This is a genomic window from Ochrobactrum sp. RH2CCR150 (assembly GCA_014138095.1).
In the GTDB taxonomy this organism is placed as follows: domain Bacteria; phylum Pseudomonadota; class Alphaproteobacteria; order Rhizobiales; family Rhizobiaceae; genus Brucella; species Brucella gambitense.
Window position 1 is genome coordinate 56,792 of record JACGXE010000008.1, and the last position, 113,396, is coordinate 170,187.

The following is a 113,396-nucleotide window of genomic DNA, read 5'->3' on the forward strand; positions in this document are numbered from 1 at the left end:
CGCGGTAAACTGCCTCCAGCGGGCATGAAAAAGGCGCGGGACCAAAATCCCGCGCCTTAATCTAATCGGTGATTCTTTTAAAGCTGGTACTACTCAAGCAGCGGCGACCAGGCCGGATCGGATGCGAAATTCGGCGTCTGGATCTGGCGTTCGTTGCGACCCGTCAGGTCGATGGTGAACAGCTTCGGACCGCCCGCGCCTGCCGCCTTGCGGAAGAACATCAGCACGCGACCGTTCGGAGCCCAGGTCGGGCCTTCATTGTGGAAGCCCGACGTCAGAAGGCGTTCGCCCGAACCGTCGGTCTTCATCACGCCAATCGAGAACTGGCCCTGCGACTGCTTGGTGAAGGCGATGAGATCGCCACGCGGAGACCAGACCGGCGTCGAGTAGCTGCCATCGCCCATCGACAGGCGGCGAGGATTGGAACCGTCGGCACCAGCGATATAGAGCTGCGGGCGACCGCCGCGGTCAGACGAGAACACAATCTGCGAACCGTCCGGCGAATAGGATGCACTGGTGTCGATAGCCTGGCTGTTGGTCAGGCGGGTCGTGGTGCGCGAACGCAGATCCATCGCATAGACATTGGCGCTGCCGTCGTCCTGAAGCAGGCTCATGACAACCTTCTGGCCGTCCGGGGAGAAGCGTGGAGCGATGGACATGCCGGGGAAGTTGCCGACCAGTTCACGCTGGCCCGTTTCGAGCTGCAGCAGGTAAACCTTTGGCTGGCCGCCAGCAAACGACATGTAAGTCACTTCCTGGCGGTTCGGCGAGAAACGTGGGGTCAGAGCAATATCGCGACCATCGGAGAGATAACGAATATTCGCGCCGTCCTGATCCATGATGGCGAGGCGCTTGATGCGCTTCTGGGCCGGGCCGGATTCATCGACGAAAACGATGCGCGTATCGAAGTAACCCTTTTCACCGGTCAGGCGCTCATAGATGGCGTCTGCGATGATATGGGCGACACGACGCCAGTTATCCGGCGAGGTGAAGAACTGCTGGCCGATCATCTGCTGACCACCAAACGTATCCCAAAGGCGGAATTCCGCCTTCAGTCTGCCGTCCGGCTGTTTGGTAATGCGACCGGTGACCAGAGCCTGTGCATTGATGACCTTCCAGTCCTCGAAACGCGGTGCGGCATCGGGGTTGGAGATTTTTTCAATGAAGGCGCCCTTGTCGATGGGCGCAAACAGACCAGACCGCTCAAGATCGGCAGCGATGACCGACGTGATGTTGGGCCCAAGCTGGTCTGCGGACAGGAAATCCGTGATGGCGATCGGCAGAGGCTCGACCACGCCCTTGTTGATGTTGATTTCCACCACAGCGCGTGCAGGCATGGTGCAGACAAGACTTGCGGCAATCATGCAGGCGAAAGCCGAGAGGACTGTCCGGATCTTAGTTGTCATGATGCCGGTTTTCATATCTTCAGGGACCTCTTTTGTCCTTTGCCCATAATGGGCTTCATTTAGTCTGGTGACCGGGAAACCCCGATCAGAACATTTCGCTCGGGTCGAAGTTGACGATCACTTCCGACCATGAATCATATTTGTCGACTGGCAGATTGTACGGGGCGCAACGTGCGACCGCGCGCTTGGCGCTTTCAGCCGCTGCACGACCAACACCATCGCCGCCGCCGCCCGATGTTACTTCCGGAACACCCTGAATCGAGCCGTCCTGGTTCAGTTTCATCTTCACGGTCACAACAAGTCCCGGCGCATCGGCCACACCGGCAGGCACGTTCCAGCACTTGGAAATCGCACCGCGCAGCGCATCCATTTCACTCTGACTCAGCTTGGAGCCGCCGGTATTCTTCTTGCCGCCGAGCGATGCCTGATCGGTCGAACGCTTTGCGCCGCCACCGGAAGCCTTCTGCTTGTTGAGCAGCGCTGACACTTCATCGGCAATCGCATCGTTTTTCGACTGCGATGTCTGCGATGCGGACTGCGTAGGCTTCTTTTCTTCCGTCGGCTTGCGGTCCGGCGTCTTGGCGGTCTGCGCCTGCGGCGGCTTCGGCTTGGTCTGCGGAGCGGGAACATTGTCCGGCAGCTTCGGCGTGTTCGCATCCGGCGTTTCGGCCTGCTTTTCGATGGCTTCCGCCACCGGATCAGGCTTCACTTCCTGCTTCGGCTCAGGCTTGGCCTGCATTTCGGTCGCGGGAACCGGCGTCGGCTTTTCTTCCGGCTTCGGTTCTGGCTTCGGGTCAGGCTTCGGTTCCGGTTTTTTCACCGGCTCCGGCTGTGCCTTGGGCTCTTCCGCCGCCTCGATTGGTTTTGCCTTCGTGTCGGGTTTCGGCGGGGTCGTGGTATCGACCTCCTGATCGCCGACATTCTGGGCATTGGGAACGGTTTGCGGCTTGGTGGTCGGAATCGGCGCAGACTTCTCCTTCATCGGAGCCGTCTTTTCGCCTTGCTGAATTTGCGTGATGGATTCAATCGGCACGATGTCGACTGGGAACGATTCCGAATCCTGCACGTCGAAAGCCTTCGGCGAGGAAAAGGAAAAGAGCCCCAGCGCAATGACGATGGTATGGAGCGCTACAGAAGATGTCAGGCCAGCCTTCATGATGGCGTCAGCTATCCTGCTCCTGGAGGGTCACAAGGCCGATATTCTTGAAACCGGCGGCGGAAATGCGGGCCATGACCTTCATGACGGTGCCGTAATCGGCAGCCTTGTCACCGCGCACGAAAATGCGCTCCTCATAGCCCGTCTTGGAAATAGCCTGAAGCTTCGGCACGACCTCTTCGATCGGAATTTCGGTTTCTTGCAGATAGATCTTGCCTTCATTGCTGACCGAAACCGTGATCGGCTGTGTATCGGCGTTCATCGCCTTGGCCTGCGTATCCGGCAGGTCAATCGGCACGCCGACCGTCAGCAGCGGCGCAGAGACCATGAAGATGATGAGCAGCACCAGCATCACGTCGACGAACGGCGTAACGTTGATTTCACTCATCAATGCCTTCTTGCGACCACGCCTGCGGCGTCCGCCCGACTGCATTCCATTTCCTACCGACATGCCCATTGCAAGATTCCCGAAAGCTCGATTTGCCGTATTCGCTGGAAGGCGCTCAACTGCGCGGCGTCAGCTTCTCATCAATTTGGCGCGACAGTATGGCGGAAAACTCGTCCGCAAAGCCCTCGAGCCGTCCACCAATCTTGCCCGCATCGGACGAGAGTTTGTTGTAGGCAATAACGGCCGGAATAGCGGCCAGAAGACCGATGGCCGTCGCCAGAAGGGCTTCGGCGATACCCGGCGCCACAACCGCGAGGCTGGTATTCTTGGACGCAGCGATGGCCTGGAACGAGGTCATGATACCGACAACCGTACCGAACAGACCGATAAACGGTGCAGCTGAACCGATGGTGGCAAGGAAGCCGAGGCGCGATTCCATCTTTTCGCCTTCACGCGCCAGCGCGACATCCATCGCCTTGTCGATACGCATCTGAAGACCGATGGGGGAGCGTGCACCCTTCTCGAAGGATTTTTTCCATTCGCGCATGGCGGCCATGAAGATTGACGCCATGCCGGTGGTGCGGCGCTCGCCGAGATTGCGATAGAGTTCTTCCAGAGACTGGCCCGACCAGAAAGCCTGTTCGAAGCGGTCGATGGCGCGGCGCGCGCGGCTATAGGCGATCACCTTGTCCACGACGATAGCCCAGGTCCAGACCGAAGCGCCAAGCAAACCCAGCATGACCAGCTTGACCACCCAGTTTGCCTGCATGAACAGGCCCCAGAGGGTAACATCGGCGGCGGGGGCCGCTAACGCAACATTTTCCATCGATCCACCGTTTCGAGGCTCTTGCCGGTCCGACACCCGGACCGCAGACCCCAACCTTCTCTGTCTTTAGGCATTTCCATCCGCAGAGCCGTTTCGTACTTCTGCTGGAAATATCCTGTTTTTGAATCCAAACGCCCGGCACGGGACCGGGCGGTATCGCAAATCGTCACGGATCGTCCCTAATTACGGGTGACCCAAATCTGCGCAGCTTTACGTCTTGTTCGATGCAGTTCGGCCAGGAAAAACGCTTGGCACTTTTCCCGAAACTGCTTCGCGCGCTGTTTGCATATCCAGGCAGGACATACACACACTCGCATCACAACCGCCCCAAAGCGCACATGCCGGATTTGCAACTTTAAATCCCTACGGCGCTTGTTACGGTTAATTTTGGTGAAAGGAAGGCGCTGCGCTTGCAGCCAGCCCTTCAACCGATTCCGTCAGGATGATTAATCGAAGATTATGGTTAAAGATGCGTTAGCATTTGCATCTATATCGGCCCAAGATGTCAAAATCGGCCATCTAATGAGCCTGCGCTTAAAAATAAACGCGAAAGGCACGCCCTCAATTCTTGGGAGCGAGCAAATCAGCTTTCCTTTGTGAAAGCCTCGCGCCACTCATCCGGTATCCGGCGTGGGTGGCCTTCCTTGGTGATCATCACCGCTTCCACTTTCGCTTCTGAAAGCAAGCGGCCGTCGCAAGTGATCTTCTGCGCCATGATGACCCGTGCGCCGCGAATTTCGCTGACGCGCGTTTCAATCAGGATAAGATCGTCCATGCGGGCCGGGGATTTGTAATCAATCTCCATGCGCCGTACGACCCAGACCATTTCTTCGCCAAGCGAACCTTCGGCAAGCTCGATATGATGCACATCCTGCAAGCGCAGGAAATCGGTGCGTCCGCGCTCGTAAAATTCCAGATAGCGCCCGTGATAGACAAAGCCGGAAAAATCCGTGTCGGCATAATAGATGCGCGCATAAAGGTGATGCGCCCCGTCTTTCAGCGCACCGGATACGGCTTCAAGCGCTGCATGCTCGTTTCGATCAGTCCCGATACTCTTAGTCATTGTCTTCCATGAAGAGGCCGAATTGCGCCTGCTGGATGATTTCCGCTGGCGCAGGCAATCCCAGATGCTGCCATGCAATCGCCGTCAGAACGCGACCGCGCGGCGTGCGCTGCAGAAAGCCCTGTTGGATGAGATAGGGTTCGATAATGTCTTCAATCGCATCACGCGGCTCGGAAAGCCCCGCCGCTATGGTTTCGATCCCGACCGGACCACCACCGAAATTGCGCGCGATAATATTGAGGTAACGCCGGTCGAGCTGGTCGAGGCCGCGATTGTCCACTTCAAGCCGTGACAACGCCTCATCAGCAATCTTGCGGTCGATGACGTCGCTACCGGCGACCAGCGCGAAATCGCGCACGCGGCGCAACAGGCGTCCGGCGATACGTGGCGTGCCCCGCGAACGCCGCGCGACTTCCAGCGCACCCTCCGGCGAAATGCCCATCTGCATGATGCGCGCGCCACGGCGCACGATATATTCCAGTTCCTCGACCGTATAGAAATTGAGCCGCACAGGAATGCCGAAGCGGTCACGCAATGGCGTGGTCAGGAGACCAAGGCGCGTCGTCGCCGCAACCAGCGTGAATTTTGCAAGATCGATCTTCACCGAACGCGCCGCCGGGCCTTCACCAATGATCAGATCGAGCTGGAAATCTTCCATCGCCGGATAGAGAATTTCTTCCACTGCCGGGCTGAGGCGATGAATTTCATCAATGAAGAGCACGTCGCGCTCTTCGAGATTGGTGAGCAATGCCGCCAGATCGCCAGCCTTGGCGATAACCGGACCGGAGGTAGAGCGGAAGTTGACGCCCAGTTCCTTGGCCATGATCTGCGCCAGCGTCGTCTTGCCGAGACCGGGAGGGCCGACGAACAGCACATGATCCAGCGCCTCGCCACGCACCTTGGCTGCTTCAATGAAGACCTTGAGATTGGCGCGCGCCGCCGCCTGCCCCACGAAATCGTCGAGCATCTGCGGGCGCAGCGTATTGTCTTCGTCTACGCGTCTGTCGGCATCGATGAGAGGGTTGCGGTCGCTCATGCTTTCCTCCTTGCATGAACACACCGCTGAGACAAGGTAATCACCGCGACAATTCCTTCAAACCCAGCCGGATCAGCTTGGCCGAATCGGCATCCTCGCCCGCCTCTTTCAGCGCAGCCGCAACGGCATTCGCCGCCTGATCGCGCGAGTAACCGAGATTGGAAAGCGCCGACACGGCATCCGCGACGGGAGCCGGGGCCGCACCGGCTCCAAGCTCCTGCTTGAGCCCGATGGTGCCGCTCGCCTCACCGGCAAAGGCCGGAGCCTTGTTCTTCAATTCGGTAACGATGCGCTCCGCCACTTTCTTGCCGACGCCCGGCGCACGCGACACCATGGCGATGTCTCGCAGCGCAATCGCATTGGCCAGTTCCGATGGAGACAATGTGCCGAGTACAGCCAGAGCCACCTTGGCGCCGACGCCCTGCACATTTTGCAACAGGCGGAACCATTCGCGCTCAAGCTGATTGGCAAAACCGTAAAGACGGATCATGTCCTCGCGGACATAGGTTTCGATGAACAGAATGGCCGCCTCGCCCGCGCCGCCGAGATTGCCCAGCGTGCGCGGCGAACAGAACGCCACATAGCCAACGCCATGCACGTCGATGACGGCATGATCATCGGCAATTTCATCGATCACGCCCTTAAGCTTGCCGATCATTCTGGTCCTACCCCGCTAACAACGCCTGCATACGGCGGGCGCTTACAATGCTCTGACGATGATGGGCATGGCAAATGGCAATAGCCAACGCATCGGCGGCATCGCTCGTATCGAACGACGCACGCGGCATCAGCACTTTGACCATCATGTGTATCTGTTGCTTTTCACCGTGACCGACACCGATCACCGCTTTCTTGACAGCATTCGGCGCATATTCCGCAACAGGCAGCCCCGCCTGTGCAGGAGCCAGCAAGGCAATGCCGCGCGCCTGGCCGAGCTTGAGTGTTGCCGTCGCATCCTTGTTGACGAAGGTATGCTCGACCGCCGCCTCATGCGGCATGAATTCATGCAGAACTTTGGAAAGCCCCTCATGCAGCTGGCAAAGACGTGAAGCGAGATCCATCTCGGCGTTCGACGTCACCGTGCCCGAGCCGATGAAGTGCAGTGAATTGCCCAGCGATTCGACAATGCCCCACCCCGTGCGGCGCAGGCCCGGATCGATGCCAATAATGCGAATCGTTTCTTTCATAAGCGAACCCTATCCTCAGACGGATTCACTTGACAGCAGAAAAGTGAACAAAAGAGAAACATGCGCGTCCATAGGCGCACATGAAGAGATATTAAGAGGCGCCGAAAGCCGTCTTCAGCAACACAATTTGCTCGGAAACCGGGTTGCCGTGCGGATTGGCCTGCAGGGAAACCACATCGCCATAGACTTCGCGGTCCATGCGGCGCACACGCGCCTGCAGACGCATTGAGCGCTCCACCAATTCGGCAAAGGCCGCAGGCAGCTCGCTCCAGCCTGGAACGCCTTCGCCAGCCGATGGCGTGTCGAGGCGCACCTTGGCCTTTTCAGCAGACACCTGCTGGCGGTTCATCTCGCCGTTGCGGGCAGCGCGCTGCAGCAGAAGCCAGGAAGCGATCTGCATCAGACGGGTGGTAAGGCGCATCGATTCGGCGGCATAAAGCGTCGCAGCAATCCGTGACAGATTGCGCGCTTCTTCACGGCCTTCGCCGTCGAGATAGCTCGCCGCTTCCTCGACCATATCCATGCCCTGGCTGTAGATCGGCTTGAACGAATCCGAGAAGACCATGCGCTCTGCGAGGCTGATCATATTGCTCGGCACCTGTCTCTGTTCGCTAATCACTGCTCTGTCACCCTGCATGACCGCCTGCATCGGCGGCCCATTCCGTTGATCGCATCCACTGGAGGATGAACGCGACTGAAAAATACTGAACCGCCGTTCGACCACGCGGGACGTCCGGACGGAACAGTCACATCAAACAAGTCCACGATAAACTGCACCTTCATGCACGGTCGCGCAAGATTATGTTTAACGTTCGGTTAACATTTTCAAGGGGTGGTTAACTGCCCCTGCAAGCAGAACGGGTCGAACCGGTTTCCGGTTCCCCTCATGCGTTCAAAACGCCAGTGACAGACGCATTTCCAGCAAAAGTGCGAAGCGGTTTTGCGCGGGATAATGCGCAAAAGCAAACGGTCAAAGCCTTGCAGGCACAAAAAAAGAGCCGCGATGGCGGCTCTCAGGAGTTTAACAGGGAGGCGTCAAACAGAGTGGCTAAACCACTCGGTAAGAATCCAGCCGAACTGGATGTAAATGATTAAACCCTCTTAAGATTAATGAATGGTTAATTTCGAACCTGCCCTGTGGAAAATACCAGAACGCCGAGGCCGTACAGAAAGAAAAAGCCGCCCGAAGGCGGCTTCTTATCAATAGCGCTGCATTGCAGGCTGAGGCTTCGGTGCGGCTTGAACCTTGACCGGCTCGGCGGCAGGGATGGCAGGCTTGACTGCGCCCTGCTTGCCCCAGCCGATGGTGGGCAGCCACTCCAGATAATAGGCCAGCGCAAACTGCATCACGATACCGGTTGCAATCAAAAGCGTATCGTAAGGCAGACCGCCGGGGTTCACGAGCTTCATAACCTGCGCCACCATGGCAAGCAGCGTGCCTGCGATGAACACCGGCAACGAATGCTTGCCGAGAATGGCCAGCGGGTTGTCCGGCGCGGTGCGAGCAATATTGTTCAGCGTCGGCACCACGGCAATGAGATAGGCCATCGCCAGAATGTGCAGGAGACGCGGACCCGACAGAAAGGTCTTGTCGAAGCCGGTGATGATCATCGGCATGCCCATCGAGGCGTCAATGCCCCAGAGCGGAATGCGGACCCAGGCCAGCGCCAGCACCAGATAGCCGACGGCAAGGCCGATCAGGGCCGGATGCGTCGGTAGCTGGCCGCCACGGCGCACATGCATCACACCTGCAATACCGATGGCAAACAGGAACTGCCAGGAAAGCGGGTTCAGGAACCACACGCCCTCGGTCGGATAATTGATCGGTGCAACCTGATAAAGACCGGACAGGAACCAGACCACACCCGAAACGCCCAGCATCAGCGGCAGGCTGATGCGCGCCAGCAAAAGCAGGAGCGGCGTCAGAACCAGCATGACGGCATACATCGACAGGATGTTGTTGTAGCCCAGCTGATGACCAAGCGTGACGAGACCGAACAGGGCTTCCACCGGCTGCTTGAGCAGCGGCTCGATATTGATTTCCTTGAGCAGTTCAGAACGCTTCAGGAAGATCGCGGCGGAAGCGAAGATGGCGATTGTCGCCATGGTCGTCATGATATGGGTGGTATAAAGCACGCCTGCGCGACGCCACATCTTCAATGTCAGAAGAAGGCGGTTGCCCGGGCCGAACTTGCTGCCATAAGCCAATGCCACAGCCATGCCGGAAATCAGCACGAAGGCTTCTGCCGAATCGGAGAAGCCGAGGTTCTTGTGGGTTAAGTGCTCGTAGATGGTGCCCGGCACGTGGTTGATGAAAATGGTCAACAGCGCAAGCGCACGGAACACGTCAATGCGCGTGTCGCGCACTTTCATGGTCGGCGCGGGCATCGCTTCTCTTGCGGTCGCAATCGTCATTTACCAGCCTGTCTGTCTCTGCTGGAAAGCACCGGCGCTTGGGACCGCGACACTCTCCAATCTCTCAGTTGCAGCTCTCCGAATGGGAGATCGGATAGAAGCCACATGCTTCATCGGGACGTTCATTGCCCGACGTTTGATGGGACCTATATACGCAATAATCCCGGCAGAACGGGGTTGGTTCCGATCAACTTTCGTTCCAGTGGATAACATAATGCCATACCGGGCGATGAACCGGAGGCTCGAACAGCCCGCAAGCAATACAAGACTTGCCGTCTGTCCGTCGGATCGCATAAATGCGCCGGAACAATTAGCCCGACGCATATTTGCGTCAAAACAATTAGATAGAGCGCGGCTTCCGTTTCGGATAAACAGAACTTCACTCTTGCCCGAATTCCATCATGTTTTTCTCGTTAGGCTTCGCCCCATGAACAAGTCCGCCCCCAAAACCGAACCCGAACGCTGCCGCATCGTGCTGGTCGCCCCGCCGATTGCCGATAGCGCGGTTTTGGCCAGGCTTTTGACGGAAGCGCTTTCCGGTGGTGATGTCGCTAGCGTGATTCTCGATACCGGCGATCTGGATGAAGCAACCTTTCAGGCCGCCGCTGCAAAGGCTGTGCCGATCATTCAGGAAAAGGGTGCAGCAGCCCTCATCTTGAACGACACGCGCATTGCTGGCCGTGTCGGCGCCGATGGCGTGCATATCGAAGGCAAGGCGGCTGAACTCGCCGACGCCATTGAAAAGCACACCCCGAAGATGATCGTCGGCACCGGCAATCTGCGTGACCGCCATGGCGCGATGGAAATCGGCGAATTGCAGCCTGATTACATTTTCTTCGGCAAGGTCGGTGCGGACAACAAGCCGGATGCGCATCCGCGCAATCTTGCGCTGGCCGAATGGTGGGCGCAGATGGTCGAAATTCCATCCATCGCGCAGGCTGGAAACACGCTGGAAAGCGTCATTCCCGCAGCCGAGACCGGCGCGGATTTCGTGGCGCTCGGTCGTGCCGTATTCGAGGCGGAAGATCCGGCGAAAGCTGTCGCGGAAGCCAACCGGCTTCTCGACGAACACGCGCCGCGTTTTGAAAACTAATCCTTCAGATTCGGTTCCCAAGGTCTTGTTGATGCCCATGAAGAGCAAACTTCTTCTCGCTGCCGCTTTGACATTCGCGCTGCCTGCCTTACCGGCAGCCGCCGCAGGCGAGCCTGCAAAGAGCCAGAGCGACAGCGCCAAGGGCACCCACAAGGACAAGAAGAGCGACAAGCCAGCCAAGCAGCCCGTTATGTTGCCGCAGCCTGCGACGACCGCTCCAATGCCGTCCATCGATCTGAGCCGGTTCGGCGACAGGCCCGCCGACGAGGCCTTCGGCGCTTTTCAGCGCGGGCTTTATCTGACCGCATTCAATCTCGCAAAACCGCAAGCGGAAAAGGGCGATCCGGCATCGCAGGCGCTGATCGCTGAACTCTATGCACGCGGCATGGGCATTCCCGCCGATCAGAAACTTGCAGCCGAATGGTATGGCAAGGCCGCAGATAACGGCATTACCGAAGCGCAGTTTCGTTATGCGGCCCTGTTGCTTCAGGGCACCTACGTCAAGAAAGATCAGGCCAAGGCCGAAGCCCTGATGGAAAAGGCGGCTGAAGGCGGCAACGCCATGGCCCAGTTCAACTGGGGCCAGATGCTGATGGTGAAGCATCCAGGTCGAGCCGGCCTCGACCTCGCCTTTCCGTGGTTTGAAAAAGCGGCTGATGAAAAGCTTGCCGACGCCCAATATGCGCTGAGCCAGATCTATGCAAATGGCACCGAAAAGATCGCCCGCGACGACAAGAAGGCCCGTTTTTATCTGATCCTTGCAGCACGCAAGGGCTATGACACCGCCCAGTTCGATCTCGGACGCTGGCTGGTGGAAGGCCGTGGCGGCGACAAGGATTATGAACAGGGCTTCCGCTGGATGCAGCTTGCCGCCGGACGCGGCATGGTGATGGCGCAGGTCTGGCTCGCCCGTCTCTATCGCGACGGGATCGGCACCGATGGCGATACTGTGAAGGCTGCGGCATGGTATATCATTGCGCAGCGCGCTGGTTTTCGCTCGCCGGACCTCAACGATCTGATGGACGGACTGGGCGACGACCAGATCAAACAAGCTATCGAGACGGCTAACGATCTGCGCGTGCGCTAGCAATTCTGACGATTCTACGTCTCCAAAAGATTCTCTTTTCGTGCTCAGGCTTGCACAAAGCGCCGTTTTGTGGTCTTGGAGACGCCGATTATCGTGGTTCGAGTATAAGACGCTTACGCAATCCCCGTGACAAAGCGGGCGGTTGCCTTTCTGTCGTCATGCGCCGGACCGCAATTGGTTTCAATTCATTCCGGATCAAGCTCATGAAGATCAATGGTAACGAAATCCGTCCCGGCAACGTCATCGAACATGACGGCGGGCTCTGGGTTGCCGTCAAGACCAACGCCGTCAAGCCCGGCAAGGGCGGCGCCTACAATCAGGTTGAACTGAAGAACCTCATCACCGGCACCAAGCTCAACGAGCGTTTCCGCGCTGCTGAAACCGTCGAGCGCGTGCGCCTTGAGCAGAAGGACTTCTCGTTCCTCTATGAACAGGGCGAAGCGCTGATTTTCATGGACACGGAATCCTACGAACAGCTCGAACTCCAGAAGGATTTCGTCGGCGACCGTGCTGCCTTCCTTCAGGACGGCATGATGGTCACCGTCGAGCTTTACGAAGAAAAGCCGATCGGCATTCGCCTGCCGGATCAGGTCACGCTGGCGATCACCGAAGCCGATCCGGTCGTCAAGGGCCAGACCGCAGCTTCGTCCTACAAGCCTGCCGTGCTTGAAAACGGCATCCGTATCCTGGTTCCGCCATTCATCGCTTCCGGTGAACGCGTGATCGTCGACACCAACGAACTGACCTACGTCAGCCGCGCTTAATCCAGCGCCGATCTTTTGCGATGCCCAAACGGGCATCGCAGCCTGTCGCGATTGAACCGCGACTGTTCTTTCTCAGATTGCTCAATTCCTCGAAAGTCTGTGCGCTTGCATGTGTTTGGCACATGGGCCGGATTTTCAAGGATCTGTTTAACTGCATGGTCCACGCTCATATCCACGCCTTATTCAATGGCCGTGGGATCATGCCAAAAAGGATAAAGAAATGGCCCGCTCAGCCCTTCTTAACGTTATGGTACAGGCCGCTATGAAAGCTGGCCGTAACCTTGCCCGCGACTTCGGCGAAGTCCAGAATCTACAGGTATCCCTCAAGGGCCCCGGCGACTATGTCAGCCAGGCCGACCGCAAAGCGGAACAGATCATCTACACGGAATTGAGCCGCGCCCGCCCGGATTTCGGCTTCCTGATGGAAGAATCCGGCGAGGTAGCAGCCAAGGACGGACAGCATCGCTGGCTGATCGATCCGCTTGATGGCACAACCAATTTCCTGCACGGCATCCCGGTTTTCGCAGTCTCCATCGCTCTTGAGCGTCAGGGACAGATCGTTGCTGGCGTCATCTACAATCCGGCCATGGACGAGCTTTACACCGCTGAACGCGGCGGCGGCGCTTTCCTCAATGATCGCCGTCTGCGCGTCGCAGCCCGCAACAAGCTGGTCGACACCGTGATTGGCACCGGCATCCCGCATCTCGGCCGCGGTCATCACGGCCATTATCTGGTTGAACTGCGCAATGTCATGGCCGAAACGGCCGGTGTGCGCCGCATGGGTGCAGCCGCGCTCGACCTCGCTTTTGTCGCCGCCGGTCGCCTTGACGGCTTCTGGGAAGATGGCGTCAACCCATGGGACATCGGCGCAGGCATGCTGATGATCCGTGAAGCTGGCGGTTTTGTCTCCGACAAGGACGGCGGACAGGACATGTTCGACAAGAAGAGCATCGTTGCTGGCAACGAAGCCATTCAGGGCGCGCTTCTCAAGACGCTGAAGAAGCCGATCTGATCCGGATCATCCCTCTTTGCGATAAACTGCATTCAGCGCGCCCATTGGCGCGCTGAAGTTTTTTACAGCTCATTTTTTCATGCTCAGACGATTCCGCTTCACATAATTATGAAGTAGGCTCCCCATCAAACAGCCGACGATGGAGCGGAACGCATGAGTGACTTTAGGGAAACGAGAACACGTCTGGATGAGGGACGCGATTATGACCCCTATCGCCTGAGCAGCCCGCGTATTGTTATATTATCCATGGTGATTTTCCTCATCATCGTTGCCTTTCTGGCAGCGGTTCTGATGCGGCAGATCCATACATTCTTCGTCACCAATCCCGGCCTCAACGGCCTCATTTTCGGCGTCCTGCTGGTCGGCATATTGCTGGCGTTCGGGCAGGTTCTGCGCCTTTTGCCGGAAATCCGCTGGGTCAACTCCTTCCGCGATGGCGACCGCGACGGCACCACCCGACCGCCAGTTCTGCTTGCGCCGATGCGTGCGCTGATCGGGCGTCGCCAGTCCATGGCGCTAACGACCTCATCAATGCGATCGATCCTCGATTCCATCGCCACCCGCCTCGATGAAAGCCGCGACATCTCGCGCTATCTCATCGGGCTTCTTGTTTTTCTCGGCCTGCTTGGCACGTTCTGGGGCCTGCTGGAAACGGTTGGCTCCATCGGGCGCACCATCCAGACACTGGACCCAAGCTCCGGCAGCACGGGTGATGTTCTGGATGCGCTGAAGGCCGGTTTGCAGGCGCCGCTGTCGGGCATGGGCACCGCCTTCTCGTCCTCGCTGTTCGGTCTGTCGGGTTCGCTCATTCTGGGCTTCCTCGACCTGCAGGCAGGTCGTGCGCAGAACCGCTTCTACACAGAGCTGGAAAACTGGCTTTCCTCCGTTACCGATCTTGGCTCCGATCCGAACGCTGAAAATGGCCAGACAGGCGAACTGCATGCTTTGGCCGACCGGCTGAAGACGCAAGGGAGCGACGCCTCTACCCAGCGCACATCCGCAGCCCTTGCCAATCTGGCCGAGGGGATTCAGGGGCTGGTGAAAAGCATGCGCAGCGAACAACAGATCATGCGCGACTGGGTGGAAAAGCAGGCCGATGAGCAAAAGGCCATTCGCCAGACGCTCGACCGGCTTTCCAAGGCGATTGGCACGCCATCCCATGACCGCAAATCTGACCGTACTGATTCTCATCCAAGCGACAAGGCGGAGTAAGCCCCATGGCTCTTGCCCGCAACCGCCGCCAGCAACGGCATGTCGACTACTGGCCCGGCTTCGTCGATGCGCTGACCACGCTGCTTCTCGCGATCATGTTTCTGCTCACGGTCTTCGTGCTTGCGCAGTTTCTGCTCAGTCGTGAGGTGAACAACAAGGACAGCGTGCTGGCCCGCCTCAACAGCCAGATTCAGGAGCTGACGCAGCTTCTGTCGCTGGAGAAGAGCAATTCGCAGGACATGCAGGACACCATCGCCAATCTGCAAGCCTCGCTGTCCAACGTGGAGAGCGAACGCTCCCGCCTGCAAACGCTGCTGAGCGAAGGCAGTGGTGCTGGGGCAGCCGCTGAAAAGCGCGCCGGCGAACTGTCTGATAGTCTTGATGCGGAAAAGCAGGTCAGCGCCCGGGCGCTTAGTCAGGTGGAGCTGCTGAACCAGCAGATTTCCGCCCTGCGTCGACAGATTGCAGCACTGGAAGACGCGCTCAACGCATCGGAAAGCCGTGACCGCGAATCGAACGCCAAAATTGCCGATCTCGGCAAGCGCCTCAATGTGGCGCTGGCCCAGCGTGTGCAAGAACTGAACCGCTATCGCTCCGACTTCTTCGGAAGACTGCGTGAAATTCTCTCCGACAAGGATAATATCCGCATTGTCGGCGACCGTTTCGTCTTTCAGTCGGAAGTGCTGTTCCCGACCGGATCGTCGGATATCAATCCGGCTGGCGAAGTGGAGATGAAGAAGCTCGCCGACGCCGTTATCGAGCTGAACAAGGAAATCCCGGACGATATCAACTGGGTACTGCGTGTGGACGGCCATACCGACAATGTGCCGCTCGCCGGTACCGGACGCTTCCGCGACAACTGGGAGCTTTCCTCGGCCCGCGCAACGTCAGTCGTCAAATTCCTGATCGCCAATGGCGTTCCAGCAAACCGCCTCGTTGCGGCAGGCTTCGGCGAGTACCAGCCGCTGGAAGCTTCGGATGCTCCAGACGCACGCGCCCGAAACCGTCGTATCGAGCTGAAACTAACCGAGAGATAAAGAAAGGGCGCAGAAGCGCCCTTTTTCTCTAATTCGTTGGATTGCTTAATACACCCCTGCCCCGGCCTCGAATTGCAGCTTGGCCAGACGCGCATAGATGCCGCCACGCTCCACAAGGCTTTGATGGGTGCCTTCTTCGACGATCCGGCCCTTATCGAGCACGAGAATGCGGTCTGCTTTCAGAACCGTTGCAAGACGGTGCGCAACCACCAGCGTGGTGCGGCCCTGCATGAGACCATCAAGCGCCTTCTGCACCAGCATTTCGCTTTCCGCATCGAGCGCCGAGGTGGCCTCGTCCAGCAGCAGGATCGGCGCAGCACGCAGGATGGCGCGGGCAATGGCAATGCGCTGGCGCTGGCCGCCAGACAATGTCACGCCGCGTTCACCGACTTCGGTGTCATAGCCATGGGCGAGCGCCATGATAAAATCATGCGCCAGTGCTGCCTTGGCCGCAGCCTCGATTTCCGCGTCGATTGCACCCGGTCTGCCGAAGCCGATATTGTCCCGGATCGAGGTGGCAAAGATCGCCACGTCCTGCGGGACCATCGCCACGCGCCCGCGCACGGCCGCCGGATCGGCTTCCGGCAAAGCAACGCCGTCCATCAGCACCTTGCCGGACTGCGGATCGTAATAACGCATCACCAGCGAGAACACTGTGCTCTTTCCCGCACCTGACGGACCGACAATGGCAACCGTTTCGCCGGGCTTGACGGCAAAGCTCACGCCATTCAGCGATGGCGCATCGGGGCGCGTCGGATAGGAGAAATAAACGTCATCGAAGACGATCTCGCCACGCGCCGGCTCCGGCAACGCCACCGGATAGCGGGGAGCGGAAATGTCGGGATCTTCGTCAAGAATTTCGGCAAGGCGCTCTGTGGCTCCGGCAGCCTGCGCCAGTTCGCCGCCGACCTCCGACAGGGCTCCAAAAGCGCTGGCCGCGAAGACGGCATAGAGCACGAACTGACCGAGCGTGCCGGGCGATATGGTGCCGGACAGCACATCGCGCGAGCCGAACCACAGCACCGCAACAACGCTGGAGAAGATCAGGAAGATGGCGAAGGCTGTCAGCACCGCGCGCGCCTTGATGGACGAGCGCGCCGCCAGATAGGCATTTTCCACCGCACGGGCAAAACGCCCAACCACCATATTTTCATTGGTGAAGGCCTGCAAGGTGCGCATCGCGCCAATCTGCTCGCTGGCATAGGCATTGGCATTGGCGAGCATGTCCTGCGTCAAACGCGAACGACGACGCACAGAGCGCCCAAAAGCAATCAGCGGCACGACAATCACGGGAATCGCTGCAATCACCAGCACGGACAGTTTCGGGCTGGTGACAACCATCATGGCCAGCGCGCCGACGCCAAGAATGACATTGCGCAGCGCCACCGATGCGGTCGCGCCCACCACCGATTTGATCTGGGTTGTATCAGCGGAAAGCCGCGACACGATTTCACCGGACTGCGAGCGGTCGAAGAATTCCGGCGAGAGCGCCGTCACATGCGCGAAGACCGCATTGCGCAGATCGGCCACGACCCGCTCACCCAGCGAGATCACGAAGAAATAGCGCAGCCCCGACGCAACCGCGAGAACCAGCGCCAGCAGCACCAGCATTCCGAAATAATTGTTCACGAAAACGGCGTTGGCACCGGTGAAGCCGTGGTCGATCATGCGGCGCAGTGCGACAGGCACCGCAAGCGTCGTAACGGCAGCCAGAACCAGCGAAAAAAGAGCGCCAATCACCAGCCGCTTGTAGCGGGCGACGAACGGAACCATTCGCCGGAGAGGCTTGAGGGAACGGCGCTTGCGCGCCTCATCTGCATTCAATTCCGGATTCACACCAGTTGGATTATTATGATCGGCCATTCTTGAGATTGTGCCCTTGTTATTGCCGTGCGCCTGATGTATAGGCTCGGCAACCCTTTTGGAAGCCATCACCTGCGTGTGATGGGTCTTCATAAATGCCATTGGGCGAAAGTGCCGCAGTTTGGACATTCAGGCTGCGCTTTTCTTCCAGACTTTCAGGCCAGACTATCAGGATTGAGAAGATGAAAGCCAATATCCATCCCGACTACCACACCATCAAGGTCGTGATGACCGATGGCACCGAATACCAGACCCGTTCGACCTGGGGCAAAGAAGGCGATACGATGAACCTCGATATCGACCCGACCACCCATCCGGCCTGGACTGGCGGTTCGCAGACCCTGCTCGATCGCGGCGGTCGCGTTACGAAGTTCAAGAACCGTTTCGGCAACCTCGGCATCTAATACCGGGTTACCTATTCAAAAAACCCCGCTTCGGCGGGGTTTTTTATTGCCTGCACTTTGCCGGACGCAGGCATAAAAAAACTCCCGGACAAACTTGGGTTTTGGCCGGGAGTTTCGAAAATCCGTGAGCGTTGAAAATCAGGCGCTCAGCTTTTCCATCACTTCGTCGCTGACTTCGAAGTTGGTGTAGACGTTCTGAACGTCGTCGTCGTCTTCAAGCGTGTTGAGAAGCTTGAGAACCGAGCGGGCCTTTTCTTCGTCCAGCTCCGTATTGGTCTGCGGCTTCCAGATCGTCTTGATCGATTCGGCTTCGCCAAGGGCTGCTTCAAGAGCCTTCGACACTTCGCCTATATCTTCGAAAGCGCAGATGATGACGTGCTCTTCTTCGCCCGACTGGACGTCATCGGCGCCAGCTTCAATAGCCGCTTCCATGACCTTGTCGGCATCGCCGACCGAAGACTTGTAAACGATTTCGCCAACGCGATCGAACATGAAAGCTGCAGAGCCGGTTTCGCCCAGAGCGCCGCCCGACTTGGTGAAAGCTGCACGCACATTGGATGCGGTACGGTTGCGGTTGTCGGTCAGCGCTTCAACGATGACCATCACACCACCCGGGCCGCGGCCCTCGTAACGCACTTCATCATAGTTTTCGCCGTCGTTGCCCGCAGCCTTCTTGATGGCGCGCTCGATGTTGTCCTTGGGCATCGACTGCGCCTTGGCGTTCTGGATCGCCAGACGCAGGCGCGGGTTCATCAATGGGTCAGGCAGACCCTGCTTGGCGGCGACGGTAATTTCGCGTCCGAGCTTGGAAAACATTTTCGACCGCACGGCGTCCTGACGGCCCTTGCGATGCATGATGTTCTTAAACTGTGAATGGCCAGCCATGGCACCCCTGTTCTGTTCTAATCGACGCGCACGGAAGAGCGTTACGCATGAACAGACAATCTCACGCAGAGAGTATCACGCAGGCGGGGCCGCAAGTCCGGCCACAATGCTTTCCGTGCAGAATGGCGGCGTTATAAGGAATTGAGCCCCATTCGTCCAGCAAAAGCGCGGATCGACGCCCGTACCTGTCAAAAAATTCAATAGTGCTCGACCGGGGGGACAAAGCAGCTTATCGATAAAATCATGAATCAACGCCCGCAAGACCCGTCCCCGAAGGCCCCCAACGAGACCATCGCTGCCCGCATCAGCCGTGTTCTGGCCGACCGTATCATCGAAGGGGAAATCGAGCCGGGCACCAAATTGCGGCAGGATCACATCGCCGAAGAGTTCCAGACCAGCCATGTGCCGGTGCGTGAGGCTTTTCGGCGGCTGGAAGCGCAAGGGCTTGCCGTTTCGGAGCCGCGCCGGGGCGTGCGGGTCGCGTCGTTCGATATCAGCGAGATTCGCGAAGTGGCAGAAATGCGCGCAGCGCTTGAAGTGCTGGCCTTGCGGCACGCGGCCCCGCACATCACCCGCGCCACACTCGACGCTGCGGAACGCGCCACGCTCGACGGCGACAAGTCACGGGATGTGCGTAGCTGGGAAGACGCCAACCGGCGCTTTCACCGGCTCATTCTGGAACCGTGCCGGATGCCGCGCCTGCTCGCCGCCATTGACGACCTGCACGCGGCCAGCGCGCGGTTTCTGTTTGCGACCTGGCGGTCGGAATGGGAAGCGCGCACAGATCACGATCACCGGGCGATTCTCGATGCCCTGCGCAAGAACGACATTGATCACGCCGCAGCCATTCTCGCCCGCCACGTGCAATGGATCGGGCACCGCCCTGTCAGAACGGCTTCCGGCAAGGTGCGCGATTCTTTTGCAATCGTAGGTTAGCGCCAGAATTCGGGAATGGTTTCTTCCAGACGTGCGCCTATGCGCAAAGGGGCCGCCTTTTCGGCAAGGCCGGTGCGGTCGGATATCTCGATACCCACGCCGCAGACAGTTGCTGGACCATTGGCCGCCTCGAAACGTCCCTTCGGCACCTTGGACAGAAAACGGTTCAGCGGCTCTTCCTTGTCCATGCCGAGCGAAGAATCGTAATCGCCGCACATGCCAGCATCTGACATGTAGGCTGTGCCGTTGCGCAGGATCTGGCAATCGGCGGTCGGCACGTGCGTATGCGTTCCGACGACCGCACTTGCGCGGCCATCGACGAAATGGCCGAAGCACTGCTTCTCGCTGGTTGCTTCCGCATGGAAATCGAAGAATACGGCATCCGCCTGCTCGCCCAACGGACAGGCTTCGAGGATCTTCTCCGCCGCGATGAACGGATCATCCAGATCGGGATGCATGAAGACGCGCCCCATGACATTGGACACGAGCACGCGAGCGCCGTTCTTGGCGATGTAGAGCCCCTCGCCCTTGCCTGCCGTTCCTTTCGGAAAATTGGCTGGACGCAGGAAGCGATCCTCGCGCCTGGAGAAATCAAGCGCCTCGCGCTGGTCCCAGACGTGATTGCCCGTGGTCACGACATCCGCGCCAGCGCGGATCGTTTCATGGAAAATCTCTTCGGTAATGCCAAAACCGCCCGCGGCGTTCTCACCGTTGACGATCACGAAGTCCAGCTTCAGATCGGAAATCAGCCCCGGCAGCTTTTCATAAACTGCCGTGCGCCCCGACCGGCCCACCATGTCACCAAGAAAAAGCAATCTCATGAGATGAGCCTTATAAGCCTGCGCCCAGCGAACGCAAGCCGCTCTCCGTCAGTATCTGATTGAGCGCGATATCGTGCGGCTCATCGGGCACACGCTCCACTTCCTGACAGTCATAGGCCATACCGATAAGCAGCGGCTGCAAGTCGCGCTCGGCAAATCGCGCCAGCGCGCGATCATAATGTCCAGCACCATAACCAAGGCGATGCCCGCGCCGGTCAAAACCGGCAAGCGGCATCAGCATGATGACCGGATCGACCAGCGGCGCCCGTGCATCGGGGCCCATGGTGCCAAAACCTGTCTGCACAAGCTGCGCATCGGGCAGAAACTCGCGAAAGGCAATCGTTTCCTTGTCCAGCACCACCGGCAGGCATAGCCTTGCACCCTTGCCGCGCAAGACAGACAGAAGCGGGCGTGGATCGATTTCAGAACGGATCGGCCAATAGCCCGCCACCAGCGTTCCCTTGGGAATGACCAGCGCCTCTTCACCGTGTTTCGCGGCAGAAAGCGACGCTTCATACTGGAAGCGCGGATCCAGCGCATCGCGACGGGCCAGCACAGCACGCCGCAGCGCCTGCTTTTCCTGACTGCCTTCCGGTTTCGTTGCTGCCATCCCCAAAACCTCTCCGCTTGCATAATCCGACTATAACAGTGGAACCGCAATGAGACGATCCGTCAAGTGATGGATCAGACAGCCTCCGCAATCCGCTCCGACCGGTCGCGAATGACCTTCAGCACCACGCCATGAAAATCGTTGAGGAACACCTTGCCCCAGAGGTCGCAATAGAAGTCGATCGGCGTGGCAATGCGATAATGCGTGGTCAGTGTCAGGCGAGTGCGACCATCCGGCAGAGGTTCCAGCCGATAATCACCATTGGCCAGTTGCAGATAGCTGCTATTCACCTTGATATGCGCTTCGACGGCAGAGGGAATGGAGCCTGGCGCGAAACGGAAATCCCACGCCAGCAGGCGATTTTCTTCCCACTGCGTCACGATCTCCTGAAAGTTCACCCCGCGCGTCCACTGCAACTGACGCACAGCGCCAACGCCAACGCCAACGCCTTCAATACGCGCATCGACCGGCTGCGGGACCCCCAGAACACCGTGACTAAACGTCCATGACAGTTCATCGGCGCGCACATTACGAATTTCGACGGTCTGCTTCCACACCACTTCCGGCGGTGCGGCAATGTCGATCACGGTCGTGACCGACCCGTCATGCGGGGCATAGGAAAACTGAAGCTCTGCCGGAAAGACGGCCAGCGGCAGGGCGATCACCAGCATCGTTGAGCGGCGCGAGCGCAGCTTGCGGATGATCCACAAGGTCAATGTCGAGCCGAGTGTCGAGAACACCACAAAGAAGGGGGCCGCCATGGCGACGCAGATGCCCGCTTCATGGAACAGCACCATGCTGACAACAACCAGCCCGCCGATGATGGCCCAGCCCATGCGGACATGCCGCCACAGGTCTTTCTCGGCGCGCGGGTCCGCCAGACTGGACGCAAGGCTCGCCACCGCCATCGGCAACAGCATGAGACCGGCAAAGAACGGCATCGCGTCGTCGGCCACGCCGGACCAGATCAGCATGTACAAAATCAGCCCATAGATGAAAGCCACCGGCACGGCGACCGACAGTCTTTCAAAGGGGCGTGGTGTATGGGGAGGTGTAGCTTGGGGAGATTCCATCAGCACATGCGAATAATTTAACGTTATCGCATGTTTACGGGTAATGCCCAGAGCAGATCAAGCCTTGGGGACTTAATTTGCATTAGCATTGCAAGATGAAAGGAAAGCGGCGACCACGACAACCGATGGTAGTGATTGATCCCGGGAACCTACAAAGTAGGTGGGCACCATATGCGAAAGCCCGCAAGCCTTCACAGGGACAGTTCCCTTAGAGATCAATAAGGCCCCGGGGATGCTGTTACACCTGTCGGGAAGCGCAGTACGCCGCTGATCAATATAGTCGCTCACAATGGGCTGCGCCAGTGGTCGGCAAGCTTTCGCCACGAATTCTTTTCAGAAAATTCAGAAGGGTCTTACGAACCGGCGCGCGGCGCGATGCGCGAGGCCACCTGTTCCAGGCGCGATGCGACATCCGACAGCATGCCGGTCAGCGCAGCATCATTGCTGTCGGCACGGCTAAGGGCTTCATCGCGCGCACGGCGCAGCGTTTCGACTTCGCTCTCCAGACCGTTGATGCGCTTCTGCATTTCGGCCATCTCGTCCATCACCATGATCCCGGCCATGACGGTCAGGCGCAGATCGCCGATCTCGCCGAAAGAAGACTTGAGATGCGTGACATATTGATCGAAACGGTCGGCAAGTCCGCTGAGGTGCTCTTCCTGCCCCTCATCGCACGCCATGCGATAAGCCTTGCCATCGATGGTTACGGTAACGGTCGCTATGATAGCCTCCTATCGATCCAGAACGGCGCGGATGGTTTCCATCGCCGTGACAAGGCGCCGCGAAACTTCGCGGTTGGCAGCTTCAAGCCGTTCAGCACGGGCTTCGGACTGGTCGAGTTCCTGAGCGAGACGGCTGCGGTCAGCATTCATGCGCTGCACCTCTTCCTCGGCTTCGGCGAAATCGCCTTCCTTGTCCAGCCGCAGATCAACAGCGCCTTCGAGCGTGTTGAGTGCTTTTTCCAGCCGTTCCAAAACGTGCCTGAGGGTCGCTTCGGGTGCCATCCATGTCCTTTCTGACGCCTTTTACCGGCATCGAATCGCGTCTGCCGGACAGGCCTCTTTGAAAAGATTGTAATAATCGACCGCCGGATAAGCAACAAATGAGGTGTCCATATGAGCTTTCATGCACCGTTAATCGGTGCAAAAATGGCTTTTAAGGGATTGCCATACCGCTTTCCACAGAACTCAAACGATTAGTCGCAGACAGTTTATTGCCCAAAAGCCACGCATTTATTGACTCCTCATGCGCAGGTGCTATGTGTCCCGGTGCCTTCTGGAGTACGGACCCGAAAAACGGAGGACGGTTTTCGGCGCCATTCGTGCTCAGCCAAAAGGCATCGCCGCAACCCCGTTAAACCCTCCCATGGAAAGACGGCTGAGACCATGAGCAATTCCGACAAACAGAACCAGTTGGCCAACGCGATCCGCTTCCTCTCGATGGATGCAGTTGAGAAAGCCAATTCCGGCCACCCCGGCCTGCCGATGGGCGCAGCTGACATAGCGACGACGCTTTACACCCGCTTCCTTTCGCACGACCCGCAGAACCCGCATTGGCCGGATCGCGACCGTTTCGTGCTTTCTGCCGGTCACGGCTCGATGCTGCTTTATTCGCTGCTCTATCTTTCGGGCTACGAAGACATCACTATCGATGAAATCAAGAATTTCCGCCAGCTCGGCGCACGTACCGCCGGTCACCCGGAATACGGTCATGCAGCCGGAATCGAAACGACGACCGGCCCGCTCGGCCAGGGCATTGCCAATGCCGTCGGCATGGCGCTCTCCGAACGCATCCTGAACGCACAGTTCGGCGACAGCCTCGTCAACCACTACACCTATACGCTTGTTGGCGACGGCTGCCTCATGGAAGGCATCAGCCAGGAAGCCATTGCGCTTGCCGGTCACCTGAAGCTCAGCAAGCTGATCGTCTTCTGGGACGACAACAACATTTCCATCGACGGCCCGATCTCGATGGCTGACAACACCAACCAGCCTGCCCGTTTCGCCGCTTCCGGCTGGAACACGCTGGCTGTTGACGGTCACGATCAGGACGCCATCGCCAAGGCAATCGAACTGGCCAAGGTTTCCGACAAGCCGACCCTGATCGCCTGCAAGACGACCATCGGCTTCGGCGCACCGAACAAGGCAGGCACCAACAAGGTGCATGGTTCGCCGCTGGGCGCTGAAGAAATTGCAGCCACCCGCAAGTCGCTTGGCTGGTCCGCAGAACCTTTCGTCGTTCCGGCTGAAGTTCTGGACGGATGGCGCGTGGCTGGCCTCAACGCCGCCAAGAAGCGTCAGGAATGGGAAAAGCGCTTTGCCGCTGCCGATCCGGAAACCCGTGCGGAATTCGAACGCCGCATGCGTGGCGATCTGCCTGCCGGTTTCGATGCAGCCATCGTCGAATACAAGAAGAAGCTTTCCGCTGAAAAGCCGAAGGTCGCCACCCGCAAGTCTTCGGAAATGGCGCTGGAAGTCATCAACGGCATCGTACCGGAAACCATCGGCGGCTCTGCCGATCTGACCGGTTCGAACAATACGAAGACCAGCCAGACCAAGGCTGTCACGCCGGAAAACTACGGCGCCCGTTATGTTCATTACGGCATCCGCGAACTCGGCATGTCGGCTGCCATGAACGGTATCACGCTGCATGGCGGCCTGATCCCTTATTCCGGCACCTTCCTGACCTTCTCGGATTATGCACGTCCGGCAATGCGTCTGTCCTCGCTGATGGGCATCCGCGTCATCTATGTCATGACGCATGATTCCATCGGTCTGGGTGAAGATGGCCCGACCCACCAGCCGGTTGAACATCTGGCGGCACTGCGCGCCATTCCGAACCACAATGTCTTCCGTCCGGCAGACGCTGTGGAAACGGCGGAATGCTGGCAGATTGCCCTGCATTCGACCAAGACCCCATCCACGCTGGCTCTGACCCGTCAAAACCTGCCGGTCGTTCGCACCGAGCATCGCGAAGAAAACCTCTCCGCTTATGGCGCTTACGAACTGGCGACCGCCAGCGACGACGCCAAGGTGACGATCTTCGCCACCGGCTCGGAAGTGGAAATCGCACTCAAGGCCCGCGACCTTCTCGAAGGCAAGGGCATTGCCACGCGCGTTGTCTCGGTACCGTGCTTCGAACTGTTCGAAGGCCAGAGCGACGCCTACAAGCAGGCAACCATCGGCAATGCGCCGGTCAAGCTTGCTATTGAAGCGGCAATCTCGCTCGGCTGGGAACGCTTCATCGGTGAAAACGGCGTATTTATCGGCATGAAGGGCTTCGGCGCTTCGGGCGAGATCAACGATCTCTACAAGCATTTCGGCATCACGGCGGAACACGCCGCTGAAGCCGCGGAAAAGAAGCTTAACGCCGCAGCATGATTTTTAAACGCCGGCGTCTAAAAAACGCCGGCGTTTAAGTTTCCAGTCTCTAGTTTTCGGGCCGGGAGTCCCTCACCGGCTGAATTATGAAGCACTGCAAGTGCAGTATCCTATCGGGAGATTTACAGAAAATGGCAGTCCGCGTCGCAATCAACGGTTTTGGCCGCATTGGCCGCAATGTTCTCCGCGCTATCGTGGAATCGGGCCGCACCGACATTCAGGTCGTCGCGATCAACGATCTCGGCCCGGTGGAAACCAATGCGCATCTTCTGCGCTATGACAGCGTCCACGGCCGTTTCCCCAAGGAAGTAAAGGTCGCAGGCGACACCATCGACGTCGGCTATGGTCCGATCAAGGTGCACGCCGTTCGCAACCCGACCGAACTGCCGTGGAAGGAAGAAGGCGTCGACATCGCGCTCGAATGCACCGGCATTTTCACCGCGCGTGACAAGGCGGCAATGCATCTCGAAGCTGGCGCAAAGCGTGTTATCGTTTCGGCCCCTGCCGACGGCGCCGACCTGACGGTCGTTTTTGGCGTCAACCACGACAAGCTCACCAAGGACCATCTGGTCATCTCCAACGCCTCCTGCACCACCAACTGCCTTGCGCCGGTGGCACAGGTTCTCAACGATGCCATCGGCATCGAAAAAGGCTTCATGACCACGATCCACTCCTACACGGGCGACCAGCCGACGCTGGACACCATGCACAAGGATCTCTACCGCGCTCGCGCGGCTGCCCTGTCCATGATCCCGACCTCGACCGGTGCAGCCAAGGCTGTTGGTCTCGTTCTGCCGGAACTGAAGGGCAAGCTGGACGGCGTCGCCATCCGCGTACCGACCCCGAATGTCTCGGTCGTTGACCTGACCTTCATCGCCAAGCGTTCGACCACCGTGCAGGAAATCAACGACGCGATCCGCGCCGCTGCCAATGGCCGCCTCAAGGGCATCCTCGGCTACACGGACGAGCCGCTGGTTTCGCACGACTTCAACCACGATCCGCATTCCTCGGTCTTCCATATGGACCAGACCAAGGTCATGGACGGCACCATGGTTCGTATCCTGTCGTGGTACGACAATGAATGGGGTTTCTCCAACCGTATGGGCGACACCGCCGTCGCTCTCGGCAAGCTGATCTAAGCCTCGTGGCCTGACTATGTTTCGCGCCCTTCTCCCCACTGTCGCCCGCTGGCGCCCGCTGGAAGGAGAAGGGCTCGAACATTTGAATCTTGCGCCCTCGGGTCGCAATATTCATGCCGAAAGCGTGGTGATCGGCAATCGCGGCGGCGATGCTTACGGCGTCCGATACAGCATTGACTGCGACAGCACCTGGCGCGTTCTTCATTTCCTTATCGAGACCACATCCGGCCAAAGGCTGGAACTCTCCTCCAATGGCGAAGGCCATTGGCAGGCGATGAACGGCGATTCTCTGCCGGAATTCGACGGTTGTATCGATATCGATCTGGCAGGTACGCCCTTCACCAACTCACTGCCAATACGCAGGCTTGGCCTGACACCGGAAAGCGGCATCGTTCAGCTCGACATGCTTTATGTGCCGTTCGACAGTTTTCAGCCGCTGCGCGACAGGCAGCGTTATAGCTGTCTGGAAGAAGGCAGACTCTATCGTTACGCGGCGGCGGACCGCACTTTCACCGCCGATCTTCCCGTCGATGAAGACGGGCTTGTCACCGATTATCCAACCCTTTTCCAGCGATTGCCCGTTTAAGCCACGCTATCCGACCGATAGAAGCTTTGCGAAGCGCCGGAACAAGCCAGGGAGAAAACTTATGGGTTTCCGCACTCTCGACGATGCCGACGTCAAATCCAAACGTGTTCTGGTCCGCGTTGACCTCAATGTGCCGATGGCCAACGGACAGGTGACCGATCTCACCCGCATCGAGCGCATCGTTCCAACGATTGCCGAACTGTCGAAGAAGGGCGCAAAGGTCATTCTGCTCGCCCATTTCGGTCGTCCGAAAGGCGTTGCTTCCGACGAAAATTCGCTGAAGCATGTTGTGAAGCCGCTCGCCAAGGTTCTTGGTCATGGCGTCCATTTTGCGGAAGACAGCATCGGCGAAAAGGCCAAGGCCGCTGTCGATGCGCTGAAGGACGGTGACGTTCTGCTGTTGGAAAACACCCGTTTCCACAAGGGCGAAGAAAAGAACGATCCCGAATTCGTCAAGGCGCTGGCCGCCAATGGCGATCTCTACGTCAACGACGCTTTCTCGGCAGCCCACCGCGCCCATGCGTCGACCGAAGGTCTGGCCCATGTGTTGCCCGCTTTTGCCGGTCGCGCCATGCAGGCTGAACTGGAAGCACTGGAAAAGGGCCTCGGCAATCCGGCCCGTCCGGTTGTCGCCATTGTCGGCGGCGCGAAGGTTTCGACCAAGCTCGACCTCCTGTCGAACCTCGTCGAGAAAGTCGATGCGCTGGTGATCGGCGGCGGCATGGCCAACACCTTCCTCGCCGCACAGGGCCACGATGTCGGCAAATCGCTCTGCGAACATGATCTCGCCCATACGGCGCGTGAAATCATGGCCAAGGCCGAAACAACAAAATGCGCCATCATCCTGCCGGTCGATGCGGTTGTGGGTTGGCACTTTGCCGCCGACACGCCAAACAAGACCTATGGCGTCGATGCTGTGCCAAGCGATGGCATGATCCTCGATGCAGGCGCATTGTCGACCGATCTGATCGCATCGGCCATCGACGATGCGGCAACGCTGGTCTGGAACGGCCCGCTCGGCGCATTTGAACTGCGTCCGTTCGACACGGCAACGGTCAAGACCGCAAAGCATGTCGCGGCCCGCACCAAGGCAGGCAAGCTTGTTTCGGTCGGCGGCGGCGGCGATACGGTTGCAGCGCTGAACCATGCCGGTGTGGCCGACGACTTCACCTATATCTCGACAGCAGGCGGCGCTTTCCTCGAATGGATGGAAGGCAAGCCGCTTCCCGGCGTCGATGTACTGAAGAAATAGAGTATTTCCAGCAAAAGTCCGTAGCAGTTTTGCGTAGGGCAATGCGCAAGAACAAATGAAAAGGCCCCGGAAACGGGGCCTTTTTTATCTCACGATTTCGGCGTCAGTTTCAAAAGGCGTCCCGGGTCATCATCTTCGATCAGCCAGATCGCGCCATCTGGGCCAATGGTCACGTCGCGGATGCGATTGCCCATATCGAAGCGCTGCGCCTCATCAGGCTGGCCTTTGCTGTCGAATGTAACCCGCAGAAGCGCCATGGAAGAAAGACCCGCGATCAGGGCCGAACCGTCCCAGGACTTGAACATGTCGCCCTTGTAGAAAACCAGACCGCCCGGCGAAATCACCGGCGTCCAGTAGAGCAATGGCGCTTCGAATTCCGGACGGGTACTGTGACGCGGGATCGGCCTGCCGCTGTAGTTGTCGCCGTTGGAAACCAGCGGCCAGCCATAATTGAGACCGGGTTTGATCAGATTGAACTCGTCGCCGCCTCTCGGACCCATCTCGTTTTCCCAGAGCTTGCCATCCGGCGCGAAGGCCAGCCCATAAGGATTGCGGTGGCCGGTGGTCCAGGTCAGGCCACGAATGCCGCCCTCATCCGCATGCGGATTGTCTTGCGGCACGGACCCGTCCAGATTCATGCGCAGGATCTTGCCCATTGGGGCTTTGTCATCCTGTGCGGTGGCAGGCTGCATACGTTCACCGACCGAAAGGAACAAGTGCTTGCCATCGGGCGCAAAGGCGATCTTTCCGCCCGGTTGCCCGCCCTTGGCAACCAAATCCTGCTTCCACAGCGTCGTCACATCTTCAAGCGCGGCCTTGCCGTCGCTCTCGGCCAGTTTGGCCTGTGCCAGCACGACACTGCTCCCGCCGTCAGCGGGCTCGTTATAGGTAAAATAAAGCGCCTTGCTCTTCGCGAAATCAGGCGCTGGCTCCACATCGAGCAAACCGTTCTGTCCGCCAAAGGCGACCTCGGGCACGCCGGATATTTCCGTCTTTTTCCCCGCCTCAGTGGCGATGAACATCTTGCCGGGCTTTTCGGTCACAACCAGACGGCCATCGGGCAGGAAGGCGATCGCCCAAGGCGTGCTGAACTCCGCAACGCTTGTCACGGTAAAGGGCAACTCGGCCTCAGCCTTGCGGTCGCCCGCATTGATACTGGCGGACCAGGCGGAATGGATCGGAACAGATGCCACCGATGCGGCGAGTGCAAATAGCAGGCTGAGGTGAGCAGGGCGCATGTCTTCTCCTCGGAGGCTTTGACGATGAGAATGGCAGGTCATTGTTACATGGGGTCTTGTCGCCCAGATGAAACCCCTCATCGAAAAAACCTTGAGCAGGCATCATCCGACAGACGGAAAGAAAACTTGTCCGATCTAAATCGTTTGAAAAAATTTCAATCGTTTCAAGCAGTTGCGCCGCCATATTTTTTGCCGAACACTTCTGCTATCGCCGATGAGCCATCAATTTCCAATGCCGACGGACGCTCTATCCGGTCGGCTTGGCCTGAAGAGGAGCTGTATGAATGACCGAACGTCTCGAAGATATTGCGATTGCCTTGGTCGCTTCCGGAAAAGGGCTTCTGGCCGCTGATGAAAGCTCTGGAACCATCAAGAAGCGCTTCGATTCTATCAATCTGGCATCCTCAGAAGACACACGCCGCGACTATCGCGAGATGCTCTTTCGCGCCGACGATGCGATGAAGAACTACATTTCGGGCGTCATCCTTTACGATGAAACCATCCGCCAGAAAGCCAAGGACGGCACGCCGCTCACCGATATCATTCGCAATGCGGGTTCGATTCCGGGCATCAAGGTCGATGCCGGTGCTAAACCGCTTGCCGGTTTTCCGGGTGAAACGATCACCGAAGGTCTGGACGGCCTGCGCGAACGTTTGAATGAATATTACGGCTTCGGCGCGCGCTTTGCCAAATGGCGCGGCGTTATCTCAATCTCCGACACTCTGCCGACATGGGGTGCGGTCAGGCAGAATGCACAGGCGCTGGCGCGCTATGCAGCGCTTTGTCAGGAAGCTGGCATCGTGCCGATCGTCGAGCCGGAAGTTCTGATGGACGGCCAACCGGGTGATCACAACATCGACCGCTGCTATGAAGTGACAGAACTGGTTTTGAAAACCGTCTTCGCCGAGCTTTATGACGCCCGCGTCAAGCTCGAAGGCATGATCCTCAAGCCGAACATGATCATAGACGGCAAGAATGCGCGGAAGGCTTCGGTTGAAGAGGTTGCGGAAAAGACTGTGCGCTGTTTCCTGAACACCGTCCCTGCCGCAGTTCCGGGCATCGCCTTCCTGTCGGGCGGACAGACGGGCGAAGAAGCCACCGCGCATCTCTCAGCCATGAATGCCGCTTATGAGATGCCGTGGAAAATGACCTTCTCTTACGGACGCGCCTTGCAGGCGGCAGCCCTTGAAGCATGGGGCGGCAAGCCGGAAAATGTCGCTGCCGGTCAGCGCGCCTTCACCCACCGTGCCCGTATGAACAGCCTTGCCGCAACCGGCGGCTGGAAAAAAGAACTCGAAAAGGCTGCCTGATCCATTTCAGAGCCAGAGACATGAAGAAAGCCCGGTTTCAACCGGGCTTTTCTATGATTCGCGGAAATGAAAACCGACCGCCAGCGACATGACGAACAAGGCGATGACGGCAATTTTCCAAAAATCGCCACGGCGCTTCAATCCCGGCAAGCCGAGCGGTTTGATGATGTGCAGTCCCATCAGCAGGACAAGCAGCACAGGCAGTACTTTGGTCACGGGCGACACCTCTCCCCTCCTTGTGACGCAGGTGCTTGCAAGCTGCAAGCACTCTTGCTGATGCTCGTCTCGAAAAACGCGAACCGGCGATCCAGTTAAGATGCGCGTAAAAACAAACAATTAGAGCGCCCTCAAAATGCCGCCGCTTTATGTTTCGATCTTCATCTTAAGTCCCATGGACGAAACTTTATGGCTCGGCGTAAATTGAGGATGGAGGAGATGAAAGCGCACTGAGAAATCCGGGAGGATATCGGTCTGAGGAGGCCGCTCGCGCGCTGACATCTGATGAAAAATCGTATCATGAAACGCCCGTTATGCGGGCGCTGCGTGGTACGTGTTTCTGGGAGGAACAGCATGACTTCGAAATATGCCGAAACCTATGCCGCCTGGCAGGCCAGTCCTGAGCGTTTCTGGGCGGAAGCCGCAGAGGTGATCGACTGGTTCAAGCCATGGGATCAGGTTTTTGCAGGTGACGAAGGCGTCTATGGCCGATGGTTCACCGGCGCGGAATGCAACACCTGTTACAATGCGCTTGACCGTCATGTCGCCAATGGGCGCGGTGATCAACTGGCACTGATCTATGAAAGCCCCGTCACGGGCAAGGTGCGCAAGTTCAGCTATAGCGAATTGCTCGAGGAAGTGGAGGCGCTCTCCGCCGTCATGCTCGACCATGGCGTCAAGAAGGGTGACCGCATCCTGATCTATATGCCGATGGTGCCCGAAGCCGCCGTCGCCATGCTCGCATCGGCACGAATTGGCGCGGTGCATTCCGTCGTCTTTGGCGGTTTTGCTGCCAATGAACTTGCAACGCGCATTGACGATGCCAAGCCGGTGATGATTATCGCCGGTTCCTGCGGCATCGAGCCGACGCGTGTCGTGCCCTATCAGGACATGCTCGACAAAGCCATCGCAACCGCCCATCACAAGGTCGGCCATTGCATCATCTTGCAGCGCGAACAATATCCTCATGCCCCCGTGGACGGGCGCGACATTGATTATAAAACCGCCGTCGACGCAGCACGCGGCCGACATGTGCCTTGCACGCCCGTCGCCGCGACCGATCCTCTCTACGTGCTCTATACATCCGGCACCACTGGCGAGCCGAAGGGCGTGGTGCGCGACAATGGCGGACACATGGTGGCGCTGGCCTGGTCGCTCAAGCACGTCTTCGGCGTGGAACCGGGACAGGTTTTCTGGGCAGCCTCGGATGTCGGCTGGGTGGTCGGTCACTCCTATATCGTCTATGCGCCGCTGCTGGCCGGAGCCACGACGATCCTGTTTGAAGGCAAGCCCATCGGAACACCCGATGCTGGCACCTATTGGCGCATCATTGCAGAGCATGGTGTGGAGGTGATGTTCACCGCGCCAACAGCCCTGCGCGCCATCAAGAAGGAAGATGCTGACGGGAATTTCGTCCGCAAATATGACCTGTCGAAATTCCGTGCGCTGTTTCTGGCCGGTGAACGCGCCGATCCGGACACCATCCATTGGGCGGAAAACCTGATCGGACGCCCGGTGATCGATCATTGGTGGCAGACCGAAAGCGGCTGGCCGATGGTCGCCAATCCGCTCGGTCTCGGCCTTCTGGAAACGAAATATGGATCGCCGGCGGTCTGCCTTCCGGGCTACGATATCCGCGTGCTGGACGATGAAGGCCATGAGGTCGAACGCGGCCAGCTCGGCAATATCCTGATCAAGCTGCCGCTGCCGCCCGGCTGCCTGCCGACGCTGTGGAATGCCGATGAGCGCTTTAGGAAAGCCTATCTCGCAGAGTTCCCCGGCTATTACAAAACCGCCGATGCCGGATATATGGATAGTGACGGCTATCTTTACATCATGAGCAGGACCGACGATATCATCAATGTCGCGGGCCATCGCCTGTCCACTGGCGCGATGGAAGAGGTTCTTTCCAGCCATCCCGATGTGGCGGAATGCGCGGTGCTCGGCATTTCCGATCCGGTCAAGGGTCAGGCGCCTTGCGGCTTTCTGGTGTTGAAATCCAATATCGACCGCGATACGCGCGAGGTCGAAAAGGAATGCGTTGCCATGGTTCGCGATGCCATCGGGCCGGTCGCGGCCTTCCGGCTGGCCTTGACCGTCAAGCGCCTGCCCAAGACCCGCTCCGGCAAGATCCTGCGCTCCACCATCCAGAAGATCGCCGATGGCGAGACGTGGAAAATGCCTGCCACCATCGAAGACCCGGCGGTTCTCGATGAAATCAGCACGATCCTGCGCGAACGTCATATCGGCATGGCCTTCGCCTGAGCCTGGTAGCGGCATCAGCCCAGACTATTGACCGGCGGTTTTCGCCGGTCCACTCTCCGCGCGAAACGGAGAACAGACCATGCAGCTTGAAGGCAAGGTAGCCATCGTCACCGGTGCTGCCCGCGGTATTGGCTATGCCATCGCAAAACGCTTCCTCATGGACGGCGCCAGCGTCGTTCTTTCAGATATCGACACCACCGCCACCTTGCAGGCGGTCAAAGACCTCGAACAATTCGGCGATGTGCGCGCCATGGCGGCGGATGTCGGCGACAAGCTCGATATCCATAATCTGATGACCTTTACCGTCACCAATCTCGGCGAGATCGACATTCTCGTCAACAATGCCGGGATCGTGCACAAGGCGGATTTCCTCGACCTCAAGGAAGAGGATTTCGACCGGGTCATGCGCGTCAATCTGAAGGGCGCATTCCTGTGCGGTCAGGCTGTGGCTAAACGCATGGTCGCCCGCGTGGAAGCTGGTGGCGAAGCGGGCACGATCATCAACATGTCGTCGATCAACGCCATTTTCGGACTGCCGGAACAGCTTGCCTATTCCGTCTCCAAGGGCGGGCTGAGCCAGCTGACACGCACCATGGCCATAGCGCTCGCGAAATGGGGCATCCGCGTCAACGCCATCGGGCCCGGTTCCATCCAGACCGACATGCTGTCAGCAGTGAACACGGACGCCGAGGCGCGCAAGACGATCCTGTCACGCACGCCGCTTGGCCGAATCGGAGAACCGGCGGAAATCGCCTCCATCGCCTCCTTCCTCGCATCGCGGGACGCAAGCTATATCACCGGCCAGACCATCTATGCCGATGGCGGACGTCTGCCGCTGAGCTATATGGCCGAACCACGTTTCAAACCTTAAGCGCTTGCGGCGCACTTGTTGCAGCACCTATATATTAGCGACATAATAATTTCGCTTTGCTCCTGACAGAAAGCTGTCAGGAGGGGTGTGCGATAGTATTTCCCTAAGGATGAGGGAGATGAACTATGGCACTCGCAATCGCACCGCTGATCGCGATCTTGAAGGAATACCGGCGCAGGCATGATGAGCGCCGCCGTTTTGTCCGCACCCAGCGCGCACTGGACGGTTTGCCGAAAGATCTGCGCAAGGATTTGGGCTGGCCGGATCGCTATCTGGAACAGCGCAAGACAACATATTGCAACGGAGAGTGAACCCGGAATGCGTAGAGCAGACCGTCTTTTCCAGATCGTTCAGCACCTGCGCGGTGGCAGGCTTGTCACCGCGCGCCAGCTTGCCGAACGGCTGGAAGTCTCCGAACGAACCATCTATCGCGACATATCCGACCTGCAATCGACCGGTGTTCCGATCGATGGCGAGGCCGGTGTCGGCTATATATTGCGGCAGGGTTTCGAGCTGCCGCCCCTGATGTTCACGCGTGATGAAATCGTTGCGCTGGTAGCGGGTGCGCGCCTCATCCGCGCCTGGGGCGGCGTATCCATGGCGCGCGGCGCCGAGGAAGCTTTGGTCAAGATCGAAGCCGTTCTGCCCAAGGAAGAGCGCGCGCGTATCACCGGCACGCAAATCCACGCCCCTACTGCCAGAATCAGCATTGACGAGCGCCGCATCATCGACGCGGTCGAGCGCGCGGTGGACGAAAGCTGCGTGCTCAATATCCGCTACCGCGATCTCGAAGCTCGCGAGAGCGAGCGGGATATTCGCCCGCTCGGCCTGTGGTTCTGGGGCAAGGTATGGACCGTCATCGGCTGGTGCGAGCTGCGCAACGCGTTTCGCACCTTCCGCACCGACCGTATTGTCGAGGCAAGCGAAGCTGGCCGCCGGTTTCGTGCCGAGCGCGGCAAGACGCTGGCCGACTTCTACCGTCTCATGGAAATGAGCGAGTACAACGCTTTCAAGGACTGAAATTGCCCAAGACGACTGCAACTTAAACTCTGTCGAGTGTTCCGCATTCGGCAGAGTTCTTTCTTCAACGATCCGTCAGTATCGCACAGAGTTGTGCGACAATATATTGAAGGCCCTGATCGTCCCGTCGACGCCTGTGCCAGGCAATGTGCAGCGGAAAGCCGCTGACCGGAATGGGCGGCGGAAAGGCAACAAGGTCCGTATCCACATCCGGAATACAGTGCGACGGCAGCATGGCGATCATATCCGTGCTTTTCAGCAAATCCGGCACCATGCCGAAGTTGGGCACCACAAGACCGATGCGCCGCTTCAATCCCTTATCAGCGAGAACCTTGTCAGCCGGGCTGCTCATATCGCCGCGCCCCGACACCAATATATGCGGGTAAGCCAGCCAGCGATCGAGCGTAAACCCGCTTGCCGCCGGATGATCATATCGCATGACGACATGGTACTCCTCATCCAGCAAGTGCTTGCGCTCGAGATCGTCGTCGGCATCCGGAAACACAGATACCGCAAGATCGCTCGCGCCGCTCACCAGCGCTTCTTTGGCTGCCGGCGCACCATGCCAGGGTTGCACCACGATATCGATACCCGGTGCGTCAGCGGCAAGGGCCTGCAACAATGGCTTCACCACAAAAATAGCCGGATAATCAGCCGTGCAGATTTTTATAGTCTGGCGGATTGAAGCCAATGGAACCTGCGGCGGGTCGACCAGCGCCACGACATTGGTGAGCAGTGTCTTCAATGGTGCACGCAAAGCTTCCGCGCGCGCCGTACGCCGCATCGTGCCACGACTACGTTCGAGCAGCTCATCGCCGAAGACCGCGCGGCAGCGCTGCAAGGCATTGGATACGGCAGGCTGGGTGAGGTTCAGGCGATCCGCCGCGCGGCTGACATGCGCTTCATCGAGAAGCGCATCCAGAATAACCAGCAGGTTGAGATCGAGCGCTCTTAAATTCATAAGATCAATAATAGCATATACTAATAATAAATTGGAATAATCTCATGTTCGATTTCATCATCCTTCCAACATCAGGACGCACAGGAAGGAACAGATGATGTCCAGAACTTTGATTTTGCTTTTTCATCCCGATCTGTCGCGGTCAAAAGCCAATGCCGCGCTGACTGCCGCAGCCGCTCGACTACCGGGAGTGAACATTGTCGATATGCAGGCTGCCTATCCTGACGGGATCGACTTTTACAGAGACGGCGAGCGTGAAGCGCAACGCCTTCTGACCGCGGACCGCGTCGTGCTGCAATTTCCGGTCCAGTGGTATTCAACGCCACCGCTTTTAAAAGCCTGGCAGGACGCCGTGCTGACCCGCATGTTTTACGTGACCTATGAACAGGAAGGGCGGGCGCTGGAAGGAACGCCCCTCATGATCGCCGCGACTGCGGGTAACGTGCCCGAAGCCTATACGCCCGGCGGGCGCAATATGTTTCCGATGAGCGAACTCATGGCCCCTTTGCGGGCAACAGCCAATCGTTGTGGACTGGAATGGGCCGAACCGTTCTTTCTCTATGCGGCAGACAAACTGCAGCCAGATGCGCTCGAAAATGCCGCAAACCGCTATATGCAGGCTCTGGAGCGCTGGATAACTGCAACACCGCCAGTTGTCGCCAAGCACAAAGCAGCCTGAACGAAAACGCCCGGCATAAAGCCGGGCATCAACTGACATGTATCGAGAGGCCGGTGCCTGACGATTATTCTTCGTCTTCGTCGGTGTTCGTGCCCTTGAGGGACGAGAGCTTTGCGAAAACCTTGTCTGCGTCGAGCTCTTCTTCTGCAGCCGGTTCGTCGCGATAATCGAAGTTTTCCGTTGCGGAAGCTGGCAGCAACGTGCTGTCGGATTCCGGTGCAGCCGGACGGTTGCGTGCTGCGCGTTCGACTTCAATGTCCAGATCAATCTGCGAGCAAAGGCCGAGCGTGACCGGGTCCATCGCCGTCAGATTGGCCGAGTTCCAGTGCGAACGGTTGCGGATCTGCTCGATGGTCGACTTGGTCGTGCCGATCAGGCGCGAAATCTGCGCATCCTTCAGCTCGGGATGATTGCGCACCAGCCAGAGAATCGCGTTCGGACGGTCCTGACGCTTCGAGAGCGGCGTATAGCGCGGGCCCTTGCGCTTGGCTTCAGGAACGCGCACCTTCGGGTCGGCGAGCTTCAGACGGTAATACTGGTCTTTTTCGCCCTTCGCGATTTCCTCGCGCGAAAGCTGTCCTGTAATGACCGGATCGAGACCCTTGATACCCTGCGAGGCTTCGCCATCGGCAATTGCCTTCACTTCCAGCGGATGCAGTTTGCAAAAAGCTGCAATCTGATCAAACGACAGAGCCGTATTATCGACAAGCCAGACGGCCGTTGCCTTCGGCATAAGAAGCTGAGTGGCCATTAGATATAATCCTTCTGTTCGTCCGCTCCGGTGGCGCGGGACGTGGAAAAAACCACAATTTCCGGGAAATCACGGCCTATATATAGGTTTTTTGGCAGCAGGGCAAGAATGCGCTGAAGCCGTCCCAACAATCTGTGCGTGATTTCCCGATTGCGGCTATGACGAGCCGAAAATGGTGGGGTTTGAGAACCGGAGCGGAGCGTACATCCAAGCATAGTCCCGAAAAGTTGCAGACTTTTCGGATCAGACTATGCGTCACAAGAAGGTACGTGAGCACCGGAAGCGCAGAACCACGCCATTTGCAGGCCGTCAGAGCCGCAATTGTCAGGCGATATCGAGCACAATCTTGCCGATATGCCGCCCCTCTTCCATGCGCTCATGAGCACGCCAGGCATCCTTCAGGGAAAAGATCATGTCCATGACCGGTGCAACGCGACGCTCAGCCAAAAGCGGCCAGACCTTGGCCTCCAGCTCACGCGCGAGACCGGCCTTGAATTCGACCGGGCGGGCGCGCAAGGTCGACCCGGTGTGGGTCAGACGCTTGGTCATCAGCAACGCGAAATTGGCGGTTGCCTTGGCACCGTTCAAAAAGGCGATCTGCACGATGCGGCCATCTTCGGCTGCGACCTTATAATTGCGATCGACATAATCACCGCCCACCATGTCAAGAATGACATCGGCACCCTTGCCGCCAGTCAGTTCCTTGACGGAGGTAACGAAATCCTCGTCGCGATAATTGATTGCGTGATCTGCACCGAGCTTCACGCAGGCATCGCATTTGTCCTTGGACCCGGCGGTCACAATGACCTTTGCCCCAAACGCCTTGCCCAACTGGATGGCGGTCGTGCCGATACCCGACGAACCGCCGTGAATAAGCAGGGTTTCGCCTTCCTTCAGCCCACCGCGTTGAAAAACATTGTGCCAGACGGTGAAAAAAGTCTCCGGGATGGCGGCAGCCTCGATATAGCCATAGCCGGAGGGCAGTGGCAGTGCGTTGGTTTCATGTACCACGGCATATTCGGCATAGCCGCCGCCGGGCAGCAGCGCCACGATCTGATCGCCTTTTTTGAAGCGCTTCACGCCCGCACCGAGAGCCACAATATCGCCCGCAATTTCCAGCCCCGGAATATCGGATGCGCCGGGCGGCGGCGCATAACTTCCCTGCCGCTGCAGCACGTCGGGGCGATTGACGCCCGCAGCCCGCACGCGCACCAGCACCTGCCCCTCCCCCGGTTCTGGCATGGACCGCTGAACGGGGCGCAACATATGCGCGCCACCCGGTTCGGAAATCTCGATTGCAGTCATCCGGGAAGGTAAATCGGCCATCATCATCAAAACTCCTGTTCGAACGCAGCCGGAATCTCGTGCGCCTTACACAGCTTCGTACCGTCGCAGAAATGCCTCACATAAGGTCTGATCTGGGTCCGATATGGGACACACGCAATTCCGTTAGAGAAATCGTAATCGATTTTCCCAAATATATATGCGAAGATTCAAGGTGTTAAATCTTTTCTCGGTGACTAAGCCATCATTGACCACGGAGGAAGGCCATGAGCGGTTTCGAAGAAGATGCGATAAAGCCACGTGACAGCGCAGTGCTCAGCGAAGATGAACTGTCGCTGCTTTCGGTCGCAGAGATCGATCAGCGCATTGTCTTGTTGCAATCGGAAATCGAGCGTCTCAAAACCCAGAGACTGAAAAAAGGCGACAGCCGCGCTGCGGCAGAGGCTTTGTTTCGCTGAAAATGCCAATGGAAGCCATGCCAGCGGCTTCCGTAAATCCCCGGCATGGATGCGGGGCAATCACATAGGAAGTCGTTTTGCGCGTTTACATTCAGGTCCTGTCCCTTCTCTGTGGCACAGCCTTTCTCCTGATGGCATCGGGCCTACACGGGCTGCTGCTGCCCTTGCGCGGCGGTGCCGAGGGCTTCTCAGTCGCATCGCTTGGTATGCTGGGCACCACCTGGGCAGGCGGCTTCGTAGCGGGCTGTCTTTTCGCTCCGCGGCTTGTGCGCCGTGTCGGCCATGTGCGCGCCTTTGGCTGCTTCGCCGCATCGGCGGCAGTCATCGCGCTTCTCTCCGGCATCTTCGTCGATGCGACCATGTGGGTGATCCTGCGCGCCTTCACCGGTTTCTCGATGGCGGGCGCCTTCATGGTCATCGAAAGCTGGCTGAACGAGCGCGCCACCAATGAATCGCGCGGCAAGATTTTCGGCCTCTATATGATGGTCAATTACGGGGCGACCATGACCGGCCAGATGCTGGTTGCAGGCGGTGATGTGCACTCCGACCACCTGTTTATGATCTGCGGTATTCTCTTCTGCCTGGCGCTCATTCCGACCGCCATTTCCACAGCCGTCAGCCCGCGACCACTCACCGAAGTCCAGCTCGACCTCAAGGCGCTTTACCGCAATTCACCCGCCGCCTTCGTCGGCTGCATATTGATCGGCATCGCCAATGGCGCATGGGGCACGCTCGGCGCTGTCTTCGGCGCGAAATCCGGCATATCGACGACTGAAATCGCCCTCATGGTCAGCGTGACCATTGCAGCGGGCGCTTTGATGCAGATCCCCATCGGGCGCATTTCCGATCTGGTGGATCGCCGTTTTGTGCTGGCAGGCGTCGCGGCACTAGCCGCCTTTGTCGGCCTGATCGCATTCCTCGTCGGGCCATCAAGCGGGCCAGTCATCATCGTCATGACAGGCTGTTACGGCGCGCTTGCCTATGCGCTCTATCCGGTCGCCGTCGCGCATGCCAATGACCATGCAACGGCGGAAAGCTTCGTGAAGGTCTCAAGCGGCTTATTGCTGCTTTATGGCTTCGGCACCATGCTCGGCCCGCTTCTGGCGGCTGCTGCGATGGACATATTCTGGCCGTCAGGGCTCTTTGCCATCACGATGCTCGCGCATATTTCCATAACCGGCTACGCGCTGTTCCGCTCGCGCCAGCGTGCCGCTGTGCCGAAAGAAGAAAAAGATCAGTTTAAGAGCATGCCTTCCGAACGCGGTGCGACACCGGAAGCGATGAACCTCGATCCGAGAGCTGAAGCAGAAAGCTGATGTGATCGGTCAGGTCGCCAGACGCGCGAGCATGAAAGCGCCAAAAATACGCTGATAAAATATATGAATCAAAATGTTTGGCGGCTGAGGCACAGCCGCCAACTCCAGCCCCAGATACAGCCATCAAAAGCCCGACCGCCATTCGACCGTTCTGGCCGAGATGTTTAACGCGATATCAGGGCAGCAACACCCGGCTCTCGCCGGTCTGTTCCACGTCTGATATGAAATGGCTTGAAGCGCCTTTGCGGCTTTCCCTATCTGTACGCCTTGTGGGCGCTAGCGTCAGTGACGCGTTACCTGAGATCTAAGCTTCTCAATCTGGTCCTTCAGCATAAGCTTCTTGCGCTTGAGAGACGCGACGTGAAGATCATCCATTGCCGGTGACGCCAAAGCATCGGAAATTTCCTGCTCCAGAGCGCCGTGCTTCTTTTCAAGCGTGGCAAGATGGGACTCGATAGCCATCATCAGTTCTCCTTGGTTGATTTCCACACAATAATGGAACAGCCAGACCAACCTCCATGGCAGGTGCTGTTGCTCCATTTGCTCTACTGCATGAACGCCCGGCACACCTCCTGTTTATCCGGGCCAAACACACAGTCCCGGCTGCCAGGGACGCGGTTTTGATTTGTCGTCTTCGACAGCCGCTATCCATGACAGAACCATGACAGTTTGGCATGAGTTTGGTGCAAAGTCGATTTTGTCGTGGTAGCATTTTCCAATCGTGAAAAATGTGATAAGGGCTTGCCCGAAACGGGCTTGTGACGTGCCTTGACCAAGGTTCGACGCAGCCCGTAAAACTATTCAACAGAATGGGGTTCCGCATGTCCGATCAGGAACAGGCCGAGATCAGGTTGGCCGTCGCACGTCTGAAACAGGAACACGCGGATTTCGATGCAGCCATCAATGCGATGATCGCTGTCGGCTGCGATCAGTTGCGCGTCCAGCGCATGAAGAAGAAAAAACTCGCGATCAAGGACAAGCTTCAGGAAATGGAAGATCAGGTCATTCCTGACATCATCGCCTGATTGCGCCTCATATCGAAAGCAAAGCCGGGGTTCGCCCGGCTTTATCATTTTTATCCATGCAACATCTCATCCGCGAACGCATGAAACAGAGCAGGACAGATCAATGAGCGTTACAGCCGACGTCGCCATTATCATGGGCAGCCAGTCTGATTGGGAAACCATGCGCCATGCCGCTGACACGCTGGAGGCGCTGGGTATCGGCTTTGACGCCCGTATCGTTTCCGCTCACCGCACGCCGGACCGGCTGGTCGCTTTCGCCAAGGGCGCGAAGGCCGAAGGCTTCAAGGTCGTGATTGCCGGTGCAGGCGGTGCGGCGCATCTTCCCGGCATGACCGCCGCCATGACGCCGCTCCCCGTCTTCGGCGTGCCCGTCCAGTCGAAGACAATGTCGGGTCAGGATTCGCTCCTTTCCATCGTGCAGATGCCCGCTGGCATCCCCGTCGGCACGCTGGCGATTGGACGCGCCGGTGCCGTCAATGCCGCCCTGCTCGCCGCGGCCGTTCTGGCGCTCCACGACGACGCACTTGCCGCACGTCTCGATGAATGGCGCAGCGCCCAGACCGAGAGCGTGGCTGAACGTCCTACCAATGAGGTCTGATATGGAAAAGTCCGCACTTCAATCCGGAGCAACGATCGGCATCATCGGCGGCGGACAGCTGGGCCGCATGCTCGCGATGGCCGCCGCACGCCTCGGCTTCCAGACGGTCATTCTCGAACCGCAGGCAGATTGCCCGGCGGCGCAGGTTGCAAACCGCCAGATCGTGGCAGCCTATGACGATCCGAAAGCGCTGGCCGAACTCGCCGCTGCTTCCGACGTCATCACCTATGAATTCGAAAACGTCCCGGTCAGCGCCGCCGACAAGCTTGCCGAGACCGCGATTGTACTGCCGCCTCCGGCAGCGCTGGAAATTTCGCAAGATCGTTTCAACGAAAAGCAGTTCCTCAACGAAAGCGGCATTGAGACTGCGCCCTGGCGTCTGGTCGATGACGAGGAAACGCTGATCGCAGCACTCGGTGCGCTTGGCGAACGCGGCATCCTGAAAACCCGCCGCCTCGGCTATGACGGCAAGGGACAGGTACGCCTGACATCGCTGGACGAAACTGCTGCCCATGCCGCGCTGGTCGCCATCAACAAGGCCCCGGCCATCCTCGAAGGTTTTGTCGATTTCGAACGTGAAGTCTCGGTCATCGCCGCGCGCGACCGCAGCGGCAATGTCGCCATCTACGACATTGCCGAAAACGTGCACAAGGACGGCATACTCGCGACGTCGACTGTTCCCGCCCACATCACTGCACAGACGGCTGATGCTGCGCGACGGGCCGCAGAGAAGCTTTTGCATGCACTGGATTATGTCGGCGTTCTGGGGCTTGAATTCTTCGTATTGAAGGATGGTTCGCTGCTCGCCAATGAATTTGCGCCGCGCGTGCACAATTCCGGCCACTGGACGGAAGCCGCCTGCGCGATCTCGCAGTTCGAACAGCATATCCGTGCCGTTGCCGGACTGCCGCTTGGCAATACGGACAGGCATTCCGATTGCGTGATGGAAAACCTGATCGGCAATGATGTCGACAAGGTGCCAGCGATTCTCTCGGAACCCAATGCCGTGCTGCATCTTTACGGCAAAAAGGAAGCCCGCGAAGGCCGGAAAATGGGGCATGTGACCCATATCAAGCCCCGCGCCAGCTAAGCTTTGTCGGGAATCTTGACGATTCCCGATGACTCCGCCGTCTGCGACAAGATTTTCGGCCCCTCGCCCGTGAATCTGCCGCGCAGGAGTTGACATTTACCCGAAACCTTGTGTATTTCGGCCAACCCTTCAGGCACATATACCGTGTCTGTAATCAATTGGCGCCTTGGGCGCTGTTTTTATGAAGCCCGGCGGCGTGTTCATGTCGATGGGCCAACCAGACCGGTGATTGACATGAAGATCAAGAACTCGCTTAAAGCGCTTAAGGGCCGTCATCGCGACTGCCAGCTGGTCCGCCGCAAGGGCCGCGTTTACATCATCAATAAGACCGCTCCGCGCTACAAGGCTCGTCAGGGCTAATCTTATTTTTGATTTTGCATTTGACGTTCCGCCGTGCATAGGGAAATCTATGCATATGCGGAACGTTTTTGCATGTCTGAAGATCTTTGCGACAGTTGTCGCATTCAGTGCGGTGACATTGGCCGTCGACGGCGCACGCGCCGAGATGACGCCTAACAAGGCGCCGCTGAATTCCCCGTTGATCGCTCCGCTCACGCCCGTGCAAATTGGCGCAGACAGCGAGCAGAAACCAGATTCAGCGCAACCTGCCCCAGCCAAAGCCTCTGAACCCCAGACGCCGGAAGAGCGCCTCGACAAGCTGTTTGCGGAATTGCGCAGAACAACGGACGAGGCCAAGGCACGGCGCATCGCCTCGCAGATCAATACGCTCTGGTCGCAATCCGGCAGCGCCACGATTGACCTTCTGGTGCAATGGGCCAATGCGGCCCTGCTCGAACGTCGCTATGCGTCGGCGCTTGATTTCCTGAATGAAGCCATCGCTCTCAATCCGGATTATGCTGAAGCATGGAATCGCCGTGCGACCGTCTATTTCCTGCAAAAAGACTATGCCCACGCCATGTACGACATCAATCGTACGCTTGAGCTGGAGCCACGCCATTACGGCGCCTTGACGGGCATGGCGGCGATTCTACGCGTCCGTGGCCTCAAGGAGCAGGCCATGAAGGCCTATGAGCAGGCCCTGATCGTTTATCCGATGATGCGCGACGCCCAGAAGAGCTTCAACGACCTTGCCGATGAATTGGCCGATACGCGCACCTAACACTACAGCTGCATTCTTCGTTATGCCGGTCTGCAACGAGCAATTTCCTGCGCTCCGGTGCTCACTTACGTTGAAGTACGCTCCGCTCCGGTGCTCGAAAATCACTCGTTTCGCCGCGGCCTGAGGAATTTGCAACTGTAGTGCTGATCTGCAAACAGAACTATCCCACAAAGCAAAACGCGCCCCGAAAGGAGCGCGTTGAAACGTTTGTGGACTAGCACCCGAAACTGGATGAGATTCGGGATGATGGTGTGCCGAAAATGGTAGGGCTTTGAGACCCGGAGCGGAATGTACTTAAGGTACATGAGCACCGGAAGCTCAAAGACGTGCCATTTGCAGACCACCAGCGCCCGAATATCGCCAGTTTATTTAGACGCCGGACTTTCCATCTGCACCTATATAGGCGATGCGCAGCATGTTGGTCGCACCTGGCGTACCGAAAGGCACACCGGCTGTGATGATGATGCGCGAACCGGCTTTACCGAAGTCCTCTTCAAAGACGATCTGGCAGGCGTGATCGACCATGTCTTCCAGATCATGGGCATCGGCGGTCACGACGCAATGCAGGCCCCAGACGAGCGACAGCTTGCGGGCGGTATCGACGACCGGCGATAGCGCGATGATCGGCGTACGCGGACGCTCGCGGGCAGCACGGAGGCCGGTGGTGCCGGAAGCCGTGTAGGTCACGATGGCCGAGAGCTTCAGCGTTTCGGCAATCTGGCGGGCTGCCAGAGAAATCGCGTCAGCGCCGGTTGGCTCAGGTGCTGCACGCTGCGCATCGATGATGGTCGAATAGGTCTGTTCCTGTTCAACCTGCTCGGCAATGCGGTTCATGGTGGCGACCGCTTCGACCGGATACTGGCCCGATGCCGATTCAGCCGAAAGCATGATGGCATCCGCACCTTCGAACACAGCCGTTGCAACGTCCGACACTTCGGCGCGGGTTGGCACCGGCGCAGTGATCATGGATTCGAGCATCTGCGTCGCGACAACGACCGGCTTGCCAGCGCGGCGGGCACGACGGGTGATCTGCTTTTGAATGCCCGGAACGCTTTCAAGCGGCATTTCAACACCGAGATCGCCACGGGCAACCATCAGCGCGTCGGAAAGCTCGATGATCTCATCAAGACGCGTGACAGCCTGCGGCTTTTCGATCTTCGACATGATGCCGACCTTACCGCGCGAAACCTTGCGCACTTCGGCCAGATCTTCCGGGCGCTGAATGAAGGACAGCGCAACCCAGTCGATTTCTTCCTTCAGCACGGCATCAAGGTCCTTGCGGTCCTTTTCGGTCAGTGCGCCGACACCGAGCGTGGTGTCCGGCAGGCTGACGCCCTTGCGGTCGGAAATGCGGGTGCCTGAAATGACCTTGCAGCGGATGGACTTGCCGTCGGTTGCTTCCGCAACCAGATGCAGCTTGCCGTCATCGATGAGCAGGCGGTGGCCCGGCTCGACCGCTTCCAGAATTTCCGGATGCGGGAGGAAAACGCGGGTTTCGTCGCCAGGCGCTTCGTTATTGTCGAGCGTGAAGGTCTGGCCGGGAACGAGATCGACCTTTCCGTCCTTGAACTTGCCGACGCGCAGTTTCGGGCCCTGAAGGTCGGCGAGAATGCCGATCGGGCGGCCAACAGCCTTTTCCACATTGCGGATGCGCTTCACGAGGGTGCGCATCAGGTCATGGTCGGCATGGCTCATATTGATGCGGAAAACATCGGCACCGGCTTCAAAGAGCTTGCGGATGACGGCTTCCTCGCCAGACGCCGGACCCAGCGTTGCGAGAATCTTGACCTTGCGGTTGCGCTTCATTGACTATTCGTTCCTGTAACAGTGGGGGTTTCCGGCGGTGTTTCGTCTGCAAGCTGAACCATCCAGCTCGACTGTTCCCCGGTATCATATTCCTGGAAGCCGTTGCGCTGGAAGCCGCGCGCAAAGCAATCCTGTACGCCAGAAATGCGGAATTCCTTTTCCGCGACGCACATATTCACATTGCCCTGCCAGCGGCCGTCGCCCTGGGCGTCCTCGGCATAGAGGTAATAATAGCGCGAAGTCAGCGGGCCTTCGATCAGTGTTTTGCAGGTCGAGCCTTCGATATGCCACCAGCCTTCCGTTACCCAGCCTGTCTTGGCCCGGTAACCGATGGCGACGCCAACAAGATTCTGCGTCGAATTACATACGCGGAAATCGGCACGCGCCTCCACAGATGTCATGCCGAGTGCGCCAAGCAACACAGCGGAAAATACAGCTAGGAAGTGTGGAAGTCGCATCCGCCGAACCCCTTCAGCCCGCAATCGCTTTTGTTTCACGTCTGGAAATCCCATTTCGGTCGCTCTCTTTTCGGCAGTTTCGCCGGTGATGTCAACGCAGTCCCACCGAGAAGAAAGAACATGACGAAAGAATGATCGTTGCAATCCCGGCTTTCTCATGACAGACCTGAAACAGCTTCCCGCGCCCGATGAAAATCAATCCCGAATTGTTCCTGGGAATTCAATCCGTGTCGTTCGCCAAACCGTCAGTCACTTCGTTCTCGCCTGTTTACAGGGTTGAAGGCGATTTTCGCCTCGGCCTGCTTCTGACCGCCGACCATGCACGGCGCGACGTGCCTGCCGAATACGGTAGTTTGGGTCTGGAAGAAAGCGAATTCGACCGTCATATCGCTTATGACATCGGTGTCGAAACCCTGACGCGGGAACTGGCCGCCCGACTTGGGGCGCCTGCGGTGCTGGGCGGTTTCTCCCGCCTGCTGATCGATCCCAATCGCGGCGAGGACGACCCGACGCTCATCATGCAGCTATCGGATGGTGCAGTTATCACCGGCAATTATCCAATGTCGGCAGGCGAGCGGGAAGATCGGCTGACCCGTTTCTATCGTCCCTATCATGATGCGGTGACAGAAATGAGCGCACGCGTCGCGAGCGAGAGCGGCCATGCGCCTTTCATCGTCTCGATCCATTCCTTCACCCCGCGCTGGAAGGACAAGGCCCGCCCCTGGCATATCGGCCTGCTCTGGGACAAGGACGACCGTGCCACCGTCCCGCTTCTCTCTCTATTGCGTGCCGAACCGGGTCTGATGGTTGGTGACAACGAGCCTTATGACGGCGCGCTGCGCAACGACGCCATGTATCGTCATGCCACGGCCAAGGGCTTTGCCCATGTGCTGATCGAAGTGCGGCAGGACCTGATCGCCGGCAAGGCCGGAGTGGCGGAATGGGCCGAGCGGCTTGCTCCGATGCTGCGGCAGATCAATACGCTCGAAGGCATTCATGACGTCCGGCACTTCGGCTCACGCACTGGCGCAGTGGCGTGAAACGCCGCTTTTCCACAGTGTTCCACAATGTTCCACAGGGTTTGACCCCATAAATCGTGCCGCGCATCGAAAAGGCTCTTAATTTTGCCCGCGACTCGCGGGAAAACCGGTCCAGAGTTTCAGACATGCGAAATCGTGCATCTGCGCCATTCGCATCCATCATAGACAAGAATTGGAGAAGCCGCGTGAGCGACGACATTACCAGCGAAGCCCAAACCATTGCCGTCGGCCAGTTGCGTGCCTTCATCGAGCGCATCGAGCGCCTCGAAGAAGAAAAAAAGACCATCGCAGACGATATCAAGGAAGTTTACGCGGAATTGAAGGGTTCAGGGTTTGACAGCAAGGTCGTGAGGACCATTATTCGTCTGCGTAAAAAAGAAGACCATGAACGTCAGGAAGAAGAAGCGATGCTCCAGCTCTATATGGACGCGCTTGGCATGGGCTGACCGAAAGCTCTTCCCGGAGCTTTTACCCCTTCTTCCTGAAATCGGAACCCGGCGGATCAAGCCTGATTCGTATTCAGAGGAAGGGGATTGGGTCCATGGAGTTTAAGAAGCTCGGACGTACCGAACTAAAAGTCTCGCCGCTCTGCTTCGGCGGCAATGTATTTGGATGGACGGTCGATGAAGCGACTTCGTTTTCGCTGCTCGACCGTTTTGTCGATGCAGGCCTGAATTTCATCGATACGGCAGATGTCTATTCCGCCTGGGCCAACGGCAATGTCGGCGGCGAATCCGAAACCATTATCGGCAACTGGCTGAAATCCCGCGGCCTGCGCGACAAGGTGGTTATCGCGACCAAGGTGGGCTCGGAAATGGGCCCCGACGAAAAAGGCCTTTCGCCCGCTTATATCCGCAAAGCCGTCGACGCCTCTCTCAAGCGGCTGCAAACCGACTATATCGATCTCTATCAGTCGCATTGGGACGACCCCGAAACACCGTTCGAAGACACGCTCGGCACCTATAAAGAGCTGATCGACGCCGGGAAAGTGCGCGCCATCGGCGCTTCCAACCTGACGCCGGAACGCCTGACGGAAGCGCTGGACGTTGCGAAGAAACACAACCTCCCGCGCTACGAAACCTTGCAGCCGCTTTATAATCTTTATGACCGGTCGGGTTTCGAGGACGGGCTGGAAGCAATCTGCCGCGACAACGAGATTGGCGTCATTCCCTATTACGCACTCGCAGCAGGTTTCCTGACCGGCAAGTATCGCTCTGCCGATGATCTTGGTCAGAGCGCCCGTGGCAAGTCGGTTGAGAAATATCTGACGGATCGCGGTTCGCGGATCATTGCCGCGCTGGACGAAGTGGCTCGCAATGTCGACGCCACGCAGGCACAGGTGGCCATCGCCTGGCTGATCGCCCACCCGTCGATCACTGCCCCGATTGCCAGCGCCACACGCCTGACCCAATTGGGAGAACTGATCACTGCCGCTGAGCTGAAGCTGCGCGACAGCGATATTGCTCTGCTCAACAAGGCAAGCACCTAAATCTACAGAAACCCGCCGACATATCGGCGGGTTCGATTAACCCTCAATTTCTTCGCGCAACATTTCGAGTTCCAGCCACTCTTCTTCCATGGCGGCATTCTCGTTGCGCTTCTTTTCCAGAAGATCAGCAGTCTTGGCAAAAAGCGTCGGGTCCTTGGCATAAAGCTGCGGATCGGCAAGCTTGCCTTCAAGGACGATGATTTCCTTGCCCAGAGCGTCCATCTTGCCCGGCAGCGTTTCCAGCGCAAATTTCTGCTTGAAGGAGAGCTTGCGCTTTTCCTCGCGCTTCGGCTGCGAAGCCTCCTCGCTGCTATCGCCGCCCTTGTCACCAGCGCGAGCATTCGCCATCTTCACGTTACGACGCTCCAGCGCCTGTTCCTTGCGCTGCGCCATCATGTCGGCATAGCCGCCCGCATATTCCAGCCAACGCCCGTCACCTTCCGGCGCGATCACAGACGTCACCGTGCGGTCGAGAAAATCGCGATCATGGCTGACCAGAATAACCGTGCCCGGAAAACCTGCGACCAGTTCCTGCAACAGATCCAGCGTTTCCATGTCGAGATCGTTGGTCGGCTCGTCGAGGATCAGCAGATTGGCGGGGCGAGCCAGCACGCGGGCCAGCATCAAACGCGCCCTCTCGCCGCCGGAAAGCTCACGGATCGGCGTGCGCGCCTGTTCCGGCTGGAACAGAAAGTCCTTCATATAGGAAACGACATGGCGCTGCTCGCCATTGATGACGAGGTTTTCCCCGCGCCCGTCGGTCAGATAATGCGACAGCGTCTCATCCAGATTGAGGCTGTCACGCTTCTGGTCAAGCTCGGCCATTTCCAGATTGACGCCAAGCCGCAGCGTGCCCGAATCCGGTGCCAGCTTGTCGGTCAGGAGCGAGAGCAGTGTGGTTTTTCCCGCACCATTCGGGCCGACCAGACCGATCCGGTCGCCGCGCTGCACGCGTGTCGAGAAATCCTTGACCAGTACGCGGTCGCCATAGGCCTTGTTGAGCCCCTTGGCTTCGACCACCAGCTTGCCGGATTCCTTGGAATCGCTGGCCGTCAAGACCGCCGACCCCTGCGCCTTGCGGTGATTGCGGAAATCCGCGCGCATGGAATGCAATTCGCCGAGGCGGCGCATATTGCGCTTGCGGCGCGCCGTAACGCCATAGCGCAGCCAATGCTCCTCGCGGGCAATCTGGCGGCCAAGCTTGTGATGATCGCGTTCTTCTTCTTCCAGAACCTTGTCGCGCCATTCCTCAAAATGGCCGAAACCCTGCTCCAGACGGCGTGTGATGCCACGGTCGAGCCAGACGGTCGCGCGGCTGACATTTTCCAGAAAGCGACGGTCATGCGAGATCAGCACGATGGCCGAGCGGATCTGGCGCAATTCGCCTTCCAGCCATTCGATGGTCGTCAGATCGAGATGATTGGTCGGCTCGTCCAGCAAAAGCACATCGGGCTGCGGCGCGATCACACGCGCCAGCGCTGCGCGGCGTGCTTCACCGCCCGAAAGATGATCCGGATTTTCTTCGCCGGTCAGACCCAGATGCTCCAGAAGATAGGTCACGCGATGCGGATCGTCGGTCGGTCCGAGCCCGGCTTCAACATAGGCGCGCACGCTGGCGAAGCCGTCCATGTCCGGCACCTGCGGCAGGTAGCGAACGGTCGCACCCGGATGCTTGAACACTTCGCCCGAAGTCGGCTCGACCATGCCGGCGGCAATCTTCAGAAGCGTGGACTTGCCGGAACCATTGCGCCCGACCAGCGCAATGCGGTCGCCTTCGCTCACCGAAAGGCCCGCATCCTCCAGAAGCGGCGTACCGCCGAAGGTGAGCTTGATCTGGTCTAGGCGAAGGAGCGGTGGTGCCATGGTGTCTTCTGAGGCTTTCTGGGCGGTTCTTGGGATGTGCTTTGAAATTCCGCCCTGCTTGTCCGCGACAAAAGCCGTTCTGTCAAATGGATCGACAGGAAAGAGGCACGAAAAACAAACAGGCCGGGTTTCCCCGGCCTGTCCTCAATACGATTTTAAGCTTCAAGCTTACTGGCAGCGTGCTTCGTAGACGCGGCCGTAATTGTCGCGATAGCGGCAGTACTGCACGCCATTACGCGTCTGAGCAGCGCCAACCAGCGTACCGGCAACAGCACCGATAGCAGCACCCGTGAGAGCGCCACGGCCGTTACCGCCGATTGCACCACCGGCGAGAGCACCAATTGCTGCGCCGCCAACACCGTAACCAGCCGTACGCTGTTCGTTGGTCGTGCATGCTGCTGTCGACAATGCGAGCACCCCGGCAACCGCAATCATGGAAAGACGTGACTTCATCAAACAATCTCCTGTCAAAGTTGACACTTCAGGTGCCGATTTTGCGTCCCCAATTTCGGCGCTAACTAATAAACCCGCTTACGCATTTGAAATACGTTTCGCTGTCAAGCGTCAAGCCTTTTCAATCGGTAAGGTTAGCGACACGCCGTCAGCATGCTCCGAATTTAAGTTTGCAACAAGTATCGCTAAGCCAGAACGCACAGTAATGCGAAGTGTTCCACGCACTATATTGGAAACTGTCCACGAAGAACCAAAAGGAAGGGTCACGTTGTCTAACGGCCACTCCGCATTTGTGATTGAAAGCCCCTCCACAGAGGTGAAACTGATCACGCTGAACAGCGTGCCTTCCGGGAAATCATAGGCAAATTCACCGGACGTCACCGGCCATGCCTCTTCCGCACCGCTGGACAGAAGAACATTCCGCCCCTTGTTGGCCTGCGCCGTCGCCATTGTGAGATGCAGCAGCGTGTGGTCGGTACGCTGGCCGCCAAAAGCGCCGCACAAAATGGCGCGGGTCGCGCCACGGGCAAAAGCTTCCTCGAAAGCCAGTTCGCCGTCCGTCATATCCTTGGCGCGGGGAAATGTCTTTTGCGGCACATGGGCATATTGCTCGAGCAGGGCTTGCGGCGTGGAATCGAAATCGCCGAGCCACAGTTCCGGCTCGACGCCCAAAGCGGCTGCATGACGAATACCGCCATCGGCTGCAAGAATACGCGCTCCGACAATCTGCTGCCGCAGCCGTTCGGTTACGACGAGGTCGCCGCCGAGAAGGATGACGAATGTGCTCATAAGCCGCTCATATCATGGGCAAATCGCAGCTGGAAGTCCGCTTTGTCCCAGTTTGCATCGGTTTTGCCTCTCTTGCCCTTCATGGCCTGACATATTAATGTCGCAACGCTCTAACGGGGTGCCATTTGTTCCCATGAATGGCTGAGAGGTTTTTCAAAAAGCCAACCCGCTGAACCTGATCCGGTTTGCACCGGCGGAGGGATTAGATGCTGCTCTGCGGCACGATCCCGAAAAGTTGCAGCTTTTCGGTTACGGTTGTGCTCCAGACCCCAAGCGGCGCTATATCCTTTTAACTTGATGAAAGGACGTGCCGTTATGCGGCTGTTATCTTTGCTGGCCCTCTCTTTTGCGGCAGCGGTGAGTCTCGCGCCCGCAGCGCAGGCCAAAGACAAGCTCACCATCTACACCTATGACAGTTTCATTTCCGAATGGGGCCCCGGCCCCAAGGTGAAAGAAAACTTCGAGAAGGAATGCGACTGCGAGATCAACTGGGTCGCTTCCGCCGATGGTGTGGCCCTGCTCAACCGGCTGAAGCTCGAAGGCGGCAACACCAAGGCCGATATTGTGCTTGGCCTCGACACCAACCTGACCACGGAAGCGCGCGCCAGCGGGTTCTTCGCGCCAAGCGGCATCGATCTTGGCAATGTCAGCGTGCCTGGTGACTTCAAGGACGATATTTTCGTGCCCTATGACTATGGCTATTTCGCCATCGTCTATGATTCGGAAAAGCTGCCAAATCCGCCCAAGAGCCTGAAAGAACTGGTCGAAGGCGACCCGTCGCAGAAGATCGTGCTTCAGGACCCGCGCACCTCGACGCCGGGCCTTGGCATGCTGCTTTGGATGAAGGCCGTCTATGGCGATCAGGCAGGCGATGCCTGGCAGAAATTGCAGAAGCGCATTCTCACCGTCACGCCAGGTTGGTCTGAGTCCTATGGCCTTTTCACCAAGGGTGAAGCGCCGATGGTGCTCTCCTATACCAGCTCGCCCGCCTATCATGTCATCGCGGAGAAGACGGATCGCTACAAGGCGCTGGCCTATCCGGAAGGCAATTACCTCCAGATCGAACTGGCCGCCCAGACGACGACTGGCGCCAAGAACCCGCTGGCGCAGAAGTTCCTGTCCTTCATGACCGGCCCCGGCTTTCAGGATGTGATCCCGGAAACCAACTGGATGTTCCCGGCAGGCAAGACGTCGACGCCGCTTCCCGCCGCATTCGATGCTTTGCCGAAGCCGGAAAAGACCTTGCTCATTCCATCCGACGAGGTTGCGAAGAACCGCAAGGCCTGGGTCGATGAATGGCTGGCTGCCACCAGCAAATGATCAACGCTCCGGCATGTAAAAGCACCAGCTCCACCCCCGCGATGAAACCCGTCGCGGGGGCTTTGGCGCTGGCTTTTCTTGTCGTGCTGGCCGGTGGTGCGCTCATCGCGCTTGCCTTTGAAGCCAGCGGCGGCTTCGATGCCGCCGCAAATTTCGATGCCTATCTCTGGCGAACCGCCCGCTTCACCATCGCACAGGCCATCGCGTCGAGCCTGTTTTCGGTCGCCTTTGCTATTCCCGTTGCGCGCGCCTTGCATTCGGAAGCGCATTTTCCCGGACGGGGGTTCATTCTGCGGCTGTTCGCTCTGCCGCTCGCGCTGCCTGCCCTTGTGGCCGTGCTGGGCGTTACCAGTATTTACGGTCGAAACGGCCTGATCACCCATATGTCGAATGCTGCGGGACATCCGTTCCAGCCAGATATCTATGGCATTACGGGCATTTTGATCGCGCATGTGTTCTTCAACATGCCGCTGGCGGTGCGGCTCATCCTCGCCGCCTATGAATCGATCCCCGCCGATTACTGGAAACTTGCGGCCCAGCTTGGCATGGGCAACCGCGCCCGCTTCCGGCTGATCGAATGGCCGGTTATCCGCCGCAGCCTGCCCGGCATGGCGGGGCTGATCTTCATGCTATGCGTGACAAGCTTCACTACTGTGCTGACGCTCGGCGGCGGTCCGCGCGCGACAACGCTGGAAGTGGCGATCTATCAAAGCCTGCATTTTGATTTCGACCCGGCGCGCGCGGTGGCGCTCACCGTCACCCAGCTCGGCCTGACCTTGCTGATCCTGCTGGCCCTGCGCCTGACCGGGCGTCCTTCAGAAGAAGGCTTTACCCACACGGCAGCACCGCGCCGCTACGGCAGGCCTGCGCGGGGTGAACGCCTGTTCAACATCGCCGCCATTCTCATCGGTTTTCTTTATGTCGCCTTGCCGATTGCAGGCGTGGTCGTGTCCGGCCTTGCTGCCGACCTCGCCCGCCTGCTCAGCGAAACGACAGTCTGGCGCGCCATCGGCACCAGCCTTGCGCTCGGTTTTTCTGCGGCAACGCTCTCAGTGCTTCTCTCGCTGGCGCTCGTTTCGGCCCGAGAAGCAGTCAGAAGCAACAAAATAGCCAGCCTGTTCGATACGGGCGCGAGCCTCATACTCGTCATGCCGCCTATCGTGATCGGTGCGGGATGGTTCATCCTGCTGCGCCATTTCACCAATCCTTTCGCCATCGCGCCGGTGATGGTGGTAACCGTCAACGCTGCTATGGCTATGCCTTTCGCAGTCCGGCTGTTGCGCCCGGCCTGGGACACGGCAGCCGCACGCCACAATAGGCTCTGTGCCCAGCTCGGCATTCATGGCCTCAACCGGCTTCGGCTCATTGACTGGCCGTCGATCCGCAGACCTTTTGGCATGGCCTTCGCCTTTGCCATGGCGCTTTCCATTGGCGACCTTGGCACAATCGCGCTGTTCGGCAGCGATGCGCTTCTGACCTTGCCCTATCTTCTCTTGCAGCGCATGGGCAGTTACCGCACATTCGATGCTGCCGGTCTCGCGCTCATTCTGGGGCTTCTCTGCCTCGGTCTGATGATGCTTGCCGACCGCGCCGCAACATCCCGGAAAGAGAATTCCGTTTCATGACTGCTTCCGCCGACATCCGCCTTACCGACGTGCGCTTCAGCTATGGCGAAACCGCAATGCGCTTCGATCTGGCTATTGCGGGCGGCGCTATCGCGGCCATTGTCGGCCCAAGCGGCTCGGGCAAATCCACGCTCCTGAATCTCATTGCCGGTTTCGAGACGCCTTCATCGGGCACGATTGCCATTGGTGGTATCGATGTGACGCCTCTTCCGCCGCCGCAACGGCCGGTTTCGATGGTGTTTCAGGAAAACAATCTGTTTGCCCATCTGACAGTAGCGCAAAATGTCGGCCTCGGTCGCGCGCCGAACCTCAAACTGACGGATAATGACCGCGCAGCCATTGCCGACGCGCTGACCCGTGTCGGCCTCAAGGACAAGGAACAGCGCAAGCCCGAAGCCTTGTCCGGCGGCGAACGCCAGCGTGTGGCGATTGCCCGCGCGCTTGTTCGTGAACGTCCCGTGCTTTTGCTGGATGAAGCCTTTGCTTCGCTTGGACCCGCATTGCGACATCAGATGCTCGATCTCGTCAACGGACTGCGCCGTGAAACCGGCATGACCGTGTTGATGGTCACCCATACGCCGGAAGATGCGCTCTATCTCGATGCGCAATTGCTGTTTATCGAAAACGGTGAGGTCGTGGCGCAGGGGCTGGCGAAGGAGCTTTTGTCGGAGACTGGACCTGAAGCGCTCCGGCGCTATATCGGTGATAAAAGACGATAGAGCGGCTTCTGTTGTGATGTAATCGTTGAAACCGCTCTATCTTTTTTTACGTCGCATTATCCGACGCAAAACCGCTTCGCACTTTTGCTGGAAATGCTCTAATCTCAAATAGAGTTACGGTAACGGACATATTTTGTTCGCAATCCCCCGGAAGAACCGTATTCAACTTTACCGGGCCGCTTGTACGTCTGCCAGACTGTGACTAGATTTGCGGACGACCTGATGATGTATGAATCGCGAGGATAAAATACTGTTCCGTCACAAGACCCGTATCCGGGCCTCCCTGTGTCTTCCAGTCTCCCTGCCAGAACGGACGCAGCGCAATTGGCGGAAAACAGCCGTGGGTTTTGGCTTGTTTGCTGTCGCCCTGATTTCCGGGTGCCAGTCGATCAATTCCAGCAAGGATCTCGGCTTGCAGCCATCGGATAATCCGGTGACGGTCGACAATGTGACGCGCAACGACAAGCTGGCGCAGATCGGCGCGCAACAGCATCCGCGCATCCTCGCCACCTATGGCGGCGAATACAAGGACCAGCGGCTGGAGCGCATGGTGGCGAAGATCGTGGGCAAGCTCACGACCGTTTCCGACAAGCCGGAGCAGACCTACCGCATCACCATTCTCGATTCACCCAACATCAACGCCTTCGCCCTGCCCGGTGGCTATCTCTATGTGACGCGCGGCCTGCTGGCGCTCGCCAATGATTCCTCGGAGGTCGCAGCCGTGATCGCCCATGAAATGGGCCATGTCGTTGCCAATCACGGCATTCTGCGGCAGGAAAAGGAAGCGGAGACCGAAATCGCCGGTCGTGTGGCCAGCGAAGTGCTGCACAACGAGTCCGCCAGCCGCGAAGCGCTTATTCGCGGCAAACTGCGCCTTGCCCAGTTCTCACGCAATCAGGAACTGCAGGCCGACGCGATCGGCATCAAGATGATCGGCGAAGCGGGTTATGATCCTTTCGCCTCGGCGCGTTTCCTGCAATCGATGGAGGCCTATACCGGCTTCCGTTCGGTCTCGGGCGCGACCGATGCCAGCCTCGACTTCCTCGCAAGCCACCCTGCGACGCCGCAACGCATCGAACTGGCGCTGGGTCATGCCCGCCGCATCGGCGCACCGGGTGTCGGCACAACCGACCGCGATTCGTTCCTTGATGGGATAGACGGGCTGCTCTACGGCGACTCGCCCAATGAGGGCTATATTCGCGAACAGACCTTCATTCACCCGAAGCTCGGTGTGACGTTCCGTGCACCCGAAGGCTTCACCATCGACAATTCCGCCACCGCCGTCATGGCGAGTGGTCCTGGCGAAGTGGCAATCCGCTTCGACGGCGCTTCCCTGCCATCCGGTTCCAGCCTCACCGATTATATCAAGTCGGGCTGGGTGACCGGTCTGGACGAAAGCTCCATTCAGGCAACCACCATCAACGGGTTGCCTGCCGCAACCGCGCGCGCGGCTGCCGACCGCTGGCAGTTCGACATCGTGGTGATTGGCGCAAACAACAAGGTCTATCGCTTCCTGACCGCAGCGCCGAAAGGCAGCAACGCTCTGCTTCCGGCCTCGCAGACGGTGACGCAGTCCTTCCGCCTTCTCACGCCTGCCGAGCAGAACGCCATCAAGCCGCTGCGCATCCGTGTTGTGACGGTGAAGCCGGGTGACACTATGGCAAGCCTGTCGTCACGCGTTCAGGGCACGACGCGCAAGCTCGAACTGTTGCGCCTGCTCAATGCCATGCCAGCGGGAGCCACTGTCTCCGTCGGCGACCGCGTGAAAATCATCAGTGAGTAATATGGAAACCCGTATCGACGCATTGCTTGCAGGCCAGATTGCTCCACTCGGCCCACGTCACGCGCCGAGCGCTATCGACAAGCGCCCTGTTACCGGCAAGGTCCGCGTGACATTGGTCGGCCTCGATTGCGATAAGCAAGGCGACCGCAAGGTGCATGGCGGGCCTGAGAAGGCCCTGCATCATTATCCTCACGATCATTACGCCGTCTGGCGCACGGATATCGGCGACAATCACCGCCTCAATGCTGCTGGCGCTTTCGGTGAAAACATTTCCACCACCGGTCTTGATGAGCACAATGTCGCTGTCGGCGACCGTTTCCGCTTCGGCACGGCGCTGATCGAGGTTTCGCAGGGGCGTCAGCCGTGCTGGAAACTCAATGCGCGTTTCGAGACACCCGACATGGCGATCCGCGTCCAGAAGACCGGGAGAACCGGCTGGTATTATCGCGTTCTGGAAGAAGGTGAAGCGCAGACCGGCGACAGCATGGTGCTGGTTGAACGCCTTTCACCTGAATGGTCGCTCCACCGTGTCTGGCATCTGCTTTATGTCGATATGCTCAACTACGACGAGCTGGCGCTCATGGCCGAAATCCCGCATCTGGCCGATGGCTGGAAGCGTTATGCCGTCCGTCGGCTGGAAAACCGCAAGGTTGAGGATTGGACAAACCGTCTCGACGGCGACAAGTCCTGACTGACAAAAAGAAAGGGCGGTCCAACCGCCCCTTTTCTTGCGCTGCCTGATTTATCTGCCCCTCAAGCCTGATAGGCCGCCAGTTCGTGCTGGCTGAGCAGCGCGATCTTGAGCTTTTCCAGCGCCCGGCTTTCGATCTGGCGCACACGTTCCTTGGAAATACCGAGCTTTTCGCCCAGCGCTTCCAGTGTCACGCCATCATCGTCGAGACGACGCTCGCGGATGATGTGCAACTCGCGCTCATTGAGCGAATGCAGCGCAACATGCAGCCACTGGTTCCGACGCTCCATATCGATGGAGCTTTCGGCAACCTCATCCTGAAGCGGATGATCGTCGACAAGAAAATCCATGCGCCGCGACGCCCCGGACTCATCATTATTGACCGGCGCAGATAAGGAACTGTCTGGACCGGACAGGCGACTGTCCATGAACTCCACATCGGTGGCCGAAACGCCCAGCTGATCAGAAATCTCGCGATAGATTTCGGCCTTGCTCATGGTGTCGTCGGCCTGAGCAAGCTTGGAACGCAGACGGCGAAGATTGAAGAACAGAGCTTTCTGTGCTGAGCTTGTACCACCGCGAACGATGGACCAGTTGCGCAGAATATAGTCCTGCATGGATGCGCGGATCCACCAGGAGGCATAGGTCGAGAAACGGACCTCGCGGTCCGGATCGAAACGGGCGGCTGCCTCCAGAAGACCGACATAGCCCTCCTGAATGAGATCGTTCATCGGCAGCTTGAACTTGCGAAAACGCCCGGCCATGGAAATCACCAGACGCATATGCGCCGAGGTGATGCGATGCAGGGCATCCTGATCTTTCAATTCTTTCCAGCGAACGGCGAGAGCCCGCTCCTCTTCGCGCTCCAGATAAGGAGCCGACATTGCGCTGCGGATCATAGATTGGGAGGACGAGGCTGGCGTTGGGAGATTACGCGCAGCCGGCGGCATGCGATGTGCGGGAACTGCGGAAGAACTGCTTATTGATGACGGCTTCATCTGGTTCTCCTGTTCTGAACCGACACCCTTCCGGATGCCAGGCTGAAGGATATGCCAGTTACGCGAAGAACAATTGAACACTAACAAAAGTCGTTCAGAACGCCCTCTTTGGACAGTCTTGAGGCACACGTTCGAACGCCGCAAAACAAACCCATTACGAACTGGTGTCTTGCACAACGCGCGAAAAGCGATCCGGTTCCATTCGAAAAGTATAAATCTCTGACAACGCTGACAAAAGTCAGGTGAGGTAAATGATTGATTTAGAAAATCATTCAAGTTTGAAGCAAGTCGCTGTAGCAGACAGCATCATCCGATCGGAGTGAACCGCGCTCCAACACAGCAGAAATAAAAAACCCGGCTTTCGCCGGGCTTTTTAAAACATCGAGAAAAGTGAAACTTATGCAGCTTCAACTTCATCATCTTCAAGGTCGGCTTCAGCATCGGCTTTGCCGCGCTTGGGTCCCTTGGCGAGATTGGCTTCAATGAGACGGACAGCCTCGGTATCCGACAGCTTGTTGACGGCTGCGATTTCGCGAGCCATGCGGTCGAGAGCAGCTTCATAAAGCTGGCGTTCGGAATAGGACTGTTCCGGCTGGTTTTCAGCACGATAGAGATCGCGCACAACTTCAGAAATAGAGATCAGGTCGCCGGAATTGATCTTCGCATCATATTCCTGTGCGCGGCGCGACCACATGGTACGCTTCACACGGGCACGACCTTGCACCACCTTCAGAGCACGCTCCACATAATCCGTTTCAGACAGCTTGCGCATACCGATGGTTGCGGCCTTGGCGACCGGTACCTTCAGACGCATCTTATCTTTTTCGAAATCGATCACGAAAAGTTCAAGCTTGTGACCAGCCACTTCCTGCTCTTCGATCGCTACGATCTGACCAACGCCATGAGCCGGATACACAATCGACTCACCGGTCTTGAAACCACCACGGATTGCGGGTTTTTTCTGCTGGGATGACATACGCTTCAATACTCCCTGTTGTGCCCGGCGCGACCCGCCGGTTGACACATGATCTTCGACCGCGCTTCTACAAAGCACGGAAGCTGTTGTCGGCACCGGAGCAGATGTCGATCTGACGAAAGCAGACCGGCGCTCCAGGCCGCTGTTAAGGCGCATTTATGCGGCGTCAGATGTTTTCCATCTGACTGCAAAATGCGATGACCGGAAACGCCTCTAACGGCAGATTTTCTCTATCGGGCAAGCAAAGGAGCAGAAACGGAATGGTGTTGCGGCGCATAAAACCGTCCTGAGAAGCCAACAACTTTTCAGGACCTTGCGTTTGATCGCAATCATCCACCCCGGTGCCAATTTTAGCCCGGTAAAAAACATCAGCCTTTCTGAGAAAAACGCATTTGCGCCACGAATTGACGTCCAGTCACCGAAATTATTGGTGCAGGCTAACACAATTTCGCGAAAGAATCAACAAATTGCCAGATATGTCCCGTCTGGCAACCTAATACACCTGTTTTGCCGGTGCTTTCCCGTGATTTTATTCGTCTTTTGCCGCCTTCATGTAGAAAAAGCAAGTGCAAGGCAATGCTAATCTACATGCGATGACAAGACGATAGGCAGGTCAAGGCTTAGTCGCCGCTGCCTGGCTCCGGGGAGAAATGGTTCTCGAGCTTGCCCGTGACGCCGTCCATTTCCTTGGCTTCCGGCAAGGCATCCTTCTTGACGGTGATATTCGGCCACTTCGCCGCATATTCCGTATTGAGTTCCAGCCACTTGTCGAGGCCAGGCTCGGTATCCGGGCTGATGGCTTCAGCAGGGCATTCCGGCTCGCACACGCCGCAGTCGATGCACTCGTCAGGATTGATGACGAGCATGTTCTCGCCTTCGTAGAAGCAATCGACCGGACAGACCTCGACGCAGTCCGTATATTTGCAGCGAATGCAATTATCGGTCACGACATAGGTCATCGTCGAACTCCTGTTACCGCCCCTCTTCCCGAGAGGTGGTTTATCTATCCTGGTGTTTTGCGCCGATATCCGACAGGCCATGGGAATGGTTATGTCATGAAATATCTCGCCACGACGTCACGGTCCATGGAAACGATAGCGGATCGGATGACCCTTTTTATCGTCATGTCCTTCGTGACACAGCGTGAGGTAACGATTTTATTGCGCTCTGACAAGGGTGCAATCGCCGCATTGTAAGCATCGCGCAAATGGCGGAAACCGCATTTCGTCTCAACCTGAAAGCGTAGAAAACACTTTCGTTAAAGCGCCTTGGAGCGCAATTTCCATCGCGACCACTTCTGCGGCTGCGGCAACACGTCCGGATCAAATCCCGCGCAGGCGGTCCGTATCGCGTCGTTCTTTCTTGGTGGGACGTCCAGCACCACTCTCACGCTGCGGCAAGGCTGTGACTGCCGGATCGGTCGAAGATACCGGAGGGGGCGACATATCTTGATAGAGAAGCTGGGCTTCCGGTGCGGGGCCGCGGCGCTCGCCGGGCAGCAGCACCTTGTAAACAAGGATGCGGCCATCAAGCGTAACGGTCAGCACATCGCCGACTTTCACCTGATGTGCGGCCTGATCGATCTTGTCGCGGTTGACCCGGACTTTGCCGCCGACGGCGAGTTTCGCCGCCAGCGATCTTGATTTGACCACGCGCGCGAAGAACAGCCACTTGTCGATACGCTGTCTTCCGCTCGGTTCACCGGTCATCTTACTTCTTCATCTGCTCCTTGAGAGCCAGAAGCTTGGCGAACGGCGAATCGGGATCGATCCGTGCGGGGCGTTCCTGCTCGAAGCGCTTGTTGCCCTGCGATGCGCCGTGAGGGGCACCATGCTCGCGCTTTGGCTGGCGGTCACGACCGCCGCCATCACGGGGTTTACCCTTGAAGCCTTCGCGCTTGCCCTGACCTTCACCGTCATGATTGTGACGCTTGTTCTTGTCGAAACGCTTGCCGCCACGTGCATTCTGCTCGTCGCCGCCTTCCGACTTGCGTGCCTCGCCCTGCTGACCACGATTGTTCTGGCCACCATGACGCTGACGGTTGTTCTGTTCCTGATTGCGGTTACGACCTTCGAAACGGCCCTGACGCCACAACAGAACCGGCTTCGGCTCTTCCGCAACCGCGTCACCGGCAGGTGCAGCGGCTTCGGCAACGGGAGCTTCTGCAGCTGGTGCTAGCTCTTCCGCCTTCACTTCAACAGCGGCAACCGGTGCAGGCACAGGTTCTGCTGCGGGCACGACAGGCTTTTCAGCTTCCGCTGCAACAGCGGAAACGGCAGCACCTGCATCCTTGGCAGCAGCTTCGGCTGCAAAGGCATCCAGTTCCGCAAGCTTGGCTGCAACATCGGCTGCTTCCATCGCCTCATGGCGATAACCCAGGCTCTTGAGGATTTCTTCCATGTCTTCGGTGGTCGCACCGAGGATCGACATCATGGCAGGCGTGACGATGAAACGTCCGCCGTCATAAGCGCCATCGGGACGAGCACCCGAACCCGGACGCCAGGCCAGAGCCGGACGGATGAGATCGGCAAGACGTTCCAGAATGTCGATACGAACCGCACGACGGCCAAGCACGCGATAGCCTGCCAGACGATAGAACATCGGATCGAAAGCCGGATCGACGACGACAGACGTACGACCAGCGGCCAGAACATTGACCACATCGCCGTAACCGGCACGCTCGCGACCATCGTTCTTCAACGCCCAGAGCAGCGTGATGAGACCGGCAGGAGCCGGCTTCAGCAGCATGGGCATGAAGACGTGATAAGCACCGAAACGCACGCCAAGGCGACGGAGCGCCGCACGCGAATCCTGATCGAGACCACGTACTTCCTCCACCACCTCACGGCGCTGGAGAATGCCGAGATTCTCGACAATCTGGAAAGCCAGACCGCGCGTCATGCCGGTCAGCGCGTCGGCGCCGGCAAGATCAGTCAGGGGCTTCAGAACGGTTTCGATGTGATGCGCCACGAAACGGTCGATGCGCGCAGCGACCTTGTCCCGTGCGGGACCAGTAAGCTGTTCGTCGGCAAGGATCACCGTGCGCGGCTTCAGAATGTCGTCGCCTGCAACCAAAGTTGCGACGGTCGCACCGACCCAGCGCAAGACACCGTCCGAACCAAGCGCGAAGTCTCCGTTGGGAGCAGCCGCAAAGCGCTCCGCACGGCGATCGAACTCGGCGGCCAGCGCCTTTTGCGCAGCCGTCTTCACTGCCTTCGCGTCTGGCCCCTCGGCCTGGACGTCGGCGGTGAAACGGAATCCTTCCAGTTGCCCAACATTGTGGCCTTCGACACTCACGTCTCCGGCCGGGCTGATTTCTGCTTCAAGCATGGCATTCTCTCTCAGGCGCCTCATAAGCACGCTTGTCCTGCGGTCTACAAAGCGTTTCGTCAACCTTTCATGCAGCGCGTCGGACAATCTGTCCTCTATTTCGCGCGTCTTTTCCTGCCAGTGTGTCGGATCGGCAAGCCAACCGGGCCTATGCGACACAAAAGTCCAGGTTCGAATTTGCGCCACGCGGTGCGACAGAGTGTCGATTTCCCCCTCTGTACTATCGGCGCGGCGCACCTGTTCGCTCATATAATCTTCATCGACGCTCCCTCGGCGCACTAGATCCTGATAGATAGACGCAATGATATCGGCATGTTGTGCCGGTGCGATCTTACGATAATCGGGAAGCGCACAGGCATCCCACAAAAGTTCAATTCGCGCCGGCGTTGTCGCAAGGCGCACAATCTCTCCGTCTTTCGACAGATTTTCAAGCGCCTGCTGGTCGACAGCCGGCAAAGCCTTGGCAAGCCCCTCGACCGGAGCCGGCGTTTCCAGTGATCGGCGCAAGGATTCAATCGACGAGAAGTCGAAACGCTCCGTGCGCCATTGCAGCACTTTCACCGGATCGAAATTATGCGCTTCCACCCGCTCGACCAGTTCGTCGTCGAAGGGCTGCACCTGTCCCGTCACGCCAAATGTGCCGTCGCGCAGATGGCGACCGGCGCGACCGGCGATCTGCCCCACTTCGGCGGGCGTGAGATCACGGAACTGATAGCCGTCGAATTTGCGATTCTGCGCAAAGGCCACATGATCGACATCGAGATTGAGGCCCATGCCGATGGCATCGGTCGCCACCAGAAAATCCACGTCGCCGGACTGATAAAGCTCGACCTGCGCGTTGCGCGTGCGCGGCGACAATGCGCCCATGACCACAGCAGCCCCGCCGCGCTGGCGACGGATCAGCTCGGCAATCGCGTAAACCTCATCGGCGGAAAAAGCGACAATGGCCGAACGGTTCGGCAGGCGCGTGATCTTCTTGGAACCGGCATAGGCCAGATGCGAAAGGCGCGGGCGCGTCACCACATTGATGCCGCGCAGAAGCTTTTCCAGAATGGTGCGCATGGTCGCGGCACCGAGCAGAAGTGTTTCCTGCCGTCCGCGCAGATGCAAAATGCGGTCTGTAAAAATATGTCCGCGTTCGAGATCGCCCGCGAGCTGCACCTCGTCGATGGCGACGAATGCCACATCGGTGCGGCGCGGCATGGCTTCCACAGTGCAAACGGAATAGCGCGCGGTGGGCGGGACGATCTTTTCCTCGCCGGTGACCAGCGCGACATTGGCCACACCGACCCGTTCCGCGACACGATTATAGACCTCGCGCGCCAGAAGGCGCAGCGGCAGGCCGATCATGCCGCTCCCGTGCGACAGCATACGCTCGATTGCGAGATGGGTTTTGCCGGTATTGGTTGGCCCCAGCACCGCAGTCACGTCGCGGCCGCTCAGGGTCAGCGGCAAATCATGGGCAGGGCGTTGATTCATGCCAATAATAGAATTCCCGGTGCAGGCACCCCAACGTGCAATTGGGAGGCCGATTGTCGTGTCTTGCGATAGCACTATACGACCTTGGCCGAAAGCGCTCCTGTTAAGTTTGAACCACCCGCGTTTTTAAAATTAGGCAGCCCGATATTTTTTACAAATGGTCGATCTTAGCAAACGACCCGATTTAACGAATAGAACGACTCTGGAACGAATCGGCTACGAATCGCTGACTCTGATTCCTTCGCCTTTTGTTCACGGCAACATATGGTAACCAGATTGTCGATAGCCACCATATGCTGAATCTCATAGATGCGACGTCCCGACATAAACAGAACAGAACGCCATCGCCGTTAACTTTTGCCAGAAGCGCGTCAACAGCCAATGACAGCACTTTGAGCAGCTTAAAGAAAACTTAACAATTCCTAATAGTTGGTTATCGAAAATCAAGCCGAGAGAGCCATTTTCGTTAACCTTCAGGCCAAAGCCGGAACGAATCGGCGACGAATCGGTGATTGATCAACTTTCTCTCTTTGTTCTCACCACATCTGGTAGGCTTTTGCCTAATCGCACCATATTGGAACATCGATTGACGCCGTTGTAGTATCGAAACTCGGTCGAAGACATCGTTTTGCATTAACCTTTGAGCGTTTTACCGGAGCGCTCCCCGACTGCATTCGCCATCAAGCCTGTCATTGCGGGCATAAAAAGGCAGGCTGCGGAAACCCACAGCCTGCCCGAAAGATAAATCCAGTTGGGACGCGGATCAGTCCCGTTCGACGCACATGGCAACACCCATGCCGCCGCCGATGCAGAGCGTCGCCAGACCGCGCTTGGCGTCACGGCGCTTCATTTCATAAAGCAGCGTGGTGAGCACGCGCGCGCCTGACGCGCCGATCGGATGACCAATGGCAATCGCGCCACCATTGACGTTGACGATCTCCGGATTCAGGCCAAGATCGCGAACAACGGCGCAGGATTGTGCGGCGAAAGCTTCATTCGCTTCCACCAGTTCCAGATCGTCAATCGTCCAGCCCGCCTTTTCCAGCGCCTTGCGCGTTGCCGGAATCGGGCCCGTGCCCATGATCGACGGATCAACACCCACCGTTGCCCATGAGACAATACGCGCCAGCGGTTTCACGCCACGCTTGCTGGCTTCCTCGGCCTCCATAAGCACGACAGCGGCCGCGCCATCATTCAGGCCGGATGCATTGCCCGCCGTCACTGTGCCTTCCTTGTCGAAGGCGGGCTTCAGCTTGTTCAGCGCTTCAATGGTCGTGCCCGGACGAATATATTCGTCGGAGGAAATGACAACATCGCCCTTGCGCGTCTTGACCGTGAACGGGACGATTTCATCCTCGAACTTTCCCGCCTTCTGCGCCGCTTCCGCCTTTTGCTGCGAACCGAGCGCGAACTCATCCTGATCAGCGCGGGTCAATTGCCACTGACGTGCAATGTTTTCTGCGGTGATCCCCATGTGATAGCCGTGGAACGCATCGGTCAGACCGTCCTTGAGCATGGTGTCGATCATCTTGAAGTCGCCCATTTTCACGCCGCCGCGCAAATGCGCACAATGCGGCGCCATGGACATGGATTCCTGACCGCCAGCCACGATAACCTTCGCATCGCCAGACTGGATCTGCTGCATGCCGAGCGCAACAGCGCGCAAGCCGGAACCGCAAAGCTGGTTGATCGCAAAACCCGTTGCTTCTTTCGGACAACCGGCCGCCATAGCAGCCTGACGCGCAGGGTTCTGCCCCTCGCCTGCCGTCAGCACCTGTCCGAGAATGACTTCATCGACATCGTCAGCTGCAACGCCTGCCCGTTCCAGAGCTGCCTTGATGACCGTCGCACCCAGTTCATGGGCAGGCACAGTGGCAAAAGCACCGTTGAAGGACCCCACTGCCGTGCGAGCGGCGCTGGCGATAACGATGGCTTTCGGATCGGTTGCGGCAGTCATGCTATTCCTCCGTGACAAACTGTTGCGACAGAGAAAAACCAAAAAGACCGCCTTGGCAAGGATTACATCACAAACCCGCGGCAAAGCGAAAAGCTGTTTCTCCTGAATGGAGCTACTTTAGCGGATGCGGATCATCCCACAGGCGCTAAACTGAGCGTATTGAAACAGGAGATTTCCGATGATCCAACTCACGCTCGATCAGGCCAATTCCATCATTGCAACTGCTTTTGCCAAGGCCGCCGAACTGAAGCTCAAGCCGCTCGCCGTCTCGGTGTTCGATGCTGGCGGCAATCTCAAGGCATTCCAGCGGCAGGACGGCACATCGATCCTTCGCTTCGAAATCGCATCCGGTAAAGCCTTTGGCGCTCTGGCGGTCGGGACCGGCTCGCGCTGGCTGCACAATCAGGCAAAGGATCGCCCGCATTTTCTGGAGGGCCTCTCCGGCGTTTCCGGCGGCAAAATCGTTCCAGTACCTGGCGGCGTCATCATCAAGAATAGCGATGGAGAAATTGTTGGTGCTGTCGGTGTTTCGGGAGATACATCCGACAATGATGAAGCTGTCGCCATTGCTGGCATAGAAAAGGCGGGCTTCACCGCAGACGCAGGCTGAGCCTAAAATGAGAAAGGCCGCGAAATACTCGCGGCCTTCACATCGCATCAGTTATCCCAGATTATTGAGCGCGAAATGCGTAATGGCCGTGGCGCCATCTTCGTCCAAACGCCCATTCAAACTGGGTGTGTCAGACATATTCATCGAATGAAATTCATTATAGTTCGCATTGTCAATTATATTGAACAGTGAAACAACGCAGCTTAATGAAATTCCGGAGTTTAAAATTGCAGATTTGAAATATTCTTCCATGTTCAGACCCAATAAATTTATTAATACAAATCATACACTTGATATAATTGATCTTAAATGCGGCCTAAATTTGTTTTTTTATCAAAAGGTAAAAGTAAACGTCATCTATAGTGCGAATATCAAATTTTTCCAAAAAATAATAAAAGAAAACGCCGCTTCCGGTTTCCCGGAAACGGCGTTTTTGAAACCTGTCTGCTAAGCTGCGGTAAACCGCAGCGTCAGACCTATTCCTTAGCTTCGAGGACCTGACGGCCGCGATACATACCGCTCTTCAGATCGATATGATGCGGACGACGAAGTTCGCCCGAGTTCTTGTCCTCGACATAAGTCGGGGCCTTCAGAGCGTCAGCCGAACGGCGCATGCCGCGCTTCGACGGAGACGTTTTTCTTTTAGGTACTGCCATGGATCCAGCTCCACTGATCGGTCAATAAACGTCCGGCACGGCCCCGGTGGAGCCTGTCACAGCGGACAAAATTCCGGAAAGTCAGGTGCCTATACACGCTCTCGCGGGGTTTGACCAGTCGGAGTCTGATCTTTTTTTCACGACTCGCATTTATTGTACGCAGGTCACATAGGGACCGGAGCGTACCGCGCGACCGGCAACGATACGCGCTATGCGCTGCATGTTGCGCGTCGGCTTCGCCGGATTGCGCAGTGCCGGATTGGGCAAGGTTACGGCCAGAAGCGCTGCCTGCTGCGCGTTGAGCTTTGCAGCCGGTCGCTTGAAGTAATGTTGTGCAGCGGCTTCAATACCGTAAATGCCCGGGCCCCACTCAGCGATGTTCAGATAGATCTCCATGATCCGGCGCTTGGACAGGATCGCATCGGCGGCCAGCGCCAGCGGAAATTCCAGCCCCTTGCGGATGAAAGAACGCCCATTCCACAGGAAGAGATTCTTCACCGTCTGCATGGTGATGGTGGAAGCACCCCGGCTTGGACCGCCTTCACCGGCATCATCCAGCACAATGCTGAGCTGATGCCAGTCCACGCCGCCATGGCTACAGAATTGGCCGTCTTCTGCCATCATGACCGCATTGATCACATTCGGCGAAATATCGTCGATGCTCACCCAGCGCCGATCAACATTCTGCAACAGGACATAGTCCTTCACCATCAGCATTGAGACTGGGCGCACGAAGGGGATCGAATAGACCAGGAGGAGAAAGAGCGGTAACACCGCCAGCACCAGCAAAACCCGGAACGCCAGAACAATCCGACGCCCCCACACGGGATCGGCCAGATAATTGCGACCGTTTTTGCTCTTTAAGATGATTTTGGCCACGCCCACCGCCTGATATACTCCCCCAGCGACATAAACCATTCTTTAATAATATAGAACCCGATTCCATAATCCTGCGTTGGAAACAAGCCGGAAACATATCGTTTGATGACCGTCTGATGAAAAAGCCTGTGCTGATCGATATGCCCAGTTGACCAAATTAGCGCTTTCGTCCATGCCGATCATCATGGAACATGTGACTGTCGAATTCACCGATGCCCTGAACCGTCGCGCCCACGAAGTGGAAACGATGCTGATCGGGCTTCTTGATGAGCGCCTTCGCACTGGCGAGATCGCCCGACCGGAACGGCTGATCGCCGCCATGCGTCACGGCGTGCTGAATGGTGGCAAAAGACTGCGTCCGTTCCTCGTTGTGGAAAGCGCTGCATTGTTCGGCAAGAGCGGCGATGCCGTCCTGCGGGTTGCCGCAGCACTGGAATGCATCCATTGTTATTCGCTCGTTCACGACGATCTTCCGGCGATGGACGATGACGATCTGCGCCGCGGCCAACCGACGGTGCACAAGGCCTTTGACGAAGCGGCTGCGATTCTCGCGGGCGACAGCCTTCTTACCTACGCTTTTGACATTGTCTCCTCTGACGAGACCGATCTCGATCCATCGGTGCGCGTACAACTGGTTTCCGCCCTTGCCCGCGCTTCCGGCCTTGGCGGCATGGCGGGCGGACAGGCCCTCGACCTGATGGCCGAGACAAAAAAGCCGGACGAAGCTGGCATCATAACGCTTCAGGCGATGAAAACCGGCGCGCTGATCCGCTTTGCCTGCGAGGCAGGGGCAATCATCGCCGACGCCTCCCGCGAAGATCGCGAACGCATGGCGGAATTCGGCTCGGCCATCGGTCTTGCTTTCCAGCTTGCCGACGACCTTCTGGATGTGACGGCAGATGCCGCTGCAATGGGCAAGGCGACCGGCAAGGATGCAGCTGCTGGCAAGGCGACGCTTGTGGCGCTGCATGGCATTGACTGGACGCGCAAACAACTGTCGGGCCTTGTCGCTCAGGCGGAAAGCCTGCTCGCTCCTTTCGGCAAAGATGCCGATATTCTCAAGCAGGCCGCACGCTTCATCGCCGAACGCCAGAGCTGATACTCACAGATCGTCTTCTCGGACCTTGATCAGAACGACATCATCGACAGAAAGTATGCGCCCATCCTGCGCGCGCACGTCGAGCTTGGCAATATTCTGACCCGACACACTGTCGACCAGCCGTGAATGCGGCTCCTCCGGCGCGAAGAGATGCGTCTCGCCCCATTGCCGCAAGGCAACCACGACCGGCAGAAGATCGCGCCCTTTCTCAGTCAGCACATATTCCTGATGCGCACCGCCATTGGGATCGGGCACGCTTTCCAGAATGCCCTCGCCAGTCAGCTTGCGCAGACGCTCGGCCAGAATATTGCGCGCAATGCCCAGATTCTTCTGAAAGGCACTGAAGCGCGTCACGTCGTCAAAGGCCTCGCGCACGATCAGCAGCGACCACCAGTCGCCGATCACATCCAGCGCCCGCGCACTGGGGCAATAGTCGCCTTTCAGGCTTTTCTTGCGAACCATCTTCACTCCATCCAGTCAATTTGGTTGCAATATAAAACTTATTTCGCTACAAGCAAAATGGTTTCATATTAAAACCAAACTTGCTGGAGTTCATCATGCAGATCTCTCCCGACGCGGCAGTGCAAACTGCCGCGAACAGTGATGCGCGTCCGTCGCTCTCCACCACCACCCTTCTTCTGTTTGCCATTGCGAGCGGTCTTGCCGTTGCCAATGTCTATTTTGCGCATCCGTTGCTGGATGTGATGGCCGACGATATCGGACTGGACCGCTCCACTGCGGGACTGATCGTCGGTGCGAGCCAGATTGGCTATGGACTGGGTCTTATCTTTCTGGTGCCGCTTGGCGACCTCTTCGACCGGCGCAAACTGATCGTAGCGCATTTCCTCCTGTCCTCGCTGACACTGGCCGCCGTCGGCATTGCCGGACAACCCGCCCTGCTCTTTCTCGCGATGGCAGCGACCGGCCTTCTTGCCGTGGTTACACAAGCACTTGTGGCCTATGCCGCAAGCCTTGCAGAACCCATGCAGCGCGGCCATGTCGTAGGGATTGTGACGAGCGGTATCGTGCTTGGCATCTTGCTCGCCCGCGCGGTTGCAGGCGCGCTGACCGATATTGGCGGCTGGCGCAGTGTCTATTTGAGTTCGGCAGTTGTTACCTTGCTGATCGGCCTCATGCTTTGGCGCAGCCTGCCGCGCCAGAAGCGACAAGCCGCGAACGTTTCCTACCCGGCGCTGATCCTGTCGCTGGCAACCCTTTTCAAAGAGGAGCCGGTGCTGCGTATACGCGCCATCATCGCCATGCTGATCTTTGCCGATATCACCACTCTGCTCGCACCTCTGGTGATGCCGCTGAGTGTGCCGCCCTTTGAATTGAGCCATGCAGAGATCGGTCTGTTTGGCCTTGCGGGCGCAGCCGGTGCGCTGGCGGCCTCACGGGCCGGAAGTGCTGCGGATCGCGGCCATGCCCAGCGCATGACCGGCATAGCACTTGCGCTGATGCTGGTGGCATGGGCGCCCATTGCCCTGCTCGGGCAATCCTTATTGTGGCTGATCGTCGGTGTGCTGATTATCGATTTCGGCCTTCAGGCGGTCCATGTGACCAATCAGGCGATGATCTATCGTGTGCGTCCGGACGCGCAGAACCGGCTCACTGCCGCCTATATGGTTTTCTATTCCATCGGCAGCGCCAGTGGTTCAGCGGTTTCAACCTGGGTCTATGCCCATGCGGGCTGGAACGGCGTGTGCCTGCTTGGCGCAGGCATCAGCCTCGTCACACTGGTCTTCTGGGCCGCGACACTGAAGACAACACCAGAAGCTGCTACGCGCGCAGTAACCTGCTCCGCTTAGTTCTGTCCGGCAGCCATCTTCTGACCAAGCCCGAAGCGGTTTTCGATATAATCGGCAACCATCTTCTGGAAATCTGCGGCAATGGCAGGACCACGCAGTGTCGTCACCTTTTTGCCATCGACAAAGACCGGTGCGGACGGCGTTTCGCCCGTGCCGGGAAGAGAAATGCCGATATCGGCGTGCTTCGATTCGCCCGGACCGTTGACGATGCAGCCCATGACCGCGACCGATAGTGCTTCCACGCCCGGATATTTTTCACGCCAGACCGGCATGTTGCGGCGGATATCGTCCTGAATGGTCTGCGCCAGTTCCTGAAACACCGTCGAGGTCGTGCGCCCGCAACCGGGGCACGCCGCAACGATCGGGATGAACTGGCGGAAGCCCATGGTTTGCAGAAGCTCCTGCGACACCTGCACTTCGCGGGTGCGGTCGCCGCCCGGTTCCGGGGTCAGCGAAATGCGGATCGTGTCGCCAATGCCCTGCTGCAACAAAATACCCATGGCCGCCGAAGAGGCGACGATGCCCTTGGTGCCCATGCCAGCTTCGGTGAGGCCCAGATGCAGCGCATGATTAGAACGCTGCGCCAGCATCGTATAGACGGCGATCAGATCCTGCACCTGGCTGACCTTGGCCGACAGAATGATCTTGTCGCGACCAAGCCCGATCTCTTCGGCCAGATTGGCGGAAATCAGTGCGGACTGCACGATGGCCTCACGCATGACTTCCTGTGCGCTCAATGGCGCGCCAGCGTCCTGATTGCGATCCATCAGCGTGGTCAGAAGTTCCTGATCGAGCGAACCCCAGTTCACGCCGATGCGCACCGGTTTGTTGTAGCGGATCGCCATTTCGACGATATCGGCGAACTGCTTGTCCTTCTTGTCCTTGAACCCGACATTGCCCGGATTGATGCGATATTTCGCAAGCGCTTCCGCGCAGGCCGGATGATCGGCGAGCAGTTTGTGGCCGATATAATGAAAGTCGCCGACCAGCGGCACGTCATGTCCCAGACGCTCCAGTCGCTCGCGAATTTTCGGCACGGCGGCAGCAGACTCATCGCGATCCACCGTAATGCGCACGATCTCGGACCCTGCGCGATGCAAGGCTGCGACCTGCGCGACGGTGGCATCCACATCCGCCGTATCCGTATTGGTCATCGACTGCACGACAACCGGCGCACTGCCACCGACGATAACGCCACCAACACTGACACCGACCGATTGGCGGCGGGGGAAAGGATGCGAGAAATAGCTGATGGTCTCGGAAGACATTTTGCTCTGTTCTTAACTGGGTCTGCGCTTATAAGGATTTCGATCTATATAATCACTTGCCGACGCATTGTCGCCCTCTCATTATGCGCGTCATCATAAACGAGGATGCCCGCCCATGACCGACGCAACTGCCCGCAAAACCGCTATTGTCACCGGCTCCAATTCCGGGATCGGCCTTGGCATCGCCCATGCATTGGCGTCCGCGGGACACAACGTTGTGATCAACTCCTTCACCGACCGAGACGAAGATCATGCACTTGCCCGTATGCTGGGCGAAGAACATGGCGTCAGCGTGGTCTATATCGCAGCCGATATGTCGAAGGGCGATGATTGCCGCAGGCTGGTCGCCGACAGCGTCAAGGCGTTCGGCAGCGCCGATATTCTGGTCAACAATGCAGGCATCCAGCATGTCGCGCCGGTGGAAGAATTTCCGACCGAGCAATGGGACCGCATTATCGCGATCAACCTGACCTCGGCCTTCCATACATCCGCCGCCGCCATCCCGCACATGCGTGCGGGCGGCTGGGGGCGCATCATCAACATAGCATCGGCCCACGGATTGGTCGCCTCGCCGTTCAAGTCAGCCTATGTTGCGGCCAAGCACGGCATTGTCGGCTTGACCAAGACGCTGGCGCTGGAACTGGCAACAGCCAAGATCACCGCCAATTCCATCTGCCCCGGCTATGTGCTGACACCGCTTGTGGAAGCGCAGATTCCAGACCAGATGAAGGCCCACAACATGGATCGTGAAACGGTGATCCACGACGTGATGCTCGATAAGCAGCCGACGAAGGAATTCGTCACCACCGCGCAGATCGGGGCGCTCGCAGCCTTCCTCGCCACGGACGCGGCCGCACAGATCAATGGCGCGGCCCTGCCTGTCGAAGGCGGCTGGACCGCGGAATAAACAGATCTATTCATTTGTTTTTGCGCATTATCCTACGCAAAACCGCTACGCACTTTTGCTGGAAATGCTCTAATGCTTCTGGTCGGCGTATCGAGCGAGACTGGAAAAGGCGAGCACCACCAGAAGCAACGCAGGCAGCGCGATGAACACCACCCCGAAACCGCTATGGCTGGCGACAAAGCCGATCAGCGACGGGGCCACCAGCATGCCGGAATAGCCAAGCGTCGTTGCAATCGACAGGCCGACGCTCGGATTGACGCCCGGCATATTCCCAGCCATCGAAAAGGCAATCGGCACCATGTTGGAAATGCCGATGCCGCAAATGGCGAAGCCGACCAGCGACACATAAGGATCGGTGGAAAAGCCGACAATCAACATGCCGATAATGGCAATGACCGTGCAGACACGCAGCGTCCGCACTGCGCCGAAACGGTCGCGCACCAGATCGCCCGCAAAGCGCATTACCGCCATGGAGAAGGAGAAGGCCGCAAAGCCGAAGCCCGCCAGCGTCACCGACGCGCCCAGATCCTGACGCATATGATAAGCGCTCCAGTCAATGATCGCGCCTTCCGGCACCATCGAAAACAAAGCCATCACGCCGACAAGCCAAGGCAGCGGATTGCGCGGCAAGGTCAGCTTTTGCTTCTCGCCGCTGGGGTGATGGAACTTGTCGGCAATGACCGATGGCCACGCAACGGCGATCAGCCCCGCTGCAACAACGGTCGACACCAGCGCATGAACGGTCGAGCCGAACTGTGCGATGAGAAAGCCGCCACTTGCCGCGCCGATAAGTCCGCCGAGACTCCAGAATGCATGACAGGACGACATGATGGCACGGCGCATGGATTTCTCCACGGCGACCGCATTGGCATTCATTGCCACATCCATCGCAGCCATGGTGCCACCGAAATAGAACATAACGATCACGGCGGTGACGACATTCGGCACCAGAGCGATAATCAGCAGCGCCGGAATGAAGGCCAGCGCGAAAATGCGCACCACAGCACCCGAACCACGTTGAGCCGACAAAGCCCCCGCCACCGGCATCATGGACAGCGAGCCGATGCCGAAGACAAGGATCATCAGTCCCATGCCCGCACTGTCCAGCCCAAGGCGTGCGGCGAATTCCGGAATTTTCGGAGCCCAGCCACCGAAAATATAGCCGTTTGCCAGAAAGAGCAGCGCGACAGCGATGCGCTCTTTGGTGATCATTGGCGCGCGTGACAGCGCAGCATCTTCCCGTCCGGAAACCTGTTCCATATGTCCCTCAGCCACGGCCTGCTGCCGCGCGTAGTATATTCACGCCCGCCGCCACAAAGGGCGCAAGCAGTTCTTCATCGGCATCCTGTTCGACAGCCATGACACCGATATCATCCAGTGAGACGACATCATGCGCTGCGACAGTGCCAAGCTTGTCATTGGTGATTGCCAGTACGACAGACCGGCTGCGGCTGGCAATGGTGCGCTTGAACTCGGCATCGTCCAGAAAAAGCGCGGTAACGCCGATTTCCGCTGCAACGCCGCAAGCACCAAGCACACAAAGATCAGGACGCAGCAGCTCTGCATCCCGCAAGGCGCGTGCGCCAACCGCAGCACTGACACGGCGATCAATGGGCCCGCCGATCATGATGAGTTCAATATCGGGCGCAGAAAGCAGAATAGTGGCAATCGACGGCGTATTCGTGACAACCGTCAGCGCCTCGCCGCGCTCCACCAGAAGCCGTGCCAAAGCTGTATTGACCGAGGATGCATCGAGAAACACTGTCATTCCCGGCTTAATCAGGCCAAGCAGCACAACCGCCAACGACGCCTTGGCCTCCGTGCGCTCCACATCGCGCTCTGCCAGCGACAGCGATGACGGTGCAGCTTTCAGAGCGCCGCCATAAACACGCTTGCAGAGACCGGCAGCCGCCATATCGCGCAAGTCGCGACGGATCGTATCTTCCGACACGCCAAAGCTTTCGGCCAGCTCAGCCGCCAGCACGCGGCCCGACTGCTGCAACAGGTCCTGAATGCGCGCCTGTCTTTCATGAAGCAAAAGCTCCGTCGCCACTTATCTCTCCTAACACGCATAAACATGCATAAATCGGCACAAACATGCATATCAGAATTTGCGCGTACTGCAAGCACAAACAAAATGCCGCGCCTTTTAAGGGGCGCGGCATTGGTTTGCTAACGGTTTTAACGACTGCGAATGCAACAGTTTCGGTCTGATCTGCCGCTACGCTGCCCCCTCATCCTGAGCCTGTCGAAGGACGAGGGCAAGCGCTGTGCGTTTCCCTCGCCCTTCGAGACGCCGTTTTCAACGGCTCCTCAGGATGAGGGAAAAGGAGGCGTCGGGTACTGCGACCCCAAATCGCCCGCTTCCATTGAACCAAGAATTACTCGGAGTAGACGACAAGTAGATCCTTCGCGTCGATCTGCTCGCCGGGCCGCACCAGCACTTCGGCAATGACACCGTCGCGCTCGGCATGGATGGCCGTTTCCATTTTCATCGCTTCGATGGAGAGCAACACATCGCCCTGCGAAACCTTCTGGCCACTGGAGACGGCAACCGTCGAGATGACACCCGGCATCGGCGCGCCGACCTGATTGTCATTGCCGGTTTCCACCTTGCGGCGGACACCGCCCGAGGCACCCTTGGCACGGTTCGGCACCTTGATGCGGCGCGGCTGACCGTTCAGTTCGAAGAACACGGTGACCATGCCCTTTTCGTCGGTCTCGCTCATCGCCTGATTGACGATCACCAGCGTCTTGCCGCGTTCGAGATCGACGAAGACTTCTTCCTCCGGCTTGAGGCCGTAGAAGTAAACCGGCGTCGGCAGAACGCTTGTCGGACCGTAGGTTTCCTGTGCGGCAGCGAAATCCGTGAAGACTTTCGGATACATCAGCGCCGACGCGAACTCCTGATCGTCGATCTTGCGACCCACAGTTTCCTCAAACCCGTTGCGTTCCGCATCGAGATCAGCGGCAGGGAGCAGCGAGCCGGGACGGACGGTGAATGGCTTTTCGCCCTTCAGCACCTTCTTTTGAAGCGCTGTCGGCCAACCCGAAGGCGGCTGTCCGAGATCGCCGCGCATCATCGACACCACGGAATCCGGGAAGGCGATATCCTTTTCCGGATTCTCGACATCGCTGACATCCAGATCCTGGCTGACCATCATCAGCGCCATATCGCCCACCACCTTGGAGGACGGCGTGACCTTGACGATATCGCCAAACATGCGGTTCACATCGGCATAGGCCTGCGCCACTTCATGCCAGCGGGTTTCAAGCCCGAGCGAACGTGCTTGCTCTTTCAGATTTGTGAACTGACCGCCCGGCATTTCATGCAGATAGACTTCCGAAGCCGGTCCCTTGAGATCGCTTTCAAAGCCCGCATACTGATTGCGCACGGCTTCCCAATAGAAGGAAATGCGGCGGATCGATTCCGGATCGAGACCCGGATCACGCTCGGCACCGTGCAGCGCCTCGACGATGGAGCCGAGGCAAGGCTGCGAAGTATTGCCGGACAAAGCATCCATGGCCGCATCGATCACATCGACGCCCGCATCCACCGCCGCCAGCACCGTCGCAGCGGAAATGCCGGATGTGTCATGGGTGTGGAAATGGATCGGCAGATCTGTTTCCTCACGCAGCGCCTTGAACAGCACCCGCGCCGCGGCAGGCTTCAACAGGCCCGCCATATCCTTGACGGCGATGATATGCGCGCCAGCCTTCTCGACCTCTTTCGCCAGATTGACGTAATATTTGAGGTCATATTTGGCGCGTTCCGGGTTCAGAATATCGCCGGTGTAGCAGATGGCCGCTTCACAGAGCTTGTTTTCCTCCAGCACTGCATCCATCGAAACACGCATGTTCTCAACCCAGTTGAGGCTGTCGAAGACACGGAACAGATCGATGCCGCCACGCGCGGCTTCCCGCACGAAATACTTCACCACATTGTCCGGATAGGACTTGTAGCCAACGCCATTGGCGCCGCGCAGCAGCATTTGCAGAAGCAGGTTCGGCGCGCCTTCACGCACCTGCGCCAGACGTTCCCACGGATCTTCCGTCAGGAAGCGCATCGACACGTCGAAGGTCGCCCCGCCCCAGCATTCCAGCGAAAACAGGTTTGGCAGCGCCTGCGCATAGGTGTTGGCGATGCGCGCAATATCGTAGGTGCGCACACGCGTGGCCAGCAGCGACTGGTGACCGTCGCGCATGGTCGTATCGGTCACGAGTACGCGCTTTTCGTTGCGCACCCATTCGGCAAACTTCTTCGGCCCAAGACTGTCCAGAAGTTGCTTGGTGCCGTCCGCAACCGGCGTATCGCCAAACCACGGTACGCGTGGCTTTGCGGCATCCTTAGCCGGCTTCGCACGTCCCTTGGTTTCCGGATGACCGTTGACGGTCACATCGGCAATATAGGTCAGAAGCTTGGTGGCGCGGTCCTGTCGCTTTACCTGCTCGAACAGTTCCGGCGTCGTATCAATGAAACGCGTCGTATAGTCGTTCGACAGGAATTTCGGATGATTGATGATCGCTTCAAGGAAGGTGAGGTTCGTCGCTACACCGCGAATACGGAACTCGCGCAACGCACGATCCATGCGGCGGATGGCTTCCAGCGGCGTCGCTCCAGACGCTGTGACCTTCACCAGAAGCGGGTCGTAATAGCGCGTGATGAAAGCGCCCGAATAGGCCGTGCCGCCATCAAGGCGAATGCCGAAGCCTGAAGCCGAACGATAAGCCTGAATGCGCCCGTAATCGGGGATGAAATTCTGTTCCGGATCTTCCGTCGTGATACGGCACTGGAGGGCATGGCCGTTGAGACGAATATCTTCCTGACGCGGCACGCCTGATTCCGGCGTGCCGATGGCAAAACCTTCCAGAATATGGATCTGCGCCTTGACGATATCGATGCCAGTCACCTGCTCGGTGACGGTATGCTCAACCTGAATGCGCGGATTGACCTCGATGAAATAGAACTTGCCGCTATCGGCATCCATCAGGAATTCCACCGTGCCCGCGCCGATATAATCGGTCGCATGCGCGATCTTCAGGCCGTAATCTGCCAGTTCCTGACGCTGCGCGTCGTTGAGATAAGGGGCTGGCGCTCGCTCCACGACTTTCTGGTTGCGCCGCTGGATGGAACAGTCGCGCTCGAAAAGATGCACGGCATTGCCATGCGTATCGCCCAGAATCTGCACTTCGACATGGCGCGCGCGTTCAATGAGCTTTTCGAGATAGACCTCGTCCTTGCCGAAAGCCGCCTTGGCTTCGCGCTTGGCTTCCGTGACCTCGCGGGCAAGATCGGCCTCGGCGCGGATCGCGCGCATGCCGCGACCGCCGCCACCCCAGCTTGCCTTGAGCATGACCGGATAACCGACCTGCGCCGCAAGCTTCTTGACCTCTTCCATATCGTCCGGCAGCGGATCAGTGGCTGGCACCACCGGCACGCCGATCTCGATGGCCAGATTACGCGCTGCGACCTTGTTGCCAAGACGGCGCATGGTTTCCGGCTTCGGACCAATGAAGATGATGCCCGCTTCGGCACAAGCTTCGGCAAATTCCGGGCTTTCCGACAGAAGCCCATAGCCCGGATGAATGGCGTCTGCGCCCGAAAGCTTGGCGACACGGATGATCTCGTCGATCGACAGGTAGCTTTCGATCGGCCCCAGATCGCGGGTCAGATGCGGTCCGCGCCCGACCTGATAGCTCTCGTCCGCTTTAAAGCGATGCAGGGAAAGTTTGTCCTCCTCAGCCCATATGGCCACCGTTTTGAGCCCAAGCTCATTGGCGGCGCGGAATACGCGAATTGCGATTTCGGATCGATTGGCGACCAGAATTTTCCTGATAGGCAAGGCAGATCTCCCTTACTGCAATGACGAAGGCGCCATTGCTTACCTTGCAATAGGATCAAGCGCAAACAAACTGTGCAACCACCAATTAAAAACAAAATGCCCGACCAAAAGCCGGGCATTCTGATTAATTTTATAGCAATTTATGCCAATATATCAGGCAATATTATTTCTGGAAGTAGTTATACTTACCATCTTCACCCTTGCGCCATTCGAACATGACATAAGGCGACAGGCTCGGATCGCCCTTCTTGTCGAAGGAGATCTCACCCAGAACAGTCTTGAACGGGCCCTTGTCCTTCATCGCGGTAGCAACTTCCTGCGGATCGTTGCTGCCTGCTGCATTGGCGGCGCTAACAAGCGACTGCACACCGGCATAGGCGTAGAAGGTATAAGCTTCCGGCTCAAAACCCTTGTCGCGGAACGCCTTGATGAGTTCAGCATTCGACTGATCGTCGCGCGGGTCCGGACCGAAGGTGTTCATGACGCCAGCCACTGCATCACCGGCAATCGAAGCCAGTTCGTTGGAGACGATGCCGTCGCCCGAAATGAACTGCGCCTTGAGGCCCTGATCGGCCATCTGGCGGATCAGAAGACCAGCTTCCGGATGCATGCCGCCCCAATAGACAGCGGTAATATCTGCGGCCTTCATCTTGGAAATCAGCGCCGAGAAATCCTTGTCGCCCTGGTTCACGCCTTCATAAAGCGTTTCCTTCATGCCGTTCTCGTTGAGCGACTTCTTGGTCTCATCGGCGAGGCCCTGACCATAAGGCGTCTTGTCGTGCAGGATGGCGACCTTGCCGTCCTTATAATGGTCGGCCATGTATTTGCCGGCAACTATGCCCTGCTGGTCATCACGACGGCAGGTGCGGAAAGTGTTCCACAGTTCACGCTCGGTGAAGGTCGGGTTGGTGGTGCCCGGTGCGATCATCAGCACGCCGTTTTCGGCATAGATGTCCGAGGTCGGAATACTGACACCGGAATTGAAATGGCCGATGACAAACTGAACGCCATCGCCAACGAACTTGTTCGCAACCGAAATGCCCTGCTTCGGGTCGGCGGCATCATCACCATAAACGATGCTGATCTTTTCGCCGTTCATGCCACCCTTGGCATTGGCTTCCGCGACAGCAGCTTCGACGCCGCGCTTGATCTGTTCGCCAAAGGCAGCCTGACTACCGGTCAGAGGCGCGCCAACACCAACCATCACATCGGCAAAGGCTGCGCCGCCAAAAGCGACCAGAGCCGAAAGGCAAACGCCGCAGAACAAAGACTTTTTCATTTCGATTACTCCCACTTGAGCACCCGCCACCAGACAACAATCCCGGCGGCCAAATGCGAATTAGAAAGCGCACCCCCGAAACGGCTTTCAGAACCGAGATGCGCGTCACAACACATATCCGAGCGCAATCCCGACGAGCCAAGCAGGCCTTCGGTCCAGATCACGCACTCCCGGCATGGATCGCAGCAGAAGCTGCAAACCGTGTTGGAAAAACCGGCTGTTCCGCATTCCCGTTTGCCGGGCGCAGTTTGGGGGAAATAAAGCACCTCCGCCCGAATGACCGGCCTCCTCCCCAGAAGGCGAGATTAAACGTAGAGAATCACGCTACGCGAAATCACATAGACAGGTAAATTCGCAGAACCATAAAAGTAAAGCATAGAAATCACCTACTTTCGGCGTTTTCCGCATGAGTTTATGCGGCCGCGGCGACTCCCTTAAAATCACCTCCGCCATAATCGACCCAACACATTGTTTTAAATAGATATTTCATTCGTCCGATGGCACACGTCTATCAGCGCGATGCGGCATCACTCATCAATAAGAGTCAGCTACTTTTTGCAGACCTACATTAGCCTTAAGAAAGCAAAAATGCCCGACACGATGGCCGGGCATTTTCCAATTGCGTAATAATGCTGCGTTATTACTTCTGCTGAATGTAGGTATATTTCCCGTCAGCGCCCTTTTCCCACTTGTACATAACGTAACCTGGGAGCTTCGGATCGCCCTTTTCGTCGTAGGAAATATCGCCAAGCACGGTCTTGAACGGACCCTTTGCCTTCAGCGCCTTGGCTACTTCCTGCGGGTCGTTGCTGGCTGCAGCCTTGGCGGCCTGAGCAAGCGACTGAACGGCCGCGTAGGAATAGAGCGTGTAGGCTTCTGGCTCAAAACCGGCGTCGCGGAACTTCTTGACGAGTTCAGCATTGTCCGGGTTGTTGCGCGGATCTGGACCGAAGGTATTCAGCGTACCGGCAACAGCATCGCCAGCAATCGAAGCCAGTTCGTTCGACACGATACCGTCGCCCGAGATGAACTGAGCCTTGAGACCCTGGTCAGCCATCTGACGGATGATCAGGCCAGCTTCCGGATGCAAGCCACCCCAATATACGACAGTGACGCCAGCCTGCTTGAGCTTGGCGATCAGAGCCGAGAAATCCTTTTCGCCGACGTTTACGCCTTCATAAAGGGTTTCCTTGGTGCCGAGCTCGTTCAGCTTCTTCTTGGTTTCGTCGGCAAGGCCCTGACCATATGGGGTCTTGTCGTGAATGACGGCGATCTTCGCGTCCTTGAAGTTGTCGAAGATGTACTGGCCGGCAACGATACCCTGCTGGTCATCACGGCCGCAGGTACGGAACGTGTTCCAGAGCTGACGCTCGGTATAGACCGGGTTGGTTGCAGCAGGCGAAATTTCGAGAATGCCGTTTTCGGCATAGACTTCCGAAGCCGGAATCGAAACGCCCGAGTTGAAGTGGCCGACAACATACTTCACGCCATCAGCAGCGAACTTGTTGGCAACCGAAATGCCCTGCTTCGGATCCGAAACGTCGTCGCCGAGCGTAATCGCGATCTTCTCGCCGTTGATACCGCCAGCATCGTTGATTTCCTTGATGGCGGCTTCGGCGCCTTTCTGAATCTGCGCACCGTAAACGGCATTCGGGCCGGTCAGCGGCGCACCGATGCCCAGAAGTACATCAGCCCATGCAGAGCCGCCAAAAGCCATCACAGCAGCAAGAGCCACGCCCGAAAAAAGATACTTCTTCATTTTTGGAACTCCCATCCTTGTATTTACCCCGAAGCGATGTTTTAGCACCGCCTTATTATCTTGCTGAATACTCAGCAATATCTACGCTGAATCATAGTACTGTCAACGTGATCTTTTAAAAAAAGCTCCGCCGCGAACGGCGAAGCTTCGAATTATTTTGCTTTCCAGCTCAGTGGCGAAGCTTTTTCATAAAGCCAGCCATATTGCCTCACCATTTGTTTGGTGCGCGTGAATTGGAAGCCAATCGACCCAACGATCATCAGAACGATCGTGTCCACCAGATAATAGTGGAACGAAAGCAGCGTGCCTTCAAACAGCGCGAAGTGGATGAAACGCACAGCAGCGCCCAGCGGGATCAAATAGACCAGAAGCTGCGGCAGGCTGCGCCAGGTCTGCGCACAGGCGCGACCTGTCATCCAGGCAGCCCAGCCGCCCAGCACACATGTGATGAGGAAAAACAGCCAGAAAGACGGTTCTTCGTAGAGAATACCTTGCATGACTTTCTCCTTAATGCCTTCCGCCTTCGAGATAGGCGGCGCGCACTTCCGGATCGGCCAGAAGATCACGGCCAGAGCCGCTCATCGTGATCGATCCGTTGACCATCACATAGCCGCGGTCGGCGAGCTTGAGCGCACCGAATGCGTTCTGCTCGACGAGAAATACCGTCAGGCCCTGTGTGCGGTTCAGTTCCTTGATCGCCTCGAAAATCTGCTTGACGATCAGCGGTGCGAGACCAAGCGAAGGCTCATCGAGAAGCAGAAGCTTCGGACGCGCCATCAACGCGCGAGCGATGGCCAGCATCTGCTGTTCGCCGCCCGACAGTGTACCGCCACGCTGGCCGATGCGTTCCTTGAGACGCGGGAACAGATCGAACATCAGCTTCACGTCTTCTTCGAAGTACTTCTGATGATCGAGGCTCGCGCCCATCTGGAGGTTTTCGAGAACCGTCATGCGCGGGAAGATACGGCGACCTTCCGGCGACTGCGCGATACGCAGCTTGGCAATCTCGTGCGGCGGCATGGACGTGATGTCCTTGCCGTTGAAGAGAACGCGACCGGTGCGCGCTTTCGGCGAACCGAAAATCGTCATCATCAGCGTGGACTTGCCCGCGCCATTGGCGCCGATCAAGGCAACGATTTCGCCTTCATCCACTGTCAGGTCGATGCCCTTCAGTGCACAGATGTTGCCGTAATAGGTTTCAACCTTTTCAACGGCCAGAAGCGGTTGCTTTTTCTGCATGGGATCAGCCTGCATCATTCGCCTCCCTTCTTCGGCTTGGCCGGAGCTTTTCGGCTTCGCGGCGCCTTTGCGGGAGCGGTCTTGTGGCTCGTCGGAACATCACCGGCTTCGACGCGGCTCGAGAATTCGGTCGCCTGGCCAGCAGCCAGTTGCTTGGCCTGCCCCACCCAGTCTTCACGGGCGATGCGGCCATCGAATTCCAGATAGGTTTCGGCCTGCTTGATGTCGGCTTCGGACCATGCGGCGATCTGATCGAAATGATAGATGCCGTGCTCGTTCAGCTTCTTTTCGTTAACCGCACCGATACCCTTCACGAGCGTCAGATTGTCGGCCTTGCCATCGCGAGCCGCTTCCAGTCCACCAGCAAGACGGGACACTTCCGCAGCCTTTTCCTGTTCGATCGCTTCTTCCGCAAGCTGCGTCGTAACAAGATCGATGGCATCGGTCACACCAGGCTTATCCGCCTCGTCGATCAGATCGGCGATTTCCTCGTCGTCGACGCCGAGATAAGCGGCGATGACGCGTGGATCGTTGCGGACTTCTTCCGGCGTGCCGTCGGAAATCTTCGTGCCATATTCCAGCACGATCACGTGGTCGGAAATTTCCATAACCACCGACATGTCGTGCTCGATCAGCAAGAGCGACGTTCCCGTATCCTTGCGGATATCAAGCAGAAGCTTGTTCAGTTCAGCCGACTCGCGTGGATTGAGACCTGCTGCCGGTTCATCGAGGCAGAGAATTTCCGGCTCGGTGCACATGGCGCGGGCGATTTCCAGACGACGCTGATCGCCATAAGGCAGATCGCCAGCCGGATCGTCTGCGCGCGCAGTCAGATTGATCTTGTCCAGCCAGTAACGTGCCTTATCGATGGCTTCCTTGGCGGCCTTCTTATAGCCCGGCAGACCGAGAAGCCCGAGGATCGTAAAACCGGACGACCGCATCAGCGTGTTGTGCTGGGCGACGAGCAGGTTTTCCAGAACGGTCAGACCTGAGAACAGGCGAATATTCTGGAAGGTACGTGCCACCTTAGCCTGTTTGGTGATCTGGAAATCCGGAAGACGTTCCAGAAGGAAAGTGTCGCCCGTGTTCCGATGCATGGTCAACATGCCGCCCGTTGGCTTATAGAAGCCGGTGATGCAGTTGAAGACCGTCGTCTTACCGGCGCCGTTCGGGCCGATGAGCGCGGTGATGTCACCACGCTTCACATCGAAGCTCAGATCGTTGATGGCGACGAGGCCACCGAAGCGCATCGACAGATGCTCAACCTGAAGAACGGTGTCTTTCTGAACCAGGTTTTTCTGAACATTGTCAGACATTGTCGCTGTCTCCGCCATCAGCCGTGCCCTTCCTTGGTAAAGGCACCCGACACCATCTTCTTTGCATGCAGGAACGCGCTTGGTTCTCGGCTTCCGACAAAGCCACGCGGTTTCCAGACCATGACGACCACCATAGCGAGGCCGAAGATCAGCATGCGATAGAGTTCCGGCGTGAAGTCGGGACCGAAGATCACCTTCAGGAAGCCCATTTCACGCAGGATTTCCGTGCCGCCAATCATGACGACCGCGGCGATGGCGATACCGACGAGAGATCCCATACCGCCAAGAACGACGATGGCGAGAATAACTGCGGACTCAAGGAACACGAAGGATTCCGGGCTCACGAAGCCCTGACGTGCGGCGAAGAAGGAGCCTGCAAAACCACCGAACATTGCGCCCGTGGCAAAAGCCGTGAGCTTGGTGGTCGTGGTGTTGATGCCGAGCGAACGGCAGGCGATTTCGTCTTCACGCAGCGCTTCCCATGCACGGCCAACCGGCATGCGGCGCAGACGGATCGTAACCCACGCGGTCAGAAGCGCCAGCAGCAGAATGACGTAATAGAGGAAGAATTTGTAATGCGCCGGCGAGAAAGCAATTCCCATATGGGCGGCAAAACCATCCGGACCGGCCTTGAACGGCAGACCGAAGAAGGTTGCCTTGGCAATGCCCGAAATACCGAACGTACCCTTGGTGAGATCGGTCCAGTTGATGAGCACCAGACGGATGATTTCACCGAAAGCCAGCGTCACGATGGCAAGATAGTCACCGCGCAGACGCAAGACCGGGAAGCCCAGAATGACGCCCCATGTCGCGGCCAGAATACCAGCCATGGGAAGCAGCATCCAGAACGACAGGCCGAAATAGCTCGACAGGATCGCGTAGGAATAAGCACCGACAGCGTAGAAGGCCACATAGCCGAGATCGAGAAGACCGGCGAGACCGACAACGATGTTCAACCCCCAGGCCAGCATCACATAGATGAGGATCTGGACGCCGAAATTATCCACCCATTTGAGTGAACCCTGCCAGCCCAGAGCCATGACGATCAGGATCGGATAGGCAAAGAGGAAGGCAACGCCAAGCTTGGAAAAATGGGTACGGAAGAAAGACTGGCCTTCCGAGGCATCCACCATGCGCTTGCTCTTGGCGAGTTTGCGCGCCTCCAGCTGCGGCTGCAGGAACGCAACGAACAGGAAGCGCCCCACTGCCGCCAGCGCGACCATGACGGCCAATGCGCCCCAGCGCTGCACCAGCACCAGTTCATTGTTGATGTTCTGCTCGGTCTTGAAACCGATGATCAGAACGAAGAGACCCAGCGCCAGCAGACCGGCGATGATACCTTCACGAATGGCCCGGCCAAAAAGGGAATCCGGGCGTGAACTCGACTGTACAGCCATGATTACACCTTTTCGACTTCAGGACGGCCAAGAATACCCGACGGCATGAAGATCAGCACGATCGCCAGGATCGAGAACGCCGCGACATCCTTGTAGTCGATCGAGAAATAAGCAGACCAGAGCGCTTCGATCAGACCGATCAGCAGACCACCAACAACTGCGCCCGGAAGCGAGCCAATACCGCCCAGAACTGCAGCGGTGAACGCCTTGACGCCGGGGATGAACCCGTCGGCGAAGGAAATCACACCGTAGAAGGACAGGTAGAGCGTACCGGCGACAGCTGCGAGCATGGCACCCATCACGAAGGTGAGCGAAATCACGCGGTCGACATTGATGCCGAGAAGCGCCGCCATCTTGCGGTCCTGCTCACAGGCACGCTGTGCACGACCGAGCGATGTGCGATTGACGATGTACCAGAAGATCGCCAGCAGCACGGCGGTTACCACAATGACGACGATCTGCTTGAGCGAAATCGTGACACTGGAACCGAACAGGCTGTACGAACCATTCAGGAGCTGCGGAACCGGCTTGTTGCGCGGACCCTGCGTCACCTGGACGAAGTTGGACAGGACGATCGACATGCCGATTGCCGTGATCAGCGGTGCAAGGCGGAACGAACCGCGCAGCGGCCGATAAGCCACGCGCTCGATCGTCCAGCTCCACAAGCCGGTCATGAGCATAGCAACCACCATCATCAGAAGCAGAAGCAGTGCAATCGGCAGTGCTCCAATGAAGGTTGTGATGATTAGAAAAACAATCAGCGCCATAAAGGCGCCGAGCATAAAAACATCGCCATGAGCAAAGTTGATCATGCCAATGATACCATAGACCATCGTGTAGCCGATGGCGATCAGGCCATAGATCGAACCGAGCGCGAGCCCGTTGATCACCTGCTGGAGGAAATATTCCATCGAAAAGCCACCCATTTAACAAGCCGGAATCTTATTGGCGCATCATTATTTCGTGCACCCTCATTTTTTTCCCGGTCGATTACACCTAACGGCTGCATCAAGGAATGCAAGCCCCTTTCGTCTTAAACAAAAGACTAATTGCTTCATCCTTCCGCAAACCAGTTATGTCCCCTACCAAACGCCCCTTTCGCGTCCTTTTCTACCGAAACGGACGCCTTATCCCATGTTTTCCCCGAAGCCTCAAAGGGCAAGAAATTGGGTGGCTGGCCGCTTTTGACCAACCGTACCCGTTTTATGCAACTGTGAAACCGTGAGCAAACGGATCCCGGTCATCGATGAATATCGTATTATAACCTGTCATGCGTGCCCAGCCCGCAATTGACGGGATAATTCCCGGCAGGACGGTATCCTGGCCCGTTGCAGGCCCTGTGACTTCCACTGCCCGCTCGACGCGACCATGGAACAGAGAACCGATGATGGATTCATGCACGAATTCATCGCCCGGCTTCAGCTTGCCCTTGGCGGTCAGCTGCGCCATGCGCGCCGAGGTGCCGGTGCCGCAAGGCGAACGGTCAATGGCCTTGTCGCCGTAGAAGACGGCGTTACGGGCATGGGCTTCCGGCTTGGTCGGCTTGCCGGTCCACAGGATATGCGTCAGACGGTTGATATCGGCCAGCAGCGGATGCTGGAACTTGTATTTCTCGTTGAGACGCTGACGCAGAACCGGGCTCCAGGCGATCAGCTGCAGGGCGCTGTAATCAGCCATATCGGTGTAATTGTCCTGCGGCTCGACAATGGCGTAGAAGTTACCGCCATAGGCCACATCGACCTTGAGCGTGCCAAGATCGGGGCATTCCACTTCCATGCCTTCGGCATAGAGGAAAGCCGGAACATTGGTGAGACGCACACGCTCTACATACTGGCCGTTCTGCTCATACTCGATGGCGACCAGACCGGCTGGCGTATCGAGGTTGAGCTTGCCCGGCGTCTTTGGCGTGACAAGACCCTGCTCGATAGCCATGGTCACGGTGCCGATAGTGCCGTGACCGCACATGGGCAGGCAGCCAGAGGTTTCGATGAACAGCACCGCCACATCGCAGTCCGGGCGTGTTGGCGGATAGAGGATCGATCCCGACATCATGTCGTGGCCGCGTGGTTCGAACATCAGGCCGGTGCGGATCCAGTCAAACTCGCGCAGAAAATGCGCGCGCTTTTCCATCATGGTCGAACCTTCGAGGTTCGGGCCACCGCCCGCCACAAGGCGTACGGGGTTGCCGCATGTATGTCCGTCGACGCAGAAAAAGGAATGTCTTGCCATGATGGTCAGTTCCGAAAACGTTGAGGCTTGAATGGTTCGATGTCGATTGGAGGCTTTGCGCCGGTGATCAGATCGCGGATGAGGCGTCCGGTCGCTGCCGATTGTGTGAGGCCCAGATGGCCATGGCCGAAGCCGTAGAAAATATTTCCGCCCGACGAGGCGCGGCCAATGACAGGCACTGAGTCCGGAATGGAAGGACGATAGCCCATCCACTCGCGTCCGCCTTCGGTTTTGAGACCCGGCAGGAAGCGGGACGCCTTGGTCAGCATGGCTTTGGAGCGCGCATAATTCGGTGGCAGATCGAGCCCACCGAACTCAACTGCACCGCCGACGCGCAATCCTGTCGCCATTGGCGTGACGACGAAACCGTGACTTGGGAAGGTGAGCTGTCGCTTCACGTCGAAAGCACCCACCGGCAAAGTTGTGTTGTAGCCGCGTTCGGTATCGAGCGGCACCGCATCGCCGAATCCCTTGGCGAAATCGCGTGAAAACGCTCCGGTCATCACGATGAGGTTCTTCGCGCTGATTTCCGTGCCGTCTTCAAGACGCACGCGCGCGCCGCCTTCTGCCGGTTGCGCGTTCGTCACTTTCGCTTTCAGGAAGCGTGCGCCAAGGCGTTCCGCATAGGCCCAGACAGCCTGTCCGAACAATTTCGGGTCGCTGACATTTTTCCAGCCGGGCACGAAGGTTCCAGCCACGATGCGCGGGCTGAGGCCCGGCTGCAATTCAGCCAACCGCGCACCATGGACATGTTCATGCGCAATGCCAGCTTTCTCGCGAATGTCCCAGCTTGGCAGAGCAGCGTTCAGCTCGGCTTCGCTTTCATAGAGTTCCAGATTGCCGTTTTCCTGCAGACGGTCGCGCAGCTCGGCGCGGTCGATCAGCGCCAGCATTTCGCTTGCCGCAAGCCGCATGATATTGGCCTGCGTGACAGCGGTTTTCTCCAGCGCCTGAGCGCTGCTGGCGCGCCAGAACTGATAGAGCCACGGCACCATTTTCGGAAAATAGGACGGGCGAATGGAGAAGGGTCCCAGCGGGTCCATTAGCCAGCCCGGCACCTTGCGCATGACGCCCTTGGAAGCCAGCGGCAGAATTTCGGAGAAAGCGAGCGCCGCAGCATTACCGGAACTCGTTTCCTCGCAGATGCCGGTACGGTCGATGACGAGCACATCGCGCCCGGCCTCGGTCAGAAGTGCAGCCGTCACAGAACCGACAATGCCGCCGCCAATGATAACAATATCCTGCTGTCCCATTTTTTGTTGCTTGTTGGGATCAGATTTCATTCTTGTGCGGCTCCCCACCGATGCTTATTGAGGCGTCATCACGGATGGAGCCCCTTGCCTTTGTCAATACCGGTGAACCGGTGCCCGAACTTCGTACGCGCAATCGATGCCTGTCTGGCACAATGCGGGTTCGAAATCAGAGCGACTTTGAAATCGGAGCGCCAACCCGTCTAACAAAATTTTGGAATAACACTATGCCGAAACCCGGTTAAAGCAAGCGTGGGGCCGGCACGGCTGCATCCTTGGTCCATATTGATATATCAGAGATATATTTGTAGGATTGTTTCCTGTCAATTGCCATCATGGAGGACACTGGACGACATGACACAGACGAGCCTCCGCGAACGGTCGATGAAAGCTGCTACCGGCAAACTCGCAACAGTCATTGATGGGCTGGGCGGCGAAAGCCTTGCCGAGCAAGCCTATCGCACGCTGGAACGCATGATCGTAACGCTTGAGCTTGAGCCGGGAGCCGTAGTCAACGAACGCACGCTCATCGACCTGACCGGTATGGGCCGTACGCCGCTGCGGGAAGCCATTCAGCGGCTTGCCTGGGAAGGACTGATGGAAGTCCGCCCCCGTTCCGGCATTGCAATCGCGCCGATTGACCCGAAGGATTTCGCCAAGGTGCTGGACGCTCGCGAAGGTGTTGAACGTGTACTGGCGCGCGATGCCGCCCGCTTCGGCAGTCCGCGTGACTATCAGCGGCTGGAAGCGGCAGCGGCAGCCATGCGGCAGGCTATCCCGGATGAGGATGTGCAGTCATTTCTCGATGCCGACAAGGCTTTTGACATTGTGCTCGGCTCTGCCGCCAACAATCCCTATGCAACCCGTCTGGCCGCCCCACTTCAGACCCATAGCCGTCGGTTCTGGTTTCGCTTGCGCCCATCCGCCAGCATCACCGGTTCCGCTACTGCCCATGCCGCGCTGATCGAAGCCATCGTTTCGCGTGAGCCGGAGCGCGCCAGCAATACCGCAAGCGAACTGATGGAATATCTGCGCACGCTCGCACCTTGACGGCATCTGCTAGCGCATACGCGAACTTCTCCGTGAGCGTTTCGTCGTTCTCACACCGAACGAGGCCGATGCGCTGGTATCGAAAACCATGCCGTCATCCGTATTCACATCGTTGAGCGCCCGCGCATAGGAATGCCGGGTGCCATGGCGCATATCCTTCGCCTGTACCGAAACGATGGAAAGAATAGCCATGAGGGCCACCATAGTCTGAGACGAATAACGCATTTCCGACGCTCCCGTCAGGCAAAGCGCCACGGCATCGGTTCGATCCGTTGAAAGGCGCCTTCTGTGTTGGCTTGAACGCTCACCCTTTTTGAAAGCCGTCTCGCGCCTTTCTGGGCATGCGTTCCGTCCGCAAAATTGTGGGACCAATGAACGATGAACTGGCGACCGAAAGATGGCACAAGCCGACCGGCTTCGGGGCGCAGCTTCACAAGGCCGTGATCAAAACAAAAAGCCGGAGCGAAGGCTCCGGCTCGTCCGCGTGGGAAGGTGTCTTGTTTCTTAGTGCGTCTTGTTCATCGATGCCGACATTTTGCGAAGCACGTTCAGTGCAACGTTCAATTCTTCATCGGTAACGCCTTCAAGCAGGTCCTCGCGCACATCACCGGCAAGTTTCTCAACCTGCTCCGCCAGAACCTTGCCCTCTTCTGTCATCACCACCCGCTTGGCGCGGCGATCACCCTCGACCGTCTGGCGCTCGATGAATGACTGACGCTCTAGGCCATCGAGAAGGCGAACCATGGTCGCATTTTCGATTTCCAACGTTTCCGCCAGTTCCTTCTGATAAAGACCTTCCTGTTCAATCAGTGCCAGCAGCGTGCGTGCGCGAGCCAGTGTCAGGCCCCGCTCCTTTACCCTGGCGTCAAAAACGGTGCGAAGCTTGCGGTTCACCTTCGCCATGGCATCAATCATTTCTGCTCTGAGATCTGTCGTGCTCATATCCGATGCCTTATATATTAGTAAACTAACGATTGTGTTTCTGGATAAATGGCCCACGGTTCATTTTCAATGGCCACACGCGAAAGTCACGCAAGCGTGAAGTTTTTCCCTCTGTGGAGGGAGTAAAACCAAATAAGTTGTGCCTGAAGCCTGGATTTAAGAACCGAAGTAACTTGAAAAATGAATAATCGATAAAAAGAAAAATATGTGCTGCAAATGACATCAAAAAGAAAAGCGGACCAAAGTCCGCTTTTCGGGAAAATCTGTGAATTTCTTAACCGGTCAGCCCGGTATAACCGCTCCCTGCAGCGTCATCAGCTGATGCAGGAAGATTTCGGCCTTGGTGCGATGCTCCGGCGAAGTCGCATCATCGAGCGCCTTGCGGGCTTCATCGATGCGGCGCGTGATGTCCGACGGCTCAATGGCGTCGACATGCGTTGCGGATTCGGCCAGTACGGTGCAGCTCTGCGGGGTAATATCGGCAAAACCGCCGAAAACCACATAAGAGTCAGACTTGCCGTCGGCAAGCTTCACCGAAACGACTCCCGGCATGATCGTCGACATCAGCGGCGAATGACCGGCGAGAGCCGTCAGATAGCCTTCGCTACCCGGAATGACGACTTCCGTCACCTGCGCGGAAAGCAGGAGGCGTTCAGGCGACACGAGTTCGAATTGGAAAGCTTGAGCCATGGTTCTCACTTAAATCTCAAGAGCGCGATCTCGAAACTGGAAACCGGTTTTCGGAAGGATCGTGCTCAAACAAATGAAGAGGTCGTCTCGGTGGGCCTCGCGGCCCACCGGGAAACTCAATTCATCAAGCTGCTTCGGCAGCCAGCTTCTTCGCCTTTTCGATCGCTTCTTCAATCGAACCGACCATGTAGAAGGCTGGTTCTGGAAGATGATCGTATTCACCTGCGCAAAGGCCCTTGAAGCCCTTGATGGTGTCGGCGAGGTCAACCAGCTTGCCTGGCGAACCGGTGAAGACTTCAGCAACGAAGAACGGCTGCGACAGGAAGCGTTCGATCTTACGAGCGCGCGCAACGGTCAGCTTGTCGTCTTCCGACAGTTCGTCCATGCCGAGGATGGCGATGATGTCCTGAAGCGACTTATAGCGCTGAAGGATCGACTGAACCTGACGGGCGACGGCGTAGTGTTCTTCACCAACGATCATCGGATCGAGCATGCGCGACGTGGATTCCAGCGGATCCACAGCCGGGTAAATACCCTTTTCAGCGATCGAACGGTTCAGCGTGGTGGTCGCATCCAAGTGAGCGAACGACGTTGCCGGTGCAGGGTCGGTCAAATCGTCGGCAGGAACGTAAATTGCCTGAACCGAGGTAATCGAACCCTTGGTCGTCGTGGTGATGCGTTCCTGCATCGCGCCCATGTCGGTTGCCAGCGTCGGCTGATAACCCACAGCGGAAGGAATACGGCCGAGAAGTGCCGAAAGTTCCGAACCAGCCTGCGTGAAGCGGAAGATGTTGTCCACGAAGAACAGAACGTCCTGGCCCTTGTCACGGAAGTTTTCAGCAACCGTCAGACCCGACAGAGCAACGCGAGCGCGCGCACCCGGAGGCTCGTTCATCTGACCGTAAACGAGTGCGGCCTTGGAGCCTTCACCGCCACCGAGCTTGTTAACGCCCGATTCGATCATTTCGTGGTAAAGATCGTTACCTTCACGGGTACGTTCACCAACACCAGCGAATACCGAGTAACCGCCGTGCGCCTTGGCGACGTTGTTGATCAGTTCCATGATGAGAACGGTCTTGCCGACGCCGGCACCCCCGAACAGACCAATCTTACCACCCTTGGCGTAAGGAGCGAGAAGGTCGACGACCTTGATGCCCGTTACGAGGATTTCAGCTTCGGTCGACTGTTCGATATACTCAGGAGCTTCCTGGTGGATCGCGCGACGGGCCGTGGTCTTGATCGGACCAGCTTCGTCAACCGGCTCGCCGATGACGTTCATGATACGGCCGAGGGTTTCTTCACCAACCGGAACCATGATCGGGTTGCCGGTGTCGCGCACTTCGTGACCGCGAACCAGACCTTCGGTCGAGTCCATGGCGATGGTGCGAACGGTGTTTTCGCCCAGATGCTGCGCAACTTCGAGAACCAGGCGGTTGCCCAGATTGTCGGTTTCCAGAGCGTTGAGAATCAGCGGCAGCTGACCATCTTCGAACTGTACGTCGACAACGGCGCCGATGACCTGAGTGATCTTGCCGACTGCGCCGGTCGTTGCAGCCTTGGGAGCTGCAGGAGACTTGCTTGCCGGGGATTTGGCGGCAGCCGCCTTAGCCGGTGTAGCCTTGGCTGGAGCCTTCTTCGCCGCTGCCGGCTTTGCTTCGGCCGCGGCGGTAGTTTTCGGGGTCGCTGCTTTTGCCATCGATCCTTACCTTCCGTTAGCATGGTCCCGAAAAGTTGCAGACTTCCCGGATAGACCGTGCGGTAAACCCTAGAGCGCTTCCGCGCCCGAAATGATTTCGATCAGTTCCTTGGTGATCTGAGCCTGACGCTGACGGTTATACGTGATCGACAACTTGTTGATCATGTCACCGGCATTACGCGTCGCATTGTCCATCGCGCTCATCTTCGCGCCCATTTCGCCCGCCACATTTTCCAAGAGAGCGCGGAAAATCTGGACCGAAATATTGCGCGGGATCAGCGTGCTCAGGATCGCCGCAGGATCAGGTTCGTACTCATAAATCGCATCGCCTGCAGTGTCCGCCTGCGCAACATCGCCAGCCGAAGCCGGAATGATCTGCTGTGCAGTTGGGATCTGTGCAATCACCGACTTGAATTCGGAATAGAACAGGGTGCAGACATCAAATGCGCCTTGTTCAAACAGCTCGATCACCTTGTGGCCGATCTGGTCGGCATGCACAAAAGCGAGCTGCTTGACTTCGCGCAAATTGACGTGGTCGATGATCAGAGAGGCAAACTCGCGACGCAGAATATCTGCACCCTTCTTGCCGACAGTGATGATCTTGACCGTCTTGCCTTCAGCGAGGAGCTTGCGGGTATGATCGCGCGCCAGGCGTGCGATCTGCGAGTTGAAACCGCCGCAAAGGCCACGTTCTGCAGTGCAGACGACGAGCAGATGCACGTCGTCCTTACCCGTACCGGCCATCAATGCCGGTGCATCTTCGCCGCTGACATTCTGCGCGATATTCGCGAGAACGGCGCCCATGCGCTGCGAGTAAGGCCGTGCGGCCTCCGCAGCTTCCTGGGCACGGCGCAGCTTCGCCGCGGCGACCATCTGCATCGCCTTGGTGATTTTCTGCGTCGCCTTGACCGAGGCGATACGGTTTCTCAGATCCTTTAGTGAAGGCATCCGTTCATCCCGTCACAAAATTCAAGCGAAAGACTTGGCGAACGCGTCGACCGCTGCCTTGAGCTTTGCTTTGATGTCGTCGGTGAGCGCCTTCTGATCGCGGATCGCATCCAGCACATCCTTGTGCTCGGTGCGCAGCGAAGAAAGAAGACCTGCTTCGAACTTGCCAACCTGGTTGACGGCGATCTTGTCGAGATAGCCATTCACGCCGGCGAAAATCACGGCAACCTGTTCTTCCGTCTTGAGCGGCGAGAACTGTGGCTGCTTGAGAAGCTCGGTCAGACGTGCGCCACGGTTCAGCAAACGCTGGGTCGAGGCATCGAGATCCGAACCGAACTGTGCGAAGGCGGCCATTTCACGATACTGGGCGAGCTCGCCCTTGATCGAACCGGCAACCTGCTTCATGGCCTTGACCTGAGCCGAAGAACCAACGCGCGAAACCGACAGACCGACGTTAACAGCCGGACGGATACCCTGATAGAACAGGTTGGTTTCGAGGAAGATCTGGCCGTCGGTGATCGAGATCACGTTGGTCGGAATGAAGGCCGAAACGTCGTTGCCCTGCGTTTCGATGACCGGCAGAGCCGTCAGCGAGCCAGCGCCGTTTTCGTCGTTGAGCTTTGCAGCGCGTTCGAGAAGACGGGAGTGCAGATAGAAAACGTCGCCCGGATAAGCTTCACGGCCCGGAGGACGACGAAGCAGAAGGGACATCTGACGGTAAGCAACAGCCTGCTTGGACAGATCGTCGTAACCAATGAGAGCGTGCTGACCGTTGTCACGGAAGTATTCGCCCATTGCGCAACCTGCGAACGGAGCGAGGTACTGCATCGGAGCCGGATCGGAAGCGGTAGCAGCGATAACGATCGAATATTCGAGAGCGCCGCGTTCTTCGAGAACCTTAACGAACTGAGCAACAGTCGAACGCTTCTGGCCGATAGCAACGTAAACGCAATAAAGCTTTTCGCTGTCCGGGCCGTTGTCGTGGATCGGCTTCTGGTTCAGGAAGGTGTCGAGAATGATGGCGGTCTTGCCGGTCTGACGGTCACCGATGACCAGCTCGCGCTGACCACGACCAACCGGGATCAGAGCGTCAACAGCCTTGAGGCCGGTCGACATTGGCTCATGAACCGACTTGCGCGGGATGATGCCCGGTGCCTTCACGTCGACGCGGCGACGCTCGGTAGCAACGATTGGGCCCTTGCCGTCGATCGGGTTGCCGAGAGCGTCAACGACGCGGCCCAGCAGGCCCGGACCAACTGGCACGTCAACGATGGCGCCGGTACGCTTAACGACGTCGCCTTCCTTGATGTCACGGTCGGCACCGAAGATAACGACACCAACGTTGTCGTTTTCAAGGTTGAGCGCCATGCCGCGAATGCCGCCGGGGAATTCGACCATTTCACCAGCCTGAACATTGTCCAGACCATAGACGCGAGCAATACCGTCGCCGACGGACAGAACCTGACCGACCTCGGAGACCTCAGCCTCCTTGCCGAAGTTCTTGATTTGCTCTTTCAGGATAGCGGAAATTTCCGCAGCGCGGATGTCCATCAGCCGACCTCTTTCAGTGCAAGCTTGAGAGAAGATAGTTTGGTGCGAAGGGACGTGTCGATCTGACGCGAACCCATCTTGACGATAAGACCGCCGAGGATCGACGGATCGACGGTGACGTTAATCGTCACGTCCTTGCCGGCCACGCTCTTCAGCGTTGCCTTCAATTCGTTTTCCTGCGCGGCGGTGAGCGCATGCGCGGAAGTGACATCGGCGGAAACTTCTCCGCGATGTTCAGCAGCAATCTTGTGGAATGCGGCGATGATGCCCGGCAGGGCGAAGAGACGGCGGTTCGCTGCGACGACGCGCAGGAGATTTCCGACCAGACCCGTGATGCCCGCCTTGTCGGCGATAGCGCCGATCGCATGGAGCTGGTCTTCCGAAGAAAATACCGGACTGGAGATCAGACGCTTGAGGTCCTCGCTTCCGCTCAGAAGCGCCTCGAAACGAACAAGATCTTTCTCCACAGCAGCAACGGATTTGGCTTCGAGCGCCAGCTCGAAAAGCGATCCGGCGTAACGCTGTGCCACACCTGAAATGAGCGAAGACGTTTCAGCCACGAACAACCTGCTCTCTACGTTGAAACCATCCTTTTGGGGCCCACTATTGCTCAGGACGCCAAGCCGATGATTTTATTGAATGTTTCCGGAAAACCACTGACGCGCGAGCACGTCAACACCGAAATGTGATTGCCGTCTAGCATAGACGAACAGGACTCGCAACACGCGAATCCCGCACTTTTGTGTAAGATTTGTCGCGTTTTCAGATCAAAAAAGTCGCAGGGTTAACCGATGAAGCCAAATGCGTAGAGCAATGGCCCGGCGGCCAGGAGGAATTCTACAATTCCTGCCAACCAGTTATAGATCGTGCCGCCCCTATCGGACATCATCGAGATGAAGCGACCGAACAGCGCAAAGCCCCATGCCACACCCAATACGATCCACAGGTAGGGCTGTGCAAAGATGAGAGCGCCAAGACCGAGAGCGAGATAGGGACCAGCCAGCACCGCGCGGATGGAGCTGAAGGCTTCCGGTCGGGCATTGATCGGCTGCAACCGCAACAGCTTCATGGTGATGCCGGGCGCAAAAAGCATGACGATGCCCGCAAAGGCGGTCACGGCTGCCGAGCTCCAGGCGAGCCATTCGCCAGTCGTGGTAGGAAGATAGAATTCCATCGTATTCACCTTCTTCGTTTTAGGCCCTATAGCGGAATTTTACGCCACGTTCCATCCTGCCCGGACAGGTGGAACCTCAATATCGGCGGCCTACAGGAAGCTTTGCGGATCAATATCGACCTGCACCCTGATAGACCCTCGCTCCTTCGGCGAAGCGGCCAGCAAAGCGCGGATAAAGGATTGAATATCCGCGCGTTTGGTCCCGTGGATCAATATCCGGAAACGGTGCCGTCCGCGCACCAGCGCCAGCGGCGCTTCGGCAGGACCGAGCACGGAAATCTCCGATGAAGAAGGTGCTGCGCGACGAAGAGCGCGGGCGTGATTTTCAGCATCCGGACGATTATCGGCAGAGATGATCAGCGCGGCCAGCCGCCCGAATGGCGGCAGCGCGCTACGCTCCCGCTCCTCGATCTCGCGAGCATAAAACGCCTCGGTATCGCCGCTGACGATGGCGCGCATAACGGGATGATCCGGCTGGTAAGTCTGGATCAGGCCGAGACTCTTGCGGCCCGTTCGGCCTGCGCGCCCTGTCACCTGATTGAGAAGCTGGAAGGTGCGTTCGGCGGCGCGCGGGTCGCCATTGGCCAGCCCCAGATCGGCATCCACCACGCCCACCAGCGTCATATTGGGAAAATTGTGCCCCTTGGCGACAAGCTGGGTGCCGATGACGATATCCGCCTCGCCCTTCGCAATGGCGTCGAGTTCCAGACGCAGCCTTTTCACGCCCCCCGCCATATCAGACGAAAGCACTATGATTCGCGCGTCGGTGAAGGTTGCGGCCACTTCTTCCGCGATCCGTTCTACGCCCGGACCACAGGCGACCAGATGGTCAAGCGTGCCGCATTCGGGGCAGGCTTCGGGCGTAGGCTCGTGATAGCCGCATTGATGGCACATCAGCTGGCCGCGAAAGCGATGCTCGACCAGCCAGCTTGAACATTGCGGACACTGGAAGCGGTGACCGCAGACGCGGCACAAGGTCAGCGGCGCATAGCCGCGACGGTTGAGGAACAGCAGCGCCTGTTCGCCGCGTTCGACAGTCTTGCCGACAGCTTCGGTAAGTGCAGGCGACAAAAAGCGTCCCGGCGGCGGCGGTGAACGCCGCATGTCGATGGTCTTCAGATCGGGAAGCGCTGCTTCCGCATAGCGCCCGTAAAGCTTGATTCGCTTGTAACGGCCCTGATCCGCATTGACCTGACTTTCGATAGAGGGCGTGGCCGAGGCCAGCACCACCGGGAAGCCGCCAATATGGCCGCGCACGACGGCCATGTCGCGGGCATTGTAGAAGACCCGGTCTTCCTGTTTGTAAGCCGGATCATGTTCTTCATCGACGATGATCAGGCCCAACTCCTTGAAGGGCAAGAACAGCGCGGAGCGTGCGCCGGCAACTACGCGCACCGTGCCTTCGGTAACCTGACGCCAGACACGCTCACGCGTGCGTGGCGCAAGGTCGGAATGCCATTCGGCGGGCTTGGCTCCAAACCTGTTGTGGAACCGGTCGAGGAATTGCTGCGTCAGGGCGATTTCCGGCAGAAGAATCAGCACCTGTTTGCCCTGCTCCAAGGCCTTGGCGACGGCTTCGAAATAAACTTCGGTCTTGCCGGAGCCGGTGACACCATCAAGAAGCGAAACGGAAAAACAGTCCGCCGCGACGGAATCAGACAGTATTTCTGCGGCGGCCTGCTGGTCTTCCGAAAGCGTGGCGCGTGCATAGTCCGTGTCCGGCTTCGCCACCACGGCGGGCGGCGGCAACATCACTTCATCGAAAACGCGTTGCGCCTTCAACCCTTCCACGACCGTCGTCGAAACACCCGCCGCATGGGCCAGACCGGACCGCGTCCAGGCGAGGCCGTCGCGGGCAAGCTCCATCACCCGGGCACGAGCGTCGGTCATGCGTTCCGGCTCAATGCCTGAATAACGCAAACCCGGCACCGACGGCTCGGGATCGAAGGCGGCAGGCACGCGCAAGACCATGCGCGCCACCATGCCGGGCGGCGAAAGTGTGTAGTCCGCAGCCCAGCGCATGAAGCGAAGCATCTCGCTATCCACCGGCGGACAATCGAACACTTCGGAAATGGATCGCAGCTTTTTGGCATCGACCGCATCGGTCTCGCCTTCGCAGACGATACCCGCAACTTCACGCGGCCCCAGAGGGACGCGCACGATCGACCCGGGCTGGACGTTCATGCCCTCCGGGACCATATAAGAATAAGGCCGTTCTGCTGGCATAGGCACCAGCACCGGAACCACGCGCGGCGCGAGGCTCGGAAAGAGGCCTAGAACGGGGTTAGCAATATCGTGCGAATCTTTCGACATGATCGCGTGACCTTGGCGCGGCTTTGCGCTAAAGAAAAGCCACCTTCCGGGACTTAAATGGATTTAGCTCCCAAAACCACCCGCGCTCACTATGGAGGAACGCTGTTATGAAGTTTTTCGTGGACACTGCGGACGTCAAGGAAATCCGCGAACTGAACGACCTCGGACTGGTCGATGGCGTGACCACCAACCCGTCTCTCATCCTGAAGTCGGGTCGTGACATCATTGAAGTCACCAAGGAAATCTGCTCCTTCGTCAAGGGTCCGGTTTCGGCCGAAGTTGCCGCGACCGAATATGAGCAGATGATGAAGGAAGCTGCCGTCATCTCCAAGATTGCAGACAATATCTGCATCAAGCTGCCTGTAACCCTCGATGGCCTCAAGGCTTGTAAGTCTCTGTCTTCGGACGGCCACAAGGTCAACATGACGCTCTGCTTCTCGGCCAATCAGGCGCTTCTGGCAGCCAAGGCTGGCGCGACCTTCATTTCGCCGTTCATCGGCCGTCTTGACGATACCGGCATCAACGGTATGGAACTGATTGCCGAAATCCGCACGATTTATGACAACTACGATTTCCGCACCGAAATTCTTGCGGCTTCGATTCGCACCGTCAATCACGTCAAGGAAGCAGCGCTTATCGGCGCCGACGTCGTGACCGCACCTCCGGCAACGCTGAAGGCGCTCGTCAAGCATCCGCTGACCGACAAGGGCCTCGAAACCTTCCTCGCTGATTGGGCGAAGACCGGCCAGAAGATCGCTTAATCAGCGACCTAACCAGACAGATGGAAGGCGGGCTTATGGCCCGCCTTTTTTATTGCGGCTCACTATTCCAGAACCGTCTCGCCATCCTGCTTGCTCACGCGGATCGGCCTGCTGCCGCATTGCTCGGCAATGGCATGGGCGAGCGCGCTGGAATGGGTTACCACCCAGATCTGGCTGCGTTCGGATGCCTGCGCGATCATTCTGGCCAGCGACGGGATCATGTCCGGGTGCAGGCTCGCCTCGGGTTCGTTCAGCGCAACCAACGGCGGCAGACGATAGGACAGAAGCGCGCCTGCCAGCGCCAGCAGCCGAATTTGTCCGTCGGACAATTCGCCTGGACGAAAGATACGGGGTGGGAAAGCCGGAAAATTCAGGCCGAAACTGGCGGTTTCTTCCGGATAGGGAACGACAAGTTTAGCGCCATCCAGCGCCTCCGCGATAAAACGATCCAGATCGACCGTATCTTGACGGATATGAGCAAGTGTGGCGAAGACCGAGGCGAGATTGCCCCCATCCTCGTCCAGCATGGCCGCTGTGGCAGCGATAGAAGGCTGACGCGCCGGTGCTTCGCGATCGCTTCTGAAACCGTGATAGAAGCGCCAGCCGCGCATTTGCGCCGAGAGATCGCCTATCTCGGGATAATGGCCTGACTGGCCAAGCACCGCCAGCCCGCTCTCCGATGTCAGTAGGCGCGCCGGATGCTCCATGCGCCGCCCCTCCCCGTCGCGGGCGAAAACCGCGGGGCCGCGACGATCCATGAGATCGACCGGGCGGCGACCTGTATCGAGATTGAGCTGTTCTTCCTTGATCTGCGGCTCGAACGGAAAGGCCCCGGACACTGGTGGCGGCAAACCCGCCTCGATCCGATAGGACAGGCGCGATGCCAGCCTTTCATCCTCGAAATCCGCTTCCAGAATAATCCGCGCCGATTCGTGCTTGCGACGGCCGCCGCTCCACATGGCCGACTGCATGCCGCCTTCGCGGACAATCTCCGTCGAAAAACTGCCTTCCGCAGCCGCCTTGATCAGCTGTAAAGCCCGATAGAGATTGGATTTGCCAGCGCCGTTTTCACCGACGAACACCGTCACCTGCCCAAGATCGAACCGGACAGAACGTAGTGAACGATAGCCTTTGGCCGAAAAAGAAACGAGGCGCATGATCTCCGCAAGAGGCTGATAGAATAAAGGGCGGCACAAACCGTGCCGCCCTTTATATCGATCTCGATGCGAACCACAAATTCCAATCAACCAGCCAAGGCTGTCACGGGCAGTCTGTGCTGAAAGCCGATTGTCCTTTGCCGGCGCATTATTCCCATTTCATTTCGCCCTTGATGACCTTCGCGCCCAGTTCCAGGCTGCTTTCGCCGCCCAGGTCCGGATAGCGCTTCTTCATCGCAGCGATAAGCTCTGCGCTGTCCTTGGCCTTCGCGGCCTCTTCATCGAATGCAGCGATATAATCACGGGTGAATTTGATCGCAGAAACGTCGGTTGCAGAACCCGCTTTCATATGGGCAGGAACGACGACTTCAGGATTGCGCGCGGCAATCGCATCCAGTGTTTTAATCCATGCTTCGCGCTGCGCCAGGTCAGGCGTATCGGCCAGCCAGATATGTTCACCCGCTCCAATCAGGACGCCACCGAACACCGCTTTCAGCGATGGCACCCAGAGATAACGGCGATTCGTCATGCCTTCAGCCGGGATGATCTCGATCTCGTTGCCTTCCAGCGTGAGCATCTTTTCATCCGATGCCTGCGGCAAAACAAGATCGGACAGGCTCTGCGGGCCATTCTCCTTGAGTTGCGGTCCCCAGACCTTCAGCTTCGTCTCGACATTGCCGTTGATGGCTGCAACGGCCTCAGGAGCAGCAATGATTTTGACATCGGGGAAAGCCGACTTGATTTCACGCAGATTGAAATAATAGTCGGGATCGCTCTGGCTGACATAGACCGTGGTGAGCTTCTTGCCGGTTTCCTTGATCTTCTCGGCAACTGCCTTGCCATCGGAGAAGGTGAAACCACCATCAAGAAGAACAGCCTCTTTCTCCCCCGTCAACAGAACCGGTGTCCGGTTGAAGCCGTTTTCATCGGCCTGAAAAAACTGCCATTTCAGCGGCGCTGCCTTTTCCTGCGCCGCTGCCGGACCAGCAACCGCCAGCCCCGCCACACCTATTGCTGCAAAGACTGCGCCTCGCAGGATGTCTGAAAATCGCTCCATCTGAATACTCCTGAAATTATGATTGAACCGACGGCAATACCGAGCGGCTTTCATGCGTGACGCTTCGGGCAAGTCCCTTCCCAATTTTCGCATCACGCCTCGGGCAATATGCAAATTGTAAATTAGTTCATTTGAAACAAGGAGTTATAAAAATGTTTGTAAGGAACAGCGATGTTACCTTGCTGAATTCCTTGAGCCTTTTTGCAATAAAAGAAATAAAAAAAGCGGCGCTTGGAAGCGCCGCTTTTGAACTTCAGATCAATGAACCGATCAGAGCTTCGACAGCTTCTGCGCCAGTGCGAGGAAAACCTGTTCGGCCAGTTCTTCGGCGGCACGCTTGCGCGCATCGCGTTCGGCACGCAGGTTTGCGAATTCCTGACGCGGTCGGTCGAAGGAAGCGCCCGTCGTGCGTGTACCCGTGGCAAGCGGCTTGCCGTCCTTGTCACGCAGTACGAAATTCGACGTCGCCTTGACGATACCAGCCGATGGACGGCCCGTACGGTCGGTCTGATCGCCGATATCCACACTCACGGCGGAAATCGTGTTTGTGCTCAGGCCGAGGCTCAGACGATACATCGGATTGGCTGGCTCACCAGCGCCGCCGCCCAGCAGGAAGATAAGGCGATTGCGAACCTGCTGGCCGTACACGTCATGGGCCGCATCGATGGATACCGAAGCCAGCTTGGTGCGCATATCCGGCGTCACGCTGCCGCCGATCGAACCGCCTGCGCCGCCGCCCGACGAATAGAGCGGCTGCACCGTGCAGGCAGCAAGAAGAGCCGCAGTTCCCACAGCCACAAAAGCGACGCGGAAAGTCTTGATTGCGGAGAGGAAACGATCAGGCAACGACATTGACGATCCTTTGCGGCACCACGATAATCTTCTTCGGCGAGCCCCCGTCGAGCGCAGCCTTGACGAAGTCAAGTTCGAGCACCGCCTGTTGAATGCTAGCTTGATCAGCGTCGCGGGCGATTGTCAAATCCCCACGCTTCTTGCCGTTGATCTGCACGGGCATCACAATCTCGTTTTCCACCACCAATGCGGCATCGAATGCCGGCCATGGCGCGCGGGCGACCAACGTTTCCTGTCCGGCGATCTTGCCGCCCAGTTCCGTCAGGCACTGTTCAGCCAGATGCGGCATCATCGGTGCGAGCATCTGGATTAGCTTTTCCGTGGCGTCACGAACGGCGCCCTTCAGCTCGTCATCGGCCTTGTCCGAAGCGACGAGCTGCAAGGGTGCCGCAAGCGCATTCACCAGCTCGTAAAGACGCGCAACACCGCGATTGAAGGCGAGCTTTTCGATGTCGTCGCCAACAGCGTTGACCGTCTTATGCACGGCCTTGGAAACGGCAAGGGCTTCGCCCTGCGACCCGGTCTTGGGCGCAACATCTTTCAGATGCTCGGCTGCTTCCGACACCAGACGCCAGACGCGCTGCACGAAGCGATGTGCACCTTCTGCGCCCGCCTCCGTCCAGATCACGTCACGCTCTGGCGGCGAATCGGACAGCATGAACCAACGCGCGGTATCTGCACCATAGGAAGAAATGATATCGTCGGGATCGACGACATTCTTCTTCGACTTCGACATCTTTTCGATGGAACCGATTTCGACCGGCGCGCCGCTATCCAGCATGGTCGCTATACGCTTGCCGTCAATATCCTCGATGCGGATATCGGCAGGCGCAACCCACTGGCCATCGGCCTTGTAGGTTTCGTGCACAACCATGCCCTGCGTGAACAGGCCCTTGAAAGGCTCGTCCAGACCGACATGGCCCGTGACCTTCATGGCGCGGGTGAAGAAGCGCGAATAGAGCAGATGCAGGATCGCGTGCTCGACACCGCCGATATACTGGTCAACCGGCAGCCAGCGATCAGCAACCGCACGATCCGTCGGCTCGTTTTCCCAAGGAGCCGTGAAGCGGGCATAGTACCAGGACGAATCGACAAACGTATCCATCGTGTCCGTCTCGCGACGGGCTTCGCCACCGCATTTCGGGCACTTCACATGACGCCATGTGGCGTGACGGTCCAGCGGATTGCCCGGACGGTCGAAATCGACATCATCCGGCAGCTTGACCGGCAGGTCGGCACGCGGCACCGGATTGACGCCACAGCTTTCGCAATGGATCATCGGGATCGGGCAGCCCCAATAACGCTGGCGCGAAATGCCCCAGTCGCGCAGACGGAACTGCACCTTGCGAGCCGCCTGCGGCTGATTGCCGAGCGTGGACTGCTCCAGACGGTTTGCAACCTCGTTGAAGGCTGCTTCCGGCGTCATACCATCAAGGAAGCGCGAATTGATCATCACGCCGTCATCGGTAAAGGCCGTATCGGTGATGGCAAAAGTCGCCGCATCGTCTCCCTTCGGCAGAACAACCGGCGTCACCTTCAGCGCATATTTATTGGCGAAATCCAGATCGCGCTGGTCGTGCGCCGGGCAGCCGAACACAGCGCCCGTGCCATATTCCATCAACACGAAATTGGCGACATAGACCGGCAGCTCCCAGTTCTCGTCGAACGGATGCTTGACCTTGACGCCGGTATCGAAGCCCTTCTTTTCAGCGGTTTCAAGCGCTGCAAGTGAGGTGCCATGCTGATGGCATTCTTCGATGAAGCCAGTGAGCGATGCGTTGTTTTCCGCAAGCTTCTTGGCCAGCGGATGATCGGCGGAAATCGCGACAAAGGCCGCGCCGAACAGAGTGTCGGGACGCGTCGTGTAGACCTCGATTTCCGAGAAGCCTTCCGGTGCCGTCTTGCCGTCGAGCGCAAAACGAACCTGCAAGCCTTCCGACTTGCCGATCCAGTTGCGCTGCATCAGGCGGACTTTTTCCGGCCACTGGTCAAGCGTGTCGAGACCGGCCAGCAATTCCTCGCTGAAATCGGTGATCTTGAAGAACCACTGTGTCAGTTCGCGCTGTTCCACCAGCGCGCCAGATCGCCAGCCGCGACCATCGACCACCTGCTCATTGGCGAGCACGGTGTTGTCGACCGGATCCCAGTTGACCTTGGAGGTTTTGCGCGTCACCAGACCTTTTTCGAACAGGTCGATGAACAGCATCTGCTGACGGTGGTAATATTCCACATCGCAGGTCGCGAATTCGCGCGACCAGTCGAGCGACAGGCCCATGGACTTGAGCTGGCGCTTCATCGTGTCGATGTTCTGGTAGGTCCATTCCTTCGGATGCACCTTGTTCTGCATCGCCGCGTTTTCCGCAGGCATGCCGAAAGCGTCCCAGCCCATAGGATGGAGCACGTTGAACCCCTTGGCGCGCTTGTAGCGGGCGACGACATCGCCCATCGCATAGTTGCGCACATGGCCCATATGGATGCGCCCCGATGGATAGGGGAACATCTCAAGCACATAATACTTCTCGCGCGGATCGCTGTTGTCCGTTTCGAAAGTCCGGTTTTCTTCCCAGACTTTCTGCCAGTGAGCTTCCGCCACGCGCGGATTATAACGTTCGGCTGCCATGTCCGTATTTACTCGTACGAAGGTGATGCAATAAGGAGAGTCGATATTTAATGGCGACCTTCACCACGTATTGGCGAAAGCGTCAACCTTTTGCGGATGAAAAGCCTGAAAGCGAGAGTTTCATGTCAGATATCGTCACGAACCTGAACACGGTCAAGGCCGCAATCGCCACTGCCGAAAAAGAAGCGCGTCGCAACAAAGGCTCGGTCACGCTCGTCGCCGTGTCGAAAACCTTCGATGCGGATGCGATCCGCCCGGTGCTTGACGCTGGACAGCGCGTCTTCGGCGAAAACCGCGTGCAAGAAGCGCAAGCCAAATGGCCTGAACTGCGCGATGATTATTCCGGCATTGAACTGCATCTGATCGGCCCGCTGCAATCGAACAAGGCCGCCGATGCCGTTACCCTTTTCGACGTCATTGAAACGGTGGACCGTGAGAAGATCGCAGCCGCCCTTGCCGACGAGATCAACAAGCAGGGCAAGAGCCCGAAACTCTATGTACAGGTCAATACGGGTCTGGAAGAGCAGAAGGCCGGAATTGCACCGAAGGATGCCGTTGCCTTTGTCGCCCGCTGCCGCGACGAACATGGCCTCGCCATCGAAGGGCTGATGTGCATTCCACCAGCAGATGAAAATCCGGGACCGCATTTTGCCCTGCTGGAAAAGCTCGCCCGCGAAGCTGGTGTCGAAAAGCTCTCCATGGGTATGTCGAGCGATTATGAAACCGCCATCGGCTTCGGCGCAACTTCGGTTCGTGTCGGCTCGGCGATTTTTGGCGGACGTTCCTATATGTCTCCAGCCTGAACCTCACTGTGCGCTTTGATGCGAGCGATGATCCGCGTGTAGACCCAGGCAAGCGCAATCGCCACGGCGCATCCAAGCGCGATTTCGACAAGCCTTGAAAGGGCGAGCAGCAATTCCTCATTGCGCGTCTGGGCAAAGCGTCCCGCATCCATGACGATCACCACGGTTGCGGGCGCCAGCCGCCAGTTGATCGGATATTTGTCGATCATCAGAATGAGCAGCACCGTCAATGCTGCGCCGAACAGGCTAGCCAGCGGAGAATAACCGAATATCCAGATCGTCAGCATCCCGATGGAACAACCGACCGCCGTGTTGATCGCCCGCGCCTGCGCCAATGCCAGCGTTGCGCGCACATCCGGATCGGAAATGATCAGGACGGTAATCACGGCCCAGATAGGATGCTCAATCCCCGCCCAGCGGAGCGCGAACCAGCAAATAAGGCAACCGAGCAATGTCTTCGAGGCATAAAGCAGTGCCTTGCCCGGATTGGTCAGATGCGGAAGCGTCATATGGCCTCGGTTGCCTGTTTGCTCACATTATCGTTCAGTGCAGAACGATCTCCCCTTGCACATTCCTCCAGTCCGATGGGCCGAGCAAGCGGCAATGCGTATAGATTACCGAATGCAGCGGCCCGTCGATCTCCCGTTTCCAAAACTCGATGAAATGGTGCAGCACCGGAAACTCCGGCGCGACATCATATTCCTGCCAGACAAACAGCTGAAGCAGATGCGGATGATCCGGCATGTGGTAGAAGAGTTTCGCCGTCGTCAGACCATAACCGGCGAGTTGCAGTTCGAAGGCCGATTTTGCGTGAAAAGCGGACGTCGTCATGGCGATTTCCCCTTTTTGTGAAGAGCCGTATACTCGGCTCCTGGATTTGAGATAATCACTCCAAATGGTTTTTAAAGTGTAAAAACAAGATGTTAGCAACAAATAGCTATGAGTGCTGCCAATTCAAAGATTTAACCTGCGTCATTGTGGACGGGAGACGCACCAATCGTCTAATTTACCTTCACAGCTTAGGAAGCTAGATAAGACCCAACAGTGGTTACGAACCACGCACTGACGAGAGGACGTTGGTGAAACTTGGAGGAAATGATGTCGGAAAAGCTTTACCCCGTACTGCCGGAGGCAAAGAAGAACACGCTCATTGACAATGAGACCTACCTCGAATGGTACAAGGAAAGCGTGAGCGATCCGGATGGCTTCTGGGCCAAGCATGGTCGCCGCATCGACTGGTTCAAGCCTTTCACCAAGGTCAAGAACACCGATTTCAATGGCGACGTATCCATCAAGTGGTATGAGGACGGCGTCACCAACGTCTCCTACAACTGTATCGACCGCCACCTGAAGAGCCGTGGCGACAAGGTCGCGATCATCTGGGAAGGCGACAACCCCTATATCGATAAGAAGATCACCTATCGCGAGCTTTATGAAAATGTTTGCCGCATGGCGAATGTTCTTAAGAAGCACGGCGTCAAGAAGGGCGACCGCGTCACGATCTATCTGCCGATGATCCCGGAAGCCGCCTATGCCATGCTCGCCTGCGCGCGCATTGGCGCGGTGCATTCAGTGGTTTTCGCTGGTTTCTCGCCGGAAGCGCTGGCCGGTCGTATCGTCGATTGTGAATCCACTTTCGTCATCACCGCCGATGAAGGCGTGCGTGGTGGCAAGCCGGTTCCGCTGAAGGAAAACACCGACACCGCCATCGATATTGCCGCCAAGCAATATGTCATGGTCAACAAGGTGCTGGTCGTGCGCCGCACCGGCGGCAAGGTCAGTTGGGGCCGTGGCCGCGACCTCTGGTATCATCAGGAAGTCGCCAGCGTCGAACCGCATTGCGAACCGGAACCGATGAATGCAGAAGATCCGCTGTTCATCCTCTACACATCCGGCTCCACCGGCAAGCCAAAGGGCGTGCTGCACACCACCGGCGGTTATCTGGTCTATGCCTCGATGACCCATCAATATGTCTTCGACTATCACGACGGCGACACCTATTGGTGCACGGCGGATGTGGGTTGGGTCACGGGCCATTCCTATATCGTCTATGGTCCGCTGGCCAATGGCGCCACAACACTGATGTTCGAAGGTGTACCGAATTTCCCCGATCAGGGCAGGTTCTGGGAGATCATCGACAAGCACCACGTCAACATCTTCTATACCGCACCAACGGCCATCCGCGCATTGATGGGCGCTGGAGATGAATTCGTCACCCGTTCTTCCCGCTCATCGCTGCGCCTGCTCGGCTCAGTCGGCGAGCCGATCAATCCGGAAGCCTGGGAATGGTATTATCACGTGGTCGGCGATGAAAAGTCGCCCATCGTCGATACCTGGTGGCAGACGGAAACCGGCGGTATTCTGATCACGCCGCTGCCCGGCGCAACCGATCTCAAGCCCGGCTCCGCCACACGTCCGTTCTTCGGCGTCAAGCCGCAGCTCGTGGATAATGAGGGCAACGTGGTCGATGGCGCGACCGACGGCAATCTGTGTATCACCGACAGCTGGCCGGGCCAGATGCGCACGCTTTATGGCGACCACAAGCGCTTCATCGAGGCTTACTTCTCCACCTATAAGGGCAAGTATTTCACCGGCGACGGCTGTCGCCGCGACGAAGACGGCTATTACTGGATTACCGGTCGCGTCGATGACGTGCTGAATATTTCCGGCCACCGTCTTGGCACGGCGGAAATCGAATCGGCACTCGTCTCGCATCACTCGGTTTCGGAAGCAGCCGTTGTCGGCTATCCGCACCCGATCAAGGGACAGGGCATCTATTGCTACGTCACCTTGATGACGGGCGCTGAGGCGCAGGACGCTGATGAGCTGCGCAAGGAGCTGACCCAGCATGTGCGCAAGGAAATCGGCCCTATCGCCACGCCGGACAAGATCCAGTTCGCGCCCGGCCTGCCGAAGACCCGCTCGGGCAAGATCATGCGCCGTATCCTGCGCAAGATCGCCGAGGATGATTTCGGCTCACTGGGCGACACGTCGACACTCGCCGATCCGGGCGTCGTGGACGATCTGATCGAAAAACGCCAGAACAAGAAATAACGAAATATTCACGCTGCATGATACGAGGCAAAATCAAAAATGCCTCGTATCACATTTTAATCTTACATCGTAAAAATAATAATAATTCTTAATAAGCTGAAGAAACCCCCATTTAAAATGATCGATACGCTTTATTATTGACTGAACGACGTCTTTATTCTTGCTCGTCGGAGCCTTTTCTATGAGAGAGCGTGCAGCCTCAACAGAAATTGCATTATGTATCGTATTATTTGCATCAGCATCTCTGCATTCTTTTACTTTATAAAGATAATGCTTCAAAGCAGTTTCATCTACCAACACATCAAGAAGCCTATCAAGCTCCCTGGAAAGTCTAATATACCTATCAAAGGTGTATCCTTTTTCCATTATATCAACAATATGCCACCTCACTCTGTCAGCTTGCCCTCCAAAGTAATGAGAATGCATGTCAAGTTCAGCCGCCCCCTTTCGTTGCGTCTTGGGATTTTCAATATTTGCATGATGCCCCAAATCCATAACTTTTAAATCTTGAATACGCCTGCCGAACGATGCAATTGCATCCCGATTATTTAGTGTGGGGTTATCCCGGTTGCCATTTTTACGAACATCCTCTACCGCGCCCAGAACGACACCTACAATATCCCCGAAAACATGATCTCCTTGCGCAGGAGACAGTCGAGGGACTCCCTCATCAGTGGGTGGAGGTGGACAAACACCAACAGAATTGCTCCTTTCTCTTATGTTCATTGGGTTTATAGCCATTACATCCTCATTTAAAATAAAAAGTATTAAAATTCGAAATTTAATTCTATTATAGAATATACTTATTGGCACTCCATAATATCTAGGGTACAAAAAATTTTATAATTGGAGAAATTCATCTTCACGATAGATAACGGCGAACAATAAGAAAAACGATCAAAGATAATTTCAGTTCGCTGGACAATACATCGACAGTTCCAGTAGTTATGAACGATCTGATCGCCAACCGTCAGAACAAGAAGTAAAGCAAGAAGGCCGGGAATTTCCCGGCCTTCTTGCTTATCCTGCTACCGCCAAAGCTTGGTGAGATTTTCGGTCCTGCATGCCGAAAATGGTGGTCTTCGAGAACCGGAGCGGAGTGTACTTAAGTACATGAGCACCGGAAGCGCAGAAGAACGCGATTTGCAGGCCGCAGGAGCGGGAATATCCCAAGCTTACGAGCTTAGAAGTCGATCGTGCGCCCCTTGATCTCCCAATCGCCGAAACGCGCCGGGTCCTTACCGCCGCGGCCGCCGATTTCACGCGGGGCCTTGGCATTCGTTTCGGCGGCGCGGCGTTCTTCCGCTTCCTGGAGAGCGCGCTGGGCAGCCGGAGGCAGATCTTCAAACTTGCGCGGCGCAGCGTTCTCGTCGATGTCGGTTTCGTTGAGTTTGTCGGTCATCCGCTGAAGTCCTATTATTGAAGCGCAGGCTTTTGATACCCATCATATAGGCAGGAATAGGTGGGACGCAAAACCCTGTTTGAGATAAACTCTCGCTGAATTGGAGACCAGAACGCATGAATATGACGAAAACTGCCATGCTGATTGCTCTCATGACAGTCATGTTCATGAGCATCGG

The 113,396-nt window shown here is 57.7% G+C and carries 111 protein-coding genes, 1 other RNA gene and 1 riboswitch (1 of these 113 cut by a window edge); of the genes, 44 read left to right on the top strand and 68 right to left on the bottom strand.

Translation table 11 applies throughout. From position 1 onward, the window contains the following. Positions 1-89: 89 nt before the first annotated feature. From tolB to FHW03_RS16705, 10 genes are all read right to left on the bottom strand, one after another. Positions 90-1,421, bottom strand: a complete 1,332-nt coding sequence (tolB, locus tag FHW03_RS16660; RefSeq protein WP_182521666.1) for a Tol-Pal system beta propeller repeat protein TolB — start codon at positions 1,419-1,421, stop codon at positions 90-92. Positions 1,422-1,491: 70 nt separating this feature from the next. Then, entirely contained in the window at positions 1,492-2,562 is a 1,071-nt protein-coding gene (locus FHW03_RS16665; protein WP_182521667.1) for a cell envelope integrity protein TolA, read from the bottom strand. 7 nt (positions 2,563-2,569) lie between these two features. Beyond that, on the bottom strand, positions 2,570-3,019 hold the full coding sequence (tolR, locus tag FHW03_RS16670; RefSeq protein ID WP_078339479.1) for a protein TolR: 450 nt from the start codon (positions 3,017-3,019) through the stop codon (positions 2,570-2,572). A 46-nt stretch (positions 3,020-3,065) separates the two neighbouring features. After that, complete coding sequence (gene tolQ, locus FHW03_RS16675; RefSeq protein ID WP_182521668.1) at positions 3,066-3,776, bottom strand: protein TolQ; 711 nt, start codon at positions 3,774-3,776, stop codon at positions 3,066-3,068. Between the two features lie 583 nt (positions 3,777-4,359). Beyond that, the gene (locus FHW03_RS16680) at positions 4,360-4,839 is read right to left on the bottom strand and encodes a YbgC/FadM family acyl-CoA thioesterase (protein ID WP_182521669.1); all 480 of its coding nucleotides are present in this window, start codon (positions 4,837-4,839) and stop codon (positions 4,360-4,362) included. Further along, positions 4,832-5,875 (bottom strand): Holliday junction branch migration DNA helicase RuvB, encoded by a 1,044-nt coding sequence (gene ruvB, locus FHW03_RS16685; protein ID WP_182521670.1) that lies wholly within the window; start codon positions 5,873-5,875, stop codon positions 4,832-4,834. The genes FHW03_RS16680 and ruvB overlap by 8 nt, the downstream gene beginning before the upstream one ends. A gap of 40 nt (positions 5,876-5,915) precedes the next feature. Next, positions 5,916-6,533: a Holliday junction branch migration protein RuvA gene (gene ruvA, locus FHW03_RS16690; protein ID WP_078339483.1), complete on the bottom strand. Its 618-nt coding sequence runs from the start codon at positions 6,531-6,533 to the stop codon at positions 5,916-5,918. Between the two features lie 7 nt (positions 6,534-6,540). Then, the gene (gene ruvC / locus FHW03_RS16695; RefSeq protein WP_002964793.1) at positions 6,541-7,062 is read right to left on the bottom strand and encodes a crossover junction endodeoxyribonuclease RuvC; all 522 of its coding nucleotides are present in this window, start codon (positions 7,060-7,062) and stop codon (positions 6,541-6,543) included. A gap of 91 nt (positions 7,063-7,153) precedes the next feature. Beyond that, positions 7,154-7,660, bottom strand: coding sequence for a DUF1465 family protein (locus FHW03_RS16700; RefSeq protein WP_182521775.1), 507 nt, complete (start codon positions 7,658-7,660; stop codon positions 7,154-7,156). A 602-nt stretch (positions 7,661-8,262) separates the two neighbouring features. Then, complete coding sequence (locus FHW03_RS16705) at positions 8,263-9,450, bottom strand: OpgC family protein (RefSeq protein ID WP_377515094.1); 1,188 nt, start codon at positions 9,448-9,450, stop codon at positions 8,263-8,265. Positions 9,451-9,904: 454 nt separating this feature from the next. Here FHW03_RS16705 and FHW03_RS16710 point away from each other — a divergent pair, with 454 nt between their 5' ends. The 6 genes from FHW03_RS16710 to FHW03_RS16735 all read left to right on the top strand — a co-directional run bounded on the left by FHW03_RS16710 (position 9,905) and on the right by FHW03_RS16735 (position 15,682). Further along, the gene (locus FHW03_RS16710; protein WP_182521672.1) at positions 9,905-10,570 is read left to right on the top strand and encodes a thiamine phosphate synthase; all 666 of its coding nucleotides are present in this window, start codon (positions 9,905-9,907) and stop codon (positions 10,568-10,570) included. Between the two features lie 37 nt (positions 10,571-10,607). Continuing rightward, positions 10,608-11,657, top strand: a complete 1,050-nt coding sequence (locus FHW03_RS16715) for a tetratricopeptide repeat protein (RefSeq protein WP_182521673.1) — start codon at positions 10,608-10,610, stop codon at positions 11,655-11,657. Positions 11,658-11,860: 203 nt separating this feature from the next. Beyond that, complete coding sequence (gene efp / locus FHW03_RS16720) at positions 11,861-12,421, top strand: elongation factor P (RefSeq protein ID WP_109369753.1); 561 nt, start codon at positions 11,861-11,863, stop codon at positions 12,419-12,421. 220 nt (positions 12,422-12,641) lie between these two features. After that, on the top strand, positions 12,642-13,433 hold the full coding sequence (locus FHW03_RS16725; protein WP_182521674.1) for an inositol monophosphatase family protein: 792 nt from the start codon (positions 12,642-12,644) through the stop codon (positions 13,431-13,433). Between the two features lie 153 nt (positions 13,434-13,586). Next, positions 13,587-14,645: a MotA/TolQ/ExbB proton channel family protein gene (locus tag FHW03_RS16730; RefSeq protein ID WP_182521675.1), complete on the top strand. Its 1,059-nt coding sequence runs from the start codon at positions 13,587-13,589 to the stop codon at positions 14,643-14,645. Between the two features lie 5 nt (positions 14,646-14,650). Beyond that, positions 14,651-15,682, top strand: a complete 1,032-nt coding sequence (locus tag FHW03_RS16735) for a peptidoglycan -binding protein (RefSeq protein WP_078339489.1) — start codon at positions 14,651-14,653, stop codon at positions 15,680-15,682. 45 nt (positions 15,683-15,727) lie between these two features. Here FHW03_RS16735 and FHW03_RS16740 read toward each other — a convergent pair whose 3' ends face one another. Next, positions 15,728-17,647, bottom strand: a complete 1,920-nt coding sequence (locus FHW03_RS16740; protein WP_182521676.1) for an ABC transporter transmembrane domain-containing protein — start codon at positions 17,645-17,647, stop codon at positions 15,728-15,730. An 80-nt stretch (positions 17,648-17,727) separates the two neighbouring features. Here FHW03_RS16740 and rpmE point away from each other — a divergent pair, with 80 nt between their 5' ends. Beyond that, complete coding sequence (rpmE, locus tag FHW03_RS16745) at positions 17,728-17,949, top strand: 50S ribosomal protein L31 (RefSeq protein WP_078339491.1); 222 nt, start codon at positions 17,728-17,730, stop codon at positions 17,947-17,949. Positions 17,950-18,087: 138 nt separating this feature from the next. Here rpmE and FHW03_RS16750 read toward each other — a convergent pair whose 3' ends face one another. Further along, positions 18,088-18,834 carry a YebC/PmpR family DNA-binding transcriptional regulator gene (locus FHW03_RS16750; RefSeq protein WP_182521677.1) on the bottom strand — a complete coding sequence of 249 codons (747 nt, stop codon included), beginning with the start codon at positions 18,832-18,834 and terminating at the stop codon, positions 18,088-18,090. Between the two features lie 243 nt (positions 18,835-19,077). Here FHW03_RS16750 and FHW03_RS16755 point away from each other — a divergent pair, with 243 nt between their 5' ends. Continuing rightward, complete coding sequence (locus tag FHW03_RS16755) at positions 19,078-19,770, top strand: GntR family transcriptional regulator (RefSeq protein WP_078339493.1); 693 nt, start codon at positions 19,078-19,080, stop codon at positions 19,768-19,770. On the opposite strand, the gene FHW03_RS16760 is transcribed toward FHW03_RS16755, so the two are convergent. From FHW03_RS16760 to FHW03_RS16785, 6 genes are all read right to left on the bottom strand, one after another. Further along, the gene (locus FHW03_RS16760; protein ID WP_182521678.1) at positions 19,767-20,591 is read right to left on the bottom strand and encodes a TIGR00282 family metallophosphoesterase; all 825 of its coding nucleotides are present in this window, start codon (positions 20,589-20,591) and stop codon (positions 19,767-19,769) included. The genes FHW03_RS16755 and FHW03_RS16760 overlap by 4 nt on opposite strands. A gap of 10 nt (positions 20,592-20,601) precedes the next feature. Next, positions 20,602-21,201: a 5-formyltetrahydrofolate cyclo-ligase gene (locus FHW03_RS16765; protein ID WP_182521679.1), complete on the bottom strand. Its 600-nt coding sequence runs from the start codon at positions 21,199-21,201 to the stop codon at positions 20,602-20,604. A gap of 74 nt (positions 21,202-21,275) precedes the next feature. Continuing rightward, on the bottom strand, positions 21,276-22,274 hold the full coding sequence (locus FHW03_RS16770; RefSeq protein WP_182521680.1) for an SRPBCC family protein: 999 nt from the start codon (positions 22,272-22,274) through the stop codon (positions 21,276-21,278). A gap of 107 nt (positions 22,275-22,381) precedes the next feature. Further along, positions 22,382-22,540: non-coding RNA, 6S RNA (ssrS, locus tag FHW03_RS16775), on the bottom strand. Between the two features lie 87 nt (positions 22,541-22,627). Beyond that, positions 22,628-22,996: a cell division protein ZapA gene (locus tag FHW03_RS16780; protein ID WP_182521776.1), complete on the bottom strand. Its 369-nt coding sequence runs from the start codon at positions 22,994-22,996 to the stop codon at positions 22,628-22,630. Positions 22,997-23,005: 9 nt separating this feature from the next. Then, the gene (locus FHW03_RS16785; RefSeq protein ID WP_078339498.1) at positions 23,006-23,278 is read right to left on the bottom strand and encodes a DUF4164 domain-containing protein; all 273 of its coding nucleotides are present in this window, start codon (positions 23,276-23,278) and stop codon (positions 23,006-23,008) included. 381 nt (positions 23,279-23,659) lie between these two features. On the opposite strand from FHW03_RS16785, the gene tkt reads away from it, so the two are divergent. The 4 genes from tkt to FHW03_RS16805 all read left to right on the top strand — a co-directional run bounded on the left by tkt (position 23,660) and on the right by FHW03_RS16805 (position 28,631). Further along, positions 23,660-25,654: a transketolase gene (gene tkt, locus FHW03_RS16790; RefSeq protein ID WP_182521681.1), complete on the top strand. Its 1,995-nt coding sequence runs from the start codon at positions 23,660-23,662 to the stop codon at positions 25,652-25,654. Positions 25,655-25,785: 131 nt separating this feature from the next. Next, the gene (gene gap / locus FHW03_RS16795) at positions 25,786-26,793 is read left to right on the top strand and encodes a type I glyceraldehyde-3-phosphate dehydrogenase (protein WP_182521682.1); all 1,008 of its coding nucleotides are present in this window, start codon (positions 25,786-25,788) and stop codon (positions 26,791-26,793) included. A 16-nt stretch (positions 26,794-26,809) separates the two neighbouring features. Further along, positions 26,810-27,379 (top strand): putative glycolipid-binding domain-containing protein, encoded by a 570-nt coding sequence (locus FHW03_RS16800; RefSeq protein WP_182521683.1) that lies wholly within the window; start codon positions 26,810-26,812, stop codon positions 27,377-27,379. A gap of 61 nt (positions 27,380-27,440) precedes the next feature. Then, a complete protein-coding gene (locus tag FHW03_RS16805) occupies positions 27,441-28,631 on the top strand; it encodes a phosphoglycerate kinase (RefSeq protein WP_182521684.1) in 1,191 nt (396 codons plus the stop codon). Positions 28,632-28,720: 89 nt separating this feature from the next. On the opposite strand, the gene FHW03_RS16810 is transcribed toward FHW03_RS16805, so the two are convergent. Next, positions 28,721-29,869: a PQQ-dependent sugar dehydrogenase gene (locus FHW03_RS16810; RefSeq protein ID WP_182521685.1), complete on the bottom strand. Its 1,149-nt coding sequence runs from the start codon at positions 29,867-29,869 to the stop codon at positions 28,721-28,723. Positions 29,870-29,893: 24 nt separating this feature from the next. Here FHW03_RS16810 and FHW03_RS16815 point away from each other — a divergent pair, with 24 nt between their 5' ends. Then, on the top strand, positions 29,894-30,157 hold the full coding sequence (locus tag FHW03_RS16815; protein ID WP_182521686.1) for a hypothetical protein: 264 nt from the start codon (positions 29,894-29,896) through the stop codon (positions 30,155-30,157). Beyond that, complete coding sequence (locus FHW03_RS16820) at positions 30,154-31,179, top strand: class I fructose-bisphosphate aldolase (RefSeq protein ID WP_182521687.1); 1,026 nt, start codon at positions 30,154-30,156, stop codon at positions 31,177-31,179. Before FHW03_RS16815 ends, FHW03_RS16820 begins: the two co-directional genes overlap by 4 nt. A 51-nt stretch (positions 31,180-31,230) precedes the next feature. On the opposite strand, the gene FHW03_RS16825 is transcribed toward FHW03_RS16820, so the two are convergent. Then, complete coding sequence (locus FHW03_RS16825; protein ID WP_182521688.1) at positions 31,231-31,395, bottom strand: hypothetical protein; 165 nt, start codon at positions 31,393-31,395, stop codon at positions 31,231-31,233. A gap of 354 nt (positions 31,396-31,749) precedes the next feature. Here FHW03_RS16825 and FHW03_RS16830 point away from each other — a divergent pair, with 354 nt between their 5' ends. From FHW03_RS16830 to FHW03_RS16845, 4 genes are all read left to right on the top strand, one after another. Then, entirely contained in the window at positions 31,750-33,660 is a 1,911-nt protein-coding gene (locus tag FHW03_RS16830) for a propionyl-CoA synthetase (protein WP_182521689.1), read from the top strand. 79 nt (positions 33,661-33,739) lie between these two features. Beyond that, positions 33,740-34,531, top strand: a complete 792-nt coding sequence (locus tag FHW03_RS16835; protein WP_151590135.1) for an SDR family NAD(P)-dependent oxidoreductase — start codon at positions 33,740-33,742, stop codon at positions 34,529-34,531. A gap of 125 nt (positions 34,532-34,656) precedes the next feature. Then, the gene (locus FHW03_RS16840) at positions 34,657-34,842 is read left to right on the top strand and encodes a hypothetical protein (RefSeq protein ID WP_138786420.1); all 186 of its coding nucleotides are present in this window, start codon (positions 34,657-34,659) and stop codon (positions 34,840-34,842) included. Positions 34,843-34,849: 7 nt separating this feature from the next. Further along, a complete protein-coding gene (locus FHW03_RS16845; protein ID WP_138786421.1) occupies positions 34,850-35,551 on the top strand; it encodes a YafY family protein in 702 nt (233 codons plus the stop codon). A gap of 64 nt (positions 35,552-35,615) precedes the next feature. On the opposite strand, the gene FHW03_RS16850 is transcribed toward FHW03_RS16845, so the two are convergent. Continuing rightward, positions 35,616-36,512: a LysR substrate-binding domain-containing protein gene (locus tag FHW03_RS16850; RefSeq protein ID WP_182521690.1), complete on the bottom strand. Its 897-nt coding sequence runs from the start codon at positions 36,510-36,512 to the stop codon at positions 35,616-35,618. A 94-nt stretch (positions 36,513-36,606) separates the two neighbouring features. Here FHW03_RS16850 and FHW03_RS16855 point away from each other — a divergent pair, with 94 nt between their 5' ends. Next, entirely contained in the window at positions 36,607-37,191 is a 585-nt protein-coding gene (locus FHW03_RS16855; protein WP_377515055.1) for an NAD(P)H-dependent oxidoreductase, read from the top strand. 64 nt (positions 37,192-37,255) lie between these two features. On the opposite strand, the gene FHW03_RS16860 is transcribed toward FHW03_RS16855, so the two are convergent. Together FHW03_RS16860 and FHW03_RS16865 are read right to left on the bottom strand one after the other, a co-directional pair. After that, positions 37,256-37,942 (bottom strand): DUF1013 domain-containing protein, encoded by a 687-nt coding sequence (locus FHW03_RS16860; RefSeq protein WP_078339508.1) that lies wholly within the window; start codon positions 37,940-37,942, stop codon positions 37,256-37,258. Positions 37,943-38,266: 324 nt separating this feature from the next. Continuing rightward, positions 38,267-39,271 carry an NAD(P)H-quinone oxidoreductase gene (locus tag FHW03_RS16865; RefSeq protein ID WP_182521778.1) on the bottom strand — a complete coding sequence of 335 codons (1,005 nt, stop codon included), beginning with the start codon at positions 39,269-39,271 and terminating at the stop codon, positions 38,267-38,269. 221 nt (positions 39,272-39,492) lie between these two features. Here FHW03_RS16865 and FHW03_RS16870 point away from each other — a divergent pair, with 221 nt between their 5' ends. Together FHW03_RS16870 and FHW03_RS16875 are read left to right on the top strand one after the other, a co-directional pair. Then, the gene (locus FHW03_RS16870) at positions 39,493-39,684 is read left to right on the top strand and encodes a DUF1192 domain-containing protein (protein ID WP_078339509.1); all 192 of its coding nucleotides are present in this window, start codon (positions 39,493-39,495) and stop codon (positions 39,682-39,684) included. A gap of 77 nt (positions 39,685-39,761) precedes the next feature. After that, positions 39,762-41,000 carry an MFS transporter gene (locus tag FHW03_RS16875; protein ID WP_138786423.1) on the top strand — a complete coding sequence of 413 codons (1,239 nt, stop codon included), beginning with the start codon at positions 39,762-39,764 and terminating at the stop codon, positions 40,998-41,000. Positions 41,001-41,282: 282 nt separating this feature from the next. Here the strand turns inward: FHW03_RS16875 and FHW03_RS16880 are convergent, their stop codons facing one another. Continuing rightward, positions 41,283-41,465 (bottom strand): YdcH family protein, encoded by a 183-nt coding sequence (locus FHW03_RS16880; protein WP_171058804.1) that lies wholly within the window; start codon positions 41,463-41,465, stop codon positions 41,283-41,285. 356 nt (positions 41,466-41,821) lie between these two features. Here FHW03_RS16880 and FHW03_RS16885 point away from each other — a divergent pair, with 356 nt between their 5' ends. The 5 genes from FHW03_RS16885 to FHW03_RS16905 all read left to right on the top strand — a co-directional run bounded on the left by FHW03_RS16885 (position 41,822) and on the right by FHW03_RS16905 (position 44,833). Next, a complete protein-coding gene (locus tag FHW03_RS16885; RefSeq protein WP_078339590.1) occupies positions 41,822-42,025 on the top strand; it encodes a YdcH family protein in 204 nt (67 codons plus the stop codon). 103 nt (positions 42,026-42,128) lie between these two features. Then, a complete protein-coding gene (gene purE, locus FHW03_RS16890) occupies positions 42,129-42,623 on the top strand; it encodes a 5-(carboxyamino)imidazole ribonucleotide mutase (protein WP_078339511.1) in 495 nt (164 codons plus the stop codon). Position 42,624: 1 nt separating this feature from the next. Continuing rightward, positions 42,625-43,713: a 5-(carboxyamino)imidazole ribonucleotide synthase gene (locus FHW03_RS16895; protein ID WP_182521691.1), complete on the top strand. Its 1,089-nt coding sequence runs from the start codon at positions 42,625-42,627 to the stop codon at positions 43,711-43,713. 234 nt (positions 43,714-43,947) lie between these two features. Continuing rightward, positions 43,948-44,073, top strand: a complete 126-nt coding sequence (gene ykgO, locus FHW03_RS16900; protein ID WP_010661422.1) for a type B 50S ribosomal protein L36 — start codon at positions 43,948-43,950, stop codon at positions 44,071-44,073. Positions 44,074-44,110: 37 nt separating this feature from the next. Next, positions 44,111-44,833, top strand: coding sequence for a tetratricopeptide repeat protein (locus FHW03_RS16905; RefSeq protein ID WP_182521779.1), 723 nt, complete (start codon positions 44,111-44,113; stop codon positions 44,831-44,833). Positions 44,834-45,202: 369 nt separating this feature from the next. On the opposite strand, the gene pyk is transcribed toward FHW03_RS16905, so the two are convergent. Together pyk and FHW03_RS16915 are read right to left on the bottom strand one after the other, a co-directional pair. Beyond that, positions 45,203-46,639 (bottom strand): pyruvate kinase, encoded by a 1,437-nt coding sequence (gene pyk, locus FHW03_RS16910; protein WP_182521692.1) that lies wholly within the window; start codon positions 46,637-46,639, stop codon positions 45,203-45,205. Further along, positions 46,636-47,097: a DUF1036 domain-containing protein gene (locus tag FHW03_RS16915; protein ID WP_078339515.1), complete on the bottom strand. Its 462-nt coding sequence runs from the start codon at positions 47,095-47,097 to the stop codon at positions 46,636-46,638. The genes pyk and FHW03_RS16915 overlap by 4 nt, the downstream gene beginning before the upstream one ends. A 188-nt stretch (positions 47,098-47,285) precedes the next feature. Here FHW03_RS16915 and FHW03_RS16920 point away from each other — a divergent pair, with 188 nt between their 5' ends. The 3 genes from FHW03_RS16920 (at position 47,286) to FHW03_RS16930 (ending at position 49,626) form a co-directional block, all read left to right on the top strand. Next, positions 47,286-48,137, top strand: a complete 852-nt coding sequence (locus FHW03_RS16920; protein WP_182521693.1) for an N-formylglutamate amidohydrolase — start codon at positions 47,286-47,288, stop codon at positions 48,135-48,137. A 185-nt stretch (positions 48,138-48,322) separates the two neighbouring features. After that, positions 48,323-48,583 carry a DUF2312 domain-containing protein gene (locus tag FHW03_RS16925; RefSeq protein WP_061348000.1) on the top strand — a complete coding sequence of 87 codons (261 nt, stop codon included), beginning with the start codon at positions 48,323-48,325 and terminating at the stop codon, positions 48,581-48,583. Between the two features lie 95 nt (positions 48,584-48,678). Next, entirely contained in the window at positions 48,679-49,626 is a 948-nt protein-coding gene (locus FHW03_RS16930; protein WP_182521694.1) for an aldo/keto reductase, read from the top strand. A gap of 36 nt (positions 49,627-49,662) precedes the next feature. On the opposite strand, the gene FHW03_RS16935 is transcribed toward FHW03_RS16930, so the two are convergent. From FHW03_RS16935 to FHW03_RS16945, 3 genes are all read right to left on the bottom strand, one after another. Next, the gene (locus tag FHW03_RS16935; RefSeq protein WP_182521695.1) at positions 49,663-51,489 is read right to left on the bottom strand and encodes an ABC-F family ATP-binding cassette domain-containing protein; all 1,827 of its coding nucleotides are present in this window, start codon (positions 51,487-51,489) and stop codon (positions 49,663-49,665) included. A 168-nt stretch (positions 51,490-51,657) separates the two neighbouring features. Beyond that, complete coding sequence (locus FHW03_RS16940; RefSeq protein ID WP_078339519.1) at positions 51,658-51,942, bottom strand: glycine zipper domain-containing protein; 285 nt, start codon at positions 51,940-51,942, stop codon at positions 51,658-51,660. Between the two features lie 111 nt (positions 51,943-52,053). Next, positions 52,054-52,731, bottom strand: a complete 678-nt coding sequence (locus tag FHW03_RS16945) for a thiamine diphosphokinase (protein WP_182521696.1) — start codon at positions 52,729-52,731, stop codon at positions 52,054-52,056. 104 nt (positions 52,732-52,835) lie between these two features. After that, positions 52,836-52,950: riboswitch (TPP riboswitch) on the top strand. A gap of 96 nt (positions 52,951-53,046) precedes the next feature. Between FHW03_RS16945 and thiB the strand changes: the two genes are divergently transcribed. The 5 genes from thiB (at position 53,047) to FHW03_RS16970 (ending at position 58,869) form a co-directional block, all read left to right on the top strand. Further along, the gene (gene thiB, locus FHW03_RS16950) at positions 53,047-54,051 is read left to right on the top strand and encodes a thiamine ABC transporter substrate binding subunit (protein ID WP_182521697.1); all 1,005 of its coding nucleotides are present in this window, start codon (positions 53,047-53,049) and stop codon (positions 54,049-54,051) included. Then, the gene (thiP, locus tag FHW03_RS16955) at positions 54,027-55,676 is read left to right on the top strand and encodes a thiamine/thiamine pyrophosphate ABC transporter permease ThiP (RefSeq protein WP_377515062.1); all 1,650 of its coding nucleotides are present in this window, start codon (positions 54,027-54,029) and stop codon (positions 55,674-55,676) included. The genes thiB and thiP overlap by 25 nt, the downstream gene beginning before the upstream one ends. Further along, complete coding sequence (thiQ, locus tag FHW03_RS16960) at positions 55,673-56,395, top strand: thiamine ABC transporter ATP-binding protein (protein ID WP_182521698.1); 723 nt, start codon at positions 55,673-55,675, stop codon at positions 56,393-56,395. Before thiP ends, thiQ begins: the two co-directional genes overlap by 4 nt. Positions 56,396-56,696: 301 nt before the next feature. Next, positions 56,697-58,178 (top strand): cell division protease CdlP, encoded by a 1,482-nt coding sequence (gene cdlP / locus FHW03_RS16965; protein WP_182521781.1) that lies wholly within the window; start codon positions 56,697-56,699, stop codon positions 58,176-58,178. Position 58,179: 1 nt separating this feature from the next. Next, entirely contained in the window at positions 58,180-58,869 is a 690-nt protein-coding gene (locus FHW03_RS16970) for an MOSC domain-containing protein (RefSeq protein ID WP_182521782.1), read from the top strand. A 62-nt stretch (positions 58,870-58,931) separates the two neighbouring features. On the opposite strand, the gene FHW03_RS16975 is transcribed toward FHW03_RS16970, so the two are convergent. The 3 genes from FHW03_RS16975 to fdxA all read right to left on the bottom strand — a co-directional run bounded on the left by FHW03_RS16975 (position 58,932) and on the right by fdxA (position 61,802). After that, positions 58,932-59,867, bottom strand: coding sequence for an RNA polymerase factor sigma-32 (locus tag FHW03_RS16975; RefSeq protein WP_182521699.1), 936 nt, complete (start codon positions 59,865-59,867; stop codon positions 58,932-58,934). 397 nt (positions 59,868-60,264) lie between these two features. Beyond that, complete coding sequence (locus FHW03_RS16980) at positions 60,265-60,843, bottom strand: CarD family transcriptional regulator (protein ID WP_078339525.1); 579 nt, start codon at positions 60,841-60,843, stop codon at positions 60,265-60,267. Positions 60,844-61,463: 620 nt separating this feature from the next. Next, positions 61,464-61,802 (bottom strand): ferredoxin FdxA, encoded by a 339-nt coding sequence (gene fdxA, locus FHW03_RS16985; protein ID WP_078339526.1) that lies wholly within the window; start codon positions 61,800-61,802, stop codon positions 61,464-61,466. A 96-nt stretch (positions 61,803-61,898) separates the two neighbouring features. On the opposite strand from fdxA, the gene FHW03_RS16990 reads away from it, so the two are divergent. Further along, positions 61,899-62,039, top strand: a complete 141-nt coding sequence (locus FHW03_RS16990; protein ID WP_182521700.1) for a hypothetical protein — start codon at positions 61,899-61,901, stop codon at positions 62,037-62,039. 126 nt (positions 62,040-62,165) lie between these two features. Here the strand turns inward: FHW03_RS16990 and FHW03_RS16995 are convergent, their stop codons facing one another. The 3 genes from FHW03_RS16995 to FHW03_RS17005 form a co-directional block, all read right to left on the bottom strand. Continuing rightward, positions 62,166-62,552: an RNA-binding S4 domain-containing protein gene (locus tag FHW03_RS16995; RefSeq protein ID WP_182521701.1), complete on the bottom strand. Its 387-nt coding sequence runs from the start codon at positions 62,550-62,552 to the stop codon at positions 62,166-62,168. A gap of 1 nt (position 62,553) precedes the next feature. Next, entirely contained in the window at positions 62,554-65,652 is a 3,099-nt protein-coding gene (locus FHW03_RS17000; RefSeq protein ID WP_182521702.1) for a helicase-related protein, read from the bottom strand. A gap of 763 nt (positions 65,653-66,415) precedes the next feature. Continuing rightward, entirely contained in the window at positions 66,416-67,609 is a 1,194-nt protein-coding gene (locus FHW03_RS17005; protein ID WP_182521703.1) for an acetyl-CoA C-acetyltransferase, read from the bottom strand. 178 nt (positions 67,610-67,787) lie between these two features. Here FHW03_RS17005 and FHW03_RS17010 point away from each other — a divergent pair, with 178 nt between their 5' ends. Continuing rightward, entirely contained in the window at positions 67,788-68,219 is a 432-nt protein-coding gene (locus FHW03_RS17010; protein ID WP_182521704.1) for a heme-binding protein, read from the top strand. A gap of 476 nt (positions 68,220-68,695) precedes the next feature. Here the strand turns inward: FHW03_RS17010 and rpmF are convergent, their stop codons facing one another. Both rpmF and mtgA read right to left on the bottom strand, forming a co-directional pair. Further along, positions 68,696-68,875, bottom strand: a complete 180-nt coding sequence (gene rpmF, locus FHW03_RS17015; RefSeq protein ID WP_006467787.1) for a 50S ribosomal protein L32 — start codon at positions 68,873-68,875, stop codon at positions 68,696-68,698. A 150-nt stretch (positions 68,876-69,025) separates the two neighbouring features. Beyond that, positions 69,026-69,754, bottom strand: a complete 729-nt coding sequence (gene mtgA / locus FHW03_RS17020; protein WP_182521705.1) for a monofunctional biosynthetic peptidoglycan transglycosylase — start codon at positions 69,752-69,754, stop codon at positions 69,026-69,028. A 184-nt stretch (positions 69,755-69,938) separates the two neighbouring features. Between mtgA and FHW03_RS17025 the strand changes: the two genes are divergently transcribed. After that, positions 69,939-70,853, top strand: a complete 915-nt coding sequence (locus FHW03_RS17025) for a polyprenyl synthetase family protein (RefSeq protein ID WP_182521783.1) — start codon at positions 69,939-69,941, stop codon at positions 70,851-70,853. A gap of 3 nt (positions 70,854-70,856) precedes the next feature. Here FHW03_RS17025 and FHW03_RS17030 read toward each other — a convergent pair whose 3' ends face one another. After that, positions 70,857-71,315 carry a helix-turn-helix domain-containing protein gene (locus FHW03_RS17030; RefSeq protein ID WP_182521706.1) on the bottom strand — a complete coding sequence of 153 codons (459 nt, stop codon included), beginning with the start codon at positions 71,313-71,315 and terminating at the stop codon, positions 70,857-70,859. Between the two features lie 95 nt (positions 71,316-71,410). On the opposite strand from FHW03_RS17030, the gene FHW03_RS17035 reads away from it, so the two are divergent. Next, positions 71,411-72,661, top strand: coding sequence for an MFS transporter (locus tag FHW03_RS17035; RefSeq protein WP_182521707.1), 1,251 nt, complete (start codon positions 71,411-71,413; stop codon positions 72,659-72,661). Here FHW03_RS17035 and ispG read toward each other — a convergent pair. Continuing rightward, complete coding sequence (ispG, locus tag FHW03_RS17040) at positions 72,658-73,929, bottom strand: flavodoxin-dependent (E)-4-hydroxy-3-methylbut-2-enyl-diphosphate synthase (protein ID WP_182521708.1); 1,272 nt, start codon at positions 73,927-73,929, stop codon at positions 72,658-72,660. The genes FHW03_RS17035 and ispG overlap by 4 nt on opposite strands. Positions 73,930-74,044: 115 nt before the next feature. Between ispG and FHW03_RS17045 the strand changes: the two genes are divergently transcribed. Further along, positions 74,045-74,836: a 3-hydroxybutyrate dehydrogenase gene (locus FHW03_RS17045; protein ID WP_182521709.1), complete on the top strand. Its 792-nt coding sequence runs from the start codon at positions 74,045-74,047 to the stop codon at positions 74,834-74,836. A 69-nt stretch (positions 74,837-74,905) separates the two neighbouring features. On the opposite strand, the gene FHW03_RS17050 is transcribed toward FHW03_RS17045, so the two are convergent. The 12 genes from FHW03_RS17050 to FHW03_RS17105 all read right to left on the bottom strand — a co-directional run bounded on the left by FHW03_RS17050 (position 74,906) and on the right by FHW03_RS17105 (position 91,181). Next, a complete protein-coding gene (locus FHW03_RS17050; protein ID WP_182521784.1) occupies positions 74,906-76,096 on the bottom strand; it encodes an MFS transporter in 1,191 nt (396 codons plus the stop codon). 7 nt (positions 76,097-76,103) lie between these two features. After that, positions 76,104-76,889 carry a DeoR/GlpR family DNA-binding transcription regulator gene (locus FHW03_RS17055; protein ID WP_182521710.1) on the bottom strand — a complete coding sequence of 262 codons (786 nt, stop codon included), beginning with the start codon at positions 76,887-76,889 and terminating at the stop codon, positions 76,104-76,106. Between the two features lie 328 nt (positions 76,890-77,217). Further along, entirely contained in the window at positions 77,218-80,679 is a 3,462-nt protein-coding gene (gene pyc / locus FHW03_RS17060; RefSeq protein ID WP_182521711.1) for a pyruvate carboxylase, read from the bottom strand. A 163-nt stretch (positions 80,680-80,842) separates the two neighbouring features. Next, positions 80,843-81,958: a branched-chain amino acid ABC transporter substrate-binding protein gene (locus FHW03_RS17065; protein WP_182521712.1), complete on the bottom strand. Its 1,116-nt coding sequence runs from the start codon at positions 81,956-81,958 to the stop codon at positions 80,843-80,845. Between the two features lie 640 nt (positions 81,959-82,598). Then, positions 82,599-83,717, bottom strand: coding sequence for a branched-chain amino acid ABC transporter substrate-binding protein (locus tag FHW03_RS17070; RefSeq protein WP_113534752.1), 1,119 nt, complete (start codon positions 83,715-83,717; stop codon positions 82,599-82,601). A gap of 152 nt (positions 83,718-83,869) precedes the next feature. After that, a complete protein-coding gene (locus FHW03_RS17075; protein ID WP_182521713.1) occupies positions 83,870-84,214 on the bottom strand; it encodes a DUF6867 family protein in 345 nt (114 codons plus the stop codon). A 10-nt stretch (positions 84,215-84,224) separates the two neighbouring features. Beyond that, positions 84,225-84,971, bottom strand: a complete 747-nt coding sequence (locus FHW03_RS17080; RefSeq protein WP_182521785.1) for an ABC transporter ATP-binding protein — start codon at positions 84,969-84,971, stop codon at positions 84,225-84,227. Beyond that, positions 84,971-86,290, bottom strand: coding sequence for an ATP-binding cassette domain-containing protein (locus FHW03_RS17085; protein ID WP_182521714.1), 1,320 nt, complete (start codon positions 86,288-86,290; stop codon positions 84,971-84,973). The genes FHW03_RS17080 and FHW03_RS17085 overlap by 1 nt, the downstream gene beginning before the upstream one ends. Further along, a complete protein-coding gene (livM, locus tag FHW03_RS17090) occupies positions 86,290-87,669 on the bottom strand; it encodes a high-affinity branched-chain amino acid ABC transporter permease LivM (RefSeq protein WP_182521715.1) in 1,380 nt (459 codons plus the stop codon). The genes FHW03_RS17085 and livM overlap by 1 nt, the downstream gene beginning before the upstream one ends. 2 nt (positions 87,670-87,671) lie before the next feature. Further along, positions 87,672-88,580, bottom strand: coding sequence for a branched-chain amino acid ABC transporter permease (locus FHW03_RS17095; RefSeq protein ID WP_078339595.1), 909 nt, complete (start codon positions 88,578-88,580; stop codon positions 87,672-87,674). A gap of 292 nt (positions 88,581-88,872) precedes the next feature. Continuing rightward, positions 88,873-89,898: a 4-hydroxyproline epimerase gene (locus FHW03_RS17100; RefSeq protein ID WP_182521716.1), complete on the bottom strand. Its 1,026-nt coding sequence runs from the start codon at positions 89,896-89,898 to the stop codon at positions 88,873-88,875. A 5-nt stretch (positions 89,899-89,903) separates the two neighbouring features. Beyond that, entirely contained in the window at positions 89,904-91,181 is a 1,278-nt protein-coding gene (locus tag FHW03_RS17105) for an FAD-dependent oxidoreductase (protein WP_182521717.1), read from the bottom strand. Between the two features lie 351 nt (positions 91,182-91,532). Between FHW03_RS17105 and FHW03_RS17110 the strand changes: the two genes are divergently transcribed. Further along, the gene (locus FHW03_RS17110) at positions 91,533-92,198 is read left to right on the top strand and encodes a GntR family transcriptional regulator (protein ID WP_377515099.1); all 666 of its coding nucleotides are present in this window, start codon (positions 91,533-91,535) and stop codon (positions 92,196-92,198) included. A 9-nt stretch (positions 92,199-92,207) separates the two neighbouring features. On the opposite strand, the gene FHW03_RS17115 is transcribed toward FHW03_RS17110, so the two are convergent. From FHW03_RS17115 to FHW03_RS17155, 9 genes are all read right to left on the bottom strand, one after another. Next, positions 92,208-92,423 carry a hypothetical protein gene (locus FHW03_RS17115; protein ID WP_182521719.1) on the bottom strand — a complete coding sequence of 72 codons (216 nt, stop codon included), beginning with the start codon at positions 92,421-92,423 and terminating at the stop codon, positions 92,208-92,210. 279 nt (positions 92,424-92,702) lie between these two features. After that, positions 92,703-93,140: a MarR family winged helix-turn-helix transcriptional regulator gene (locus FHW03_RS17120; RefSeq protein ID WP_182521720.1), complete on the bottom strand. Its 438-nt coding sequence runs from the start codon at positions 93,138-93,140 to the stop codon at positions 92,703-92,705. 282 nt (positions 93,141-93,422) lie between these two features. Then, on the bottom strand, positions 93,423-93,830 hold the full coding sequence (locus tag FHW03_RS17125) for a F0F1 ATP synthase subunit epsilon (protein ID WP_078339547.1): 408 nt from the start codon (positions 93,828-93,830) through the stop codon (positions 93,423-93,425). 124 nt (positions 93,831-93,954) lie between these two features. Next, positions 93,955-95,526 carry a F0F1 ATP synthase subunit beta gene (gene atpD, locus FHW03_RS17130; RefSeq protein ID WP_078339548.1) on the bottom strand — a complete coding sequence of 524 codons (1,572 nt, stop codon included), beginning with the start codon at positions 95,524-95,526 and terminating at the stop codon, positions 93,955-93,957. 69 nt (positions 95,527-95,595) lie between these two features. After that, entirely contained in the window at positions 95,596-96,474 is an 879-nt protein-coding gene (locus FHW03_RS17135) for a F0F1 ATP synthase subunit gamma (RefSeq protein WP_078339549.1), read from the bottom strand. A 21-nt stretch (positions 96,475-96,495) separates the two neighbouring features. Then, positions 96,496-98,025, bottom strand: a complete 1,530-nt coding sequence (gene atpA, locus FHW03_RS17140) for a F0F1 ATP synthase subunit alpha (RefSeq protein ID WP_078339550.1) — start codon at positions 98,023-98,025, stop codon at positions 96,496-96,498. Further along, complete coding sequence (locus FHW03_RS17145; protein WP_078339551.1) at positions 98,025-98,585, bottom strand: F0F1 ATP synthase subunit delta; 561 nt, start codon at positions 98,583-98,585, stop codon at positions 98,025-98,027. The genes atpA and FHW03_RS17145 overlap by 1 nt, the downstream gene beginning before the upstream one ends. A gap of 224 nt (positions 98,586-98,809) precedes the next feature. Then, the gene (locus tag FHW03_RS17150; RefSeq protein WP_078339552.1) at positions 98,810-99,199 is read right to left on the bottom strand and encodes a DUF4345 domain-containing protein; all 390 of its coding nucleotides are present in this window, start codon (positions 99,197-99,199) and stop codon (positions 98,810-98,812) included. Between the two features lie 90 nt (positions 99,200-99,289). After that, entirely contained in the window at positions 99,290-101,512 is a 2,223-nt protein-coding gene (locus FHW03_RS17155) for a primosomal protein N' (RefSeq protein WP_182521721.1), read from the bottom strand. A 107-nt stretch (positions 101,513-101,619) separates the two neighbouring features. On the opposite strand from FHW03_RS17155, the gene fsa reads away from it, so the two are divergent. Next, the gene (fsa, locus tag FHW03_RS17160) at positions 101,620-102,273 is read left to right on the top strand and encodes a fructose-6-phosphate aldolase (protein WP_182521722.1); all 654 of its coding nucleotides are present in this window, start codon (positions 101,620-101,622) and stop codon (positions 102,271-102,273) included. Positions 102,274-102,335: 62 nt separating this feature from the next. Here the strand turns inward: fsa and FHW03_RS17165 are convergent, their stop codons facing one another. The 4 genes from FHW03_RS17165 to leuS form a co-directional block, all read right to left on the bottom strand. Further along, positions 102,336-103,430, bottom strand: a complete 1,095-nt coding sequence (locus tag FHW03_RS17165; protein WP_182521723.1) for an AAA family ATPase — start codon at positions 103,428-103,430, stop codon at positions 102,336-102,338. Between the two features lie 148 nt (positions 103,431-103,578). Next, positions 103,579-104,487, bottom strand: coding sequence for an MBL fold metallo-hydrolase (locus FHW03_RS17170; protein ID WP_182521724.1), 909 nt, complete (start codon positions 104,485-104,487; stop codon positions 103,579-103,581). 270 nt (positions 104,488-104,757) lie between these two features. Next, positions 104,758-105,339, bottom strand: a complete 582-nt coding sequence (gene lptE, locus FHW03_RS17175) for an LPS assembly lipoprotein LptE (protein ID WP_182521725.1) — start codon at positions 105,337-105,339, stop codon at positions 104,758-104,760. Continuing rightward, positions 105,326-107,959 (bottom strand): leucine--tRNA ligase, encoded by a 2,634-nt coding sequence (gene leuS / locus FHW03_RS17180; RefSeq protein WP_182521726.1) that lies wholly within the window; start codon positions 107,957-107,959, stop codon positions 105,326-105,328. Before leuS ends, lptE begins: the two co-directional genes overlap by 14 nt. A gap of 122 nt (positions 107,960-108,081) precedes the next feature. Here leuS and FHW03_RS17185 point away from each other — a divergent pair, with 122 nt between their 5' ends. Then, positions 108,082-108,762, top strand: a complete 681-nt coding sequence (locus FHW03_RS17185; protein WP_182521727.1) for a YggS family pyridoxal phosphate-dependent enzyme — start codon at positions 108,082-108,084, stop codon at positions 108,760-108,762. On the opposite strand, the gene FHW03_RS17190 is transcribed toward FHW03_RS17185, so the two are convergent. Beyond that, positions 108,744-109,271: an FUSC family protein gene (locus FHW03_RS17190; protein ID WP_182521728.1), complete on the bottom strand. Its 528-nt coding sequence runs from the start codon at positions 109,269-109,271 to the stop codon at positions 108,744-108,746. The two genes, FHW03_RS17185 and FHW03_RS17190, sit on opposite strands and share 19 nt — an antisense overlap. A 34-nt stretch (positions 109,272-109,305) precedes the next feature. After that, positions 109,306-109,593 carry a Usg family protein gene (locus tag FHW03_RS17195; protein WP_182521729.1) on the bottom strand — a complete coding sequence of 96 codons (288 nt, stop codon included), beginning with the start codon at positions 109,591-109,593 and terminating at the stop codon, positions 109,306-109,308. 267 nt (positions 109,594-109,860) lie between these two features. On the opposite strand from FHW03_RS17195, the gene acs reads away from it, so the two are divergent. Further along, on the top strand, positions 109,861-111,816 hold the full coding sequence (gene acs, locus FHW03_RS17200; RefSeq protein WP_182521786.1) for an acetate--CoA ligase: 1,956 nt from the start codon (positions 109,861-109,863) through the stop codon (positions 111,814-111,816). Between the two features lie 33 nt (positions 111,817-111,849). Here the strand turns inward: acs and FHW03_RS17205 are convergent, their stop codons facing one another. After that, complete coding sequence (locus FHW03_RS17205; RefSeq protein WP_182521730.1) at positions 111,850-112,557, bottom strand: hypothetical protein; 708 nt, start codon at positions 112,555-112,557, stop codon at positions 111,850-111,852. 442 nt (positions 112,558-112,999) lie between these two features. Then, a complete protein-coding gene (locus FHW03_RS17210; RefSeq protein ID WP_182521731.1) occupies positions 113,000-113,218 on the bottom strand; it encodes a DUF1674 domain-containing protein in 219 nt (72 codons plus the stop codon). Between the two features lie 116 nt (positions 113,219-113,334). On the opposite strand from FHW03_RS17210, the gene htpX reads away from it, so the two are divergent. Then, on the top strand, positions 113,335-113,396 hold the 5' portion of the coding sequence (htpX, locus tag FHW03_RS17215; RefSeq protein ID WP_182521732.1) for a zinc metalloprotease HtpX. Its footprint extends 904 nt past the window's final position; only the first 62 of its 966 coding nucleotides appear in the window; its start codon is at positions 113,335-113,337; its stop codon lies beyond the right edge, outside the window.

What these genes read in the sequence shown, in the direction of transcription:
- FHW03_RS16935 (WP_182521695.1), bottom strand. Translation starts at nt 51,489, where the DNA reads ATGGCACCACCGCTCCTTCGCCTAGACCAGATCAAGCTCACCTTCGGC.
- FHW03_RS16915 (WP_078339515.1), bottom strand. Translation starts at nt 47,097, where the DNA reads ATGCGACTTCCACACTTCCTAGCTGTATTTTCCGCTGTGTTGCTTGGC.
- FHW03_RS17115 (WP_182521719.1), bottom strand. Translation starts at nt 92,423, where the DNA reads ATGCGTTATTCGTCTCAGACTATGGTGGCCCTCATGGCTATTCTTTCC.
- FHW03_RS16800 (WP_182521683.1), top strand. Translation starts at nt 26,810, where the DNA reads ATGTTTCGCGCCCTTCTCCCCACTGTCGCCCGCTGGCGCCCGCTGGAA.
- FHW03_RS17095 (WP_078339595.1), bottom strand. Translation starts at nt 88,580, where the DNA reads ATGGAATATTTCCTCCAGCAGGTGATCAACGGGCTCGCGCTCGGTTCG.
- FHW03_RS17085 (WP_182521714.1), bottom strand. Translation starts at nt 86,290, where the DNA reads ATGGCGGAGACAGCGACAATGTCTGACAATGTTCAGAAAAACCTGGTT.
- FHW03_RS17030 (WP_182521706.1), bottom strand. Translation starts at nt 71,315, where the DNA reads ATGGTTCGCAAGAAAAGCCTGAAAGGCGACTATTGCCCCAGTGCGCGG.
- thiB (WP_182521697.1), top strand. Translation starts at nt 53,047, where the DNA reads ATGCGGCTGTTATCTTTGCTGGCCCTCTCTTTTGCGGCAGCGGTGAGT.
- FHW03_RS17195 (WP_182521729.1), bottom strand. Translation starts at nt 109,593, where the DNA reads ATGACGACGTCCGCTTTTCACGCAAAATCGGCCTTCGAACTGCAACTC.
- FHW03_RS16970 (WP_182521782.1), top strand. Translation starts at nt 58,180, where the DNA reads ATGGAAACCCGTATCGACGCATTGCTTGCAGGCCAGATTGCTCCACTC.
- FHW03_RS16895 (WP_182521691.1), top strand. Translation starts at nt 42,625, where the DNA reads ATGGAAAAGTCCGCACTTCAATCCGGAGCAACGATCGGCATCATCGGC.
- FHW03_RS17155 (WP_182521721.1), bottom strand. Translation starts at nt 101,512, where the DNA reads ATGTCGAAAGATTCGCACGATATTGCTAACCCCGTTCTAGGCCTCTTT.
- FHW03_RS16885 (WP_078339590.1), top strand. Translation starts at nt 41,822, where the DNA reads ATGTCCGATCAGGAACAGGCCGAGATCAGGTTGGCCGTCGCACGTCTG.
- fsa (WP_182521722.1), top strand. Translation starts at nt 101,620, where the DNA reads ATGAAGTTTTTCGTGGACACTGCGGACGTCAAGGAAATCCGCGAACTG.
- FHW03_RS17050 (WP_182521784.1), bottom strand. Translation starts at nt 76,096, where the DNA reads ATGGAACAGGTTTCCGGACGGGAAGATGCTGCGCTGTCACGCGCGCCA.
- FHW03_RS16920 (WP_182521693.1), top strand. Translation starts at nt 47,286, where the DNA reads ATGAAAATCAATCCCGAATTGTTCCTGGGAATTCAATCCGTGTCGTTC.
- FHW03_RS16865 (WP_182521778.1), bottom strand. Translation starts at nt 39,271, where the DNA reads ATGATGGCCGATTTACCTTCCCGGATGACTGCAATCGAGATTTCCGAA.
- FHW03_RS17150 (WP_078339552.1), bottom strand. Translation starts at nt 99,199, where the DNA reads ATGGAATTCTATCTTCCTACCACGACTGGCGAATGGCTCGCCTGGAGC.
- FHW03_RS16845 (WP_138786421.1), top strand. Translation starts at nt 34,850, where the DNA reads ATGCGTAGAGCAGACCGTCTTTTCCAGATCGTTCAGCACCTGCGCGGT.
- FHW03_RS17080 (WP_182521785.1), bottom strand. Translation starts at nt 84,971, where the DNA reads ATGCAGGCTGATCCCATGCAGAAAAAGCAACCGCTTCTGGCCGTTGAA.
- tolB (WP_182521666.1), bottom strand. Translation starts at nt 1,421, where the DNA reads ATGAAAACCGGCATCATGACAACTAAGATCCGGACAGTCCTCTCGGCT.
- FHW03_RS16940 (WP_078339519.1), bottom strand. Translation starts at nt 51,942, where the DNA reads ATGAAGTCACGTCTTTCCATGATTGCGGTTGCCGGGGTGCTCGCATTG.
- FHW03_RS16730 (WP_182521675.1), top strand. Translation starts at nt 13,587, where the DNA reads ATGAGTGACTTTAGGGAAACGAGAACACGTCTGGATGAGGGACGCGAT.
- FHW03_RS16785 (WP_078339498.1), bottom strand. Translation starts at nt 23,278, where the DNA reads ATGGCACCCGAAGCGACCCTCAGGCACGTTTTGGAACGGCTGGAAAAA.
- FHW03_RS17170 (WP_182521724.1), bottom strand. Translation starts at nt 104,487, where the DNA reads ATGGAGCGATTTTCAGACATCCTGCGAGGCGCAGTCTTTGCAGCAATA.
- ruvA (WP_078339483.1), bottom strand. Translation starts at nt 6,533, where the DNA reads ATGATCGGCAAGCTTAAGGGCGTGATCGATGAAATTGCCGATGATCAT.
- FHW03_RS16840 (WP_138786420.1), top strand. Translation starts at nt 34,657, where the DNA reads ATGGCACTCGCAATCGCACCGCTGATCGCGATCTTGAAGGAATACCGG.
- FHW03_RS17075 (WP_182521713.1), bottom strand. Translation starts at nt 84,214, where the DNA reads ATGCAAGGTATTCTCTACGAAGAACCGTCTTTCTGGCTGTTTTTCCTC.
- FHW03_RS17045 (WP_182521709.1), top strand. Translation starts at nt 74,045, where the DNA reads ATGACCGACGCAACTGCCCGCAAAACCGCTATTGTCACCGGCTCCAAT.
- rpmF (WP_006467787.1), bottom strand. Translation starts at nt 68,875, where the DNA reads ATGGCAGTACCTAAAAGAAAAACGTCTCCGTCGAAGCGCGGCATGCGC.
- FHW03_RS16755 (WP_078339493.1), top strand. Translation starts at nt 19,078, where the DNA reads ATGAATCAACGCCCGCAAGACCCGTCCCCGAAGGCCCCCAACGAGACC.
- thiP (WP_377515062.1), top strand. Translation starts at nt 54,027, where the DNA reads ATGGCTGGCTGCCACCAGCAAATGATCAACGCTCCGGCATGTAAAAGC.
- FHW03_RS17035 (WP_182521707.1), top strand. Translation starts at nt 71,411, where the DNA reads ATGCAGATCTCTCCCGACGCGGCAGTGCAAACTGCCGCGAACAGTGAT.
- FHW03_RS16855 (WP_377515055.1), top strand. Translation starts at nt 36,607, where the DNA reads ATGATGTCCAGAACTTTGATTTTGCTTTTTCATCCCGATCTGTCGCGG.
- thiQ (WP_182521698.1), top strand. Translation starts at nt 55,673, where the DNA reads ATGACTGCTTCCGCCGACATCCGCCTTACCGACGTGCGCTTCAGCTAT.
- gap (WP_182521682.1), top strand. Translation starts at nt 25,786, where the DNA reads ATGGCAGTCCGCGTCGCAATCAACGGTTTTGGCCGCATTGGCCGCAAT.
- FHW03_RS17000 (WP_182521702.1), bottom strand. Translation starts at nt 65,652, where the DNA reads ATGAATCAACGCCCTGCCCATGATTTGCCGCTGACCCTGAGCGGCCGC.
- tkt (WP_182521681.1), top strand. Translation starts at nt 23,660, where the DNA reads ATGAGCAATTCCGACAAACAGAACCAGTTGGCCAACGCGATCCGCTTC.
- FHW03_RS16880 (WP_171058804.1), bottom strand. Translation starts at nt 41,465, where the DNA reads ATGATGGCTATCGAGTCCCATCTTGCCACGCTTGAAAAGAAGCACGGC.
- FHW03_RS17185 (WP_182521727.1), top strand. Translation starts at nt 108,082, where the DNA reads ATGTCAGATATCGTCACGAACCTGAACACGGTCAAGGCCGCAATCGCC.
- FHW03_RS16665 (WP_182521667.1), bottom strand. Translation starts at nt 2,562, where the DNA reads ATGAAGGCTGGCCTGACATCTTCTGTAGCGCTCCATACCATCGTCATT.
- FHW03_RS16945 (WP_182521696.1), bottom strand. Translation starts at nt 52,731, where the DNA reads ATGAGCACATTCGTCATCCTTCTCGGCGGCGACCTCGTCGTAACCGAA.
- FHW03_RS16820 (WP_182521687.1), top strand. Translation starts at nt 30,154, where the DNA reads ATGACCGAACGTCTCGAAGATATTGCGATTGCCTTGGTCGCTTCCGGA.
- ruvB (WP_182521670.1), bottom strand. Translation starts at nt 5,875, where the DNA reads ATGAGCGACCGCAACCCTCTCATCGATGCCGACAGACGCGTAGACGAA.
- FHW03_RS16680 (WP_182521669.1), bottom strand. Translation starts at nt 4,839, where the DNA reads ATGACTAAGAGTATCGGGACTGATCGAAACGAGCATGCAGCGCTTGAA.
- acs (WP_182521786.1), top strand. Translation starts at nt 109,861, where the DNA reads ATGTCGGAAAAGCTTTACCCCGTACTGCCGGAGGCAAAGAAGAACACG.
- FHW03_RS16860 (WP_078339508.1), bottom strand. Translation starts at nt 37,942, where the DNA reads ATGGCCACTCAGCTTCTTATGCCGAAGGCAACGGCCGTCTGGCTTGTC.
- FHW03_RS16765 (WP_182521679.1), bottom strand. Translation starts at nt 21,201, where the DNA reads ATGGCAGCAACGAAACCGGAAGGCAGTCAGGAAAAGCAGGCGCTGCGG.
- FHW03_RS17190 (WP_182521728.1), bottom strand. Translation starts at nt 109,271, where the DNA reads ATGACGCTTCCGCATCTGACCAATCCGGGCAAGGCACTGCTTTATGCC.
- FHW03_RS16870 (WP_078339509.1), top strand. Translation starts at nt 39,493, where the DNA reads ATGAGCGGTTTCGAAGAAGATGCGATAAAGCCACGTGACAGCGCAGTG.
- FHW03_RS16835 (WP_151590135.1), top strand. Translation starts at nt 33,740, where the DNA reads ATGCAGCTTGAAGGCAAGGTAGCCATCGTCACCGGTGCTGCCCGCGGT.
- leuS (WP_182521726.1), bottom strand. Translation starts at nt 107,959, where the DNA reads ATGGCAGCCGAACGTTATAATCCGCGCGTGGCGGAAGCTCACTGGCAG.
- FHW03_RS17025 (WP_182521783.1), top strand. Translation starts at nt 69,939, where the DNA reads ATGGAACATGTGACTGTCGAATTCACCGATGCCCTGAACCGTCGCGCC.
- FHW03_RS16715 (WP_182521673.1), top strand. Translation starts at nt 10,608, where the DNA reads ATGAAGAGCAAACTTCTTCTCGCTGCCGCTTTGACATTCGCGCTGCCT.
- ispG (WP_182521708.1), bottom strand. Translation starts at nt 73,929, where the DNA reads ATGTCTTCCGAGACCATCAGCTATTTCTCGCATCCTTTCCCCCGCCGC.
- pyk (WP_182521692.1), bottom strand. Translation starts at nt 46,639, where the DNA reads ATGAAGCGCAACCGCAAGGTCAAGATTCTCGCAACGCTGGGTCCGGCG.
- purE (WP_078339511.1), top strand. Translation starts at nt 42,129, where the DNA reads ATGAGCGTTACAGCCGACGTCGCCATTATCATGGGCAGCCAGTCTGAT.
- ruvC (WP_002964793.1), bottom strand. Translation starts at nt 7,062, where the DNA reads ATGAAAGAAACGATTCGCATTATTGGCATCGATCCGGGCCTGCGCCGC.
- FHW03_RS17205 (WP_182521730.1), bottom strand. Translation starts at nt 112,557, where the DNA reads ATGGCTATAAACCCAATGAACATAAGAGAAAGGAGCAATTCTGTTGGT.
- FHW03_RS17065 (WP_182521712.1), bottom strand. Translation starts at nt 81,958, where the DNA reads ATGAAAAAGTCTTTGTTCTGCGGCGTTTGCCTTTCGGCTCTGGTCGCT.
- tolR (WP_078339479.1), bottom strand. Translation starts at nt 3,019, where the DNA reads ATGGGCATGTCGGTAGGAAATGGAATGCAGTCGGGCGGACGCCGCAGG.
- FHW03_RS16770 (WP_182521680.1), bottom strand. Translation starts at nt 22,274, where the DNA reads ATGGAATCTCCCCAAGCTACACCTCCCCATACACCACGCCCCTTTGAA.
- FHW03_RS16850 (WP_182521690.1), bottom strand. Translation starts at nt 36,512, where the DNA reads ATGAATTTAAGAGCGCTCGATCTCAACCTGCTGGTTATTCTGGATGCG.
- FHW03_RS16830 (WP_182521689.1), top strand. Translation starts at nt 31,750, where the DNA reads ATGACTTCGAAATATGCCGAAACCTATGCCGCCTGGCAGGCCAGTCCT.
- FHW03_RS17110 (WP_377515099.1), top strand. Translation starts at nt 91,533, where the DNA reads ATGAAAGCTGCTACCGGCAAACTCGCAACAGTCATTGATGGGCTGGGC.
- FHW03_RS17165 (WP_182521723.1), bottom strand. Translation starts at nt 103,430, where the DNA reads ATGCGCCTCGTTTCTTTTTCGGCCAAAGGCTATCGTTCACTACGTTCT.
- FHW03_RS16995 (WP_182521701.1), bottom strand. Translation starts at nt 62,552, where the DNA reads ATGACCGGTGAACCGAGCGGAAGACAGCGTATCGACAAGTGGCTGTTC.
- FHW03_RS17105 (WP_182521717.1), bottom strand. Translation starts at nt 91,181, where the DNA reads ATGAAATCTGATCCCAACAAGCAACAAAAAATGGGACAGCAGGATATT.
- FHW03_RS17100 (WP_182521716.1), bottom strand. Translation starts at nt 89,898, where the DNA reads ATGGCAAGACATTCCTTTTTCTGCGTCGACGGACATACATGCGGCAAC.
- FHW03_RS16930 (WP_182521694.1), top strand. Translation starts at nt 48,679, where the DNA reads ATGGAGTTTAAGAAGCTCGGACGTACCGAACTAAAAGTCTCGCCGCTC.
- FHW03_RS16990 (WP_182521700.1), top strand. Translation starts at nt 61,899, where the DNA reads ATGAAATATCTCGCCACGACGTCACGGTCCATGGAAACGATAGCGGAT.
- FHW03_RS16705 (WP_377515094.1), bottom strand. Translation starts at nt 9,450, where the DNA reads ATGCCCGCGCCGACCATGAAAGTGCGCGACACGCGCATTGACGTGTTC.
- rpmE (WP_078339491.1), top strand. Translation starts at nt 17,728, where the DNA reads ATGAAAGCCAATATCCATCCCGACTACCACACCATCAAGGTCGTGATG.
- FHW03_RS17125 (WP_078339547.1), bottom strand. Translation starts at nt 93,830, where the DNA reads ATGGCTCAAGCTTTCCAATTCGAACTCGTGTCGCCTGAACGCCTCCTG.
- FHW03_RS17135 (WP_078339549.1), bottom strand. Translation starts at nt 96,474, where the DNA reads ATGCCTTCACTAAAGGATCTGAGAAACCGTATCGCCTCGGTCAAGGCG.
- FHW03_RS17120 (WP_182521720.1), bottom strand. Translation starts at nt 93,140, where the DNA reads ATGAGCACGACAGATCTCAGAGCAGAAATGATTGATGCCATGGCGAAG.
- FHW03_RS16740 (WP_182521676.1), bottom strand. Translation starts at nt 17,647, where the DNA reads ATGGCATTTATGAAGACCCATCACACGCAGGTGATGGCTTCCAAAAGG.
- FHW03_RS16980 (WP_078339525.1), bottom strand. Translation starts at nt 60,843, where the DNA reads ATGTCATCCCAGCAGAAAAAACCCGCAATCCGTGGTGGTTTCAAGACC.
- efp (WP_109369753.1), top strand. Translation starts at nt 11,861, where the DNA reads ATGAAGATCAATGGTAACGAAATCCGTCCCGGCAACGTCATCGAACAT.
- FHW03_RS17070 (WP_113534752.1), bottom strand. Translation starts at nt 83,717, where the DNA reads ATGAAGAAGTATCTTTTTTCGGGCGTGGCTCTTGCTGCTGTGATGGCT.
- FHW03_RS16735 (WP_078339489.1), top strand. Translation starts at nt 14,651, where the DNA reads ATGGCTCTTGCCCGCAACCGCCGCCAGCAACGGCATGTCGACTACTGG.
- ykgO (WP_010661422.1), top strand. Translation starts at nt 43,948, where the DNA reads ATGAAGATCAAGAACTCGCTTAAAGCGCTTAAGGGCCGTCATCGCGAC.
- lptE (WP_182521725.1), bottom strand. Translation starts at nt 105,339, where the DNA reads ATGTCGTTGCCTGATCGTTTCCTCTCCGCAATCAAGACTTTCCGCGTC.
- FHW03_RS16805 (WP_182521684.1), top strand. Translation starts at nt 27,441, where the DNA reads ATGGGTTTCCGCACTCTCGACGATGCCGACGTCAAATCCAAACGTGTT.
- FHW03_RS16760 (WP_182521678.1), bottom strand. Translation starts at nt 20,591, where the DNA reads ATGAGATTGCTTTTTCTTGGTGACATGGTGGGCCGGTCGGGGCGCACG.
- fdxA (WP_078339526.1), bottom strand. Translation starts at nt 61,802, where the DNA reads ATGACCTATGTCGTGACCGATAATTGCATTCGCTGCAAATATACGGAC.
- FHW03_RS16710 (WP_182521672.1), top strand. Translation starts at nt 9,905, where the DNA reads ATGAACAAGTCCGCCCCCAAAACCGAACCCGAACGCTGCCGCATCGTG.
- tolQ (WP_182521668.1), bottom strand. Translation starts at nt 3,776, where the DNA reads ATGGAAAATGTTGCGTTAGCGGCCCCCGCCGCCGATGTTACCCTCTGG.
- FHW03_RS16810 (WP_182521685.1), bottom strand. Translation starts at nt 29,869, where the DNA reads ATGCGCCCTGCTCACCTCAGCCTGCTATTTGCACTCGCCGCATCGGTG.
- atpD (WP_078339548.1), bottom strand. Translation starts at nt 95,526, where the DNA reads ATGGCAAAAGCAGCGACCCCGAAAACTACCGCCGCGGCCGAAGCAAAG.
- FHW03_RS17005 (WP_182521703.1), bottom strand. Translation starts at nt 67,609, where the DNA reads ATGACTGCCGCAACCGATCCGAAAGCCATCGTTATCGCCAGCGCCGCT.
- FHW03_RS16975 (WP_182521699.1), bottom strand. Translation starts at nt 59,867, where the DNA reads ATGAAGCCGTCATCAATAAGCAGTTCTTCCGCAGTTCCCGCACATCGC.
- FHW03_RS16815 (WP_182521686.1), top strand. Translation starts at nt 29,894, where the DNA reads ATGAGAATGGCAGGTCATTGTTACATGGGGTCTTGTCGCCCAGATGAA.
- livM (WP_182521715.1), bottom strand. Translation starts at nt 87,669, where the DNA reads ATGGCTGTACAGTCGAGTTCACGCCCGGATTCCCTTTTTGGCCGGGCC.
- FHW03_RS17010 (WP_182521704.1), top strand. Translation starts at nt 67,788, where the DNA reads ATGATCCAACTCACGCTCGATCAGGCCAATTCCATCATTGCAACTGCT.
- atpA (WP_078339550.1), bottom strand. Translation starts at nt 98,025, where the DNA reads ATGGACATCCGCGCTGCGGAAATTTCCGCTATCCTGAAAGAGCAAATC.
- FHW03_RS16725 (WP_182521674.1), top strand. Translation starts at nt 12,642, where the DNA reads ATGGCCCGCTCAGCCCTTCTTAACGTTATGGTACAGGCCGCTATGAAA.
- FHW03_RS17210 (WP_182521731.1), bottom strand. Translation starts at nt 113,218, where the DNA reads ATGACCGACAAACTCAACGAAACCGACATCGACGAGAACGCTGCGCCG.
- FHW03_RS16750 (WP_182521677.1), bottom strand. Translation starts at nt 18,834, where the DNA reads ATGGCTGGCCATTCACAGTTTAAGAACATCATGCATCGCAAGGGCCGT.